The sequence below is a fragment of the Bacillus sp. FSL H8-0534 genome (assembly GCF_038005885.1).
Lineage (GTDB): Bacteria > Bacillota > Bacilli > Bacillales > Bacillaceae_G > Bacillus_A > Bacillus_A pseudomycoides.
Map to the genome: position 1 here is coordinate 3731028 of NZ_JBBOUC010000001.1, position 114512 is coordinate 3845539.

At 37.5% G+C, this 114512-nt stretch carries 116 protein-coding genes, 22 tRNA genes, 3 rRNA genes and 4 pseudogenes (2 of these 145 cut by a window edge); 99 read left to right on the forward strand and 46 right to left on the reverse strand.

What is annotated here, in order from left to right; genetic code table 11:
* The 3 genes from MHH71_RS18770 to MHH71_RS18780 form a co-directional block, all read left to right on the forward strand.
* Positions 1-80, forward strand: the 3' end of a protein-coding gene (locus tag MHH71_RS18770; protein ID WP_033799202.1) for an FtsX-like permease family protein. The gene continues 2494 nt to the left of window position 1, outside the view; only the last 80 of its 2574 coding nucleotides appear in the window; its start codon lies beyond the left edge, outside the window; its stop codon occupies positions 78-80.
* A gap of 162 nt (positions 81-242) precedes the next feature.
* Entirely contained in the window at positions 243-782 is a 540-nt protein-coding gene (locus tag MHH71_RS18775; RefSeq protein WP_006096409.1) for a hypothetical protein, read from the forward strand.
* Between the two features lie 24 nt (positions 783-806).
* On the forward strand, positions 807-1070 hold the full coding sequence (locus tag MHH71_RS18780) for a response regulator transcription factor (RefSeq protein WP_006096408.1): 264 nt from the start codon (positions 807-809) through the stop codon (positions 1068-1070).
* A 49-nt stretch (positions 1071-1119) separates the two neighbouring features.
* Here the strand turns inward: MHH71_RS18780 and MHH71_RS18785 are convergent, their stop codons facing one another.
* From MHH71_RS18785 to MHH71_RS18815, 7 genes are read right to left on the reverse strand one after another with little or no spacing between them, the layout of a single operon-like run.
* Positions 1120-2415: a helix-turn-helix transcriptional regulator gene (locus MHH71_RS18785; RefSeq protein WP_033799201.1), complete on the reverse strand. Its 1296-nt coding sequence runs from the start codon at positions 2413-2415 to the stop codon at positions 1120-1122.
* The gene (locus MHH71_RS18790; protein ID WP_006096406.1) at positions 2412-3080 is read right to left on the reverse strand and encodes a vWA domain-containing protein; all 669 of its coding nucleotides are present in this window, start codon (positions 3078-3080) and stop codon (positions 2412-2414) included. Before MHH71_RS18790 ends, MHH71_RS18785 begins: the two co-directional genes overlap by 4 nt.
* Positions 3081-3140: 60 nt before the next feature.
* Positions 3141-3953, reverse strand: coding sequence for an HAD family hydrolase (locus MHH71_RS18795; protein ID WP_018782862.1), 813 nt, complete (start codon positions 3951-3953; stop codon positions 3141-3143).
* Positions 3950-5068: a cysteine protease StiP family protein gene (locus tag MHH71_RS18800; protein WP_033799200.1), complete on the reverse strand. Its 1119-nt coding sequence runs from the start codon at positions 5066-5068 to the stop codon at positions 3950-3952. Before MHH71_RS18800 ends, MHH71_RS18795 begins: the two co-directional genes overlap by 4 nt.
* Positions 5065-6453, reverse strand: coding sequence for a phosphoribosyltransferase family protein (locus tag MHH71_RS18805; RefSeq protein WP_033799199.1), 1389 nt, complete (start codon positions 6451-6453; stop codon positions 5065-5067). Before MHH71_RS18805 ends, MHH71_RS18800 begins: the two co-directional genes overlap by 4 nt.
* Positions 6380-7594: an HpcH/HpaI aldolase/citrate lyase family protein gene (locus MHH71_RS18810; RefSeq protein WP_003201524.1), complete on the reverse strand. Its 1215-nt coding sequence runs from the start codon at positions 7592-7594 to the stop codon at positions 6380-6382. The genes MHH71_RS18805 and MHH71_RS18810 overlap by 74 nt, the downstream gene beginning before the upstream one ends.
* Positions 7595-7606: 12 nt before the next feature.
* Positions 7607-8863, reverse strand: coding sequence for a TerD family protein (locus MHH71_RS18815; protein WP_006096403.1), 1257 nt, complete (start codon positions 8861-8863; stop codon positions 7607-7609).
* A 165-nt stretch (positions 8864-9028) separates the two neighbouring features.
* Here MHH71_RS18815 and MHH71_RS18820 point away from each other — a divergent pair, with 165 nt between their 5' ends.
* Positions 9029-9514 (forward strand): GNAT family N-acetyltransferase, encoded by a 486-nt coding sequence (locus MHH71_RS18820; RefSeq protein ID WP_018782859.1) that lies wholly within the window; start codon positions 9029-9031, stop codon positions 9512-9514.
* A 157-nt stretch (positions 9515-9671) separates the two neighbouring features.
* Here the strand turns inward: MHH71_RS18820 and MHH71_RS18825 are convergent, their stop codons facing one another.
* Entirely contained in the window at positions 9672-9947 is a 276-nt protein-coding gene (locus MHH71_RS18825; RefSeq protein ID WP_003201532.1) for a stage V sporulation protein S, read from the reverse strand.
* Between the two features lie 296 nt (positions 9948-10243).
* Positions 10244-10735, reverse strand: a complete 492-nt coding sequence (locus MHH71_RS18830; RefSeq protein ID WP_018767382.1) for a phosphatidylglycerophosphatase A family protein — start codon at positions 10733-10735, stop codon at positions 10244-10246.
* A 119-nt stretch (positions 10736-10854) separates the two neighbouring features.
* On the opposite strand from MHH71_RS18830, the gene yutH reads away from it, so the two are divergent.
* Entirely contained in the window at positions 10855-11856 is a 1002-nt protein-coding gene (gene yutH / locus MHH71_RS18835; RefSeq protein WP_033799198.1) for a spore coat putative kinase YutH, read from the forward strand.
* A gap of 212 nt (positions 11857-12068) precedes the next feature.
* On the opposite strand, the gene MHH71_RS18840 is transcribed toward yutH, so the two are convergent.
* Positions 12069-12305 (reverse strand): NifU family protein, encoded by a 237-nt coding sequence (locus MHH71_RS18840; RefSeq protein WP_000431179.1) that lies wholly within the window; start codon positions 12303-12305, stop codon positions 12069-12071.
* Between the two features lie 208 nt (positions 12306-12513).
* Between MHH71_RS18840 and MHH71_RS18845 the strand changes: the two genes are divergently transcribed.
* Positions 12514-12822 (forward strand): YuzD family protein, encoded by a 309-nt coding sequence (locus MHH71_RS18845; RefSeq protein WP_006096400.1) that lies wholly within the window; start codon positions 12514-12516, stop codon positions 12820-12822.
* Positions 12823-12909: 87 nt separating this feature from the next.
* Complete coding sequence (locus MHH71_RS18850) at positions 12910-13716, forward strand: nucleotidyltransferase domain-containing protein (RefSeq protein WP_006096399.1); 807 nt, start codon at positions 12910-12912, stop codon at positions 13714-13716.
* Positions 13717-13809: 93 nt separating this feature from the next.
* Here MHH71_RS18850 and MHH71_RS18855 read toward each other — a convergent pair whose 3' ends face one another.
* The 4 genes from MHH71_RS18855 to MHH71_RS18870 all read right to left on the reverse strand — a co-directional run bounded on the left by MHH71_RS18855 (position 13810) and on the right by MHH71_RS18870 (position 16964).
* Positions 13810-13968, reverse strand: coding sequence for a YqbF domain-containing protein (locus MHH71_RS18855; RefSeq protein WP_016112359.1), 159 nt, complete (start codon positions 13966-13968; stop codon positions 13810-13812).
* Positions 13969-14186: 218 nt separating this feature from the next.
* The gene (locus MHH71_RS18860; RefSeq protein ID WP_018782857.1) at positions 14187-14975 is read right to left on the reverse strand and encodes an ABC transporter permease; all 789 of its coding nucleotides are present in this window, start codon (positions 14973-14975) and stop codon (positions 14187-14189) included.
* A complete protein-coding gene (locus MHH71_RS18865; RefSeq protein ID WP_006096396.1) occupies positions 14959-15618 on the reverse strand; it encodes an ABC transporter ATP-binding protein in 660 nt (219 codons plus the stop codon). The genes MHH71_RS18860 and MHH71_RS18865 overlap by 17 nt, the downstream gene beginning before the upstream one ends.
* Before the next feature lie 275 nt (positions 15619-15893).
* Complete coding sequence (locus tag MHH71_RS18870) at positions 15894-16964, reverse strand: NAD(P)/FAD-dependent oxidoreductase (protein ID WP_006096394.1); 1071 nt, start codon at positions 16962-16964, stop codon at positions 15894-15896.
* Between the two features lie 505 nt (positions 16965-17469).
* Here MHH71_RS18870 and MHH71_RS18875 point away from each other — a divergent pair.
* The 6 genes and pseudogenes from MHH71_RS18875 (at position 17470) to MHH71_RS18900 (ending at position 20993) form a co-directional block, all read left to right on the forward strand.
* On the forward strand, positions 17470-17709 hold the full coding sequence (locus tag MHH71_RS18875) for a YuzB family protein (protein WP_000595023.1): 240 nt from the start codon (positions 17470-17472) through the stop codon (positions 17707-17709).
* 25 nt (positions 17710-17734) lie between these two features.
* Positions 17735-18163, forward strand: a pseudogene (locus MHH71_RS18880) (nucleoside transporter C-terminal domain-containing protein); the annotation flags it as partial.
* 178 nt (positions 18164-18341) lie between these two features.
* Entirely contained in the window at positions 18342-19208 is an 867-nt protein-coding gene (gene dapF / locus MHH71_RS18885) for a diaminopimelate epimerase (protein ID WP_006096391.1), read from the forward strand.
* Positions 19209-19249: 41 nt separating this feature from the next.
* Complete coding sequence (locus MHH71_RS18890; RefSeq protein WP_003201551.1) at positions 19250-19603, forward strand: HesB/IscA family protein; 354 nt, start codon at positions 19250-19252, stop codon at positions 19601-19603.
* Positions 19604-20292: 689 nt separating this feature from the next.
* Positions 20293-20448, forward strand: a complete 156-nt coding sequence (locus MHH71_RS18895; protein ID WP_006096389.1) for an FbpB family small basic protein — start codon at positions 20293-20295, stop codon at positions 20446-20448.
* A 191-nt stretch (positions 20449-20639) separates the two neighbouring features.
* Positions 20640-20993, forward strand: a complete 354-nt coding sequence (locus MHH71_RS18900) for a YxeA family protein (protein ID WP_018782854.1) — start codon at positions 20640-20642, stop codon at positions 20991-20993.
* A 32-nt stretch (positions 20994-21025) separates the two neighbouring features.
* Here MHH71_RS18900 and MHH71_RS18905 read toward each other — a convergent pair whose 3' ends face one another.
* A complete protein-coding gene (locus MHH71_RS18905) occupies positions 21026-21478 on the reverse strand; it encodes a DUF523 domain-containing protein (RefSeq protein WP_018782853.1) in 453 nt (150 codons plus the stop codon).
* Positions 21479-21595: 117 nt separating this feature from the next.
* Between MHH71_RS18905 and MHH71_RS18910 the strand changes: the two genes are divergently transcribed.
* The 4 genes and pseudogenes from MHH71_RS18910 (at position 21596) to MHH71_RS18925 (ending at position 25107) form a co-directional block, all read left to right on the forward strand.
* Positions 21596-21781 carry a hypothetical protein gene (locus MHH71_RS18910; protein WP_003201556.1) on the forward strand — a complete coding sequence of 62 codons (186 nt, stop codon included), beginning with the start codon at positions 21596-21598 and terminating at the stop codon, positions 21779-21781.
* Positions 21782-22092: 311 nt separating this feature from the next.
* The gene (locus MHH71_RS18915) at positions 22093-23019 is read left to right on the forward strand and encodes an N-acetylmuramoyl-L-alanine amidase family protein (protein ID WP_006096386.1); all 927 of its coding nucleotides are present in this window, start codon (positions 22093-22095) and stop codon (positions 23017-23019) included.
* 342 nt (positions 23020-23361) lie between these two features.
* Complete coding sequence (locus MHH71_RS18920; protein WP_006096385.1) at positions 23362-24084, forward strand: N-acetylmuramoyl-L-alanine amidase family protein; 723 nt, start codon at positions 23362-23364, stop codon at positions 24082-24084.
* Positions 24085-24229: 145 nt separating this feature from the next.
* Positions 24230-25107, forward strand: a pseudogene (locus MHH71_RS18925) (helix-turn-helix domain-containing protein).
* Between the two features lie 17 nt (positions 25108-25124).
* On the opposite strand, the gene MHH71_RS18930 reads toward MHH71_RS18925, so the two are convergent.
* Complete coding sequence (locus MHH71_RS18930; RefSeq protein WP_006096383.1) at positions 25125-26372, reverse strand: MFS transporter; 1248 nt, start codon at positions 26370-26372, stop codon at positions 25125-25127.
* 182 nt (positions 26373-26554) lie between these two features.
* The gene (locus MHH71_RS18935; RefSeq protein ID WP_003201568.1) at positions 26555-27034 is read right to left on the reverse strand and encodes a GyrI-like domain-containing protein; all 480 of its coding nucleotides are present in this window, start codon (positions 27032-27034) and stop codon (positions 26555-26557) included.
* Between the two features lie 193 nt (positions 27035-27227).
* Here MHH71_RS18935 and MHH71_RS18940 point away from each other — a divergent pair.
* Positions 27228-27494: pseudogene (locus tag MHH71_RS18940) on the forward strand (SDR family NAD(P)-dependent oxidoreductase); the annotation flags it as partial.
* Between the two features lie 113 nt (positions 27495-27607).
* Here MHH71_RS18940 and MHH71_RS18945 read toward each other — a convergent pair.
* Positions 27608-28597 (reverse strand): NAD(P)/FAD-dependent oxidoreductase, encoded by a 990-nt coding sequence (locus MHH71_RS18945; protein ID WP_006096381.1) that lies wholly within the window; start codon positions 28595-28597, stop codon positions 27608-27610.
* A gap of 468 nt (positions 28598-29065) precedes the next feature.
* Here MHH71_RS18945 and MHH71_RS18950 point away from each other — a divergent pair, with 468 nt between their 5' ends.
* A complete protein-coding gene (locus MHH71_RS18950) occupies positions 29066-30274 on the forward strand; it encodes an NAD(P)/FAD-dependent oxidoreductase (protein WP_016132155.1) in 1209 nt (402 codons plus the stop codon).
* A gap of 91 nt (positions 30275-30365) precedes the next feature.
* Here the strand turns inward: MHH71_RS18950 and MHH71_RS18955 are convergent, their stop codons facing one another.
* Positions 30366-30800: a DUF5391 family protein gene (locus tag MHH71_RS18955; protein WP_018767485.1), complete on the reverse strand. Its 435-nt coding sequence runs from the start codon at positions 30798-30800 to the stop codon at positions 30366-30368.
* 243 nt (positions 30801-31043) lie between these two features.
* Between MHH71_RS18955 and MHH71_RS18960 the strand changes: the two genes are divergently transcribed.
* The 5 genes from MHH71_RS18960 (at position 31044) to MHH71_RS18980 (ending at position 34587) form a co-directional block, all read left to right on the forward strand.
* The gene (locus MHH71_RS18960) at positions 31044-31538 is read left to right on the forward strand and encodes an NUDIX domain-containing protein (protein ID WP_003201575.1); all 495 of its coding nucleotides are present in this window, start codon (positions 31044-31046) and stop codon (positions 31536-31538) included.
* A gap of 15 nt (positions 31539-31553) precedes the next feature.
* Positions 31554-31871 carry a YuiB family protein gene (locus tag MHH71_RS18965; RefSeq protein ID WP_006096380.1) on the forward strand — a complete coding sequence of 106 codons (318 nt, stop codon included), beginning with the start codon at positions 31554-31556 and terminating at the stop codon, positions 31869-31871.
* Between the two features lie 85 nt (positions 31872-31956).
* Positions 31957-32583, forward strand: a complete 627-nt coding sequence (locus MHH71_RS18970; RefSeq protein WP_033799719.1) for a 3D domain-containing protein — start codon at positions 31957-31959, stop codon at positions 32581-32583.
* Positions 32584-32652: 69 nt separating this feature from the next.
* Positions 32653-33027, forward strand: a complete 375-nt coding sequence (locus MHH71_RS18975; protein WP_006096378.1) for a DUF309 domain-containing protein — start codon at positions 32653-32655, stop codon at positions 33025-33027.
* 75 nt (positions 33028-33102) lie between these two features.
* Positions 33103-34587 carry a leucyl aminopeptidase gene (locus MHH71_RS18980; protein ID WP_006096377.1) on the forward strand — a complete coding sequence of 495 codons (1485 nt, stop codon included), beginning with the start codon at positions 33103-33105 and terminating at the stop codon, positions 34585-34587.
* Positions 34588-34625: 38 nt separating this feature from the next.
* Here MHH71_RS18980 and cdaS read toward each other — a convergent pair whose 3' ends face one another.
* Entirely contained in the window at positions 34626-35231 is a 606-nt protein-coding gene (gene cdaS / locus MHH71_RS18985) for a sporulation-specific diadenylate cyclase CdaS (RefSeq protein WP_018782846.1), read from the reverse strand.
* Between the two features lie 143 nt (positions 35232-35374).
* Between cdaS and MHH71_RS18990 the strand changes: the two genes are divergently transcribed.
* Both MHH71_RS18990 and galU read left to right on the forward strand, forming a co-directional pair.
* Positions 35375-37099 (forward strand): phospho-sugar mutase, encoded by a 1725-nt coding sequence (locus MHH71_RS18990; RefSeq protein ID WP_006096376.1) that lies wholly within the window; start codon positions 35375-35377, stop codon positions 37097-37099.
* Positions 37100-37291: 192 nt separating this feature from the next.
* The gene (galU, locus tag MHH71_RS18995; protein WP_003201589.1) at positions 37292-38179 is read left to right on the forward strand and encodes a UTP--glucose-1-phosphate uridylyltransferase GalU; all 888 of its coding nucleotides are present in this window, start codon (positions 37292-37294) and stop codon (positions 38177-38179) included.
* A gap of 39 nt (positions 38180-38218) precedes the next feature.
* On the opposite strand, the gene MHH71_RS19000 is transcribed toward galU, so the two are convergent.
* The gene (locus MHH71_RS19000; protein WP_006096375.1) at positions 38219-38809 is read right to left on the reverse strand and encodes a biotin transporter BioY; all 591 of its coding nucleotides are present in this window, start codon (positions 38807-38809) and stop codon (positions 38219-38221) included.
* A gap of 50 nt (positions 38810-38859) precedes the next feature.
* Positions 38860-39603, reverse strand: coding sequence for a DUF3298 and DUF4163 domain-containing protein (locus MHH71_RS19005; protein WP_033799196.1), 744 nt, complete (start codon positions 39601-39603; stop codon positions 38860-38862).
* Between the two features lie 93 nt (positions 39604-39696).
* Here MHH71_RS19005 and MHH71_RS19010 point away from each other — a divergent pair, with 93 nt between their 5' ends.
* The gene (locus tag MHH71_RS19010; RefSeq protein WP_006096373.1) at positions 39697-40080 is read left to right on the forward strand and encodes a hotdog fold thioesterase; all 384 of its coding nucleotides are present in this window, start codon (positions 39697-39699) and stop codon (positions 40078-40080) included.
* Between the two features lie 31 nt (positions 40081-40111).
* Here MHH71_RS19010 and MHH71_RS19015 read toward each other — a convergent pair whose 3' ends face one another.
* Positions 40112-41488, reverse strand: coding sequence for a glycine--tRNA ligase (locus MHH71_RS19015; protein WP_006096372.1), 1377 nt, complete (start codon positions 41486-41488; stop codon positions 40112-40114).
* Between the two features lie 640 nt (positions 41489-42128).
* Positions 42129-42821 carry a DNA alkylation repair protein gene (locus MHH71_RS19020; RefSeq protein WP_006096370.1) on the reverse strand — a complete coding sequence of 231 codons (693 nt, stop codon included), beginning with the start codon at positions 42819-42821 and terminating at the stop codon, positions 42129-42131.
* A gap of 98 nt (positions 42822-42919) precedes the next feature.
* On the opposite strand from MHH71_RS19020, the gene MHH71_RS19025 reads away from it, so the two are divergent.
* The gene (locus MHH71_RS19025) at positions 42920-43381 is read left to right on the forward strand and encodes a hypothetical protein (RefSeq protein ID WP_003208937.1); all 462 of its coding nucleotides are present in this window, start codon (positions 42920-42922) and stop codon (positions 43379-43381) included.
* Positions 43382-43512: 131 nt separating this feature from the next.
* On the opposite strand, the gene MHH71_RS19030 is transcribed toward MHH71_RS19025, so the two are convergent.
* Positions 43513-43647, reverse strand: a complete 135-nt coding sequence (locus MHH71_RS19030) for a hypothetical protein (protein WP_006096369.1) — start codon at positions 43645-43647, stop codon at positions 43513-43515.
* A 15-nt stretch (positions 43648-43662) separates the two neighbouring features.
* Positions 43663-44988, reverse strand: coding sequence for an ArsB/NhaD family transporter (locus tag MHH71_RS19035; RefSeq protein ID WP_018767497.1), 1326 nt, complete (start codon positions 44986-44988; stop codon positions 43663-43665).
* A gap of 277 nt (positions 44989-45265) precedes the next feature.
* Between MHH71_RS19035 and kapD the strand changes: the two genes are divergently transcribed.
* On the forward strand, positions 45266-45889 hold the full coding sequence (gene kapD / locus MHH71_RS19040) for a 3'-5' exonuclease KapD (protein WP_003201608.1): 624 nt from the start codon (positions 45266-45268) through the stop codon (positions 45887-45889).
* Positions 45890-45930: 41 nt separating this feature from the next.
* Here the strand turns inward: kapD and MHH71_RS19045 are convergent, their stop codons facing one another.
* Positions 45931-46314: a kinase-associated lipoprotein B gene (locus MHH71_RS19045; RefSeq protein WP_018782839.1), complete on the reverse strand. Its 384-nt coding sequence runs from the start codon at positions 46312-46314 to the stop codon at positions 45931-45933.
* 153 nt (positions 46315-46467) lie between these two features.
* Here MHH71_RS19045 and MHH71_RS19050 point away from each other — a divergent pair.
* The 3 genes and pseudogenes from MHH71_RS19050 to MHH71_RS19060 form a co-directional block, all read left to right on the forward strand.
* Positions 46468-46605, forward strand: a pseudogene (locus MHH71_RS19050) (ThiJ/PfpI family protein); the annotation flags it as partial.
* A complete protein-coding gene (locus MHH71_RS19055; RefSeq protein WP_003201612.1) occupies positions 46604-46780 on the forward strand; it encodes a hypothetical protein in 177 nt (58 codons plus the stop codon). The pseudogene MHH71_RS19050 and the gene MHH71_RS19055, both read left to right, overlap by 2 nt.
* A 69-nt stretch (positions 46781-46849) precedes the next feature.
* Complete coding sequence (locus tag MHH71_RS19060) at positions 46850-47389, forward strand: superoxide dismutase family protein (RefSeq protein WP_033799195.1); 540 nt, start codon at positions 46850-46852, stop codon at positions 47387-47389.
* A gap of 35 nt (positions 47390-47424) precedes the next feature.
* Here the strand turns inward: MHH71_RS19060 and MHH71_RS19065 are convergent, their stop codons facing one another.
* Positions 47425-48576: a MalY/PatB family protein gene (locus tag MHH71_RS19065; RefSeq protein ID WP_003201616.1), complete on the reverse strand. Its 1152-nt coding sequence runs from the start codon at positions 48574-48576 to the stop codon at positions 47425-47427.
* Between the two features lie 117 nt (positions 48577-48693).
* On the opposite strand from MHH71_RS19065, the gene MHH71_RS19070 reads away from it, so the two are divergent.
* Positions 48694-48945 (forward strand): DUF1871 family protein, encoded by a 252-nt coding sequence (locus MHH71_RS19070; RefSeq protein ID WP_006096365.1) that lies wholly within the window; start codon positions 48694-48696, stop codon positions 48943-48945.
* Between the two features lie 220 nt (positions 48946-49165).
* Here MHH71_RS19070 and MHH71_RS19075 read toward each other — a convergent pair whose 3' ends face one another.
* The gene (locus tag MHH71_RS19075; protein WP_006096364.1) at positions 49166-50005 is read right to left on the reverse strand and encodes an alpha/beta fold hydrolase; all 840 of its coding nucleotides are present in this window, start codon (positions 50003-50005) and stop codon (positions 49166-49168) included.
* 109 nt (positions 50006-50114) lie between these two features.
* Positions 50115-51107, reverse strand: a complete 993-nt coding sequence (locus tag MHH71_RS19080; RefSeq protein WP_033799194.1) for a 2-hydroxyacid dehydrogenase — start codon at positions 51105-51107, stop codon at positions 50115-50117.
* 83 nt (positions 51108-51190) lie between these two features.
* On the opposite strand from MHH71_RS19080, the gene MHH71_RS19085 reads away from it, so the two are divergent.
* The 3 genes from MHH71_RS19085 (at position 51191) to yugI (ending at position 53525) form a co-directional block, all read left to right on the forward strand.
* On the forward strand, positions 51191-51688 hold the full coding sequence (locus MHH71_RS19085) for an Lrp/AsnC family transcriptional regulator (RefSeq protein ID WP_003201624.1): 498 nt from the start codon (positions 51191-51193) through the stop codon (positions 51686-51688).
* A complete protein-coding gene (locus tag MHH71_RS19090) occupies positions 51685-52875 on the forward strand; it encodes an aminotransferase (RefSeq protein WP_033799193.1) in 1191 nt (396 codons plus the stop codon). The genes MHH71_RS19085 and MHH71_RS19090 overlap by 4 nt, the downstream gene beginning before the upstream one ends.
* Before the next feature lie 305 nt (positions 52876-53180).
* Positions 53181-53525, forward strand: a complete 345-nt coding sequence (gene yugI / locus MHH71_RS19095) for a S1 domain-containing post-transcriptional regulator GSP13 (RefSeq protein WP_018767503.1) — start codon at positions 53181-53183, stop codon at positions 53523-53525.
* A gap of 119 nt (positions 53526-53644) precedes the next feature.
* Here the strand turns inward: yugI and MHH71_RS19100 are convergent, their stop codons facing one another.
* Positions 53645-53878 carry a DUF378 domain-containing protein gene (locus MHH71_RS19100; protein WP_003201633.1) on the reverse strand — a complete coding sequence of 78 codons (234 nt, stop codon included), beginning with the start codon at positions 53876-53878 and terminating at the stop codon, positions 53645-53647.
* 355 nt (positions 53879-54233) lie between these two features.
* On the opposite strand from MHH71_RS19100, the gene MHH71_RS19105 reads away from it, so the two are divergent.
* The gene (locus MHH71_RS19105; protein WP_006096361.1) at positions 54234-55586 is read left to right on the forward strand and encodes a glucose-6-phosphate isomerase; all 1353 of its coding nucleotides are present in this window, start codon (positions 54234-54236) and stop codon (positions 55584-55586) included.
* 298 nt (positions 55587-55884) lie between these two features.
* A complete protein-coding gene (locus MHH71_RS19110; RefSeq protein ID WP_018782835.1) occupies positions 55885-56295 on the forward strand; it encodes a YugN-like family protein in 411 nt (136 codons plus the stop codon).
* Here MHH71_RS19110 and MHH71_RS19115 read toward each other — a convergent pair.
* Together MHH71_RS19115 and MHH71_RS19120 are read right to left on the reverse strand one after the other, a co-directional pair.
* The gene (locus MHH71_RS19115) at positions 56285-57280 is read right to left on the reverse strand and encodes a potassium channel family protein (RefSeq protein ID WP_033799192.1); all 996 of its coding nucleotides are present in this window, start codon (positions 57278-57280) and stop codon (positions 56285-56287) included. The genes MHH71_RS19110 and MHH71_RS19115 overlap by 11 nt on opposite strands.
* Positions 57281-57384: 104 nt before the next feature.
* Positions 57385-58065: an MgtC/SapB family protein gene (locus MHH71_RS19120; RefSeq protein WP_006096359.1), complete on the reverse strand. Its 681-nt coding sequence runs from the start codon at positions 58063-58065 to the stop codon at positions 57385-57387.
* Positions 58066-58733: 668 nt separating this feature from the next.
* Between MHH71_RS19120 and MHH71_RS19125 the strand changes: the two genes are divergently transcribed.
* The 31 genes from MHH71_RS19125 to MHH71_RS30650 all read left to right on the forward strand — a co-directional run bounded on the left by MHH71_RS19125 (position 58734) and on the right by MHH71_RS30650 (position 69575).
* Positions 58734-60285 (forward strand): 16S ribosomal RNA (locus MHH71_RS19125).
* 145 nt (positions 60286-60430) lie between these two features.
* A 23S ribosomal RNA gene (locus MHH71_RS19130) occupies positions 60431-63352 on the forward strand.
* A gap of 102 nt (positions 63353-63454) precedes the next feature.
* Positions 63455-63570: ribosomal RNA gene (rrf, locus tag MHH71_RS19135) — 5S ribosomal RNA — on the forward strand.
* The 16S, 23S and 5S rRNA genes sit together here with 22 tRNA genes alongside, the layout of an rRNA operon.
* Before the next feature lie 4 nt (positions 63571-63574).
* A tRNA-Val gene (locus tag MHH71_RS19140) sits at positions 63575-63650 on the forward strand.
* A gap of 6 nt (positions 63651-63656) precedes the next feature.
* Positions 63657-63732 (forward strand) — tRNA-Thr (locus MHH71_RS19145).
* A gap of 9 nt (positions 63733-63741) precedes the next feature.
* Positions 63742-63817: transfer RNA gene (locus MHH71_RS19150), tRNA-His, on the forward strand.
* A 24-nt stretch (positions 63818-63841) separates the two neighbouring features.
* A tRNA-Leu gene (locus MHH71_RS19155) sits at positions 63842-63922 on the forward strand.
* A 29-nt stretch (positions 63923-63951) separates the two neighbouring features.
* A tRNA-Gly gene (locus tag MHH71_RS19160) sits at positions 63952-64026 on the forward strand.
* 16 nt (positions 64027-64042) lie between these two features.
* Positions 64043-64131 (forward strand) — tRNA-Leu (locus MHH71_RS19165).
* Between the two features lie 3 nt (positions 64132-64134).
* Positions 64135-64208, forward strand: a tRNA-Arg gene (locus tag MHH71_RS19170).
* A 10-nt stretch (positions 64209-64218) separates the two neighbouring features.
* Positions 64219-64292 (forward strand) — tRNA-Pro (locus MHH71_RS19175).
* Between the two features lie 14 nt (positions 64293-64306).
* Positions 64307-64379, forward strand: a tRNA-Ala gene (locus tag MHH71_RS19180).
* A gap of 16 nt (positions 64380-64395) precedes the next feature.
* Positions 64396-64472 (forward strand) — tRNA-Met (locus MHH71_RS19185).
* Between the two features lie 4 nt (positions 64473-64476).
* A tRNA-Ile gene (locus tag MHH71_RS19190) sits at positions 64477-64553 on the forward strand.
* A gap of 17 nt (positions 64554-64570) precedes the next feature.
* Positions 64571-64663: transfer RNA gene (locus tag MHH71_RS19195), tRNA-Ser, on the forward strand.
* A 25-nt stretch (positions 64664-64688) separates the two neighbouring features.
* A tRNA-Met gene (locus tag MHH71_RS19200) sits at positions 64689-64765 on the forward strand.
* 2 nt (positions 64766-64767) lie between these two features.
* Positions 64768-64843: transfer RNA gene (locus MHH71_RS19205), tRNA-Asp, on the forward strand.
* A gap of 11 nt (positions 64844-64854) precedes the next feature.
* A tRNA-Phe gene (locus tag MHH71_RS19210) sits at positions 64855-64930 on the forward strand.
* Between the two features lie 14 nt (positions 64931-64944).
* Positions 64945-65020, forward strand: a tRNA-Thr gene (locus MHH71_RS19215).
* A gap of 10 nt (positions 65021-65030) precedes the next feature.
* Positions 65031-65106, forward strand: a tRNA-Lys gene (locus tag MHH71_RS19220).
* Between the two features lie 12 nt (positions 65107-65118).
* Positions 65119-65189: transfer RNA gene (locus MHH71_RS19225), tRNA-Gly, on the forward strand.
* Positions 65190-65200: 11 nt separating this feature from the next.
* A tRNA-Ile gene (locus MHH71_RS19230) sits at positions 65201-65277 on the forward strand.
* 4 nt (positions 65278-65281) lie between these two features.
* Positions 65282-65356 (forward strand) — tRNA-Asn (locus MHH71_RS19235).
* 8 nt (positions 65357-65364) lie between these two features.
* Positions 65365-65455 (forward strand) — tRNA-Ser (locus MHH71_RS19240).
* 6 nt (positions 65456-65461) lie between these two features.
* Positions 65462-65533: transfer RNA gene (locus tag MHH71_RS19245), tRNA-Glu, on the forward strand.
* Positions 65534-65693: 160 nt separating this feature from the next.
* Entirely contained in the window at positions 65694-65849 is a 156-nt protein-coding gene (locus MHH71_RS19250) for a hypothetical protein (protein WP_006096298.1), read from the forward strand.
* A gap of 128 nt (positions 65850-65977) precedes the next feature.
* Positions 65978-66850: an RNA polymerase sigma-70 factor gene (locus MHH71_RS19255; RefSeq protein WP_006096299.1), complete on the forward strand. Its 873-nt coding sequence runs from the start codon at positions 65978-65980 to the stop codon at positions 66848-66850.
* Between the two features lie 238 nt (positions 66851-67088).
* On the forward strand, positions 67089-67532 hold the full coding sequence (locus tag MHH71_RS19260; RefSeq protein WP_006096300.1) for a carboxymuconolactone decarboxylase family protein: 444 nt from the start codon (positions 67089-67091) through the stop codon (positions 67530-67532).
* 466 nt (positions 67533-67998) lie between these two features.
* Positions 67999-68943 carry an L-lactate dehydrogenase gene (locus MHH71_RS19265; protein ID WP_006096301.1) on the forward strand — a complete coding sequence of 315 codons (945 nt, stop codon included), beginning with the start codon at positions 67999-68001 and terminating at the stop codon, positions 68941-68943.
* 220 nt (positions 68944-69163) lie between these two features.
* Positions 69164-69406, forward strand: a complete 243-nt coding sequence (locus MHH71_RS30645) for a hypothetical protein (protein WP_006096302.1) — start codon at positions 69164-69166, stop codon at positions 69404-69406.
* Complete coding sequence (locus tag MHH71_RS30650) at positions 69393-69575, forward strand: GNAT family N-acetyltransferase (RefSeq protein WP_078211777.1); 183 nt, start codon at positions 69393-69395, stop codon at positions 69573-69575. The genes MHH71_RS30645 and MHH71_RS30650 overlap by 14 nt, the downstream gene beginning before the upstream one ends.
* On the opposite strand, the gene MHH71_RS30655 is transcribed toward MHH71_RS30650, so the two are convergent.
* Entirely contained in the window at positions 69559-69759 is a 201-nt protein-coding gene (locus tag MHH71_RS30655) for a TasA family protein (protein WP_139358590.1), read from the reverse strand. The two genes, MHH71_RS30650 and MHH71_RS30655, sit on opposite strands and share 17 nt — an antisense overlap.
* Positions 69760-70298: 539 nt before the next feature.
* Here MHH71_RS30655 and glgB point away from each other — a divergent pair.
* The 5 genes from glgB (at position 70299) to MHH71_RS19295 (ending at position 78575) form a co-directional block, all read left to right on the forward strand.
* Positions 70299-72236 carry a 1,4-alpha-glucan branching protein GlgB gene (gene glgB, locus MHH71_RS19275; RefSeq protein ID WP_033799171.1) on the forward strand — a complete coding sequence of 646 codons (1938 nt, stop codon included), beginning with the start codon at positions 70299-70301 and terminating at the stop codon, positions 72234-72236.
* Positions 72184-73314 (forward strand): glucose-1-phosphate adenylyltransferase, encoded by a 1131-nt coding sequence (locus tag MHH71_RS19280; RefSeq protein WP_018782028.1) that lies wholly within the window; start codon positions 72184-72186, stop codon positions 73312-73314. The genes glgB and MHH71_RS19280 overlap by 53 nt, the downstream gene beginning before the upstream one ends.
* An 18-nt stretch (positions 73315-73332) precedes the next feature.
* Positions 73333-74367, forward strand: coding sequence for a sugar phosphate nucleotidyltransferase (locus MHH71_RS19285; RefSeq protein ID WP_006096307.1), 1035 nt, complete (start codon positions 73333-73335; stop codon positions 74365-74367).
* A gap of 351 nt (positions 74368-74718) precedes the next feature.
* Positions 74719-76155 carry a glycogen synthase GlgA gene (gene glgA / locus MHH71_RS19290; RefSeq protein ID WP_033799718.1) on the forward strand — a complete coding sequence of 479 codons (1437 nt, stop codon included), beginning with the start codon at positions 74719-74721 and terminating at the stop codon, positions 76153-76155.
* 11 nt (positions 76156-76166) lie between these two features.
* Positions 76167-78575, forward strand: a complete 2409-nt coding sequence (locus MHH71_RS19295) for a glycogen/starch/alpha-glucan phosphorylase (protein ID WP_006096309.1) — start codon at positions 76167-76169, stop codon at positions 78573-78575.
* 480 nt (positions 78576-79055) lie between these two features.
* Here MHH71_RS19295 and MHH71_RS19300 read toward each other — a convergent pair whose 3' ends face one another.
* A complete protein-coding gene (locus MHH71_RS19300; RefSeq protein ID WP_003201474.1) occupies positions 79056-79778 on the reverse strand; it encodes a lipase family protein in 723 nt (240 codons plus the stop codon).
* Positions 79779-79973: 195 nt separating this feature from the next.
* On the opposite strand from MHH71_RS19300, the gene MHH71_RS19305 reads away from it, so the two are divergent.
* Positions 79974-80756 carry a MerR family transcriptional regulator gene (locus tag MHH71_RS19305; RefSeq protein WP_033799173.1) on the forward strand — a complete coding sequence of 261 codons (783 nt, stop codon included), beginning with the start codon at positions 79974-79976 and terminating at the stop codon, positions 80754-80756.
* Positions 80757-80806: 50 nt separating this feature from the next.
* Here the strand turns inward: MHH71_RS19305 and MHH71_RS19310 are convergent, their stop codons facing one another.
* A complete protein-coding gene (locus tag MHH71_RS19310) occupies positions 80807-81589 on the reverse strand; it encodes a TIGR00266 family protein (RefSeq protein ID WP_003208823.1) in 783 nt (260 codons plus the stop codon).
* A 516-nt stretch (positions 81590-82105) separates the two neighbouring features.
* Between MHH71_RS19310 and cspD the strand changes: the two genes are divergently transcribed.
* Entirely contained in the window at positions 82106-82306 is a 201-nt protein-coding gene (cspD, locus tag MHH71_RS19315; RefSeq protein WP_001193049.1) for a cold-shock protein CspD, read from the forward strand.
* 43 nt (positions 82307-82349) lie between these two features.
* On the opposite strand, the gene MHH71_RS19320 is transcribed toward cspD, so the two are convergent.
* Both MHH71_RS19320 and MHH71_RS19325 read right to left on the reverse strand, forming a co-directional pair.
* Positions 82350-83081 (reverse strand): yteA family sporulation protein, encoded by a 732-nt coding sequence (locus MHH71_RS19320; RefSeq protein WP_003201460.1) that lies wholly within the window; start codon positions 83079-83081, stop codon positions 82350-82352.
* A gap of 223 nt (positions 83082-83304) precedes the next feature.
* Positions 83305-84258: a 1,4-dihydroxy-2-naphthoate polyprenyltransferase gene (locus MHH71_RS19325; RefSeq protein ID WP_006096311.1), complete on the reverse strand. Its 954-nt coding sequence runs from the start codon at positions 84256-84258 to the stop codon at positions 83305-83307.
* Positions 84259-84449: 191 nt separating this feature from the next.
* Here MHH71_RS19325 and MHH71_RS19330 point away from each other — a divergent pair, with 191 nt between their 5' ends.
* The 8 genes from MHH71_RS19330 to MHH71_RS19365 all read left to right on the forward strand — a co-directional run bounded on the left by MHH71_RS19330 (position 84450) and on the right by MHH71_RS19365 (position 93078).
* Positions 84450-85844, forward strand: coding sequence for an isochorismate synthase (locus tag MHH71_RS19330; protein WP_006096312.1), 1395 nt, complete (start codon positions 84450-84452; stop codon positions 85842-85844).
* Positions 85841-87595 (forward strand): 2-succinyl-5-enolpyruvyl-6-hydroxy-3-cyclohexene-1-carboxylic-acid synthase, encoded by a 1755-nt coding sequence (gene menD, locus MHH71_RS19335; protein ID WP_018782034.1) that lies wholly within the window; start codon positions 85841-85843, stop codon positions 87593-87595. Before MHH71_RS19330 ends, menD begins: the two co-directional genes overlap by 4 nt.
* On the forward strand, positions 87592-88404 hold the full coding sequence (gene menH / locus MHH71_RS19340; RefSeq protein WP_078211775.1) for a 2-succinyl-6-hydroxy-2,4-cyclohexadiene-1-carboxylate synthase: 813 nt from the start codon (positions 87592-87594) through the stop codon (positions 88402-88404). Before menD ends, menH begins: the two co-directional genes overlap by 4 nt.
* A 79-nt stretch (positions 88405-88483) precedes the next feature.
* Positions 88484-89302 (forward strand): 1,4-dihydroxy-2-naphthoyl-CoA synthase, encoded by an 819-nt coding sequence (gene menB, locus MHH71_RS19345; RefSeq protein WP_006096314.1) that lies wholly within the window; start codon positions 88484-88486, stop codon positions 89300-89302.
* Positions 89303-89619: 317 nt separating this feature from the next.
* The gene (locus MHH71_RS19350; protein ID WP_033799174.1) at positions 89620-91065 is read left to right on the forward strand and encodes an o-succinylbenzoate--CoA ligase; all 1446 of its coding nucleotides are present in this window, start codon (positions 89620-89622) and stop codon (positions 91063-91065) included.
* Positions 91066-92172, forward strand: coding sequence for an o-succinylbenzoate synthase (menC, locus tag MHH71_RS19355; RefSeq protein WP_006096316.1), 1107 nt, complete (start codon positions 91066-91068; stop codon positions 92170-92172).
* 4 nt (positions 92173-92176) lie between these two features.
* On the forward strand, positions 92177-92479 hold the full coding sequence (locus MHH71_RS19360) for a hypothetical protein (RefSeq protein WP_006096317.1): 303 nt from the start codon (positions 92177-92179) through the stop codon (positions 92477-92479).
* Positions 92480-92865: 386 nt separating this feature from the next.
* Positions 92866-93078: a YjcZ family sporulation protein gene (locus tag MHH71_RS19365; RefSeq protein WP_018764638.1), complete on the forward strand. Its 213-nt coding sequence runs from the start codon at positions 92866-92868 to the stop codon at positions 93076-93078.
* Positions 93079-93126: 48 nt separating this feature from the next.
* Here the strand turns inward: MHH71_RS19365 and MHH71_RS19370 are convergent, their stop codons facing one another.
* The 5 genes from MHH71_RS19370 to MHH71_RS19390 all read right to left on the reverse strand — a co-directional run bounded on the left by MHH71_RS19370 (position 93127) and on the right by MHH71_RS19390 (position 99653).
* Positions 93127-95097, reverse strand: coding sequence for an FtsX-like permease family protein (locus tag MHH71_RS19370; RefSeq protein ID WP_033799175.1), 1971 nt, complete (start codon positions 95095-95097; stop codon positions 93127-93129).
* Positions 95094-95846 (reverse strand): ABC transporter ATP-binding protein, encoded by a 753-nt coding sequence (locus tag MHH71_RS19375; protein ID WP_006096319.1) that lies wholly within the window; start codon positions 95844-95846, stop codon positions 95094-95096. The genes MHH71_RS19370 and MHH71_RS19375 overlap by 4 nt, the downstream gene beginning before the upstream one ends.
* 21 nt (positions 95847-95867) lie before the next feature.
* On the reverse strand, positions 95868-97838 hold the full coding sequence (locus tag MHH71_RS19380) for an FtsX-like permease family protein (RefSeq protein WP_006096320.1): 1971 nt from the start codon (positions 97836-97838) through the stop codon (positions 95868-95870).
* Between the two features lie 94 nt (positions 97839-97932).
* Positions 97933-98955: a sensor histidine kinase gene (locus MHH71_RS19385; protein ID WP_006096321.1), complete on the reverse strand. Its 1023-nt coding sequence runs from the start codon at positions 98953-98955 to the stop codon at positions 97933-97935.
* A 2-nt stretch (positions 98956-98957) separates the two neighbouring features.
* Positions 98958-99653, reverse strand: coding sequence for a response regulator transcription factor (locus MHH71_RS19390; RefSeq protein WP_006096322.1), 696 nt, complete (start codon positions 99651-99653; stop codon positions 98958-98960).
* Between the two features lie 208 nt (positions 99654-99861).
* Between MHH71_RS19390 and MHH71_RS19395 the strand changes: the two genes are divergently transcribed.
* The 4 genes from MHH71_RS19395 to MHH71_RS19410 all read left to right on the forward strand — a co-directional run bounded on the left by MHH71_RS19395 (position 99862) and on the right by MHH71_RS19410 (position 103185).
* A complete protein-coding gene (locus MHH71_RS19395; RefSeq protein WP_033799176.1) occupies positions 99862-100134 on the forward strand; it encodes an autorepressor SdpR family transcription factor in 273 nt (90 codons plus the stop codon).
* Positions 100131-100763: an SdpI family protein gene (locus MHH71_RS19400; protein WP_018764633.1), complete on the forward strand. Its 633-nt coding sequence runs from the start codon at positions 100131-100133 to the stop codon at positions 100761-100763. The genes MHH71_RS19395 and MHH71_RS19400 overlap by 4 nt, the downstream gene beginning before the upstream one ends.
* A gap of 141 nt (positions 100764-100904) precedes the next feature.
* Positions 100905-101621, forward strand: coding sequence for an ABC transporter ATP-binding protein (locus MHH71_RS19405; protein WP_003204770.1), 717 nt, complete (start codon positions 100905-100907; stop codon positions 101619-101621).
* Positions 101611-103185, forward strand: coding sequence for a putative ABC transporter permease subunit (locus tag MHH71_RS19410; RefSeq protein ID WP_033799177.1), 1575 nt, complete (start codon positions 101611-101613; stop codon positions 103183-103185). The genes MHH71_RS19405 and MHH71_RS19410 overlap by 11 nt, the downstream gene beginning before the upstream one ends.
* A gap of 90 nt (positions 103186-103275) precedes the next feature.
* On the opposite strand, the gene MHH71_RS19415 is transcribed toward MHH71_RS19410, so the two are convergent.
* Entirely contained in the window at positions 103276-104148 is an 873-nt protein-coding gene (locus MHH71_RS19415) for an AraC family transcriptional regulator (protein WP_033799178.1), read from the reverse strand.
* Positions 104149-104444: 296 nt separating this feature from the next.
* Between MHH71_RS19415 and MHH71_RS19420 the strand changes: the two genes are divergently transcribed.
* From MHH71_RS19420 to MHH71_RS19435, 4 genes are all read left to right on the forward strand, one after another.
* Positions 104445-105215, forward strand: coding sequence for an ABC transporter ATP-binding protein (locus tag MHH71_RS19420; protein WP_003201420.1), 771 nt, complete (start codon positions 104445-104447; stop codon positions 105213-105215).
* Positions 105202-107151 carry an ABC transporter permease gene (locus MHH71_RS19425; protein WP_033799179.1) on the forward strand — a complete coding sequence of 650 codons (1950 nt, stop codon included), beginning with the start codon at positions 105202-105204 and terminating at the stop codon, positions 107149-107151. Before MHH71_RS19420 ends, MHH71_RS19425 begins: the two co-directional genes overlap by 14 nt.
* A gap of 145 nt (positions 107152-107296) precedes the next feature.
* The gene (locus MHH71_RS19430; RefSeq protein WP_006096328.1) at positions 107297-107887 is read left to right on the forward strand and encodes a class I SAM-dependent methyltransferase; all 591 of its coding nucleotides are present in this window, start codon (positions 107297-107299) and stop codon (positions 107885-107887) included.
* Positions 107874-108470, forward strand: a complete 597-nt coding sequence (locus MHH71_RS19435) for a DedA family protein (protein ID WP_018782046.1) — start codon at positions 107874-107876, stop codon at positions 108468-108470. Before MHH71_RS19430 ends, MHH71_RS19435 begins: the two co-directional genes overlap by 14 nt.
* A 188-nt stretch (positions 108471-108658) precedes the next feature.
* Here MHH71_RS19435 and MHH71_RS19440 read toward each other — a convergent pair whose 3' ends face one another.
* Together MHH71_RS19440 and hpt are read right to left on the reverse strand one after the other, a co-directional pair.
* On the reverse strand, positions 108659-108838 hold the full coding sequence (locus MHH71_RS19440) for a cold-inducible protein YdjO-related protein (RefSeq protein WP_006096330.1): 180 nt from the start codon (positions 108836-108838) through the stop codon (positions 108659-108661).
* 340 nt (positions 108839-109178) lie between these two features.
* Positions 109179-109709 carry a hypoxanthine phosphoribosyltransferase gene (gene hpt, locus MHH71_RS19445; protein WP_003201413.1) on the reverse strand — a complete coding sequence of 177 codons (531 nt, stop codon included), beginning with the start codon at positions 109707-109709 and terminating at the stop codon, positions 109179-109181.
* Between the two features lie 187 nt (positions 109710-109896).
* On the opposite strand from hpt, the gene MHH71_RS19450 reads away from it, so the two are divergent.
* From MHH71_RS19450 to MHH71_RS19480, 7 genes are all read left to right on the forward strand, one after another.
* Positions 109897-110802 (forward strand): ABC transporter permease subunit, encoded by a 906-nt coding sequence (locus tag MHH71_RS19450; protein WP_006096331.1) that lies wholly within the window; start codon positions 109897-109899, stop codon positions 110800-110802.
* Positions 110795-111700: an ABC transporter permease subunit gene (locus tag MHH71_RS19455; RefSeq protein WP_018782047.1), complete on the forward strand. Its 906-nt coding sequence runs from the start codon at positions 110795-110797 to the stop codon at positions 111698-111700. Before MHH71_RS19450 ends, MHH71_RS19455 begins: the two co-directional genes overlap by 8 nt.
* A 194-nt stretch (positions 111701-111894) precedes the next feature.
* Positions 111895-112110 (forward strand): hypothetical protein, encoded by a 216-nt coding sequence (locus MHH71_RS19460; protein WP_029427337.1) that lies wholly within the window; start codon positions 111895-111897, stop codon positions 112108-112110.
* Between the two features lie 187 nt (positions 112111-112297).
* Positions 112298-112630, forward strand: a complete 333-nt coding sequence (locus MHH71_RS19465) for a hypothetical protein (RefSeq protein ID WP_018764625.1) — start codon at positions 112298-112300, stop codon at positions 112628-112630.
* 289 nt (positions 112631-112919) lie between these two features.
* Positions 112920-113525 carry an N-acetylmuramoyl-L-alanine amidase family protein gene (locus MHH71_RS19470; RefSeq protein WP_006096334.1) on the forward strand — a complete coding sequence of 202 codons (606 nt, stop codon included), beginning with the start codon at positions 112920-112922 and terminating at the stop codon, positions 113523-113525.
* A gap of 224 nt (positions 113526-113749) precedes the next feature.
* Positions 113750-114241, forward strand: coding sequence for an LPXTG cell wall anchor domain-containing protein (locus MHH71_RS19475; RefSeq protein WP_006096335.1), 492 nt, complete (start codon positions 113750-113752; stop codon positions 114239-114241).
* A gap of 93 nt (positions 114242-114334) precedes the next feature.
* A protein-coding gene (locus MHH71_RS19480; protein ID WP_033799180.1) for a class D sortase crosses the window boundary here: on the forward strand, positions 114335-114512 show its 5' end (the start). It continues 443 nt past the right edge of the window; 178 of the gene's 621 nt are visible here — the first part of the coding sequence; it begins with the start codon at positions 114335-114337; the stop codon falls past the right edge of the window.

Below are 114512 nucleotides of genomic sequence, written 5' to 3' on the forward strand. Positions count from 1 at the left end.
GAACAAGTGCAGCAATGATTGCTTCATCCCAGTTAAGAAAGTTTAAACTAAGTGATACGCTCAAGGAATTATCAGCGTAAGAAAGACCGCTTTTATAGCGGTTTTTTTTGTGAGTTTGGTTAAATCGTTCTATGAAATAATAAAAATTACTTCTGTTTTTTCAGTATTTTTAACTACTATAAATTAACTAACTCCACGTTATAAAGTAATAGTAAGGACTTGAAAGTGGAGGTGATCCATTCATGATTCATAACGAATTATTCATTAGAAACGAACAGGCGGTTAGATTGTATCAGCGTATTATTTCGGACAAACTTTTTTCATTGCATGATAAAGGTGATGGAAAGGTATTGAATGTCCATATTAATATTTTGGCTCAGTTGTTGTATGAAGCATTTAAAGAAATCGATTTAACCAATTCTCCTGTTGTTCCCGTTCTTATTATTTCTAACCCTGTAGCAGTTCAAAGTATTTATGTTCCAGGGATATATACAATGAATTTTGTTTATGATGAGTTCATGTATATTTGTGATGTTGATCGTCTTCAAAATGAGATTGCAACATTAGCAATCGGCTATACAATCCAGCATAGTAGACTTGAGCGATTATTAGATAAAGAGGTAGAAAAAATGCTTCTGTATATGATTAAGAGAATAAAGAAATTTTTGGATATCCACGGTGAGTTAACATGTTCTTTTGAAATTGCTGTTAAGGAAGATGTTTTATTATATGAGAACAATCTATCTCCCGTTTTTTTATGTCAATGGATTGTAAATCGATAGGAGTAGAGGAAGGAGAATGAAAAAATGAGTGTCAGATTAAGTGCAAAAGAAAAAGAAGTAGCCATTCTCGTCTCAAACGGAATGAAGGATAAAGAAATTGCTCAAACGTTGTATATTAGCCGGAGAAGGATAGGGGAGATAATAGCTTCTATTAAAGAAAAATGGAACATTCATCATCGTGTAGAAATTGGAATTCGGGCCTACTATTATGGGCTAATTACGATAGAAATCGCTCCTAGAGAAGAGAATTGTTCACAGAGGATAAAACAGAAGAGTTTTGTTTTTTAATTACAATTTTCGCCCTCTTTGATTGTGTGCAAAGAGGGGAAATGTCATTTTAGAAATTAGTTTGAAAATCTTCTATATCAAGGTCGCATTGTAAGGCGATTTTAAAATATTTTGCTCCTAATTTATAAGCACGTAATTCATAAAAATGATCTCCTAATTCAGTAGCTAGCTTTTTAACCTGTATATATTGTCTGTTACCCATTCCAAAATCAATAATTCTCTGCATTTCTTTCTCGTAGCCCTGATGGTCACCTTGAAGCTTATAGAGATGCGCTTTATATGTATAAATTTCGATATAAACAGAAGGCATATCGTAAGTTTCTAAGATTTTGATGGCTTCCGGCATGACTTTATTGATTTGCTCCCATTCTTTTAAATGTAAGTAAATTTCAATAAGGCTTCGCAATGCGTAAATATTTGACTCTTGCTGATTGATTGCTATATTTATTTTCAAGGAATGCTTGAAGTGTTGAATTGCTGTATCGAATTCTTCTAACCCTTGATATACTCTTCCGTAATTGTAATAAATCATTGCAAAATACATAGCAGGATCGTGAAGTTCTTTTACATATTGTTCAGCTTCTTTTAAGTATTGTAAGGATTCTTCGTATCTTTCTTCGAGATGATATTGTACAGCAATTGTAATAAGCGTATCTGATATGAAAACTTTGTTATTTAACTTGCTATATATTTCATATGCTTTTTTTGAATATTTCCGGCTCACACTTTGGTTTTTAATGAGACGTTGTTTAACTAGGCTCATATTATAGTATAAATTAGCTCTTTGTAAGTTTTCTTCCGTAGTTAATAATTGATTTGCCTGCTCGTAGTATTCATTTGTTTTAATAAAATCTTGTTTCATATAAAAATAATTACCACATGCTATGTAATAATAGGAAAAGTCTTCAGCAAACATTCGATTAGGCTGATTAGGTATTAAATTTATTGCTTGTTGATAAATGGAATCACCTTTTTGGGGTGAACTAGTACGAGCGTAATAATGGAGTAGTACACCAAAAATATGTAAAAGAATTGGGAGTGGATGCATTTCCCGAGTATGTAACTCTAAAAAAGAAATTTCACTTTCAGTCAATTTGTTATTCTCTTTATAGTTTATCGTAATCGCTATTATATCTGCCTCAAAGTCAGTTTTACTTTGCTCTGTGAGATAATCCACACTAATATCCAGTTTGGCTGAAACCTTCTCTAAAAAAGAATGAGAAGGTTTTGCTGTTCCATTTTCAACTCGACTTAAATATGGAATAGAACAAATTCCATTTACTAATTCCCCTTGTGTCATTTCGCGATGTATCCGGATTTGGCGTATCTTTTCTCCTATTTTCAAAGTATCACCTTTTTCTCCTTCGCTCCTTTTATCCACATCGGAAGTTCATTCAACAAATTGTTATACAACGTTTCATCTGTTGTTTTTTCGATATCGCGAATGTAGAAGAAGTTTGCGTTATCAATGAAACGCCCTTCCATTTCGTCAAGCTTTCTAAGAACGTCGAATTTGCCGTTTCCAATTCCAACAAACTGCCAAAAAATAGGTTGGTTAGAAGAGAATACAACCGGTTTTTGAATTCCTTTTTTACAGCCTCCATCGTTAATAAAAATAACAAAGGCAGGCTCTGTGCTTTTTTCTTCAATCGTATATTTTTTTATGATATCTTCCATTACTTGTGGCTCATCATTTCGGCCAAATTTATGAATGGAAGTGTTATTTAAAATATGTTTTTCAACATAACCAGCAAAATCTTTTTCGGTAACGGCTGGTAATCTTGAAAACTCATTATCGTACACCCAAATATCTAATGAACCATCATCATCGAATTGACTTGCTACAGCAAGAACACGTTCAACAACTTCTTGGACAGTACCGTTTTTATAAAGTGTTCGCATAGACCCAGAAATGTCTAATACGAGCGCAACTTTTGCGACAACGCCTGTTAATTTCTTTTTCTCTAATACAACGCGTACTGCTTCTTTTCTTAAAGTAATTGTACTCAAGTATAATCGCTCCTTTTTTTATCATGTAACAAAGATGCCGGTTCTTGAAGTATGTATAGATTACGCAGTAGGAAGAGAACTATGGACCATTTGAAGTGCTTTACTTACAATTTCCTCCGCTGCATATATACCAATTTCATTTGTTCTTACAATATGGGGTAATAAACTCCCCTGTTTTGTTTCAAGTTCACCATGAAGAGGTGCGATTGCATGATTCGCCCTTTCTAACATGCATAGATCAAGTAAGGAATCTCCAGCAGTAATTACGGTTTTTTCCTGAAGTTTTTCTTGTACATACTGAACAGCATCCCATTTGTTCACAGGCTTTGGCACAAAATATAATTTTCTGCCTTGCAATGAATGAGTCCATCCTTGTTTATCGAGCCAAGTGGTGAATGATTGTAATTCGTCGTATGGAATATTGTCACGCTTAATGATGCAGTAGTGAAATAAATCATCAGCTGTTTTTTGTGAAATGACCCATTCTTCATGAGAAATATTTTGAAATTCTGTTAGAACATCTTCTTTTTCCATGCATGCTACTAATCGCTCCGTTTGTATGTTTTCCCAAGTGTCATCTAGCTTACCGTTATGAAGGATATTACCGCCATTGCTTGTAATCGCATATTCCGGAATGACTTCTGTTTGAAATAGTGTAATACGTTGAAACTGTTCAATCGTTCGAGTTGTAACTGGGATGAATTGTGCTTGTAATTGTAGTTGTTTTAATAAAGAAATCGTTTTGTGTGTGATAAAAGAAATCTCTTTCCCATCTAAAGTCTCGATGAGCTTAATATGTTCGTCTTCTATGTTAGCTCGAAATGATTTCCGAGAATAAATGAGCGTTTGATCAAGATCGCTTGCAAAAATCATGAAGACGTCCTCCTTAGAGGTTTAATTATGCCGCAGCACGAATACGTCATATCTTTATAGATTTCTACTGGCACATTTTTTTCTTTTGCTAAAAGTAAAATGTGCTTTAAATCTGGATTGTTTTCGCCCTGGATTAAAATTTTCCATGGTACTCGTCTTAGTAAAACACGCGTTGTTTCTCCAACTCCTGGTTTAATTAAGTTTATATTTTCTATTCCAAAATGCTTTTGAATAGAGGCGATGTCTTGCATACCTTGCCAAGATGGTTCTGTATAGGTAGCAATAATGTGTTCTAGTTGCGTTGTTACGTCAGCGCTAATGGAAGGGAATAACGCTGTGATTTTTTCAATAAAGAAGTTAGATAAATCTTCTGTTTCTCGTTCTCGATAATATTTGGCGCCGTGGAAATCATTTGGACCAATATAAGTTTCATTTAAAACAGTGCGGCTGATTAACCCTGATACGGTCGCGTTTAAACAAGCGCTTGGAATGAGAAAATCTTCTCGTGTTCCATATATAGAAGTACAATGGCCCGGATCAGCAAGCACTGCCATGCAGTCTGAAATATATTCATGATTCTTTTCGTTAAATGTATACACAGATTGGCGTAGTTCTTTTTTTATCGCACCTTTTCCAGTCCAGCCATCAATGAACTGAATGGTTTGATTTGGATGGTGCTTCAAAATATAATGAAGGGCATTTTCATCGATGCCGCGGCCACGAATAATGGAAATACAATAATGCGGCAAGTCGATATTATATTGATAGCGAATGTATCGTTTTATTAAAACACCTATTGGTGTACCGGCCCTCGCTAGTGAAACAAGAACAAGCTTCTTTCCTTTCGTTTTTATAATTTGCTCGGCTATTATACCGGCTGCAATGGCTAGTTTACGTTTGTATTGCTCGAGTGAAGCAAAAAATAAATCCATATAAGGTTTAGATGGTTTATATTCAATTGGAAGCATTTCAGAGTAATGTGTGCCCGATTGAATTGCTCGTTCTCTTTCTTCTGTTACGCTTTCTTCTATGACATCACTAATATCTTTTAATAGAAAAATAGCATCCTCTTTCGCATAACTACCGATAAGCTGTAATGTTTTGGGCTCGGTCATATTTCTTCACCCTCACTTTCTACTAAACTTTTAAATGAAACGATATGAATGAGTGGAATAACTGTTTGTAATTGTGTAAGAAGGGAATGGAAAGCATCTTCCTGTAAATCACGCTCTATAAAAAGAAAGACTTCATCGTAGTCCCCAGGCTGGATATTATAAAAATAACTTGTAACTACTTTATCTTCAGGGCTTTCATAGGAAAAACGACTATGAATAGCGTATTGTACATCACCCGCGTAAGGATGAATAGGACTTCGTGTTGTTGATTGATAGGAAATGTTTTCTCCCATTTCAGCTGCGATTCGCATTGGAAGATACATAAACTCGCCAGTTCCTAAGCAGAGTGTCTGTTGACCTTTTCGATTTTCCCTTAAATCATGACCAATCTTTTTAGCAAAAGAGTGGATACACTTTTGATCATCGGATGAAATGCCAAAACGTCCTGTGTAGTTTATGTAACTGACATCATGGTTTATAGATGTATAAGGTAAAATAGGACATGAAATCATATGTTTTTCTATCTTAGACTCTATTGATTTATAAACTGTCTCATCATGTGAAGAAGAAGTAGTAACAGGACTACCAATTACGTCGATTGAACCGCTTAATAGAGAAATCACATGAATCGTAATATCAAGTTCTTGCTCGAGTTCTGTAAATTGTTTTCGATGCGCATCTGAGCGCCAATCTAATAAAGAAGCAATAATATATTCTTTTCTTGGAAACTTTTCTTGAATAGATCGAATGATATTAAGTGCGGTTTTTCCTGTTGTCATTTCATCATCCACAAGGACGATGGGCTGTTCATTTTGAAAATAGCTTTTGTCCACATAGCAACGATGTGATGTCGCGTGAGAATGTTCCTCTTCGAATGTAATGATAGGATCGATTTGTGAGATCATCTCCCTTGTTGTATGAACATATTTTGCATTTTGAAAACATTGAAACATCGAGTGGCCTAATGCGGTAGCTGTTTCTGCAAATCCGATAAATAATACTTCTTTTTCTAGAGGGAATTGATACTGGAGAATTGCCTCTAGCTCATTATTGGTACTGTCTTTAGAAGAAATCAGGTTAAGAATTTCTTTTTGATATGGATGATTTGTACGATGTAGCACTTCCATATATCTTGCAGCAAGAGCACAGCCTCCAGCTAAAGAGATTGCAGGTAGAACAGGAAGATGTTTTCCTAAAATGGTACTCACAAATAAAAAGCCGCGCCTCTTATTCATTCTTGCGGCCATTTGAAATAGTTGATCTGGTAATAACAAATATGGATTATGTAGCACATCTATATGAACTGTTATTTTATTTAAAATGTGGTACGTGTACGTTTTGTTTTGACTTTTCGGTAAGGAGATCGAAGAAAGTTTGTTGTTCATGTAGCACCCCATAAATATTAGATTTCAGAAGTGTTTTACGCGCCCAATTATAATGTGGCTTCACTTCATTCATTTTGTTAGAAAAGCTGCTTTTCATAACGCCGTTATACGTCTGAGCAGCTTCAAAAACAGCTTTTGCATCTAAATAATCTTCTAGTGTTACAACGTGCAAGGCTTGTACGAGTTTAATGTGAGAAGGGTGAATGACCGTTTTTCCAATTAATCCATTTGCTTGATCGAGCAATACTTCATGAATGAGCCCGTCCTCATAACGATGAAGCATTTCCTCACGCATTGTTACTCCAGCGCTTCCGAATGATTTACGGAACGGTGTTTGCCGAAGCTGTGGTTTTAGTACGCGCTGCCTGTTTCCGAAGTACTCCCACACAGGACCAGATATAACGTATTCATCTGCCTTTCTAGAAAAAATATTAATAATATCAGAAATACAATCACGAATAACAGCAATATCATAGATTGTCGTATCTTTATTTCGGCGAATGCCAAATATGCCAGAAAAGTCGGTGGCACCAATTCGTACGTTCAAAATGAAAGCGCGATAAGAATCTAGGATTGCTTTAATTGCTAGTAACGTATCAATACGAGTTTCTTTATAAATAATTTCAGGAGACTCTAAAATAGGCATCCCGTAAAGTGAAAGTGAATATGTTTCGTTTATATCCTGTAGTTCATGAATGTAAGACATTCCGTTCGCAGGTGTGAATTTAGGAAAGACAAAACCGCTCATACAATGAACGGCGCTACCTAGTTCATGAATGAGTGAACGCATCTGTTTCGGTTCACGAATCCGGATAAAGAGAAGTGGCACGTCTGATGGAAGAAGCCTGTTTGCATCAATCATATGAGCCAGTAGTTGCATTTGTATGACGACATTTTGCTCGGCAAGTTTCACATCTCCATCACTAATGGAATCTTCTAAACAAAGTACGATTGATGTAGCACCTTCGTGCTTTTTCGCGGCAATATCCACTGCGATTGTATCCTTTGTACCAGGTGTGTATAGAGTAGCACCTAATGCGTAAGCCAATTGTTCTTTTGTGATATCTTTGGAAAAGGTTATTGGCTCTTGATAGAAAAGTTTTTTCTTTTCTTCAGAAGACAGATAGGAAAAATGCTTCAAGTTGTCACCACCTTATTTTGAACCTGCGACCCAGTTCATGTTCCATTTGTAATGCCGATCCATTTCTAGGTGCCCTCTAAAATAGTTCACAAGCCTTTGTACTTTGAATGTCTCATCATTTACATTTTCGAGCATTGCAATTGCACATGTGTTGAAACCGTTACGGTGCTCATCCATTTTTACAATAATATCTGGGCCATTTTCCTGTTTTAATGTGACAATACCATCAACCTGTGACCAGTTAGCTACACCTTCATAAATATAAGAGAAAATTAATATTCTTTTTATTTCATGAATCATGTCTCCGTTAATACGTAAATTTTCTCCTTTATTTGAAGCACCTGTGCGATCGTCTTGATCTAAATGAATGTAAGGCTCGTTATAAAATGAACCAAATATATTTCCAAGTGGTTGTACAACACCTTTCCAACCATCTTTAAATTCAAACAAACAGCCTAAATCTAAATCTATTTGAGGGGAGCTATTTGCAGTTAAGGATGAAAAAAATCCTTTTTGTTTTGGTGTACTTTGTTTACCCCAGTTTAAGTTCACTGCAATTTCGCCAAGAGGCTTGTCCGTTTTTTGTAAGTTGATCGTATCTCCAGATTTCTTTAACTCAATTTTAGAAAGGTTAATACTTTTTGAAATAGGAGAAGGTGCAGCGGTTGTCTTTGCAAAAAAATCAGGTGGTGTATGGGATAAACCCAATTGTTTAGAAAGTTCGATAAGTCCGCCTTGCACACCGCGACCGATGGCACCAAATTTCCATTCTCCTTTGTAACGATAGACTTCACAGGCGATTAGTGCAGTTTCGGATGAGAATTGTTCTTTTAGATTATAGCGGAACATTTCGTCATTGTTTGCGGAGTTTAGAATGCGGACGTAAGAGTGAGCTATTTGTCCAAATGTTTGCAGACGAGTTTGTGCTTCGTGAATCGTAATAGTGAAAATAATACGTTCAATATGAGATGGGAGTTTGGAAAGGGAGATGGAAATTTCCTCGTCATCGCCAGATCCTGCTCCTGTACGATTGTCTGATGAAAGTGTAATCGCATCTTGTAAAGCAGATTGCTGTTTATAAAATATAATATGGTCTGTTGTTGTTAAGCTTCCATTTGCATCTAATAAGAAAGCAGCAGCATCTAAATCGAATGCATGTGAATTTGAATTTGTAGGAAGATCCCAGCCGAGACCTATTTTTATATGAGTTAATGTAGGATTTGTTTTTGTTAAATCTACCTTTTGTCCTTTACATAACTGTAGGGGCATTTTGATTTCACCTCTTTTAGAATAGTTAATCCAATCGTAACATGCTAAGAAAAGTTTTCCAATTTAGTATTTTGAAATTTTACAAACTTTTCAAAAACAAAGTGAGATAATAAGATAAATGTAGAAATTTGTTAGGGAATTGTTTTTTTGAAAGGAAGAAGAAAAATGAATATACACAAACTAACAGAGGCAGAAGCAAAAGAAATCAATACATGGCAGTATGAGGAACTATATTCGTTATACAGCTTTTCAGGCAGTGAAGAGACAATAGAAGAACTATTAGATGGTACATATTATGGCTGTTGTAATGAACATGGAGAATTAATAGGTTATTTTTGTTTTGGTGAAAACGCACAAGTGCCAGGGGGAAGAAATGCGAAGTTATACGTGGGAGAAGATACTGTAGATATTGGGCTTGGAATGAAGCCAGAGCTAACGGGGCGGGGGCTGGGGAAAGCCTTTTTGCAAGCTGGAATAAATTTGGCGGAAGAGCAAATCCAACCGGATAGACTTCGTTTAAGTGTTGCAGGTTTTAATAAACGGGCAATAAGGCTATATCAACAGGTAGGTTTTGTAGCAGAAAAAACTTTTGATGATAGAGGAAGAGAGTTTATTTTGATGACATATTCCTGTAGGAAGAAGAGAAACTGAAGAATTGATACAATAGGGAAAAGACTGATTGTTATCAGTCTTTTCATATATCATTTAACAATTGGTATTTATGAATCTAATAAAAGAATGCAGTTGAGCGGAGATGTTCTTTCATAATTTTTGTATGGATGGTTTGAATGATAAGCTATCATTTTTTCTACGATCTAATTTTTCTAGGGCCGACAATTAATTTGATTGCTGTACTTTTCTCGTTATTGATTGTGATATCTGTAAATGCTGGAATGAGAACAAGGTCAATGCCGCTAGGAGCTACGAATCCTCTTGCAATAGCAACGGCTTTAACTGCTTGATTTAAAGCACCAGCTCCAACTACTTGAATTTCTGTACTACCTTTTTCTCTTAATACACCGGCAATGGCACCTGCAACTGAATTGGGATTGGATTTTGATGATACTTTTAAAATATTATCCATATAAATTGCTCCTCCTGTTATTGAATCATTTTTTTTATTACTGAAAGGAATGTAATTCGCATATCTTTAACTAATATTCAGATCCCAATCAAACAGAACCATTAAGCTTATTCATTCGCTACTTTTTAGGCTATTCCTGTTTATTCGTGTAAATAAAAAAATGATAGGTGTATGAAAAAATCTTGAAAAGAAAGAAAAACATAACGGACCATGATTTTTTCACATGGTCCGTTATGTTTTCTATAACATTTTCAACTGAAAGTATTACGTAAAATTATGCTGACTATTGTTTTACTTTATTCCCCATGCTCCGCGCGATGTGCCAAACGACTAGAAGCGGCAGCGGCAATACCGCCAACGATGTCATCAAGGAATGTATGGACTTTCCCAGTTGATTTATCATTTAAGTATTCTAAAATACCTGGTTTTAATTTATCGATATATCCAAAGTTTGTGAAGCCGATAGAGCCATACACGTTTACGATAGAAAGTGCGATGACTTCATCAATTCCGTACAATCCTTCATCCCGTTTTACGATATCTTGTAATGGTTCGCTTAACATTCCTTTTTCGGCAAGGACATCTAATTCAATTCCTGTAATGAGTGCATTTTGTACTTCGCGTTTGGATAATACACGTTCTACGTTGTAACGACATTCTGACATCTCTAAATTTGGATGGTATTTCTTTTGAAGAAAATGAACAAGCTCCGCAATATCATCGATTGTTACACCACGTTCTTGTAGAAGTTGTAATGCTCTTTCTTGTAGTTGATTTGATTCTTTCATGTTATCACCTTTTTTTCTTTTTATTATTTGTATACGTTTTACTGCTTTATCATGTGCATAGGAATGAAAGGCGAGCACAAGCTCATATATATAAAGAAAAACCATAGGTGGCGACTATGATGATTCAGCATATTTATGAGCATTATCAAATGCATGTCAAAGAATTAATCCCCCTTGGCCCCTATAAAAGCTTTTGGATTCGCAATAAAATTTATGTACTTCTTCCGATTGGAAATATGGAGGAAGATGTACTTGTTGAAATGAAAAAATTAAGCGATTATATGAACCAGCAAGGGGATATTACTGTTGCGACTTTCGTTCCGACGGTGCACGGTTACTATGTAAGTGAGATAGAAGAAAAAAATTACTGTTTATTAAAAGGTATGCGTTTGCTTGAACGACATGCTACTTCGTTAGGTAGTGAGCTTTCCTTATTCCATAAACGAGGCGCTTTTTTTCCAGAAGAAATAGAACAATTAAGTCGCATTGGTGAATGGAAGTCATTGTGGGAAAAAAGGCTCGATCAATTAGAGCGATTTTGGCAATCACAACTTATGAATCAGCCATCAGATGTATTTGATCAACTATTTATTGAGTCTTTCCCATACTATTTAGGCATTGCTGAAAATGCCATTCAATATGTTGTTGATACAGAAATAGATGATACACCTCAGCTTGCCGATGCAGCAACAATCTGTCAAGAACGCTTTACCCCTTTATTATGGCAGCAAACTAATAAATTAAAAATCCCCATCGATTGGGTATATGATCATCCAAGTAGAGATTTGGCGGAATGGATTCGATATGTATCGATGGAAAAGAAGAAAGATTGGGAACAAACAATTTTTCAGTTTGTAACGGATTATGAGAAAAATTATGCACTTTCTTCTTTTGGCTGGCGTCTACTATTTGCGCGTCTTCTCTTTCCACTTCGCTACTTTGAAACGATAGAACAGTACTATCTGACGGGAAATGAAGAACAAAAAAGTATGTATCGAGATCGCTTAGAAGACATTTTACACGATGTGAACCGTTCAGAGCAATTTATGAAGCATTTTTATGAATTTCTTCGCTTGCCTGTTGATAAGCTCGGAATTCGAAAGTTGGATTGGTTATCTTAATACGAATTTACAAAAAAGAGACCATAGTGGTCTCTTTTTTGTAAATTATCCAGTGGAAGCAATTCTAAGCGAGCCGCTGCCGCCTTAAAAGATATCTAGCTCCAGCGGCTAGAATGTTCGGTGGCTTCGCTTCTTTCGCCGAGGCAAAAAACGCCTCTATGTCAGAAGCTCCATCCTCCTCACATTCTAAGTGAGCCGCTGCCGCTTTAAATTTAAAATACTTGTTCTACTTCGATAACGCCTGGTACTTCTTCAAGTAGTGCGCGTTCGATACCAGCTTTTAATGTGATTGTAGAACTTGGGCAGCTACCGCATGCACCCATAAGGCGTAGTTTTACAATACCTTCTTCAATATCTACTAATTCAACGTCACCGCCATCACGAAGTAAGAACGGACGTAATTTATCTAATACTTCTAGTACTTGTTCTTGCATATTTGGGTTTTCCATTTTTATCGACTCCTTTCATCCATTTTATTATAATCAAGATACAGGGGAAAATCTATTTTTTCTGTTCTTGTTTTATTGTCGAAATATTGTATCATGTTTACAATGTGTTTTTTCAGTATAGAGGACAAGAATTAAACTTGTAAAGAGATGTGCTTATAAGGTAAGTCATCTAGGCATACTGTTAGAACAGAGAAGTGGGGGAGAAGTAATGGTAAATGTTCAAGTATATGGTGCAAAAGTAATTTGTGCAAGCTGCGTTGGAATGCCGTCTTCGGCTGAAACATTTGAATGGCTACAAGCGGCAATTGGTCGCAAATATGAAGGACAAGATGATAAATTCAAGTTTGAATACATTGATATTCAGGAAGAGCAAGAAGATGCTGAGAAACAAGCTTTTGTAGAGCACGTAATTGAAGAGGATTTATTTTATCCAGTTGTTCTTGTAAACGGAGAAATCGTTGGAGAAGGAAATCCTCGTTTAAAAGACGTATACGAAGAAATTGAGAAATATTTATAATACAAAAAAGTCTTTGCGGTAGCAAAGGCTTTTCTTACATGTTTATATGAAAAAAATAACCGTTATAGGTAATGTTATCAAGGAGGTATGCGTGTGAAAGGGGTAGTGAAACATAGACTTCCAGAAGAAGTAAAGGTCTTAATGGAGCAATATGTGATTGGATTACAAGATATTTTTTTTAACGAACAATTAATTGGAGTATATGTATATGGTTCAATTGCATTAGGAGCATTTCATTTAGAAACGAGTGACGTTGATTTTGTTACAGTAACGAGAGAGTCGGTCAGTGAAACCCAGAACATACAAATAATTGAGTTACACAAAAAAATGAGTAAAAGCATGTTAGGAAGACGAATGGACGGTATGTATATTCCACTTGCTGATTTAGGGAAATACAATGAGGAAATGCCGCAGTATGTCTATTGTGCAGATGGAAAAGCTCACACAGGACATTGGGATGTGAATGCTGTAACGTGGTGGACGTTAAAAAATCAAGGGATTACTGTAATTGGGGAGGAAGCAAGTAAGCTTCCGTTTCAAACGCCATGGAGTGATGTGGTAGAAACAATGAAATATAATGTAGAACAGTACTGGAGTGAAAAAGCATCACGGCCATATTTATTTTTAATTGAAGAATGGGTAGAATCAGCTGTTGTAACGATGGGACGCATTTTGTATACATTAGAGCATAAAACAATTGTTTCAAAAGATGAGGGATTACAATATATGATGAGGGCGTCTAGTGAAAAATGGATACCTTTGTTACAAGAGGTAGAGCGGATGCGTCATAATAAGAGAGCGAAACGAATGATTTCCATTTGGAAGCGGGCACATATGACGAAGAAGTATGTGCTTAGTGGGATAGAGGAGTGCCGGAGGAAATGGGAAGAATAAAAAAGCAGCCATACTACAAATAGTATGGCTGCTCAGTTTGTAGATAAAGGGATTTGTTAGTGCTTAACGTACACACTACTAAGCTACTCATTATTATGCTGTGGAAGTATTCTCGTCTTTACGTACTTCGAAAAACTCATTTTTGCACAGGTATTTAAAAATTCTTTGTGTAACTTGTTCTTCTTGATCTAGCAAGAAGCGATGATCAAAAGCATAGAAGGATTGTCCCTGAATTAATTTAACATAATACATACCCCATACCTCCATTATAGAACGATACAAATCTAAAGATTTATTACTATAATATCCATAAATTGGATTGATATACCAGGTGTGTTAATCAGAGATTTTAAATGGAAGTTAAAGTAAATCAAGGATGTTGGAAGTATGGGGGAAATGAAATTCGCCTCTATGTTTTATGTATAGTCTCAATGGTTATAGTATGTTTCCTTAAGGGACACAATTAGCATTTAAGATTCTATCTCTTTCAATTGACACCGTTTATTAAAGAATGTTTTATAACCAAGTTGTAAAAAGATGATGACAGAAAAAGCTGTACTTCCGGAAATACCGAGTATAATAGCAATTTGATATTGAATGGCGGTAAATGGTGAAACTCCTGATAAAATTTGGCCTGTCATCATACCTGGAAGGCTAATGATTCCCATTCCTATCATGGAATTAATTGTTGGCAAAATAGCTGAATCGAAAGCATCCCTCACAAGGGGAGCTGCTGCTTGTTTCGGAGTTGCCCCAAGCATAAGCGCACCTTCAATGTGTTCGCGCTGTGATTTCATATTGTTTAAGAATGTATTTGCGCCGAGAGATATACCAGTCATCGCATTTCCGATAAGCATTCCAGCGATTGGAACGATATATTGCGGCGCATACCAAGGGTCGTGTCCAATAATTACAAAAATAAATAATAAAAGCGGTCCGATTGATCCCGCAATCATCGAAATTGCAGCCACACGTTTTAACTCTTTTGACATAGGTATATTTACTCGTTTATAGATATTAAAAATAGCAAATGTCGTAATAGAAGTAATGATAGCAATTGTATAAAATGGATTACTATTTTCAAATATGTATGTAAGTACGTATGCAACAAGGACAAGCTGAATGGTCATACGTAATGTAGCGATCGTAATTTGCTTTTCACGAGGTATTCCTTTTAATTTTACAAGTCCGATTAAAATGATAATGAAAATATATGCAGCGGCAAGTTGCCAAATTTGTAGTTCAATAACGCCCTTCAAGTGCGTGCACTTCCCTTCTAATAGCACCTTTGGTTTTACTGATTTCAATCATATCGTCTGCGATTTCTTCTGGGAGCTGCTGTGAATGGGTAATGAAGATAACCGTTTTCTTTTTTTGTCTCGCAATTGCAGTAAACTGTTTCATGACGCGCCTTTCTGTATCAGCATCTAATGCAGAAGTTGGCTCATCTAATAAATAAACGGGCGGGTCCATAAGTAAAACGCGAGCTAAGGAGAGCCTTTGTTTTTCGCCACCAGATAATGAGGAGGCGATATGTGTTAAATCTTTTTCTAAACTTACAATTGCTAGGGCTTCTTGTAATGATTCGTTAGTTGGAAAAGGTTTCTCTGAAAAGCGAAGTCCCATTAGCAGATTATCTTTTACGGTTCCGTCAAAGATGGGAGGTGTTTGTCCTAGCATAACGACTTCGCGGCGTAATTGAATAGGCGGATAAGACGAAATAGGTGCACCATTATATTCAATTTTGCCAGCTGTTGGTGACTGTAGATCATTGAGCATGCGAAGTAGTGTGCTTTTTCCGCTCCCACTCTCACCGATAATGCAGGTGATTTTTTCTTTGTGAATCTCTAAGTAAGGGATGTGCAGGATATCTTTATATGTTACGTCGTTTAATAGAAACATAATTTTCTCCTTTCTGATTCTATATAAACCCATCTTGATTTTCCAACATATAAAACGCGGCTATGGAAACAAAAAAAGATCTCTACTCGTTTACTTCCTTTGTTTTAACATGGCATGGGGCAGGAAAAGGCCCGAACCGTTTCTATGCATGGCTAGATGCTCTCTTCCATCTAAAGATTAGGTTTTATTCCGGTTTTCAATTTGTGCTTACATATTCATATCGTATCAAAAAAGGAGAAAAGTAGAAAAAAACAAGAGCGATAAGCTCTTGTTTTTTAACCATTATGATATTTATACATCCAAAGGATACCCGACTTGAGAAGTCTAGGAACTCGTCCCATTAATGGTTGATTTGCTAATAATCCGAATCCGTGTTTCTTACCGAGAGAACCGAGAACACCTTTTAATTTAATAACAGGTAGTTCATCAGGAAGGGGTTCATTGTTCCAACGTTTTAATAATATTTGGACAATTTGTTCACCTTGGCCTTCAGCAAGCTGTGCGGAAGGTGCGTGCGGAAGGGCAGCACAATCCCCTACAACATAAACGTGTTCGTTATTCGGAATATTATGATATTTTGTTAATGCAACCCGACCACTACTATCTTGTTCGACTGGAAGGTTTCGAACAACTTCGTTTGCTTGAATACCAGCTGTCCATACGATTGCATCACATTGAAGTGGTTCGTCATGGTTGTACACAACGTTTGGTTCTACTTTCGTAATGTTAGAGTTTCGTATAATTGTAACATTATGCTTTACGAACCACTCTTCTACGTATCTACTTAATTTTTCTGGGAACGGGAATAAAATGCGATCTTTTCGATCAAATAAGTAGATCTTTAAATCAGAACGGCTTTCACGAAGTTCACTTGCAACTTCAACACCGCTTAAACCAGCACCGACAACAGCGACCGTTGCGTTTGGTTCTAAACTATTTAATTGTTCATACGTTTTACGAGTTTGTTCAATTGATTGAAGGCTATGTGTATATTCCTTCGCCCCCGGAACGTTATGATATTTGTCTTCGCAGCCAAGGCCGATAATTAAGTCATCATATTCGACAACTTCACCGCCATCGAGATGAACGGCTTTGTTTTCAAGGTCAACATTCGTTACAGTGCCATATTGAATGTTGAGACGCGGGTGTTCTGGAAACGGAATGCGAATATGTGTTTCGGAAATTGTACCCGCTACTAATGCGTAATATTCTGTTTTAAAACAGTGGTATGGTACTTTGTCGATTAATGTCACTTGGACATCATCTGGGAGTTGATTGTTTGGAAGAAGCCGTTGTAGAATTCTCATTCCACCGTAGCCGCCACCCAGTAATACGAGGTGTTTCATGATGGATTACCCCTTTTCTGTTGAAATATCCCCTAATCATACAATTATATATTGAAAAAATATTTTGACTTTACTCACTCAAATTATATCGAATTTGTGAACAAATAACAATGCATGAATGTGTACTCTGTTGTACAATAAGAAGAAAAGTGGGCAAACTGTTTTAATTTGTATGTTTGAAAATCAATATGTAGATAAAAAAACGATAGAAACCCGTTCTTTTAGGTTAGAGAGAGCGTCCGCCGATGGATAGAAGCGGTCAGTGCCCTTGTTGGCCCCATGCTGTGTGAAACCAGAAGGATGAAATGAGTGGAGATCTTTTTTTGTTTTCATAGCAGTGAAGTGTATGTTGGGAAATCAACATGGATTTATATAGAGAAGATCTTTTGATTCGAAATGAAACAGTAAAGTAGCTAAATATTTTATTAGGTGTAATTAAAACAACAAGAAACAGCTTAGTTTTCTTATTATAGATTTATTTTTTGAAGATACAGGGGGGATTGTTTTGATTAAGCCATTAATCGAATTTTGTGTAGGTAATCTTGCGAGTGGCTCACAAGCAGCGCTAGAAAAATTTGAAAAAGATCCAAATTTAGATGTTATGGAGTACGGTTGTCTAGGATATTGTGGCATTTGTTTTGAAGGGCCTTTTGCACTTGTAAACGGGGAAGTCGTACAAGGTGCAACGGTAGAAGAACTTGTGAAAAATGTATATGATTACTTAGATGAAAATCCAATGTTTTAAGGCGTTGCAAAAGAGCGACGTCTTTTTTATTGCCATCATCGCTCTTTTGAATGGAATTGTTGGTGGGATTGGTGGTCTTTTCGGTTATCCAGATCTATCCCTACAACTTATATTAGGATATATTTTTTCATCGCTTGCGTTTGTCATTGGTGTACCGTGGACAGAAGCAATTACAGCGGGAAGTTTTATTGGGGAGAAGTTAATTTTAAATGAGTTTGTAGCGTTTACTGATTTTGCTCCTCATAGGGGGAAACTTTCAGAGAAAACAATGGCAATGATTACCTTTTCACTTTGCGGATTTGCGAATCTATCTTCTGTTGCCATTTTACTTGGGGGACTTGGGGGAATGGAGCCAACCCGTCGTAGTGATATTGCGAAATTTGGAATAAAGTCAATTGTAGCTGGAACACTTGCTAACTTATTGAGTGCTGCAATTGCAGGAATGTTTGTGTGAAATAAAAAAAGGCCCTTTCCGAGAAGGGCTTTTTTCTTACACAATTTGTGTAAGAACGGCTCTTATATAAAAGCCATCAAAACGTTGTCAAATATGAGAAACGGGGGACGTTCTTATTGTGTTCCAAAAGCATGCATTTTATACTTAAAACAACAAATTTTTTTTGGAGTGAATGAGGATGAATAAATTTTCTTTTACAAAAATGCATGGTCTTGGGAATAGCTATATATATGTAAATATGTTTGAAGAGCAAATTCCAGAAGAGGAACTATCTCTTGTAGCGGAAAAAGTGTCGAATATCAACACTGGAATTGGCGCAGATGGAATGATTTTAATTTGTCCGTCTGAAGTAGCACCAGTGAAAATGCGCATGTTTAATAATGATGGGTCAGAAGGAAAAAGCTGTGGAAATGGACTGCGTTGCGTAGCGAAATATGCGTATGAGCATAAACTAGTAGAAGAGACTGTTTTTACAATAGAAACATTGGCTGGAATTGTAACGGCTGAAGTGACAGTAGAAGACGGTATCGTTACATTAGCTAAAATTGACATGGGAGCACCTCGTTTAACTCGTGCAGAGTTACCGATGCTTGGCGAGGGAGAAACACCGTTTATTCGTGAAGACTTCCTATACAATAATCATCGCTATGCGTTTACTGCTGTTTCAATGGGAAATCCGCATGCGGTCATTTTTGTTGATGATGTGGAAGAAGCTCCGCTTACAACATTAGGTCCGGTACTTGAGACTCATGAAATGTTCCCGGAACGAGTGAATGTTGAATTCATTGAAATTGTAAATGACAATGAAATGAACTTCCGCGTTTGGGAACGTGGGTCAGGTGTGACGCAGGCATGTGGAACAGGAGCATGCGCAGCAGTTGTTGCAGCAGTGTTGAATGAAAAAATGAAACGCGGTGAAGAAATTACGGTTCATTTAGCGGGCGGAGATTTAATGATTGCCTGGACAGAAGAAGGGAACGTTTTGATGAAAGGTCCAGCGGAAGTAATTTGCCGCGGAGTGTATGAGTACAAGATAGAGGCGTAAAGATGTATAATAGAACGAGAGAAGAAAGGAAGGTGGATTTCATGATTGATGTAACAGAACAAGCAGCATATCAAATTAAAGATATGTTAAAAGATGCTGAAGATGGAGAGAAGTACGTTCGCCTTGCTGTGCATGGCGGTGGATGTAGCGGTCTTTCTTACGGTCTAGGATTTGAAAGAGAACCAAATGAAGACGACACAGTGCTTGAGTTTTTCGGTGTTGAATTTGTTATTGATAAAGAAAGTGCTCCGATTGTAAAAGGAGTAAAAGTTGATTACAAGCAATCTATGCTTGGCGGCGGGTTCACAATCGATAACCCGAATGCAATCGCATCATGCGGATGTGGATCATCTTTCCGTACGGCGTCGAATGCTGGTAAGCCGGAAGAGTGCTAATGTAATGCTTTTCGTATCGAGATATGATTGAGTTTTGCAGACTTAATCAAGCGCTTATTTAATTCGCTATAAAGGAAAAGAGTGTCCGAAGACGGACGCTCTTTTTTTATTCATATAATTAGTGTTATTGATTGTTAAGAGAATAACCTATTTTATGATGTTGGAGAGGGGAATCTAGCTGCTTCAAAGTGCATGAGGTGTACTGTATTTTCAAGCGGTTCGGGAACAGTATTACCATCTGTAGTAGCTTGGGCAATAACTCGTATTGTATCTCCCACCTAACTTCTTTGCTTTCCCCGAATTTTGAGGTGGGAGTATTACTGCCCGTTAATGCGGGATAAATTCATTTTGTTTATTGAACATGGACGTTGCGGTTATGTGAAACAAAAGATGATATGCACTCGTTTGTTCTATTTACTTTACCGCCGCATGTGGCAGAAAAAGGATCTGGCCTCTTCGAAATCCTCTCGATTCTCCTTAAAAAAGGATTTTTATGTTCGTTTTACAATTTGTATTTGTATATAATTTTTTTTATTAAATTCACATAATGTTCAAACAAATAGGTCTAAAAACTCGGAAGTTATAGTATTCTTGAATTAAGAATAATTTTTCGACAAATAAAGACAAAAAATTTATGGTGATTGGAAAATTTTATTTTATATCTGTGATTACACAGACAATAAGGAGAAATGATTATGGCGAACAAACGTTGTAAATTACTTCATAAATCGTTTAAAGAATTGGTACAAGAAAATAAACAAAAGATATTGAATGATAAACAAGAGATGGAAAAAATTGAACAACGTATTGAACAACGGTATACACTTAATAAATCGGCTTCCTAATTAAGATACGAAAACTTTGTTGATATACAAAAAAGAAGATAATCGACTAGGTGCAGTAGTTGGTTATCTTTTTTGTTTTTTCAGTGTTTAATCTTACAAAAGTGTAATGTTCATGTCACGTTTTTGAATTTCTCCTCTGAAGAAAAGAGATTATGATAACAACATAATAAAAAACACATGAGGTGAATAACGTGAAAAGATATATTGCACTTTTTAGTATTTTAATTGTATTTGCTAGCTTGTTAGTTGGCTGTGATTTAAACCGTATGGGAAAAGATGAGTACTATGTTCAAATTACAGTTGATGGAACGGAAAAAAATGAAAAAGCTGATAATGGTCAGTCTCACAAATCATTTGAGTATAAGTTACCTGCATTTGATAAAGATGGTAAAGAAAAAGAAATGGAATTTACAGCTGTGAAGAATCTTCGTAAGGAAGCATTTCTACGTGTATTCTACTCCGATAAAAAAGGTGTAGCAGCTTGGGAAGAAGTGAAGAAGGACGAGCTTCCTGCAAAAGTGAAAGAAAAATTAGGCGTGAAATAATGAAGAAAGAGTTGGCCAAATGGTCAACTCTTTTATTTGCTTGCAAAGTCTTCTTCTGAAATTACTGTAAATCCATGTCTGCGAAATAAAGCAGTTGTTACACCATATCCATCTCGTTTTTTTTCGTTGAATTCTCCTGTATAAATGGTAGAACTTCCGCAAGAAGGACTTCGTTCTTTTAAAATGATGTATTCTGGATTTAAATCTTGTATTTCTTTCAAAGCTTTATAAGCTCCGTGTACGAAAGCTGTTGTTACATCATTACCTTCGTTGTCCATTACCTTTGCTTTACCATCTAGTACATCATCACCATTGCCTCCGATAATTTCTGCTGATGGACGAGGTGTAGGTAAGCCTCCTAATACCTCTGGACAAACAAGAACAGCTTCTTCTTTTTGTAATAGCTCTTCAATTTTTGCAATGAGATTGTCATTTCCATCGTAACGACAAGCAATACCAGCTAAGCAAGCACTAATTACAATCATGTTTTTCACCTCAGTTCATTAAAGATTATGAAATAATTTCTAATTTTACTGTTGTTCTCTTGTTGATATGCGGGATGATAAGAATAGAAACTTTATATCATTTAATGAAAACATATAGTGAATTTCAAAGTAAAGAAGAATGTAATATATTTCTTAAATAATAACGGGGTAAAACAAACAGGTTGGCTATCCAATGGTGGTAAATGGTATTACCTTGACTCTTATGGAGAAATGGTAACAGGTCAAAAATTTATTGATAACAACTGGTACTATTTTAATGATAACGGTGTTTGGATTGGTTAATTATAAGTAATAGTCTTTATCGATAAGTAAAGCAGGTCGTGGGATTAAATACGACTTGCTTTATTTTTTATGCTTTCAAGTCATCAAAAAGGAGAAATTTCTATTATTTCATGACAACATATAGCGAATTTTAGAGCGTTATCAAACTTGCATAATTTAAAAAAATTCTCTAGTAATTTGTTTATAACAATCTATAGCTCATAACCATCTAGTAATTTGTTTGTACAAATATTACAAAAAAAACATTTAATTCGTTTGATAAAATTGGTAAAATAGTATAAACTATCTATTTTTTGAAAAGGGGAAAGAGAATGAAAAAGGGAAATAAAATGAAAAAGATGATTGCTACTTCTGTACTTTCTACTGCACTATTAATTCCAGCTATTGCTCATGCAGAAGAAAACAAGACGATTCAAAATTCTACTGCTACTCCTAAAGTTGCAAGTGTAAGTAAGGCTACTCAAGCAAAAGGATGGGTAAAACAACAGGGGAAATGGTACTACTATAAAAATGGGAAAAAGGTAACAGGTTGGTCATCTATTGGTGGTAAATGGTACTACTTTAGCTCTTATGGAATTATGCAAACAGGCTGGGTTTCCATTCAAGATAAAAAAACAGGGAAATATACATATTACTATCTCAATGAAAGTACGGGAGCAATGCACACAGGTTGGACGAAAGTAAATGGATCTTGGTATTTCTTCAATAATAATGGAGTAAAACAAACAGGCTGGCTATCCACTGGAGGAAAATGGTATTATCTTGGCGGTTACGGAATTATGGAGACAGGCTGGACTTCATTCAAAGATAAAAAAACAGGAAAATATACGTATTACTATCTTGATACAAACACTGGTGCTATGAAAACAGGTTGGGCGCAAATTAATGGATCTTGGTATTTCTTCAATAATAATGGAGTAAAACAAACAGGTTGGCTATCTACTGGTGGAAAATGGTATTACCTTGACTCATCCTTCGGAGAAATGAAAACTGGAAGAGTTTCTATAAACAACGTATATTACCACTTCGATAACACTGGTGCTATGCAAACCGGTTGGCAAAAATGGGGCAATTACTGGTACTACTTTAACCAAAATGGATCAGAATACAGAGGTTGGTTAAAACTTGGTGGAAGCTGGTACTACCTCGATGCTTCTTTTGGTGATATGAGAACAGGCTGGGTATTTATTAATAACAAATGGTACCATTTCAATAATAACGGTGTTTGGGTTGGTTAATTGTAAGAAATAGTCCTTATTGATAAGCAAGACAGGTCGCATGATGTAATGCGACCTGTTTTATTTTGCTAAAAAAAGATTCTGTCAATGAAAATGTCACCTTAAGGATGACATTTATATGATATGGAAGTTTCATCTTATAACAATCTATGTCATGCAATCATTGTAAATATAAACTTGTATGCTTTTATATTTTCTATCATGCTATCATGGCGTCGCTGCTACTAATTCTATAGTTATCGTACAATTTATTTGTATATATATTGTAAAAAAACATTTAATTTGTTTGATAAAATTGATAAAATAGTATAAATTATCTATTTTTTGAAAAGGGGAAAGAGAATGAAAAAGGGAAATAAAATGAAAAAGATGATTGCTACTTCTGTACTTTCTACTGCACTATTAATTCCAGCTATTGCTCATGCAGAAGAAAACAAGACGATTCAAAATTCTACTGCTACTCCTAAAGTTGCAAGTGTAAGTAAGGCTAGCCAAGCTAAAGGATGGGTAAAACAAAATGGAAACTGGTATTACTATGATAAAAATGGTAGGAAGGTAACAGGTTGGTTATCAACTGGAGGAAAATGGTACTACTTTAGCCCTTTTGGAATTATGCAAACCGGGTGGATGCCAATACAAGATAAAAAAACCAAGAAATATACATATTACTATCTTAATGAAAGCACGGGAGCAATGCACACAGGTTGGGTGCAAATTAAAGGATCTTGGTATTTCTTTAATAATAATGGAGCAAGACAAACAGATTGGTTATTAACTGGAGAGAAATGGTATTACCTTGGACCATACGGAATAATGGAAACAGGAAAACGTTTTATAAACAATACGTATTACTACTTTGATAACGGTGGGGCAATGCAAACAGGATGGCAAAAAATCAGTAATTACTGGCACTACTTTAACAGCAATGGATCTGAACACAAAGGCTGGTTAAAGCTTGATGGAAGCTGGTACTACCTTGATTCTTTTGGTACGATGGTAACGGGAACAAGATGGATTGATGGTAAATATTACAAATTTAATAATAATGGTGTTTGGATTGGTTAATGATAGATAGTAAGCGGGATTGATAAGGAAGACAGGTCGCATGATGTAATGCGACCTGTTTTTATGTTTTACGCTTTTAAATCATTAAATTAAAAAAATCGCCCATTCTGCTTTATCGCACCTATTTATATATGGGGTGATAAAAATGGGAACTTTCTATCATTTAATGAAAACATATAGCGAATTTCAAAGTAAAGAAGAGTTTAATACATACCAGCAGCAAATTTTAATCTGTTATCAAGCAAACATAAATAAAACGGACTTTTTAGTAATTCGTTTTTTAGGGAGATATGCGATTAATGAAAAGCAAAAAACAGTTGGAGTTGCTTGTCCGTTAATGGCAACAATTGCGACCAAAATAGGAAAAAGTATTCGTACGGTGCGTCGCTCTGTTGCCAAACTGGAGGAACTCGGGATTATTGAGCGGATTCCTACGAAAGAAAGATATAAGCGCGGGGGATATAGTGCGAACTTATATGTATTTCGTAAAGCAGCTGTTGACCGTATGGATGACCGTATGAAAATGACCGCATGTGAAAAGAGCCTACATGTAGAGGGGCGTAAGAAGGAAGAGGTGTCAGAGAAGGAGGAAACTATTCTTTTTAAAAACTTTTCTCAAGTACAAAAGAAAAGAGAAACGTATGAACTTGATGAAACATATTGTCGTCATGATATTCCAATTGCATTTGTAGATGCAATTGTTCCAATGTCGAGAAATCCACAAACGATTAATGTGCTTTGGAGTAAGGTGGAACTTGCTTATAAAAAGAGTGGTTTATTAGAACAAGGGGTGTTTTTTGAGCAATTGATTACGGATGAGGAGACTTGTACGCAACTTATCTGTCGTACGAAAAGTGTGGTAAGAGCGTATAAATGTGGGGAGATTCGTAAAGATGTTAGAGCACTTTTGTATAGTACGATGCGAGCTCTATTTTTAGATGTTGGATTAGAATGGGGGCGGCTATAAGAAGGAGCAGGAAGGTGACCTTATTTGATCCATTCAAAAAAGAGTCATGCGTATGATACATGACTCCCCTTGATTAATCGAATTTTCTTACAACAGGAACGCGAATCGCAACAAATAATACAAAGACAATCACTGCGATTGCGCCGCTTTTCATAATCGTCACAATCGGAATACCAGCTGCAAGTGCGAGTGATGTGAATGCATAGGAAAGCGGGATGAAGCCCATAGATGATAGCATCAGCAAGCTCATGACGCGCCCCATCATTTCTTCTTTGACAGTAGATTGAATCATCGCCATTAACGGAACGATAGCCATGGCAATTGTAATGCCGTAAAATGCGCCTGCTAATAATGCTTGCCAAAGTGCTATGCTGAAGTTAATGGATAAGAAGAAAACGCCAGATAACAGCATCATAATGATGCAAAACAAGCCGCGTCTACGATTAATGTTTTTAAGGCCAACAATGACAGCACCAATTGCCATTCCGCCTCCAACAGCTGCTTCTAAATAACTAAATTGAAGCGAGTCACCATGCAGTACATTTTTGATAAATAACGGGAAGCCAACTTGCATTGGTCCGATTAAAAATAGATTTAGAAAGGCGCTACAGATAAGAAATGTTGAAAGAAAAGGCGATTCCTTTACGTACAAAATGCCTTCTTTAATAGAGGTAAACATTCCTTTGTCTGTATCCGTTTTTTCTTGCAATGTAAATTGGATTTTTTGGACGAGTATAGCAGCAATAATGAGAAGCAGAATAGTAATAGTAAAAATGGTCTCATAGTTACTAAACTTGATGAGAATGCCACCGAGTACAGGTCCTAAAATTACGGATGCTTGGTTCGTCATTTGGGTAAGTGAATTCGCCTGTGTTAAACGATGTTTTTCTACAAGTTCAGGGAGAATGGAACCGTCTGCTGACCAAAAGAAGGCGTCCGCTAATCCGAAAAACAAAGCAAACAAAGCAAACGTATATAACGTTACATGACCAACGATAAACCAGATTAGAATTGTTGCGACAAGAAGTGCACGAATGATATTTGAGTAAAACATAATATTTTTTTTCGGAAATTTATCTGCGACAGCTCCGCCGACAATCATAAAGATAAGTCTTGGGACGCTAAGTGCAACAAAGACAACACCTAGTGAAGCTTCGAGATTTAATGTTTTCGCTATGTACCATGTTTGGGAAAAGGTAAAAAAAGCTAAAGCAAAGCTTGAAAATAGAGTAGCTGCCCAAAGAAATAGGAAGTTTGTATTTTGTAGTAAAGGTGTCCCGCCTTCTGTTGGAGCAGATTTGTTTTGTTGTAGTTCCTCCATATTGCTTCCTTTCTATGTAACAATTTTGAGTGGATATAAAATCCTGTTAACACTCGTTTTATACAGTTTCTAATATTTCTATACTGCACTTTTTCATTGTAGACAATAATAGCACATTTGCCCAGTGGATTTTTTAAGGCAAAAAAATAAAAAGATGCGAAAGCACCTTCTTATTATATGGTTTAGGCTAATGCAATATAGATATCAACTTGCACATTATTTGGATCCATCGCTCGTTCATCATACAATTCAAAGTCTGTTGTGAAAGCACGTTTGTTTTCTTTCGACCACTTCCAAATGTCTTGCCATGTTTCTACGATGACCTCTGATACTGGGCCTTTGCGAGTCGTAAATACCGCATATGTCTGGGCAGGTATTGTGAGAGATGTCATATTTTCAGGGATTGTGTCTAATGAAGAGACTGGCATACCGATTGTATATGTATAGGCTCCAGTTTCATCGGACTCATAGTTTGAATACAATGCTAGTGTTTCGCTTTGCTTCCTTTTGTTAGGAATTTGATCTGTTATTTGACCTTGGCAGTAGTCGGTCCATAGCTTGGGGATCTTTCCTTCAGTGGACATTTCAATTTCATTTTTTGTTGTAGCGGAGATGCCAATCGCTTGGAAAGCTTCTTTTTTAATAATCTTTGGTTGACTCATGTTTTATACTCCCCCTTTTCAAATAAGAACAAATGTTCTTATTTGATTGTACCATAATTATACAGATGAAGGGAAGAGGGAGATTTGTTTATCGAGGGGAACTTTTTTTGCTAGGGCAGAAAAAGGAGAATCCCCCACTTCAAAGCTCGTGTAGAGGGAGGTGTGGGTAGTTCAATAATTTGGAAGAAATGTTGCAGCAACAAAGTCCGCCATTCATACGATGACAAAATCGCTCGCTATTGCATTGGTACCTGACATTAGAGTAAACAGTATTGCTCCTGGTGCAGTTCATACGAGATGGTGGTCAGGTAATGAAGATAAGATGTACCAACTTGCGGGAACCTTGCCGCTTAACAGAATTTCAACACCAGAAGATAGTGCAGAAGCAGTCTTGTTTCAATTGACTCAAGAATCTATTACAGGACAAATATATACAATTGATAATAGACAGACGCTTTAAAATTATAAAGTATCTTAGCGTAATAAAATTCACCTAATGAGGTTTTTATCTATAGAATAAAGAAGCCGCAATTTCTGCTTTAGAAATTGCGGCTTTGCTATCATACTTATGGATTAAAACATACTAGAGCTATGCATTGGTTGTAGTTTTGCATTTGGATCGAAGTAAGCTTTTGCATTGTTTACTGCTGTTGGTGCTTCACCGAAGCCACATGCAATCAGCTTTACTTTTCCTTCATATGTACAAATGTCACCAGCTGCGTAAATACCAGGGATGTTCGTTTCCATTTTAGAGTTTACAACGATGCTGTTCTTTTGAATGTCTAGGCCCCAGTTTTTAATTGGACCAAGAGAAGAGACGAAGCCGTAGTTTACGATGACATCATCAACGTCAATAACAACTTTTTCTTCTGTTTTTACATGTTGCAGAACAACTTGTTCAATCTTGTCTTCACCAATTAATTCAACTGGAACATAAGGTGTTTTTACGTCTGCACGAGAGTTCGTTAAGTTTTCTACGCTGTGCTCATGAGCACGGAATTTATCACGGCGATGAACGATTGTTACTTGTTCAGCGATTGGCTCTAGCATCATTGTCCAGTCCACTGCAGAGTCACCGCCGCCAAATACAACGACGCGTTTTCCAGCGAATTTATTCATATCATCAACGAAGTAGTGTAAGTTTTTCTTTTCAAATTTCTCTACACTATCTAGTTCTAATCGGCGTGGTTGGAAGGCACCATTACCAGCTGTAATAATGACAGATTTAGAATAGTGTGTTCCTTTATTTGTTACAAGCTTAAATACGCCATCAGCTAGCTTTTCAAGTGTATCAACTGCTTCTTCTAAGCAAACAGTCGGTTCAAACTTTTTCATTTGTTCTTTTAAATTATCAACAAGTTCTTGCGCGCGTACTTTCGGGAATCCCGCTACGTCATAAATATATTTTTCAGGGTATAGTGCGGATAATTGTCCTCCAAGCTGCGGTAAGCTTTCAATAATTTTTACACTTGCCTGTCTCATTCCGCCATAAAACGCTGTGAATAATCCTGTTGGACCTCCACCGATAATCGTTATGTCGTAAACTTTTTGAATTTCTGTCACTATTTATTCCCCCTATAGATGGAATTTCGATATTGATTCCATATATTGTTCATATGTATACGGAAATCCTGCAAATAAGATTGCACTTTACAATAAAAATGATACCATATTTCAGTTTAGAATACTGCAAGAAATGACTGAATTATATGTAAGCTTGTGCATAGATAGGATGGAAATGTATAAAATATACCAAGTAGGAAAATACATGAAAAAAAGGCTGAAAAACCCTTGAAAACGCTATGTTATTTTAAAATATTGATAATTCTCTAGGTGCTTGAATTCTGAAATAAAACCGACTAATATAGGAAAGTATTATGTTAATTTTTTATGACAAATTTCGTAAGATTTTTTGAACACGTTTTGTTATGGTTAAGAATGTGAGGAATTCCACATTCTTGACAAAATAAGTGTTTAATACTTTGGTCTTATACTTATTTACTATTATATAAAGAAAAGGGTTGTGATTTAGTGAAAACTCCAAAAATCGTAGTTTTGGGTGCAGGTTATGGTGGGATGATTACGACTGTTCGTCTACAAAAAACATTATCTGTAAGTGAAGCTGAAATTACGTTAGTAAACAACAACAGCTATCACTACCAAGCAACTTGGTTACATGAAAGTGCAGCTGGCACATTACATCATGATAAAATCCGTCTCGACATTCAAGACGTTATTGATACAAATAAAGTAAACTTTGTACAAGATACAGTTGTAGAAATTAAAGCAGCTGAAAAACGCGTTATCTTAAAAAATGCTGAGTTAGAGTATGATTATTTAGTAATTGGTCTTGGGTTCGAGTCTGAAACATTTGGCATTAAAGGACTGAAAGAGCATGCATTCTCTATTACTAACATTAATGCCACTCGCCAAATTCGTGATCATATGGAATACAAGTTCTCTCAATATGCGACTGAAAAGCGCGATGAGTTAGTGACAATCGTTGTTGGTGGTGCAGGATTTACAGGTATCGAGTATGTAGGTGAGCTTGCAAACCGTATTCCTGAACTTTGCAAAGAGTATGATGTTCCACGTGAAAAAGCACGTATTATCTGTGTGGAAGCTGCTCCGTCGGCACTTCCTGGCTTCGATCCAGAATTAGTTGAGTACGCTGTAAAACAGTTAGAGAAAAAAGGTGTAGAATTCCGTATCGGCACGGCAATTAAAGAAGCAACTGAAGAAGGTATTCTAGTTGCGAACGGTGACGACGTAGAATTACTTAAATCTGAAACGGTTGTTTGGGCTGCGGGTGTTCGTGGTAATGGTATTGTGGAAGAGTCTGGTTTTGAAGCAATGCGCGGACGTATTAAAGTTGATGAGTATATGCACGCTCCAGGCCATGAAGATGTATTCATGGTTGGTGACGCAGCGTTAATTATTAATGAAGAGATTAACCGTCCATATCCTCCAACAGCACAAATTGCAATTCAACAAGGTTACAACATCGCACATAACTTATCCGTGTTAATTCGCGGTAAAGGCGAAATGAAAAAATTCGTGTTCGATAACAAAGGATCTGTATGTTCATTAGGACATGACGATGCAATGGGCGTTGTTATGGGTAAAAAGTTAACGGGATGGAAAGCTTCCTTCATGAAGAAAGTAATCGACAACCGTTACTTATTCTTACTTGGTGGACCTTTATTAGTTCTTAAAAAAGGTAAATTGAAGTTCTTTTAATATATAAATACAAATAGTAGAAAAAAGCAGAAACGGCTATGAGTCGTTTCTGCTTTTTTCATGTAATACAAGTTTTTCTTAAAGTTCTGTTTCAACGAACATTCAGTGTATAAGTGGACATTTTGTTTGATCGAAAAGCAACAAAAAACCAAATTATATTTGTGAGTGATACCGCCGAGCAAAAAATGATGACTCCTAAGACGGAAGAAAGGCTATAGTCATTTACGCGCATTATAATAAATACGGATGCAAGTATCACAAGATTTATGAATAGTCCCATACCGCAAAGAACTGCCATGATGAATCTCATTACCTTTATTCCTGCTATATAAAGAAGTAGAGGTACGACATAAAATACTAAAATCTCGCCGATTGATGTCCACATCCCTAAAGAGTTAAATTTATTTGCATTAGATCCTAAATCTGAGAGTGGAGAAAGGGAAGCTGAGACTAATACAGAGCAGAAGAGTAATGCAGAAACTAAGGTTACGAATACAATACCGGATTTCTTTGATTGATTTCTCATAATTTTTCACACTCCTTTCTCAATGATTATTTGCGGAGCAGCATCCAAAGAAGAACTTTGAAGAAATTCAAGGTGTTTTTTACAAAGAATTCCTACCCTATATTCTCATTATATCAAATATATGGAAAATGAGTTAACTCCATAAGGAATAAGGAAGATTATATTATTCTTACTGAAAAATATAGTATAATACATAGAAAAGAATGAATATTCTGTTGTTTCAGCTGAAAGGAGTTTTACATCATGGGGAAGCGTGGGAATGTTTGGCTAGCTGTAAGTGGACTTGTAGCCACAAAAGATGGTCGCTGGCTCTTCGTTAAGAAAAAATACGGAGGCTTAAAAGGGAAATGGTCATTGCCCGCTGGTTTCGTAAATGAGGGCGAAACAATTGACCAAGCTGTTAAGCGTGAAATTTTAGAAGAGACAGGTATTGTTGCACATGTAAAAGGAGTGATTGGCATTCGTTCTGGTGTCATACGTGATGAGATTAGTGATAATATGATTATTTTTCTACTGGAACCAGAAGGAGAAAAAGTTATTGTTCAAGAAGATGAGCTGTTTGAAGTAGCGTTTTTAAATCCTAATGATATTGCAGACGATCAAAATACTTCTATATTAGTTCGATATTTATTAGAAGGGAATACGGCACAGCTTCTTGAGATGGATGCAACATTAAATCCAGGAGATCAATTTGGATATACATCTTATCATGTATTTACGGCAGGGGATAAGAAATAGAAGGAGTGGGGAAACATGAGTATTCCAGTATTACTAATTTCAATGATGCTGTTTTTTATTTTATTTTTTGGAATTGGATTTTTACTCAATATGATTTTACGTGCTACTTGGGTGATGGTTATCATTTATCCGATTGTTTGTATACTGATCATTAATAAAGCAGGTGTCTGGGATTACTTTTCAAAACCGAAAGAAACATTTTCTTCATTTGGAACAAGTGTCTCGCATCTTGGACAAGCCGATCTTTTTATTTTATCAACTGGATTAATCGGGGCAATTTTGTCTGGTGTTGTGATAAAGAAACTACGTCAAAGCGGGTATCAAATGTTTTAATCTCCAGTTTTCTGGGGATTATTTTTTTGCATATTTCTACATCATATGGGGAATGACTAACGATGAAGGAGTGTGGAATATTAAAATGTTAAAACGATATGGTATTCGCATTATGATGACTTGTTTACTTGTAGCAGCATTATGTGTGACATGGCAAGCGTTCACAGGAGTCTCTCTACTAGAGGTTGTAAAAACATATCAAGAAGGCAATGTAAAAGAAGTACATGCAGCAGAAAGAGGGCAACAAGTTGTTCCGAGTAAAGAAGTGATAAATGCTTTAGAACAGGGAAAAGACTGGTCTAAATATCGTGTAATGGAAATGACAGCAACTGGTTATACGTCAGGGATAGAATCAACCGGTAAAAGACCTGGGCATCCGGAGTATGGCATTACATATTCAGGTGTGAAGGCAAAAAGGGATATATATTCTACAATCGCAGCTGACTTACGTGTGTTTCCGATTGGGACCATTCTTTTTGTACCAGGCTATGGATATGGTGTGGTAGCAGATAAAGGCGGAGCCATAAAAGGAAATAGACTCGATTTATATTATGAAACTGTTCAGGATGTATATAGTGAGTGGGGCAAGAAAAAAGTAAATGTATATGTAGTGAAAATGGGGAGCGGTAAGTTAACAGAAGAACAGTTAACGATGCTCAATCAAGATGAAACGCTGCAAGTATTCCGCGGTCAATATTTGAAACAGAAATAGTCTAGTGAGATTGACACTAGACTTTTTTATTTGTCTTCATTCACAATATAAGAAAAACGAGGTGCGGAAGTGGAAGACTATCCTTTGGCGTATTATGAGTTTTTCGTGAAATATAATGAAGAAGATTATTATACGTGCCATGATTTACTCGAAGAAATGTGGCTAGAAGAGCGGAGCAATTTATTTTTAAAAGGCTTATTACAGATGGTAGTTGCTCAGTATCATTACAGCTATGGAAATGTAAAAGGAGCGCGGCTTATGTTGGAAGTGGCGGAGCAATATTTGAGGCCGTACTGCCCTTTGTATTGGAATTTAGATGTGAACGGAGTCGTGGTATTTATTCAAAGTTGCCGGAAAATCATACCTGAAAAGGTAGAGAAAGTCCCATATGAACAAATACATAATTTACCGTCATTACCGGAGCACATTCTATATATGAAGTGAAAGAGAAGTTAGAATTATCGCATTTTAGGGAAAATGCAGTTATAATGACAATAGAGAAATCTAGGGGGGCTGAACATGTTTCAAGTACAAAAAGAATTAGCAAGCCATGAAGCAGTAATCGTTGCTTTATTTGAAGAAGAGAAAACGAGCGGCTTTGTACAAGAATTGGACAAAGCATTTGAAGGACAATTACAAGTTTTATTAGAAGAGAAAGAGCTTAGTGCAAAGAAAAAATCCATTTCCAAACTACATAGCTTAGGAAAAACAAATGTAAAACGCTACTATTTTGTCGGTCTTGGCAAAAAAGAAGCATACTCAACAGAAACATTACGTACTTCACTTAGTAAAGCATTTAAAACATTAAAAGCTGACAAAGTAAAAGATGCAGCAATTTTACTTGATTCTTTCGTAACTGATAAGTTAGACGCAATTGATGTTGCGCATATTGCCAATGAAGTATCTTGCCTTGGTACATATGATTTACAAACATATAAAACGGACAAAAAAGAAAGTGTAGAGTTAGAAAACTTTACGGTTATTACAGCAGAAGATGCAAAAGAAATCGAAGCTGCATTAACAGTAGGGTATGTGCATGGACGTGCGACAAATTCAGCTCGTACACTTGTAAATATGCCGCCAAACGTATTAACAGCAACAAAACTTGCAGAGTATGCAGTTGAATTAGCTGAGAAATATGATATGGATTATAAAGTACTTGAGAAAGAAGAGATGGAAGAGCTTGGTATGGGTGCATTACTTGCAGTAAACCAAGGTTCTACAGAGCCACCAAAAATGATTGCTCTTATTTATAAAGGAAAAGAAGAGTGGACGGATGTTATCGGATTTGTGGGAAAAGGGATTACATATGATACAGGGGGCTACTCTTTAAAACCACGTGAAGGTATGGTTGGCATGAAAGGTGATATGGGCGGCGCTGCAGCTGTTCTTGGGGCAATGGAAATTATCGGAGAACTTCGCCCAGAACAAAACGTAGTTGCTGTTATCCCATCAACAGATAATGTTGTGAGCGGTACAGCATTTAAGCCAGATGATGTGATTACATCTATGAGCGGTAAAACAATTGAAGTATTAAATACAGATGCAGAAGGCCGTCTAGCATTAGCTGATGGTATTACGTATGCGAAGAAACTTGGTGCGAACTATCTTGTTGATATTGCAACGTTAACAGGCGGTGTCATTGTAGCGCTTGGAAACCATACAACGGGTGCAATGACAAACAATGAAACATTGTTTGAACAAGTGCTAGAAGCATCGATGGAAACAGATGAGCCGATTTGGCAATTACCGATTTTCGAGCGCGATAAAGAGCGTGTTCGTAACAGTAAATTCGCAGATTTAAATAACTCACCAGGCCGTGAAGGTCATGCGGTAATGGCGGGAACATTCCTTGGTGAGTTTGCAGAAGAAACGCCATGGGTACATTTAGATATCGCTGGAACTTCTGATACAACGAGTGCACATGATTTGGGGCCAGCAGGAGCAACAGGTGCAATGGTTCGTACACTTGCAACACTGGTTGACCGTTTTGGAGAAGAATAAGAGGTTTTTGAAAAGGCAGCGGATTACGCTGCCTTTTCTTATAAAGAAATGGTATATAACGTTCCGTTTAACGCAAAAGATGTGCGGCCTGTTTCTTCAGAGACAACTAATATGAGTGCATCGCTTTTTTCAGATAAACCTATTGCAGCTCGGTGGCGTGTTCCAAGTTTTGAATCAATCTCTATATTTTTTGTTAAAGGGAGAATGTTCGCTGCTGAAACAATATGATTACTTCTAATGAGAATAGCTCCGTCATGAAGAGGATTTCCTGGATAAAAGATAGATTCCAGTAGTGGAACGGTTAAATAAGCTTCAAGTCTTGTTCCAGTTTGAATAAGGGAATCAAGTGAATCATTTCTTTCTACAACAATTAAGGCACCATGTTTCCTATCACCTAAATGATGAATTGCTGTTGTAAGGGGAGCGTAACCTGATGTAAATGGTGATAAATATGCCTTTAAATAATAAGAAGCTGCTAGGGTTTGAACATTGCTTAGTAGATGATGAATTTCTTCCATTTTACATAAAATGCACTCACCGTCTTGTTCAACCGTTTGTTTCATGCTCCGTAATTCCGCTTCTACAACCTCAATCATTTGTTTCGTTTTTATTTTTAACTCGTCTGATAATCCCCATTCTTCCATTTTTCTCACCTTTTTGTTTGAATTATATAGCATTAGTGTGTGCAAATCACAATAGTAAAATCCTGCTATACTTTAAAATATATTGAGATACTTGTCGTTTTTTTCATATAATGTAGTTATGACATGCGAGAGGAGATAAGAAAATGGATTGGAAACAAGAATATAGTCGCTGGCTTTCCTATGTAAACTTAGATGCAGAACTAAAAGAACAGCTAGAAAATATGAAGCAGGATGAAAAGAAAATAGAAGATAGCTTCTATAAAAACTTAGAATTCGGTACAGGTGGTATGCGCGGAGAACTTGGTGCTGGTACGAACCGTTTAAACGTATATACAGTTCGAAAAGCAACAAAAGGATTGGCGCACTTTATTGAAAAATTAGGTGAAGAAGCGAAGAAACGTGGCGTTGTTGTCGCGTATGATTCTCGTCATAAATCACCTGAATTTGCAATGGAAGTAGCAGCTACCCTTGGTGCGCATGGCATTACAACATATGTATTTGAAAGTTTACGCCCAACGCCAGTACTTTCTTTCGCAGTGCGTTATTTACATACAGTAAGTGGAATCGTTCTTACGGCAAGTCATAATCCACCTGAATATAACGGTTATAAAGTATATGGAGAAGATGGTGGACAATTGCCTCCGAAAGAAGCAGACGAATTAATTAGCTACGTAAATGAAGTAGAAGATGAATTAACAGTAGAAGTTGCTGATGTGGAACAATTGAAAGCGGATGGCTTATTACATATCATTGGACAAGAAGTAGATGATGCATATTTAGAACAGTTAAAAACAGTCATCATCAATAAAGAAATGGTACAAGAAATTGGAAAAGATTTAAAAATCGTCTTTACACCACTACATGGAACATCCAATATTCCAGCGCGTCGTGGTTTAGAAGCAGTTGGATTTACAGACGTAACAGTCGTAAAAGAACAGGAGTTACCAGATCCAAACTTTTCAACAGTAAAATCACCAAACCCAGAAGAGCACGCAGCGTTTGAACTTGCGATTCGTGATGGAGAAAAAGTGGGAGCGGATGTGCTAATCGCAACAGATCCAGATGCAGATCGTCTTGGCGTAGCTGTTCGTAATCACGCTGGTGAGTATCAAGTGTTAACAGGAAACCAAACGGGTGCGTTAATGCTTGATTACTTATTATCACAAAAGAAACAAAACGGTACACTTCCAGAAAACGGTGTTGTGTTAAAAACAATCGTAACTTCTGAAATTGGTCGTACAATTGCGAAAGCGTATGGCTTAGATACAGTAGATACATTAACTGGATTTAAATTTATCGGTGAGAAGATTAAGCAGTATGAAGAAAGTGGACAATATGAATTTCAATTTGGCTATGAAGAAAGTTATGGCTATTTAATTCGTCCATTCTGCCGTGATAAAGATGCAGTACAATCTGTTTTATTTGCATGTGAAGTTGCAGCATATTATAAATCACAAGGCAAAACGTTATACAATGGTTTATTAGAAGTGTTTGCGAAATACGGTTTCTTCCGTGAAGACCTTGTATCGTTAACGCTAAAAGGAAAAGATGGTGCAGAGAAAATTCAAGAGATGATGGCATCATTCCGTGAAAATCCACCAAAAGAAGTGGCTGGCTTAACAGTGAATTCTGTAGAAGATTATAAAGCAAGCATCATTACATCACTAATAGATGGAAATAAGGAAGAAATTCACTTACCGAAATCAAATGTGTTAAAATATCAATTAGCGGATGGTTCTTGGTTCTGCCTACGTCCATCTGGAACAGAGCCAAAAATCAAGTTTTATTTTGGTGTGAAAGATGATTCCTTACAAAATAGTGAACAAAAGTTACTTGCTATTAAAGAAGATATCATGAATCGTTTATAATGAGATAGAGTGTTACTTCCATTAATGGAGGAAGAAAGAGGAGAACGTAGAACGGCCTCCTCTTTTCTTGCATATGGAAAAAAATTCGCTTGCTGAAGGTGGATGAAAGGTTCACTTTATAGAAAATAGAGAATTACACCATACAATAAGAAAAGGTACTGGACGATTAGAACAGAAAAGAGGGTATTTGTTATGAAAAAAGTGAGAAAAGCGATTATTCCCGCTGCGGGATTAGGAACGCGTTTTTTACCGGCAACAAAAGCGATGCCGAAAGAAATGCTTCCAATTGTAGATAAGCCAACGATTCAATACATTGTAGAAGAAGCTGTGGCATCTGGAATTGAAGATATTATTATCGTTACTGGTAAAGGAAAGCGCTCTATTGAAGATCATTTCGATAATGCGTTCGAATTAGAACAAAACTTATTAGAGAAGAAAAAATATGAGTTACTTGAAAAAGTACAAGCTTCTTCTAAAATGGTTGATATTCATTATATCCGTCAAAAAGAGCCAAAAGGATTAGGGCATGCGGTTTGGTGTGCACGTAAGTTTATTGGTGATGAACCATTCGCTGTTTTATTAGGTGATGATATTGTTCAAGCTGAAAAACCATGTTTACGTCAATTAATTGACGAATATGATAAAACACTTTCTTCTGTTATTGGTGTGCAAACAGTTCCAGAAGCAGAAACACATCGTTATGGAATTATTGATCCACTAGAACAAGAAGGTCGTCGTTATCAAGTTCGAAAGTTTGTTGAGAAGCCAGCGCAAGGTACAGCTCCTTCAAACTTAGCGATTATGGGACGCTACATCTTAACACCTGAAATCTTTATGTTCTTAGAAAACCAGAATGTTGGTGCAGGTGGTGAAATTCAATTAACAGATGCAATCCAAAGTTTAAATGAAATTCAACGTGTATTTGCTTATGACTTTGAAGGAAAGCGTTACGATGTTGGGGAAAAATTAGGCTTTGTTCAAACGACAATTGAAATGGCACTTCAGCATGAAGAATTAAGAGATGATATGCTTGTTATGATGAAGGAAATTTTAGAAGAACAAATGAAACAAGAGTCTTAATACAAAAAGGAGCTACTTCAAGTAGCTCCTTTTTCGTTATTATAGTCTCGAATGAGAATGCTGATAAGCAGAACGACGTACAGCATAATATATGCGAGGTGAGATGATAGCACCGATAATTGTAAAGATCATATCTTTAACCGCGAACCACATCATAATTGTCCAAGCCGCTTTGTAACTCATATTTCCGCCCATCCAGAAGTTTACAGCTGCATACATATAAGTAGTACCAATGATATAGGTTAAAATAATTCCTGTAAAAGACGCGATTGCAAAGGTACTGAATTGTGGTTTTTCTCTTTGTTCTACTAGTTTTCCTGATACGTAAGCAACGATAATGAATGCGATAATAAAACCACCAGTAGGATCTAAAAGTGCGCCAAATCCAGCTTTGAACTGCGCGAAAATTGGTGCTCCTGCAATACCGACAAGCATATAAACAGTCATAGATAAGGCCCCAAGTCTGCTTCCAAGAAGAAGACCTGCTAAAATTGCGAAAAATGGTTGCATGGAAAGTGGAATACCAGCCACTTGTAAAAACGGTGCCCAGGATACGATATTCGCACCAATCGCCATGAGCGCAACAAACATGGCAGCTAGTGCTAAATCTAAAGCACGTAATTGTCTCATATTGTTAACCTCCAGTTGTTATTTGGTTAACAATATAGTAGCGAATCCATTTATCCGTTGTCAATTAAAATGTTTTGGTAGTTAGGCTTTAGTGCTTCTCTAAGTAAAGTGTATGGAATGCGAAATTGTGGAATACCGCTTGAGTAAGGAGCTATTTCATATAATGAGAAATAGATGACAAGATGATCGGGTTCCAAATAATAGTTAAATTTCTTTGTACTCATGACTTTTTCAGTTGCATCTGGAAAATAGATACTTTCATTTTGCTTAATTTGTCTAACGATTTCTGTGCGGATGATATCTTGATACGTACTGTCTTTTTGAAATAAGTCGTCCAAATTAAGTAATCTTTTTTCATTTAAATCAAATGTATTCGCCTTCCATGTATATAGTCCGTGTGCTCCGCCTGTATACTGATAATAATTTACATAGAGACTGAGTAAGGGAGATTTTTGCAATGTTACTTTATAGTCAACATTTGCAACATATGGATGAAAAGGAGCATTTGATTCCTGAGCCTCTGTATAATATTTTTTTGCTTCTTTCGCTAATGTTGTTTTAAAACGATCAGTAGTTGTTTTATAGTATGTATTCAACTTTTTTTGAAATTTTGTATCGTAAAAATTACTAAAATAAGGTCTGCTAATTTGATATTCAAGATAAGGTTTCTTACCTTTTTGTGTGACAGGCTTAATATCGATTGTCAGGTTAGAAGGGTGGGCTGCATTCGTATAATTTGGTACAATAATGAGCAAGGAGACTAAGAGTAATAGAATATAGAATTTGTTTTTCATGTAGATAGAACCTCCTTATATAAGTGCTATAGGTAGTTTGAAAATAAATAGGGAAAATTATACATTTTTAAACAAGAAAAAGGAGGAAGTAGTATGTCGAAAACATTAATGGATGCACTTGGGATTGAGCTGTTAGAAATGACAGAAGAAAAAGTAGTAGCAACTATGCCAGTAGATGGACGCACACATCAACCATTTGGTTTTTTACATGGTGGCGCATCAGTTGCATTAGCAGAAACTGTAGCGAGCGTAGGCTCCTATAATTTAATTGATCAAGAAAAGTGTATTTGTTTTGGTCTTGAAATAAATGCGAATCATATTCGCGCGAAACGCGATGGAATCGTAACAGCAATCGGTACGCCGATTCATAAAGGACAAACAACAATGGTTTGGGATGTGCGCATCATTGATGAAAATGATGATTTACTTTGCATTTCAAGATGTACAGTTGCAATTAAAGAGAAGCGTGAGCAATAAAAGAGGCTGCCCAGAGGCAGCCTTTCTATCATTAGAACTGGATTTTCTTCTCTAAGAAGCCTTTTAGTTCGCTAATTGGCATACGAACTTGCTCCATTGTGTCACGGTCACGTACTGTAACAGCTTTGTCTTCAACTGAGTCGAAGTCATAAGTGATACAGAATGGTGTACCGATTTCGTCTTGACGACGGTAACGTTTACCGATAGAACCAGTTTCGTCAAAGTCTACCACGAAGTCTTTTGCTAGTTCTGCGAACACTTCCCCAGCGCCTTCAGATAGCTTTTTAGATAGTGGTAAGATTGCTGCTTTGTATGGTGCTAAAGCAGGGTGGAAACGAAGAACTGTACGAGAGTCGTTTTCTAATTGTTCCTCTTCGTATGCATCACATAAGAATGCTAATGTTACGCGGTCTGCGCCAAGAGATGGTTCGATGCAGTATGGTACGTAACGTTCGTTCGTTTGTGGATCGATATAGTTAAAGTCCTCGTTAGAATGTTCCATGTGACGTTTTAAGTCGAAGTCTGTACGAGATGCAACGCCCCAAAGTTCGCCCCAGCCGAATGGGAATTTAAATTCGATATCTGTTGTTGCGTTACTGTAGTGAGATAACTCTTCCTCACCGTGGTCACGAAGACGCATGCTTTCTTCGTGCATACCAAGTGATAGTAACCAGTTTTTACAAGTGTTACGCCAGAATGTGAACCACTCTAAATCTTCACCAGGTTTACAGAAGAATTCAAGCTCCATTTGTTCGAATTCACGTGTACGGAATGTGAAGTTACCAGGTGTAATTTCGTTACGGAAACTTTTACCGATTTGGCCAATACCAAATGGAAGTTTTTTACGCATAGAGCGTTGTACGTTTTTGAAGTTTACGAAAATACCTTGTGCTGTTTCAGGGCGAAGGAAGATTTCGTTTGTGCTAGATTCTGTAACACCTTGGAATGTTTTAAACATTAAGTTGAACTGACGGATTTCAGTGAAGTCTTCGCTACCGCAATCTGGGCATTTTACTTCATGTTCTTTCATTAATCCAGCCATTTGATCGAAAGTAAGACCATCAACGATCATTTCGATGCCTTTTGCATCTAAAGCATCTTCAATTAATTTATCAGCACGGTGACGCGCTTTACATTTTTTACAGTCAATCATTGGATCGTTAAAGTTACCAACATGACCAGAAGCTACCCAAGTTTTTGGGTTCATTAAAATCGCTGCGTCTAAACCAACGTTGTATGGAGATTCTTGAATAAATTTTTTCCACCAAGCTTTTTTAACGTTATTTTTTAATTCGATACCAAGTGGACCGTAATCCCAAGTGTTTGCAAGACCACCATAAATTTCAGAACCAGGGAAAACAAAACCGCGATGCTTCGCTAAGTTTACAACTTGTTCCATTGAATACATAATAAAATCCTCCTTTTAAAAGTTAACGTATTGGCGATGACTGGATGTACTTGTTGAATGGCAATTTCTCGAGCAAGCCGCTTGCGCCTTGAAATACAAAAAAGCTCGTCTCTAGGCATTTTTGCCTAGGGACGAGCTTGTATACCCGCGGTTCCACCCTAGTTGATGTGTGCGTAAACACACATCCACTTTATCACGTATTGCTCGAGACTGCCGTTTCCTTGCTTTTTCAGGCTTTCACTATCCCTGAATCGCTTTTTGTGCAAGTACTTATAAGTCTGTCATCGCTACTATATTTTATAATAATGACCATATTCTATCATGTTCCTTTTTAAATCACAATAGAGGAACGATTGTATCTGTATAAATACAAATTGAAAAAAGGATAGAAAACCTTTCTTTTTTAGATGGGAGAGAGCGTCCGCCCATGGCTAGAAGCGGACAGTGACTTTTTTAGCCCCATACCAAGTGAAAACAAAAGGAGAAAATAAGTGGATATCTTCTTTTGTTTTCATGGCAGGGACTGCTATGTTGGAAAATCAAGATGGATATATATGATAGAGTTTCGCCTATTTTACTATTCTTTATCATTTTAACCGAGAAGCCCCCCTCCTCTAAATGAAGTGAAGGTGGGGGTAGTTCAATCTGAAGAGGTGCTCATAGTAGAGCGAATATGTTTAATTGCTTCACGTTTGCTTAGAGGAGCAAGTTGATGATTTTGAACATATTCCCATACAACATCTGGGCTTGTTTTTGCGTATTCACGAAGTACCCAGCCGATTGCTTTTTGGATGAAAAATTCTTTTGAAGATTTGAGTTGTCCAATGATTGAGAAGAGAAGTTTTTCATCCATTTGTTCTTTATATTTTAGTTGAAATAAGATTGCGGAGCGCTGTAACCATATATTTTCTGAAGCAATCCATTTCGGGATGTATGTTTGAATGGCTTCTGGATGTTTCAAAAAAATGCTTCCTAGGGAAGTAGGAACAATGCCATCAACGGAATCCCACCATGATTTCGTTATAATGAGTTCTTCTAAGAACGGGATGTGAGTTTTATCGAGATGCTTTTTATATTTCTGTAATAGATCGAGAGCGGCGGCTTGGAATTCGCGTTCTGGTAAATCCCAAAGTCCAAGGATGACGGTTTGAAAGTCCTCTTTGTCTGGAAGTCTATGTACTTGTATGACTTCACGTAATAGCTTTCTTCTTTCCGGTGTTTGAATACCGAGAAATGGGAAATGATTTTTCATATAACGAGCCATTGGTTCTGCTTTTTCAGTATTTTGATGTGCGATAAACTGTTGCTGTAAGGCTTTTACAAATGGGTGCATAAAATTGTTCTCCTTTCATGGTCTTTGTTCATATTATATAAAGAAGTGATATGAAATGGATATAAGAAATCCGATGAGAGTAGAAAGGAGAGGGAGCGATGGAAGATCAAAGTATATTAGCGGGTTTTTTTGCTCTTAGTTTTGTTGCTATTGTTATTATTTTAATCTGGGCATTTATTGCGTATTTGCTAACTGCATTTGCACTCTATACAATGGCAAAAAATGATGGTGCTGAAGATGGCATTCTTGCTTTTATTCCATTTTTAAATAGTAAAGTATGGGGGGATTTGGCAAGGGAGAAGTTACCTGACTTTTTGAAAGAAGGGGCTGGATGGAAAGTATTTGGTATATACGTTGCTTGTTTTATTTTGAACTTCATTCCAATCATAAGCCTTTTAGCAAGTGTTGTAGTACTTGTTCTGTCGATTTACTTAGTATACGCCATTTTGGAGCGTTATGGTACGAACGCAATATTATTTACAGTCATCCATGTGATAACATGTTCTATTTTTCTTCCGATTCACCTGTTTTTGATTCGAAATGAGCCAACGAAATATTAGGATCTATTATGAATAATCATGTTGCATATTGTCGAACGGTCGATATGTTGTTTCGAACCGCCGATATATGATGGAAAATAGAAAGGGAAAAGGCTATCGCATCTAGCGATAGCCTTTTTTGGATAGTGATTCTAAGCGAGCCACTTCCGCTTTTTATGAAATCCAGCTCCAGTGGCTAGAATGTTCGGTGGCTTCGCTTCTTCCGCCGAGGCAAAGAGCGCCTCTATGTCAGAAGTTCCATCCCCTTCACATTCTAAGCGAGCCACTTCCGCTTTTTATACCTACATTAAGTAACGCAGATAAATATAAATGTGAGAAACAATTAATGAAACAATCATAATTGGGAAACCAACTTTTAAGAAGTCCACGTAGCTAAATCGGTGTCCTTCACGGCTTGCGATTCCAGCAACGATTACGTTAGCAGAAGCACCGATTAATGTTCCGTTTCCACCTAGACAGGCCCCTAATGCTAATGACCACCATAATACATCGATTTGTGCATCAGAAGGTGATAGACCAAGACCGACTGCCATATCGTTAATAAGTGGAATCATTGTTGCAACGAACGGAATGTTATCGATTGTTGCTGAAGCAATGCCGGATACCCATAAAATAAGAATGGATGCGTAAGAAACATCTCCGCCTGTTAAACCGATTACTTTTTGAGCTAACATTTTGATAAGTCCGATATCAATAAGTCCACCAACGAGTACGAATAGACCGGCAAAGAAGAAAATTGTAATCCACTCTACGTGAGCGAATACTTCTTCAATTTCATGCTCTTTTACACCGATTAACATAAGTACAGTAGCACCTGTTAATGCGATTACTGCGGCGTCAATGTGGAAAATAGAATGAGTCATAAAACCGAGGATTGTAAGTCCAAGTACAGTTAAAGATTTTTTCATTAATACAGCATCTTTAATGTATTGTTTTTCGTCTAAGCTCATTAGTTTTTTAATTTGTATAGGGTCAGCAATTAACTGCTTGCGGTACATAAAGTAAATCATTGTTGCGGTAACAGCGATAATAATTAGTACGATTGGGGCTAAGTTGAATAAGAAAGCATTAAAATCTAAATGCTTGTTTGCAGAACCAATCATAATGTTTGGTGGGTCACCAATTAATGTTGCAGTTCCCCCAATATTTGAAAAAATAATTTCGGAAAGTAAATATGGAACAGGATTTACTTGTAAAATGCGCGTAATAGATAAAGTAACGGGAACAACAAGAAGTACAGTTGTTACGTTATCTAGAAATGCGGAACCGAGCGCGGTAAGCAAAGAAAGAGAAATTAAGATTTTAATTGGATTTCCTTGTGCTTGTTTAGCGGCTTTAATTGCAACATATTGGAATACGCCTGATTTACTTGTGATGTTTACTAATATCATCATACCGATCAGTAGCGTGATGGTTCCCCATTCAATATGTTTTGTAAAAGCGTTGTGCAAGTCGACGACACCAAAGATGACCATAAGTGCTGCACCGAGAAGTGCGATAACAGCACGGTTAATTTTTTCTGAAATGATAATGGCATATGTAATTAGAAAGACTGCGATTGCAAAGTAATATTGCCAGTTAGCGATTTCTTGCGTTGTTTCGTGCAAAAATTCCATCTCCTTTCGGGTAACTTTTCTTAGTGTGTCATAAATTTCTGGAAGAAACACACTTAAAGCCATTATAAAGTAGAAAAATGTCGGATGTAAATGAAAGGGTTTGTTTTGTCATATTTTCTGTACAAATGAATTTTTCTTCTTTTTAAAAATATTTGTGGTTATTTGACATATACATAAGATACATCAATCTGAATGTATCTTATGTAATAGCATTCGAGCCTGTTCGTGTAGGAGTACAAAGTAGACAGAATGATAAGGAAGGGATCGTATGGATGGACAACAATTTTTATTTTTGGATTTTGAGTTCACGATGCCTCAAAATAGGAAGAAACCAAAGGGTTTTTTTCCAGAAATTATTGAGGTAGGACTCGTATCAGTTGTTGATTGTGTAGTGGAAGATACGTATTCATCGTATGTACGACCGGAAACTTTTTCATGCTTAACAGAGCGGTGTAAAAAATTTTTAGGAATTAATCAGGAAGCGGTAGACGGAGGAATTTCTTTTTTGGAACTTGTCGAGAAACTTGTACAATATGAAAAACGTTGTCAAACAACAATTGTAACGTGGGGTAATATGGATATGAAAGTATTGAAGCATAATTGTGAGGCCATAGGTGCCGAGTTTCCTTTTTCGGGGCAATGCCGAGATTTATCACTCGAGTATAAACGTTTCTTTGGCGAACGGAATCAAACTGGATTATGGAAAGCGATTGAAGCGTACGGGAAAGTAGGAACAGGAAAGCATCATTGCGCGCTTGATGATGCGATAACGACCTATAATATTTTTAAACTGGTTGAAAAGGATAAAGAATATTTAGTAAAACCATCTCCCCCGACTTTAGGTGAACTCATCGATTTTTCAAAGGTGTTAAAGAAAGTGAGTACACAATAGCGACCAAATTACAAACTGTGTAATTTGGTCGTTTTGTTTTTTTACAGCTTGTAATCTTGTTTTAACTGCTGGAGTGTCTGCAAACTACGCCTCGCAAACGGACCATCATCTGCTGAGAATGCATTCATTTGTGCTTCTAGTGCGGATTGTAAGGATTCTTTATAATCCGGAATATCGCCATCGTATTTTTTCACCATTTGCTGCGGGATATTTGTTTGCTCCCTGAATGCTAAAGCGCGTCTTTCATGGAAAAATGGAACATCCGCTTGTTTTACATTATGTAAATCACCTTGCGTTGGATGTTTTAAAACAGCTAACACTTTCACAACGTAACTTCCAGGACGGCTGTTTGTAATTTCACCGATATACTTTCCTGTTTTATAGATACCAGTAACGATATCACCAATTTGGAATGTTTCGTTCATATTTTTCACCTCAATTTTATAGTAAGGAAAGTGGGGAATAGAGTCAAAGAAATCATTTGCTGGAGAATGATTTTGAGAAGTTAGGTGTGCTTGTGATCAGAGAAATGTTATAATTCGAAATGATATAACAGAAAATTCTGTGGAATCAAAAGGATGAAGGTATGTATCGTTTGCTTCGATGAATTCACAGGTATAGATGTATTTTTGCCGTGGGATTTACTGAATAGAGTAAACTCGATTGAAAGAATAAAAAATTGGGACGTTAAACTTGTAGGGAGGAGTGATCTTCATGATGCCTTTATATTTTCCAGAAGATAAAACAGAATATATTATTCCAGGGATTGTTTGTGTTTTATTTATAATCGGTGCGATTGCAACATGGCGCATGTTTATTCGCGTATCAAAGAGAGAGGCGGAACGTTTGGAGAAAGTGGAGCGAAAGCTGTTAGCGGAAAAGAAACACTAATTCGTTTTTGTATGTTTCCCTCTATGCTCGGACAATCTAAGGGCAGAATGTATTCTGGAGGGAATTGTGATGAAAAAGCAGCTTTTATTCGGGTGTTGTTTGCTGTTTCTTATGGCAGGTTGTGATAAAGGAAATCCGAAAGAAATCGATGTGAAATTATATAATGCTTCTGGTGATAAAGTTGGAACAGCAAAAGTGAAGCAGCAAACAAGTGGTGTGAAAATATCCATTAAGGCAGAAGGATTTTTGCCAGGTGTACATGGATTACATATTCATGAAATTGGAGAGTGTAAAGCACCACGTTTTATATCAGCTGGTAATCATTTTAATTTAGAGAAGAAAAAGAAACATGGACTTATGAATCCAAAAGGTGCAGAGAATGGTGATTTGCCGAATGTTATTGCGGATGATACAGGAAAGATTAAGGCGGAGATTGAAGCGCCTAATGTATCACTTCAAGAAGGGAAAACAACACTGCATCGAAAAGATGGTGCGTCTATCATTATTACGGAAAAGCCTGATGATGGTATGACGCAACCTGCTGGAAATTCAGGGAATCGAATTGCTTGTGGCGTCATTGTAGAAAAGGCAGCCGCTAAGAAAAAGTAGAAGCTACCTTTGAAAGGGTAGCTTTTTTCAGTTAATTATGAAAATGCACACTTAAGTCTATGTAGTATTTCTTCAAGTTGTCTTCTTGAACAGCCGATGTTAATCCGAATATGTTGTTCTCCACCTGCTCCGTATTTTTCACCTGGTTCAACGATAATTTTCCCGTTTTCTTCAAGCTGTTTTGTTCGTTCTTTTTGAGATAGGTCAAGGCGAGAACAGTCGACCCATAGTAAAAAAGTACCTTCTGATTGAATAACGGAAAGGGTAGGGATATGCTGCTTGATAAATTCACAAGCAAATCGGGCATTTTCTTCTATATATAAACGCATTTCTGCTAGCCAATCGTTACACTCTGTATAGGCGCTTTGCATTGCTACATAAGCAAATGTATTTAACCCATGAAAGCCTTGCCGGTGTTGAACAGCTGTAAAGGCATTTCGAAGTTTTTTGTCAGGAATAATAATAATAGATGCCTGTAAGCCTGCGATATTAAATGTTTTACTTGGCGCCATGCAAGTGATTGTACGCGCTGCTAATTGTTTTGACAATGAAGCAAATGGCGTGTGTGTATGACCTGAGAAAATAAGGTCTGCATGAATTTCATCTGAGATAACGGTTACATTATATTGTTCACATAGCGTGCCGAGTTTTGTAAGCTCGTCTTTTGTCCAAACGCGACCAACCGGGTTGTGTGGACTACAAAGAAACATAAGTTTTACACCTTGCTGAAACTGTGTTTCCAAATGTTCAAAATCCATTGTGTATGTGCCGCCCTGTAAAAGTAATGGACTTTCCCATACATGACGGTTATTTTTTGTGACCATGTCAAAGAATGGGGGATAAATAGGTGGTTGTACAAGTACGGCATCATTTTCAGTTGTGAAAGCCTGTACACTAGTGCTAAGAGCAGGAACGATACCTGAACTAAATACAATCCATTCTTCTTTTATATCCCAATTGTATGCACTTTTTGTCCAACGACAAATAATATCTGTTATTTCTTCAGGTGGCATTGTATATCCGAAAATAGGATGCCCAAGGCGTTTTTGCAGTGCAGATTGAATTGGCTCTGGAATAGGGAAATCCATATCTGCAATCCATGCGTGTAACAATTCTTCATTCTTATATGTATCCCACTTTACACTATGTGTTCCCCGGCGGTTTACAGTTTTATGAAATTGCTGCATCTTTTTTGCTCCCTTCTACTTGAATCTATAATTTTGTGAAAGTTCCTCCCTTCTTCTAGAATAGCTGATGTGATACGATAAAGAAAAGAGTGAAAAATAGGAAAAGGCGGGAAGTAGATGGGCGCATATGAAAAGATGGTGGAAATGGTGAAGAATTGGGATCCTTTTCAAATGGGACCGGAATTTTATGAAACAGAAGCAAGCGATGTTGTGTACGTGGTAAGTGCGTTTGACGATCCGAAATATATTGCAAAAAAAATACAGCATATTTATTTTATGTCGTTTGAAGAAGTACCAGCTATTGAAAAATGCGAGAAATTAGCACAGGAATTACTCGTATTAAAAGAAGGCGGAAGTTGTGCATTGTAGGCTGTCGGAAGTTCCGACAGCTTTTTTAGTAGGAAGTTTATCCCGCATTAACTGGCAGTAGCACTCCCACCTCAAAATTCAGCGAAAGCAAAGAAATTAGATCGGGGATGAAGATCTCCCACTGAATAAAGTTTCACTTTATATCGTACCTTGTAGAATGGTTGATATGTTGTGTCGAAGCGCCGATATATTTTAAAAAGCGCTGATGTGTATATGAATACTATTGTGCTGAAAATGCTATGATTTCTTCATATACATGCTCTGGCTTTTCCTCTGGTAGCAAGTGTCCTGTATTTTCGTATGAAATAAATGTAGAGTTTGGCAAGTCTTTGTGTAGCCGGTGCCCGACATGAACGGGAACAACGCGGTCTTTTTCACCCCAAATGAGTAAGGTTGGGGTCTCGATCTTTCGTAATTCAGCTGATGATAAATCTCCTTCTCGGTCCCGGATCATTCGCGTTAAAGCAGGGAAAATGCGGTTATCATAAAAGGGAGCAGCGTACCCTTCCATCATTTCATCATCAATTAAAGAGTGGTCATGAACGACATTCATTAAATTATGAACGATGCCTCTTCTTATAATCCAATTTTTTACGTATAAATGAAAGAACGGTAAATAGGAAGAGTAGATGAGCGGAAACTTTGCTCGTGTTAAGTAGCTTGAGCTACATAGTAAGATTGTTTTTGTAATTAAATCAGGACGTATGCGATTGACATAGAGTGAGATTTGTCCGCCCATTGAATGACCGACTAGCACAATGTTTTGGAGTGCTAAGTGTTCCATTAAATCGATAATTATAGTTGCTAAATTATGATAGGAATATATAAATTGGTTGGACTTATCACTTTTTCCGAACGGTGGTAAATCAAGCGCGACAACCGTTCCTTCTTTTGCAAGCAGTGGGATAAGTCGTCGGTAACTAAATGAGGATGAGAGAAAACCGTGAACGAGTACAAAAGTTGGTTTTTCCTCATTACTCTGGTGTTCATACAATTCGTAATGAACAGTAGTACCGCGAGTGGAAAAAGTGAAGTAGGGATGCTCTAGCTCATGTTTCATTTTCTTTCACTCCATTGATTTTTTTCATATCATCTCCTAGTAGAAAAAGATTTATGTTAACAAAAAAAGGCAAGATGGGGGTCCATCCTACCTTTTTCAGTGTTAAGTGTTATCCTCGTACAATATTAGGCGGTGTTTTTCCTTGTAACCCTGCAACTAAATTTTCTGCAGCGGTCATTGCCATTTGGTGTCTTGTCTTTAATGTCGCAGATCCGATGTGCGGCAGCGTAACGACGTTTGTTAAAGATAATAACGGATTATCTTTTTCGACCGGTTCCTGTGTAAATGTATCGATACCTGCTGCAAAGATTTTCTTTTGTTTCAGTGCGTCGATTAATGCAGGTTCATCAACTGTTTTCCCGCGGGAAGCATTAATGAAAATAGCTGTTTCTTTCATTAATGAAAATTCCTTTTCTCCAATGAGCTGATATGTTTCTTCTGTTAATGGCGTTAAAAGAACAATGAAATCAGATTGCTTTAGTAGTGTGTGTAAATCACAGTACGCGGCATCAAATTTTTGTTCGGCCTCTTCCTTACGACGCCGATTATAATAAAGGACATTCATATCAAATCCAAATTTTGCGCGCTTGGCAACAGCTTCTCCAATTCGCCCCATTCCAATAATCCCAATTGTACTATGATGTACATCCAGTCCGAAGTGCTTTTTTGTAATTTCGGCATTCCAATTACCGTCTTTTACATAAGAATCAAGCTCACATACGCGTCGTCCGGCTGATAGCATAAGAGCGAAAACAAGATCGGCCACTGTATCATCTAATACATATGGAGTATTTGTTCCAATCACGTTTCTGCCCTGCATCGCTTCTAAATCAAAGTTATCATAGCCAACAGAAATGTTGCTCACAACTTTTAAGTGAGGAGCTGCTCGCAATAACTCTTCGTCGATTTTTGTCCCAAAGTTAAGCAAGCCATGTTTATCTTTTATTTTTTCTAATAGAACTTCACGAGGAATCTTTTCACTACTATCCCATTTTTCATATTCACAATGCTCGGAGAGATATGTTTCTACAAATTTTGGAACGCGTTCAGCGATATATACTTTTGGTTTCACGGTTTCCGCCCCTTTCTTTTTCATTTTCACATAATTCTCTAAAAAAATCTTCTTTTCAAACATAAAAAGGTGTCTGTATAATTTAAAAACAAACAAAAGGAAGGATGAAGAATATGGTGACTGAAAAAGAATTAGAATTATTAGCTTGTCTTGAAAAAAGTAGTCGTTTATCCGTAGAAACTTTAGCAAAAATGTTAAATATAAAAGTAGAAGCAGTAAAAGAAATGGTTGAGAAATTAGAAAGAGAAAAAATCATTGTTGATTATGTTACACATATAGATTGGACAAAAGTAAAAGAACATAGCGGTTTAACAGCTATGATTGATGTGAAAGTTACACCGAAGCACGGTGTTGGCTTTGATTCTGTTGCAGAACAAATTTACCGTTATTCAGAAGTGAAATCGGTTTATTTAATGTCAGGGACATACGACCTTTCTATTACGTTGGAAGGAAAAAGTATGAGTGAAGTGGCAAGTTTTGTTTCTGAAAAGTTAGCAACAATTGAATCAGTTGTGTCAACAACAACACATTTTATTTTGAAAAAATATAAACATGAGGGACTTATTTATGACAAAACTGATGATGATAAACGGATTGTGGTGGCACCATGAAGCAGTTTGAACTATCAAGAGCAGCAGAATCTTTACAACCATCCGGTATCCGTAAGTTTTTTGACTTAGCGGCAGGTATGAAAGGTGTTATTTCACTAGGGGTGGGAGAGCCGGATTTTGTTACACCATGGCATGTGAGACAGGCATGTATTCGTTCGTTAGAAGAAGGATACACAGCATATACTGCAAATGCAGGATTATTGGAGTTACGTCAAGAAATAGCAAAGTATCTTCAAAAGCAATTTCATGTTTCCTATAATGCAGATGAAGAAATTATTGTTACAGTTGGAGCGAGCCAAGCGTTAGATGTTGCGATGCGCGCTATTGTAAACCCTGGCGACGAAGTGATCATCATTGAACCGAGCTTTGTATCATATGGCCCACTTGTTACATTAGCTGGAGGAGTGCCGGTTCCGGTAGCAACGTCATTAGAGGATGCATTTAAAGTACAGTCGGAGCAAATTGAAGCAGCGATTACAACAAAAACAAAAGCAATTTTACTTTGTTCTCCAAATAATCCAACAGGAGCACTTTTAAACAAGTTTGAATTAGAAAAGTTAGCAGTAATCGTTGAAAAGTATAATCTCATTGTATTATCTGATGAAATTTATGCGGAGCTTGTATATGACGAGGCTTATACGAGTTTTGCGAGCATTAAAAATATGCGTGATCATACGATTTTAATTTCAGGATTTTCAAAAGGATTTGCGATGACTGGATGGCGCCTTGGAATGATTGCGGCTCCTGTCCACTTTTCAGAGTTGATGCTGAAAATTCATCAATATTCAATGATGTGCGCACCGACGATGTCACAATTTGCAGCATTAGAAGCGCTTCGTTTTGGAAATGATGAAGTCATTCGAATGAGAGAAAGTTATAAAAAGCGCCGTAATTTTATGACGACATCGTTTAATGAAATGGGCTTAACGTGTCATGTGCCAGGCGGAGCATTCTATGTGTTTCCTTCGATTTCTTCAACAGGATTATCCTCAGCAGAATTTGCGGAGCAATTATTGCTAGAAGAAAAAGTTGCAGTTGTACCTGGAAGTGTGTTTGGTGAGAGCGGTGAAGGGTTTATTCGATGTTCATATGCAACTTCGCTTGAACAATTAATGGAAGCCATGAAGCGAATGAAACGATTTGTAGAAAATAAAAAAAGGACAAAACAGAATACGTTTTGTCCATAAAAGGGGGGGAATACTAGAAAGCCATGTGTTAGTATTCTATCCCAATATTTGAAAATTATACTTACTAAAGGAAACTTTTTCATGAATTTTGAATGAAATGGGAGCTGGTGGTATAATTTACTAATATAGAGTGAAGTTTTTCTCAAGTGGGATATTTCTTTCCGCTTGGGAATGAGTCTTCACCAATTGGATATTTATGAGCAGTTACTCACTTTGCGTATACATGCGTTTAAATGTTGAGGTGGGTACTTTTACTGCAACCTGCAAATAGCAGGGAAACTGGTAAACGTATGGGAGTGTTTCATATGTCAGAACAATACACAACAGGAGTGGTTGTAAAAGGGAAAGTAACTGGAATTCAAGATTACGGTGCATTTGTAGCATTGGATCAAGAAACACAAGGACTTGTGCATATATCTGAAATTACAAATGGGTATGTAAAAGATATTCACGATTTTTTAAAGGTTGGAGATATAGTAGAAGTAAAGGTACTTTCAATTGATGAAGAACACAGAAAAATGAGTTTATCGTTAAAAGCAGCAAAGCGTAAGCAAGGAAGAATTATCGTACCAAATCCATCTGATAAAGGATTCAATACGCTTCGCGAGAAGTTAACAGAGTGGATTGAAGAATCACAGTTAACAAAATAAAAGAGAGTCGCTAAATTAGCGATTCTCTTTTATTTTATTATGATATATATTAGCAAATATGATTGCATGCAATCATATTCGTATGTCGGATGGGAAATGCGAAGTCCGTGCTTCGCTTATTATCGAACTTCGCGTGTTTCTGGGTGTGTTCCGAGATTTTCGGATGGTTTAAATAATAAACCAAGGTTAATCAGCCCAGAAATACCAACGATACCGTAAATGATTCGTGCAAGTGCTGAACTTTGCCCACCGAAGATAGCTGCTACTAAATCAAATTGAAAGAATCCAATTAGTCCCCAGTTGACGGCACCAATTACAGTGAATACTAAAGCAATACGTTGTAAAGTACTCATCTTGAGTAATCCTCCTTAAATTTGAAGCATAAGCAAGCCTTTAGTTTTCGTGAGTAGTAAGAATCCACCTATATGAGGTTGGTGGGTATAAAGCGAAATCCGAAAATGGAAGTGCGCCTTCTACAACTTAACTCTTTTATAGAATGACTCTCCTTTGTTGTTTTTATACACAAAAAATATTCATTACAGGATGTATATACATCTATACTTAAAAATGCGAATTTTTATGCGAAAAATGAACTTTTTTTAAAAAATACATATTGGTTACGTTTACAATTCTCCAATTGCTTGATTTACAATCCCAGTTTCGCTAAAGTGAATACAGAAATACATATACATAATTGGAGGGAAAAAAATGAGCACACATGTGACGTTCGATTATTCTAAAGCGTTATCGTTCATCAGTGAACAAGAACTAACTTATTTACGTGATGCAGTAAAAGTATCACACCATGCAATCCATGAAAAAACTGGAGCTGGGAACGATTTCCTTGGGTGGGTAGAGCTTCCGCTTCAATATGATAAAGAAGAATTTGCTCGCATTCAAAAAAGTGCAGAGAAAATTAAAAATGACTCTGACATTTTACTTGTTATAGGTATTGGTGGTTCTTACTTAGGAGCACGTGCAGCAATTGAAATGTTAAACCATTCTTTCTACAATACGCTTTCTAAAGAACAACGCAAAACTCCACAAGTGCTATTTGTTGGACAAAACATTAGCTCCACTTATATGAAAGATTTAATGGATGTATTAGAAGGTAAAGATTTCTCCATTAACGTTATTTCCAAATCAGGTACAACAACAGAACCTGCAATTGCATTCCGTGTTTTCCGTAAATTGTTAGAAGAGAAATATGGAAAAGAAGAAGCGCGTAGACGTATTTATGCAACAACTGATAAAGCGCGTGGTGCTTTAAAAACATTAGCTGACGAAGAAGGATACGAAACATTCGTGATTCCAGATGATGTTGGCGGTCGTTTCTCTGTATTAACACCAGTTGGTTTATTACCAATTGCAGTGAGTGGTTTAAATATTGAAGAGATGATGCAAGGTGCAGCTGCCGGACATGATGACTTTGCAAAATCTGAGCTGGAAGAAAACCCTGCTTACCAATATGCAGTTGTACGTAATGCTCTATATAATAAAGGAAAAACGATTGAAATGCTTGTTAACTATGAGCCAGCACTTCAATATTTTGCTGAGTGGTGGAAACAACTATTTGGCGAAAGTGAAGGGAAAGATCAAAAAGGAATTTTCCCATCTTCAGCAAACTTCTCTACTGATTTACATTCATTAGGTCAATACATTCAAGAAGGACGTCGTGACTTATTTGAAACAGTTCTTAAAGTAGGAAAATCTACACATGAACTAAAAATTGAATTAGATGAGAACGATTTAGATGGTCTGAACTACCTTGCTGGTGAAACAGTAGACTTCGTAAACACAAAAGCATACGAAGGTACATTACTAGCTCATAGTGATGGCGGGGTACCAAACTTAATCGTAAACATTCCAGAATTAAATGAATACACATTCGGTTACCTTGTATACTTCTTTGAAAAGGCATGTGCGATGAGCGGTTACCTATTAGGTGTAAATCCATTTGACCAACCAGGTGTAGAAGCATACAAGAAAAACATGTTTGCTCTTCTTGGAAAACCAGGATTCGAAGAATTAAAAGCAGAATTAGAAGAACGTTTGAAGTAAGAAAAGCGGAAGCGGCTTGCTAAGAACCGCAAGGCATTGGAGTTCTCGACGAAGAAGTGTTTTTTACTTCGACCGAGAGAGCGAAATGACCGAAGGTTCTAGCCGCTGTAGCTGGACAAAGAAAAGAGGAAAAAGCTATCGGGATAGTCCCGATAGCTTTTTTTATTGGAAAGATTGGGATGAGACTTGTCGAATGTTACTGAATAGTCGATAAGTTGTGTCGAATCGCCGATATATCGATATTAGAACAAATACGAATCGGGCATGCTAAGGAAAAAGTCTAGGAAGGATGAATAGCTTGATTCCAATTCAATCAAATTTAGAAGGCCATACATATGCCCTTTTTAAATTAGAAGAAGTATTAAAACCGCTTGGTTATAGTATCGGCGGCAATTGGGATTACGACAAAGGATGCTTCGATTATAAAGTAGATGAGGAAGATGGGTATCAATTTTTAAGAGTACCATTTACAGCAGTTGAAGGAGAGCTGGATGTACCAGGAGTAGTTGTTCGCCTTGATACACCGTATCTTCTTTCACATGTATACCAAGACGAACTGGATGATCAGGTAAATACATTAGCAGCTGGAGCAAGTGGGTTAGATCAATTTGCAGAGCCACAAGATGCAGATGGGAATATAAAAAGAAAATATATTGATATTGGAAAGGCATTAGTAAAAGAGTTGGAAAAGCATCTCATTAATGTTTAATTACGATAAATACGTCGCTTTCAATAGTAACGAAGGAATGAATGGGATTGATGTGATATTGTTCATTCCGCTGTACACCTAGCAGTAGGGTGCCTTGTTTTAAAAGGAGGCTACTGCAAGCTTCGAAAGTTTTTCCGCTATAAGATGCAGGAACAGTCATCAGCTGCAATTTACTTTCCGAGATTTCATTATAAAGTGTAAATAATACACCTGAAATAGAAGGGAATAAAAGAGATGCAGTAAAGACGTAGCTTGTTAATTTATTTCCTTCTATAATTTCTGTCGCTCCCGCTCTAGTTGCATTTTGAACTTGTTCAGAAGTGAGTAGTTCAGCGATACAGTGAATATTTGGATTCAGTCCTTTAGCAGTTAAAATGTTTAAAATTGATTGTGTGTCAGCTAAGCTTTCATTTTTTTCTTTATCTGCCGTTATTAAAATCGTATGGGCTGTTTTAATATTTGCTTTTAATAAAGTTTGATCATGGTGTGGACATCCTTTAATAAACTCTAAGTGATGGAAAGGTTTTGGAAGCAAGGAAAGGGTTTCGTCGATGAGTACGATATCAAGGTCTGGTTGTAACACATGCATTTGGCTCACGACTTGTTTTGCGCGCTCATTCCAGCCGACAATAATCATATGACCATGACAAGAAGCAGCTTCTTCGCCTTTAATTTTCATATATTGCTTACTAATCATTTCGGTAGCGAATAATACCATATAATAGGAGCAGAAACCTGTGCCTAATAAAATGAGAATCATGCCTGTAAGTTTTCCTGCAGGTGTATGTGGAACGTAATCACCGTAACCGACAGTAAAGGTTGTAACAAGCGCCCACCAGATTCCATCAAACCATGTAGAAAAGTAAGTGGGTTCTAATTTATATATTAGAAAACCAAAAACAGTAATAAGTACAACAATGAAGCTAATTAAGCGGAAAATAATGGAGTCGCGAAATACATCTACTAGGTTAGCTCGTGATTTCAAACTTATATTCCTCCTCATTTTGTATAGCTACATTGTTACCATTATGAAAAAAAGAAAAACTCTCTGTTTTGTAAGAGAGTTTTTTCAGTAGTTCATAAGGAGTACTACATACTTTCAACTTCAGTTTGCTGTACACTTTCTAAATGTTGCAGCGCATAATAGACGTCAGCTGTATGTCTTTTTTGATCGACAGACAATTTTAGTTGTAAAAAGTGTGAACCATTTTCTAATGTTTTGAGTTTCATGTTTTTTACTTTTATGTCCATTGCTTTTATTTCTTCAATAACAATAGGGATATTTTTCATATTGCTTACAACAAGTTTGACAGCGATATCTCGTTGCCGGAGTGACCTAGGACCTAAAACTTTCATTGTTAATGGAATGAGTTCGACGCTAATCATAAGAAAACACATGCCGAAAATTGCTTCAAGATAAAAACCAGCCCCCACAGCGATTCCAATACCGGAAGCTCCCCAAATCATAGCGGCGGTAGTTAAGCCTGCGATACTGTCATTTCCTCTTCTTAAAATAACACCGGCGCCTAAAAAACCAATTCCAGATACAATTTGAGCTGCAAGGCGAAGGGGATCCATGTTGATATGATCTGTATGAGGTAAGTTATAAGCTGATTTAATAGAAACAATCGTGAGGAGACAGCTAATAATTGAAATGACTAAGCACGTTTTTAAACCAAGTGGTTTTCTTTTCAATTCACGTTCTAAACCGATAGCAAATCCTAAAATAGCAGAGAGACCTAACTTGATTAGTAAATCGGTATAGTCCATATGTATATTCCTCCTTGTAAGTTTGTTCGATGTAGTGGTGATGACAATCTATCAATAGAAAGTTCATCTTATAAAGTTGTGAATTGTATCTTTGTAAAGAATATGGATAAGAAGTTATAAACGCGTTGAGACGAATTGAAATGTAGAGAAAAACTGTGTTGATGGAAGATAGGCTGTATGTAAAGAAGAATATTCTATATAAATACAAATTGAAAAACCGACACAAACCTTTTTTAGGTGGGAGAGAGAATCCATCCATGCATAGAAGCGGTCAGCCCCTCTTCCAACCCCATGCCAAGTAAAAGTAAAGAGAGGAACCGAATGCAGGTCACTTCTTGTTCTGTAATAGCAATGATTTATATGTTGGAAAATCAAAATGGATATATATTATATTAATTATATGACGTAAATAGAGAAACTTGGCTATTTTTTATAAAAAGTTTTAAAAGGGTGTTGCATTTCATTTTTCTACATGCTATATTAATAACCGTCGCTGATGCGAAACAGCAGAAAGCGAAAAAAGAAATTAAAAAACTTAGTTGACATCGAAAAACGAAGATGTTAACATAAGGGAGTCGCAAATGAGCGGCAAACGAGTTCTTTGAAAACTGAACGAAACAAACAACGTGAAACGTCAATTTTTATTTTAGATGCTAGACAAACTAACTTTATTGGAGAGTTTGATCCTGGCTCAGGATGAACGCTGGCGGCGTGCCTAATACATGCAAGTCGAGCGAATGGATTAAGAGCTTGCTCTTATGAAGTTAGCGGCGGACGGGTGAGTAACACGTGGGTAACCTGCCCATAAGACTGGGATAACTCCGGGAAACCGGGGCTAATACCGGATAACATTTTGCACCGCATGGTGCGAAATTCAAAGGCGGCTTCGGCTGTCACTTATGGATGGACCCGCGTCGCATTAGCTAGTTGGTGAGGTAACGGCTCACCAAGGCAACGATGCGTAGCCGACCTGAGAGGGTGATCGGCCACACTGGGACTGAGACACGGCCCAGACTCCTACGGGAGGCAGCAGTAGGGAATCTTCCGCAATGGACGAAAGTCTGACGGAGCAACGCCGCGTGAGTGATGAAGGCTTTCGGGTCGTAAAACTCTGTTGTTAGGGAAGAACAAGTGCTAGTTGAATAAGCTGGCACCTTGACGGTACCTAACCAGAAAGCCACGGCTAACTACGTGCCAGCAGCCGCGGTAATACGTAGGTGGCAAGCGTTATCCGGAATTATTGGGCGTAAAGCGCGCGCAGGTGGTTTCTTAAGTCTGATGTGAAAGCCCACGGCTCAACCGTGGAGGGTCATTGGAAACTGGGAGACTTGAGTGCAGAAGAGGAAAGTGGAATTCCATGTGTAGCGGTGAAATGCGTAGAGATATGGAGGAACACCAGTGGCGAAGGCGACTTTCTGGTCTGTAACTGACACTGAGGCGCGAAAGCGTGGGGAGCAAACAGGATTAGATACCCTGGTAGTCCACGCCGTAAACGATGAGTGCTAAGTGTTAGAGGGTTTCCGCCCTTTAGTGCTGAAGTTAACGCATTAAGCACTCCGCCTGGGGAGTACGGCCGCAAGGCTGAAACTCAAAGGAATTGACGGGGGCCCGCACAAGCGGTGGAGCATGTGGTTTAATTCGAAGCAACGCGAAGAACCTTACCAGGTCTTGACATCCTCTGACAACCCTAGAGATAGGGCTTCCCCTTCGGGGGCAGAGTGACAGGTGGTGCATGGTTGTCGTCAGCTCGTGTCGTGAGATGTTGGGTTAAGTCCCGCAACGAGCGCAACCCTTGATCTTAGTTGCCATCATTAAGTTGGGCACTCTAAGGTGACTGCCGGTGACAAACCGGAGGAAGGTGGGGATGACGTCAAATCATCATGCCCCTTATGACCTGGGCTACACACGTGCTACAATGGACGGTACAAAGAGCTGCAAGACCGCGAGGTGGAGCTAATCTCATAAAACCGTTCTCAGTTCGGATTGTAGGCTGCAACTCGCCTACATGAAGCTGGAATCGCTAGTAATCGCGGATCAGCATGCCGCGGTGAATACGTTCCCGGGCCTTGTACACACCGCCCGTCACACCACGAGAGTTTGTAACACCCGAAGTCGGTGGGGTAACCTTTTTGGAGCCAGCCGCCTAAGGTGGGACAGATGATTGGGGTGAAGTCGTAACAAGGTAGCCGTATCGGAAGGTGCGGCTGGATCACCTCCTTTCTATGGAGAATTGATGAACGCTGTTCATCAATATAAGTTTCCGTGTTTCGTTTTGTTCAGTTTTGAGAGAACTATCTCTCAGAAATAAATGTATGTTCTTTGAAAACTAGATAACAGTGTAGCTCATATTTTTTAATTTTAGTTTGGTTAAGTTAGAAAGGGCGCACGGTGGATGCCTTGACACTAGGAGTCGATGAAGGACGGGACTAACGCCGATATGCTTCGGGGAGCTGTAAGTAAGCTTTGATCCGAAGATTTCCGAATGGGGAAACCCACCATACGTAATGGTATGGTATCCTTACCTGAATACATAGGGTAAGGAAGACAGACCCAGGGAACTGAAACATCTAAGTACCTGGAGGAAGAGAAAGCAAATGCGATTTCCTGAGTAGCGGCGAGCGAAACGGAATCTAGCCCAAACCAAGAGGCTTGCCTCTTGGGGTTGTAGGACATTCTATACGGAGTTACAAAGGAACGAGGTAGACGAAGCAGCCTGGAAAGGCTCGTCATAGAGGGTAACAACCCCGTAGTCGAAACTTCGTTCTCTCTTGAATGTATCCTGAGTACGGCGGAACACGTGAAATTCCGTCGGAATCTGGGAGGACCATCTCCCAAGGCTAAATACTACCTAGTGATCGATAGTGAACCAGTACCGTGAGGGAAAGGTGAAAAGCACCCCGGAAGGGGAGTGAAAGAGATCCTGAAACCGTGTGCCTACAAATAGTCAGAGCCCGTTAATGGGTGATGGCGTGCCTTTTGTAGAATGAACCGGCGAGTTACGATCCCGTGCGAGGTTAAGCTGAAGAGGCGGAGCCGTAGCGAAAGCGAGTCTGAATAGGGCGTTTAGTACGTGGTCGTAGACCCGAAACCAGGTGATCTACCCATGTCCAGGGTGAAGTTCAGGTAACACTGAATGGAGGCCCGAACCCACGCACGTTGAAAAGTGCGGGGATGAGGTGTGGGTAGCGGAGAAATTCCAATCGAACCTGGAGATAGCTGGTTCTCCCCGAAATAGCTTTAGGGCTAGCCTTAAGTGTAAGAGTCTTGGAGGTAGAGCACTGATTGAACTAGGGGTCCTCATCGGATTACCGAATTCAGTCAAACTCCGAATGCCAATGACTTATCCTTAGGAGTCAGACTGCGAGTGATAAGATCCGTAGTCAAGAGGGAAACAGCCCAGATCGCCAGCTAAGGTCCCAAAGTGTGTATTAAGTGGAAAAGGATGTGGAGTTGCTTAGACAACTAGGATGTTGGCTTAGAAGCAGCCACCATTTAAAGAGTGCGTAATAGCTCACTAGTCGAGTGACTCTGCGCCGAAAATGTACCGGGGCTAAATACACCACCGAAGCTGCGAATTGATACCTATGGTATCAGTGGTAGGGGAGCGTTCTAAGGGCAGTGAAGTCAGACCGTAAGGACTGGTGGAGCGCTTAGAAGTGAGAATGCCGGTATGAGTAGCGAAAGACGGGTGAGAATCCCGTCCACCGAATGCCTAAGGTTTCCTGAGGAAGGCTCGTCCGCTCAGGGTTAGTCAGGACCTAAGCCGAGGCCGACAGGCGTAGGCGATGGACAACAGGTTGATATTCCTGTACCACCTCTTTATCGTTTGAGCAATGGAGGGACGCAGAAGGATAGAAGAAGCGTGCGATTGGTTGTGCACGTCCAAGCAGTTAGGCTGATAAGTAGGCAAATCCGCTTATCGTGAAGGCTGAGCTGTGATGGGGAAGCTCCTTATGGAGCGAAGTCTTTGATTCCCCGCTGCCAAGAAAAGCTTCTAGCGAGATAAAAGGTGCCTGTACCGCAAACCGACACAGGTAGGCGAGGAGAGAATCCTAAGGTGTGCGAGAGAACTCTGGTTAAGGAACTCGGCAAAATGACCCCGTAACTTCGGGAGAAGGGGTGCTTTCTTAACGGAAAGCCGCAGTGAATAGGCCCAAGCGACTGTTTAGCAAAAACACAGGTCTCTGCGAAGCCGTAAGGCGAAGTATAGGGGCTGACACCTGCCCGGTGCTGGAAGGTTAAGGAGAGGGGTTAGCGTAAGCGAAGCTCTGAACTGAAGCCCCAGTAAACGGCGGCCGTAACTATAACGGTCCTAAGGTAGCGAAATTCCTTGTCGGGTAAGTTCCGACCCGCACGAAAGGTGTAACGATTTGGGCACTGTCTCAACCAGAGACTCGGTGAAATTATAGTACCTGTGAAGATGCAGGTTACCCGCGACAGGACGGAAAGACCCCGTGGAGCTTTACTGTAGCCTGATATTGAATTTTGGTACAGTTTGTACAGGATAGGCGGGAGCCTTTGAAGCCGGAGCGCTAGCTTCGGTGGAGGCGCTGGTGGGATACCGCCCTGACTGTATTGAAATTCTAACCTACGGGTCTTATCGACCCGGGAGACAGTGTCAGGTGGGCAGTTTGACTGGGGCGGTCGCCTCCTAAAGTGTAACGGAGGCGCCCAAAGGTTCCCTCAGAATGGTTGGAAATCATTCGTAGAGTGCAAAGGCATAAGGGAGCTTGACTGCGAGACCTACAAGTCGAGCAGGGACGAAAGTCGGGCTTAGTGATCCGGTGGTTCCGCATGGAAGGGCCATCGCTCAACGGATAAAAGCTACCCCGGGGATAACAGGCTTATCTCCCCCAAGAGTCCACATCGACGGGGAGGTTTGGCACCTCGATGTCGGCTCATCGCATCCTGGGGCTGTAGTCGGTCCCAAGGGTTGGGCTGTTCGCCCATTAAAGCGGTACGCGAGCTGGGTTCAGAACGTCGTGAGACAGTTCGGTCCCTATCCGTCGTGGGCGTAGGAAATTTGAGAGGAGCTGTCCTTAGTACGAGAGGACCGGGATGGACGCACCGCTGGTGTACCAGTTGTTCTGCCAAGGGCATAGCTGGGTAGCTATGTGCGGAAGGGATAAGTGCTGAAAGCATCTAAGCATGAAGCCCCCCTCAAGATGAGATTTCCCATAGCGTAAGCTAGTAAGATCCCTGAAAGATGATCAGGTTGATAGGTTCGAGGTGGAAGCATGGTGACATGTGGAGCTGACGAATACTAATAGATCGAGGACTTAACCATATAATATGAAGCAAATGTTATCTAGTTTTGAGAGAACATAAAAAAACTTGTTGACATTTTAAATGAATCAAGTATAATAATGATTGTCTCAAATGAAATAAGTCTGGTAATGATGGCAGAGAGGTCACACCCGTTCCCATACCGAACACGGAAGTTAAGCTCTCTAGCGCCGATGGTAGTTGGGGCCTTGTCCCTGTGAGAGTAGGACGTTGCCAGGCAAATGGAGGATTAGCTCAGCTGGGAGAGCACCTGCCTTACAAGCAGGGGGTCGGCGGTTCGATCCCGTCATCCTCCACCATATATTGCCGGCTTAGCTCAATTGGTAGAGCAACTGACTTGTAATCAGTAGGTTGGGGGTTCAAGTCCTCTAGCCGGCACCAGCAACTATGGCGGTTGTGGCGAAGTGGTTAACGCACCGGATTGTGGCTCCGGCATTCGTGGGTTCGATTCCCATCAGTCGCCCCATTTTTTCTTAAAAAATTATATTATGCGGGTGTGGCGGAATTGGCAGACGCACCAGACTTAGGATCTGGCGCCTTTGGCGTGGGGGTTCGACTCCCTTCACCCGCACTTTTAATAAAATATCTCATACATGTCTTGCGGAAGTAGTTCAGTGGTAGAATACAACCTTGCCAAGGTTGGGGTCGCGGGTTCGAATCCCGTCTTCCGCTCCAATTTTCAATATGACATGCCGGGGTGGCGGAACAGGCAGACGCACAGGACTTAAAATCCTGCGGTGGGTGACCACCGTGCGGGTTCGACCCCCGCCCTCGGCACCATATGCGCCCGTAGCTCAATTGGATAGAGCGTTTGACTACGGATCAAAAGGTTAGGGGTTCGAGTCCTCTCGGGCGCGCTTTTATTAACGGGAAGTGGCTCAGCTTGGTAGAGCACCTGGTTTGGGACCAGGGGGTCGCAGGTTCAAATCCTGTCTTCCCGATATTTTTAAAACATGGGGCCTTAGCTCAGCTGGGAGAGCGCCTGCCTTGCACGCAGGAGGTCAGCGGTTCGATCCCGCTAGGCTCCACTTATAACTTTATTATGGCGGTGTAGCTCAGCTGGCTAGAGCGTACGGTTCATACCCGTGAGGTCGGGGGTTCGATCCCCTCCGCCGCTACCATAAGGGACCTTTAGCTCAGCTGGTTAGAGCAGACGGCTCATAACCGTCCGGTCGTAGGTTCGAGTCCTACAAGGTCCACCATTTAAAGTAAATTCCCTGGAGGTATACCCAAGTCTGGCTGAAGGGATCGGTCTTGAAAACCGACAGGCGGCGAGAGTCGCGCGGGGGTTCGAATCCCTCTACCTCCTCCATTTTTTTAAAAGAATATTGTATCGTCGCGGGGTGGAGCAGTCTGGTAGCTCGTCGGGCTCATAACCCGAAGGTCGCAGGTTCAAATCCTGTCCCCGCAACCAATGGTCCCGTGGTGTAGTGGTTAACATGCCTGCCTGTCACGCAGGAGATCGCCGGTTCGACCCCGGTCGGGACCGCCATTTTACATAAAGGCTCGGTAGCTCAGTCGGTAGAGCAGAGGACTGAAAATCCTCGTGTCGGCGGTTCGATTCCGTCCCGAGCCACCATTTTGAAATAGCAAGCCGGCTTAGCTCAATTGGTAGAGCAACTGACTTGTAATCAGTAGGTTGGGGGTTCAAGTCCTCTAGCCGGCACCACTTTCAAAATGAGCCATTAGCTCAGTTGGTAGAGCATCTGACTTTTAATCAGAGGGTCGAAGGTTCGAGTCCTTCATGGCTCACCATTTTAGTTTCATGCGGGTGTAGTTTAGTGGTAAAACAAGAGCCTTCCAAGCTCTGGTCGAGAGTTCGATTCTCTTCACCCGCTTTTTCCATTGGGGGCCTATAGCTCAGCTGGTTAGAGCGCACGCCTGATAAGCGTGAGGTCGATGGTTCGAGTCCATTTAGGCCCACCATTATTCCGCAGTAGCTCAGTGGTAGAGCTATCGGCTGTTAACCGATCGGTCGTAGGTTCGAGTCCTACCTGCGGAGCCATATTATATAGAGAAGTACCCAAGTGGCTCAAGGGGCTCCCCTGCTAAGGGAGTAGATCGCTAACGCGGTGCGAGGGTTCGAATCCCTTCTTCTCTGCCAGAAACTGGCCCGTTGGTCAAGTGGTTAAGACACCGCCCTTTCACGGCGGTAACACGGGTTCGAATCCCGTACGGGTCATACTTAAAGAGATAGCATAATGTGCTATCTCTTTTTGTTTATAATGATATTTTCTTCAAGAAAAAGCAGACTTATCAAAGTCTGCTTTTTTTATTAAAATTGATAATTTTTGTATACTTTTTTCTTTTTGAGGCGTCTAACTAATAGAAAGGAGAGAGCAATGGCATATGAAAAAGTTGAAGAAATAATTATACAAACGTCTAAGAATATTTATAGATATCTTCTTAAAATCGGTGTAAATGCAGTGGAAGCGGAAAATATTGTTCAAGATACAATCTATAAAGCATTGTTATCTATACCAATGAATAAAAATTAACCAATATTATCATGTCAGCAATATATAAGAGTTTGTATAAAATGAAGAATCGTTCCTTTTGTAACAGAAAGAATTATAACAAATCATATATTTTTATATTGGAACACGCTATAGAATGGAGTGATAGTATGGATTTTGAAACTTTGTATCGAACGTATCAATCCTTAGTTTACTCTGTTGCATACCGCCTGCTTGGCTCTGTTAGTGATGCAGAGGATGTTGCACAGGATATACTCATTAAAAGTCAGCATATGGAGCAAGAACAAATTAGAAATATGAAAGCATATTTAATTAAGGTGACAACAAACCATTGTTTGAATGTACTACAGTCTGCGCGGAAACAGAGAGAAATGTATACAGGAGAATGGCTTCCTGAGCCAGAGATAGATACGGAGAAATTAAATCCAATGGAAACACTACTGCAAACCGAAAGAGTATCCTATGCATTTCTTGTACTGTTAGAGAAGTTAACACCTGTTGAAAGAGCTATATTTGTTTTAAGAGAAGTGTTTAAGTACGAGTATCGTGAAATAGCGGAGCTTTTAAACAAATCAGAGGCAAATTGCCGAAAGATTTTTAGTCGTTGTAAAGAGAAGATAAGGCATGAAGTACCCGTACATCCGCAACAATTGGATCATACAGAAAAGATGATACATACCTTTATCAAAGGCTCAGAAACAGGAAATTTTGAGGGATTTATTAATTTACTGACAGTAGATGCAACACTTGTCACTGACGGAGGCGGTAAAGTACGTGCTGCTATATTTCCGATTATGGGCAAACAGCGTATCCAGATATTTTTGGAGTCTATTGTTTCACGAGGATTCTTCCAATTGGAGCTTCTCCCAACTATCATAAATGGTCAATTTGGTATTTTAGCAAGGAATAAGGGCCGTGCAGAGAAGGCCATATGCTTTGAGTGGGATGAAAGCGGAGAATCCATTAGAAGAATTTACATTGTAGTCAATCCTGATAAACTAAAGCATATTCCAGTTCTATAGCATGTAATTGAAAAAGAGATCTTTTTTTTAGATCTCTTTTTTATTTTGTCACAAATTGAAAAGCTAATTTGTCTTATAAGTGACAGGATATAAAAGGGATGCTTGTATGTTTTCTATTAGAGCTTCTGTCATGAATGAAAATATTTTACGGCAGATAGTAATTTGAAATAATTCATGAAAGACCTTATTAAATATCCTGGTACCAAAGTACAAACTAATTTTATGGAGGGAATATAAGATGGAAACAAGATTTTTAATGGGAAAGGTAAACCCGGAAGGTTATAAGGCAATGGTAGGTTTAGAAAAATACTTGATGACTACAAGTATCGATGAAATATTGAAAGAGCTAATTAAAATCCGTGCTTCTCAAATCAATGGATGTGCGTATTGCATTGATATTCATACGAAAGATGCACGAAAACTAGGGGAAACAGAGCAACGTATTTATGCTCTTAATGCTTGGCGTGAGACACCATTTTTTACGCAGGAAGAACGTGCTGTGCTTGCTTTGACAGAGGCAATTACACTAGTAGCGGAAACGCACGTTCCTGATGAGGTATATGAAGAGGTAAGAAATTTCTTTGAAGAAGAACAAATTGCTGAAATCGTTATGCAGATTGTTACTATTAATGCATGGAATCGAATTGGGGTATCTACCCGTTTAATGCCGGAAAAAAGATAAGGTGGAGATGTTACTAATAGTTTGTAGAGGCACCCTCATACTGTCAACAAACTAAGAAAAAGGATGGTTCCAAAAACGAAAAAATAAGTTATTCTTTCTGGAAATACTGCTGAAAGGATAGCTTTTTCGTTTTTGAGTATAAAGAAATTGTAATGGGAAGGATATAGAGCTTTTGCAAATTATGTATGATCTAATCTTTAATAGGTAAACGATAAAATATAAGGAAATAAGCTTTTCACAATCTAAAGAAAAGGCTTCCATTAAAATCGATTCCACACCTAATATCATAACTTTCTACTGTCTGTGAGAAAGTTCACAAATAGGTCATAATTTGTGAATATATTCACAATGAATCGTGCTACAATATGAATGTAAAGAAGTTAAACAACATTAAATTAGTATTTTAATTAATTACTTAAACAATAATAAAAAAAATAAATGTGAACAATAGAGAGGGGAATTTACCATGAAAAAAGGTATCAATCGTGTAGTATTAGTAGGAACAGGTGCAGTAGGTTGTAGTTATGCTTACTCAATGATTAACCAAGGTGTAGCTGAAGAATTTGTACTTGTGGATGTAAATGAGGCTAAAGCGGAAGGGGAAGCAATGGACTTAAGCCATGCGGTACCATTCTCTCCATCACCAACAAAAGTTTGGAGCGGTAGTTATGCAGATTGCAAAGATGCAGATTTAGTTGTTATCACTGCTGGATTACCACAAAAGCCAGGTGAAACTCGTTTAGATTTAGTTGAGAAAAATACAAAAATCTTTAAGCAAATCGTTCGCGGCATTATGGATAACGGATTTGATGGTATTTTCCTAATCGCAACTAACCCAGTTGATATTTTAACTTATGTAACTTGGAAAGAATCTGGATTACCAAAAGAACGCGTAATCGGTTCTGGTACAACTTTAGACTCTGCTCGTTTCCGCTACATGTTAGGTGACTATTTAGATGTAGATCCACGTAACGTTCATGCATATATCATTGGTGAGCACGGTGACACTGAACTTCCAGTATGGAGCCACGCTACTGTAGGTGTACAAAAGCTAGAAACAATCTTAGCGAACAACGAACAGTATAACCAAGATGATTTAGATAAAATCTTTGCAAATGTACGCGATGCTGCTTACCACATCATCGAGCGTAAAGGTGCAACTTACTACGGAATTGGTATGTCACTACTTCGTGTAACTAAAGCGATCTTAAACAACGAGAACAGTGTACTAACTGTATCTGCATACCTTGAAGGTCAATACAGCGAGAAAGATGCTTATGTAGGTGTTCCAGCTGTCATTAACCGCGAAGGTGTACGTGAAATCGTGGAGCTTGAGTTAAATGAAGAAGAAAAAGCGAAATTTACTCACTCTGTAAAAGTATTAAAAGAAACAATGGCACCAGTACTATAAGGATAATTGATAAATAATTCAGAAGCGGGAAATTGCTTCCGGCTTCTGAATTTTTATATAACTTTATATAAATTCCTTTTCCAGTTTCCCTGTATATCCCCAAATATACACCCCCTTTTGCTGGAAAAGGATCATTTATAGGAAAAGCACCCTATTTTGTATAGAGTGCTTTTATTTTTTTATATGGAAATTAAATCCATGAAATGAGGGGAATAAAGTTATGATAGAAAGAGCTAATGCTGAAGAAACAACATACATACTATCTAATGTAGCATTATCTGCTAATGAAGGTATTCAAAATCATGGAACAATTTCCGGAGAAAAAGCGATACAGATGATGACAGGTCTTATTGAAAAAGGGGCGTATTATTTTGTATACAAAGAGAATGATTCAATAGCTGGATGGATATTAGTAGGGACAAATACGGATTATTTTACAGAAAGGGAATTTGGTTTTATCTGAATTTCGAGGTAAAGGGATTTCTAAAAAGTTAGTTCAGGCTGGGATTGAAGAGTTGAAAAGAAATGGATATGAGGAAGTACGTCTTAATGTATTTTCCACAAACTTTGCTCAAGAGATTGATGAAAAGATAGGTTTTACTCCGTTACAAACAGTTATGGTTTACAAGTAAATAAGAAATGAAAAAACAAGAAAAGTACCGAGAGTCGGTACTTTTCTTTGTTTTCAGTTTTGAAGTTCTTCTTGAACGAATTACCTGGCTTTAAATCTTTCATATTGACGGTAACAGTAGGATTAGATAAATATACTATACCAGCTTGTAATGCGTTATTTTGATGTTTCAGGGTTGTTAAAATAGGAGAAGCGCTATGCTATAATAAGCCCCCATGTTTAGAGTGAAATATATAGCGCCTTACTAACAATTAGATAAAATATAGTATTTAAGTGAGGGGATAGTTAGAAAGCATGATTTCCAGTAAATGTTTTACTCCGTTATTCGTGGACAGTAATAATCTCACCTCAAAATTCAATGGAAACAAAAAAGTTAGGTGGGAGATAAACTGCCCGTAAAATCCCAATTGGTGAGAGCTGATTAAAGTTTCACTTTATGAGAAAACATTTGTTTCAAGATAATAAAGATAGGGAAGAAACTAGAAAAATAGAGACCTTCTTACTATTGTATATTTTTGTGAAAAATAAAAAAGGACGAACAAAAAATAAAACGCTTTCAATGAATATTCGTCAAAATTCGATAAATTTGACGAAAAATTAAAGTGTTACCTTTAATTTCCGCGAAAAAACGTATATTTATTTAAAAATACACAAGGATATTTCAGTTTCCTATAGAATATTTAAAAAGTAATAAAAATTCTGTCATCTTAGTGAGGTGAACATATTGAGTGTAACAAATTGTATAGAAGAGAGTGTGTATGAATTTCATACAAAGCAGTGTTATGAGAGCTATAACATATTTGGCGCGCATCTTGTAACGGAAGATGAAATACAAGGCGTACGATTTACAGTATGGGCTCCTCATGCGAAAGCTCTGAGTGTAGTTGGCGATTTTAATGAGTGGGATATTGAAGGGCATAAGATGCGAAAAATGGCAGAAGAGGGTATTTGGTCATTGTTTATACCACATTTGGGGGAAAATGAAATATATAAGTATGCGATTGAAACTCCAGATGGTGAAACAATTTTAAAAGCAGATCCCTATGCAACATATGCAGAAGTAAGACCAAATACGGCATCTGTTATTTTTGATATAAAGGGATATAAATGGAATGATAAAAATTGGTTTCGAAAGAAGAAACGAAAATTAATTTATAAGGAAGCAATGGCAATTTATGAGTTGCATTTTGGTTCATGGAAAAAGAAAGAAGATGGCTCTCTGTACTCATATCGAGAGATGGCAGAGGAGCTCATTCCTTATGTGGTGGAACATCAATTTACCCACATTGAAATTATGCCGCTTGTGGAACATCCATATGACCGTTCCTGGGGATATCAGGGAACCGGATATTATGCGGTGACAAGCCGATTTGGTACACCGCATGATTTCATGTATTTTGTCGATGAATGTCATAAATATGGAATCGGTGTCATTTTAGATTGGGTGCCGGGTCATTTTTGTAAAGATGCTCATGGGTTGTATTTATTTGATGGAGCGCCGACCTATGAATATAAAGATTTGGATGTACAGGAAAATCACGTTTGGGGCACAGTAAATTTTGATTTAGGAAAACAGGAAGTGCGTAATTTTTTAATTTCAAATGCACTGTTTTGGATGAAGTATTACCATATTGACGGCTTTCGTGTCGATGCGGTTGCGAATATGTTGTACTGGGAAAAAGAAGGGAAGCAGCAAAGTAATGAATACGCCGTTTCCTTCTTGCGTGAGTTAAATGAGGCAGTATTTGCAGAGGACGAAGAATTTTTGATGACCGCAGAAGATTCGACAGCTTGGCCACTTGTGACTGCGCCAGTGTATGAAGGCGGACTAGGGTTTAATTATAAGTGGAATATGGGCTGGATGAATGATGTTCTAAAATACATGGAGTGTGCACCGGAATATCGGAAATATATTCATGAGAAAATGACATTTTCTTTGCTATATGCTTACTCCGAAAACTTTATATTACCGCTCTCTCACGATGAAGTCGTTCACGGAAAAAAATCATTGTTAAATAAAATGCCAGGAGACTACTGGGAAAAGTTTGCACAACTGCGTTTATTATACGGGTATTTCTTTACGCATCCTGGAAAGAAATTACTCTTTATGGGTGGGGAATTTGGTCAGTTTGACGAATGGAAAGATCTCGAGGGTCTAGATTGGAATTTGCATGATTTTGAAATGCATCGTTATATGCATGATTACTTTAAAGAGCTCATAGCATTGTATAAGCGCTCTAAACCACTTTGGCAGTTGGATCATTCGCAGGAAGGATTTCAGTGGATTGATGCCGATAACAAAGAACAAAGTATTTTCTCGTTTATTCGTAAAGGGGATAAGGAAGACGATATCTTTGTTGTGATATGTAATTTTACTAATATTGTGTATGAAAATTATAAAGTAGGTGTACCAGAGTTCAAGTATTATAACGAGATTTTAAATAGTGACGCAGCAATATATGGCGGCTCAGGGCAGGTAAATAAAAAGCGCCTAAAGACAATTCTAGAGCCGTATCATAATCAGTCTGCCCATGTAGAAATAACAATTCCACCATTTGGCGTATCCATTTTAAGACCAGTGAAAACGAGAAAGGGGAGCAAAAAACAAGATGGTTCAAAAGCAGACGTGCGTAGCGATGTTACTAGCAGGAGGAAAGGGTAGTCGTTTAAGTGCTTTAACAAAAAATTTAGCAAAGCCAGCTGTTCCGTTTGGCGGTAAGTACCGAATTATTGATTTCACATTAAGTAATTGTGCAAACTCTGGTATTGAAACAGTTGGAATTTTAACGCAGTATCAGCCGCTTGAGCTTCATAGTTATATTGGAATCGGTAATGCTTGGGATTTAGATCGTGTGAATGGCGGCGTGACCGTATTGCCTCCGTACTCGGAATCTTCAGGAGTGAAATGGTATACAGGAACAGCGAGTGCTATTTATCAAAACTTAAACTATTTGCATCAGTACGATCCGGAATATGTTCTGATTTTGTCAGGAGATCATATTTATAAAATGGATTACAGTAAAATGTTAGATTACCATATTGAAAAAGAAGCAGATGTTTCGATTTCAGTTATTGAAGTACCTTGGGATGAAGCAAGTCGATTCGGCATTATGCATACGAATGAGGATATGGAAATTGTTGAATTTGAGGAAAAACCACAATTTCCAAAAAGCAATCTTGCTTCGATGGGAATTTATATCTTTAATTGGGCTGTTTTAAAAGAATATTTAGAGATGGATGCAAGAAATCCAGAATCTAGTAATGATTTTGGAAAAGATGTCATCCCGCTTTTATTAGACGAGGAGAAAAAGCTCATTGCTTACCCATTTGAAGGGTATTGGAAAGATGTTGGAACTGTAAAAAGTTTATGGGAAGCAAATATGGACTTGCTTCGAGAAGAATCGACCTTACAGTTAAATGATCATAGCTGGCGCATTTATTCGGTGAATCCAAATGAGCCGCCGCAGTATATTGCTGAAGGCGCAAAGGTAGAAGAATCATTAATTAATGAAGGATGCGTTGTTGAAGGAGATGTAAAACACTCTGTTTTATTCCAAGGAGTGACGGTTGGAGAAGGGAGTATGGTAATCGATTCGGTAATTATGCCAGATGCATGCATCGGTAAAAATGTTGTCATTGAAAGAGCGATTGTCGGATCGGGTATGGTCATTGAAGATGGGACAATTATTCGTCCAGAAAAAAATATCGAGGATGTCGTACTAATAGCTGAGGGGAAATAGTGAAGGAGGATAAGATGAATGGGAGAATCAATGTTAGGAATTATTAATGCAACAGGGAGTTTTTCTTCCTTAAAGAAAGTAACAGGGCACCGTTCACTGGCAGCACTACCATTTGGAGGACGTTATCGTCTCATTGATTTTATGCTTTCAAATATGGTTAATTCCCATATTCATAGTGTAGCAATTTTTACGAGTCATAAAAATCGTTCCTTGATGGATCATCTCGGATCAGGAAAACAATGGGATTTAGATAGAAAACGCGACGGCTTATTTTTATTTCCTCCGAATTGCCAATGTAATCAAGATGAGTTTGGTTCCTTCGCTCATTTTAGAAGACATATTGACTATTTTCTGCGCAGCAGACAAGAGTATGTTGTTATTACAAATAGTCATCTTGTTACAGCATTAAATTTTCAAAAGATATTGGAAAGACATATACATACGGGCGCGGATGTTACAGAAGTATGCCATGAAGGCGTATCACTGCAAACTTATGTGCTGAAGAAACAGTTATTATTAGATTTATTTGAAACATATAAAGACATGGAACACTATAGTTTGTTTGATGTAGTCAAAGAGAAACGAGGAGAGTCTCTATACATTACTACATATGAGCATACAGGGTATGTAGCAGTAATCGATTCGATTGAAAATTATTATAAACATAGTTTAGAAATTTTGCAGCCTTCTATTTGGAAGCAGTTGTTTACGAAAGAAGCTCCGATTTTTACAAAAGTAAAGGATGAACCACCAACACGTTATATAAAAGGAGCGCAGGTGCAAAACACAATGATTGCAAACGGTAGTGTTATTGCAGGAAAAGTTGAGAATAGTGTTGTATTTCGTTCTGTTAAGGTTGGGAAAGGTTCGGTTATTCGAAATAGCATCATTATGCAAAAGAGCCAAATTGGAGATAACTGTATATTAGACGGCGTTATTATTGATAAGGATGTTAAAATTGAGGATGGTGTGGTTTTAACAGGAACGCCTGATAATCCATACGTTTTGGAAAAGGGCAGTGTTCAAAGTCAAAATATTACTAGTTATTCTTAAAAGATCTATGTAAGTTAAGTACAAATTGGAAAACTGATAAAAAACATTCTTTTTAAGGTGGAAGAGAGCATCCGCCCATGCATAGAGGCGGTCAGATCCTTTTCCTGCCCCATGCCAAGTGAAAACAAAGAGTTAAAACAAAGAGAGAAAACAAAACAAGTAGTAATCATCTTTTGTTCTTCGTAGCAGTGACTTATATGTCGAAAAATCAAAATGGATATATATAGCCAGTGAAATTCTATCCAATAGGGATTCACTGGCTCATCATGATATGAATTTAAAATCCGAAGGGAGGAAGCTGTAAGAAGGGCGGATCATGGTGTACACGCTTTTCAGACAGTGGAACAACACGTGAATATTTTATTTGCAGTATCAGAATGCGTACCGTTTATTAAATCAGGTGGCTTAGCAGATGTGGCGGGTGCACTTCCAAAAGAATTGAAAAAATTAGGAGTAAACGTCCGTATTATCCTACCAAACTACAGCCTTATTCCCAAGCACTTGCGAGAAGCATGTACGCTTCATAAGGTAATCAATGTGCAGCTCGGTTGGCGAAATCAATATTGCGGGATTTTAAAAGGGGAGCAAGGCGGGATTACGTATTATTTAATCGACAATGAATATTATTTTAAAAGGGATTCTCTTTATGGACATTATGATGATGGAGAACGTTTTTCTTTCTTTTCTAAGGCAGTGTTAGAGTGTATGCCGCACCTAGATTTTGAAGTGGACATCCTTCACAGTCATGATTGGCATACAGCGATGGCGAATTTTTTACTGCGTGAAAAGTATGGGGATCATCCATTGTATGAGCATATTAAAACTGTTTATACGATTCATAATTTGCAGTTCCAGGGTGTGTTTCCTCGTGAAGTTATGCATGATTTACTGGAACTTGGTGATGAATATTTTGATAGTGAACAGCTTGAGTTTTATGGGAACGTTAACTTTATGAAAGGCGGTATCATCGCTTCAGATCGCATTACAGCGGTTAGCCCGACGTATAAAGAAGAGATCCAATATGGATTTTTTGGTGAAAAATTAGATGGTTTGTTACGGAAATATAATGATAAGCTGAGCGGGATTGTAAATGGTATTGATACGAGCGTATATAATCCGAAAACGGATCCTTATATTACTGCGCAGTATGATGCAAAATCATTGTATGAAAAACAAGAAAATAAACGCGCATTACAGCGCTACTTTGGTTTGCCAGAAAAAGAAGATACGCCAATTATTTCGATGGTAACGCGATTAACAAAGCAAAAAGGCCTTGATTTAGTACGTACTGTCTTTCATGAAATGATGGAAGACGATGTACAATGTATCATTTTAGGATCAGGGGATTCTGAATATGAGCAGTTTTTCGAATGGATGGCATATGAGTATCCAGAAAAAGTGAAAGTGTATATCGGGTTTAATGAGGAGCTAGCGCATCAAGTATATGCAGGGAGCGATTTATTTTTAATGCCATCATTATTTGAACCATGTGGACTCGGACAGCTCATTGCACTGGCATATGGTGTGATCCCAATTGTAAGAGAGACGGGAGGATTGAACGATACAGTTCAGTCTTATAATGAGAAAACAGAGAATGGAAATGGCTTCAGCTTTAGAAATTTTAACGCTCATGACATGTTACATACGGTTCGTCGTGCACTGAAGTATTATCATAATCAACCGGTATGGAATCAGCTTGTAAAACAAGCGATGACAGAGGATTATAGCTGGAAAAAGTCAGCTCTTGAATATAAGGAACTATATAAAAGTTTGCTGAAACACTCTTAGGTGGTGAAAAAATGTTTACTCATGTTGAAAGCTTTAAAGTAGCCTTTTTAGAAAAACTAGAAACGATGTATGGAAAAAGTTTCAAAGATTCTACCAGTCGTGACCAGTATAATACACTTGGTCGTATGGTACGTGAGTATATGAATCAGCATTGGATTGCAACAAATGAAAGGTACCGGACAGGGAATCAAAAGCAAATGTATTACTTGTCTATTGAGTTTTTACTTGGTCGTTTGCTCGGTAGTAACTTACTAAATCTAGGTATCCGTGATGTATGTGAACAAGGCCTTTCAGAGCTTGGAATTTCATTAAAGGAATTGGAAGAAAGTGAAGCGGATGCAGGGCTTGGCAATGGAGGACTTGGCCGCCTTGCAGCCTGTTTTCTCGATTCACTTGCATCTTTAAATCTTCCAGGGCACGGATGTGGTATTCGTTATAAGCATGGCTTGTTTGATCAGAAAATTGTGGATGGATATCAAGTAGAATTACCAGAACAGTGGCTCCTTCATGAAAATGTTTGGGAAGTAAGACGACACGATCAAGCGGTAGAAGTGAGCTACTTTGGAAATGTAGAGCCGATAGAAATGAATGGTCGCCTCGAATTTCGTCATACGAATGCGGAAGTGATTATGGCAGTTCCATATGACGTTCCGGTTGTTGGATATGAAACAGATACTGTGAATACACTTCGCCTTTGGAATGCAGAGCCGGTTCCTTTTCCACAAAATTGTAAAGATATTTTGAAATATAAACGTGAAACAGAAGTGGTATCAGAATTTTTATACCCGGATGATACGCATGATGAAGGGAAAATACTACGTTTAAAGCAGCAGTATTTCCTTGTATCAGCAAGCTTACAAAACATTGTTCGCATGCATAGAGAGCAAAATGGAACGCTTCGTAATTTACATGAGAAAATCGCGATTCACATTAACGATACGCATCCCGTTTTAGCAATTCCAGAACTTATGCGTATTTTACTAGATGAAGAAAAGCTTGCTTGGGAAGAAGCATGGGATATTACGACTCAGACAATTTCTTATACGAATCATACGACATTATCAGAAGCACTTGAGAAGTGGCCAATCCATATTTTTAAACCGTTATTACCACGAATTTATATGATTATTGAAGAAATCAATGAACGCTTTTGTCATGAACTATGGGAGCGATATCCGTATGATTGGAAGCGGATTGAAGATATGGCAATTATCGCGCATGATCTTGTCAAAATGGCACATTTAGCAATTGTCGGAAGTTATAGTGTAAATGGCGTGGCAAAAATTCATACAGAAATTTTAAAGCAACGTGAAATGCAATTGTTTTATGATTTTTATCCGGAGAAATTTAACAATAAGACAAATGGAATCGCGCATCGGCGCTGGCTTATGAAGGCGAATCCGCAGCTTGCAAATCTCATTTCAGAAGCAATTGGAACGGAATGGAAGAAGCAACCGATTCAGTTGCAATCACTGCAAAGCTTTCAACATGACACTGCTTTTCAAGACAAGTTGCATGATGTAAAGCAAGAGCGTAAATATATTTTAGCAGAGCAAATTCAAAGCAAGATGGGGATTATCGTTGACCCGAGTTCCATTTTTGATGTACAAGTAAAACGATTGCACGCTTATAAAAGGCAACTATTAAATGTGTTACATATTTTGTATTTGTACAATCGTTTAAAAGAAGACTCAAGCTTTTCGTTTTATCCGCGTACATTTATTTTTGGAGCGAAGGCATCGCCAGGCTATTATTATGCGAAAAAAATTATTAAATTAATAAATGAACTTGCTAGAAAGGTAAATCAAGATCCATATGTGAGTCAATATATGAAAGTTATCTTTCTAGAAAACTATCGGGTTTCTTTAGCTGAATATATTTTCCCAGCAGCAGATGTAAGTGAGCAAATCTCTACAGCAAGTAAAGAGGCATCAGGAACAGGGAATATGAAGTTTATGATGAATGGTGCAATTACGCTCGGAACGCTGGATGGGGCCAATATTGAAATAAGAGAAAAAGTAGGAGATGAAGCCTGTTTTATCTTTGGTTTAACAGCGGAAGAGGTGCTTCATTATTATCAAAATGGTGGATATCGTGCAAATGATTACTATCATCATAATATGCACATAAAAAAAGTAGTCGATCAGTTAATAAATGGCTTTTTCACAAATGTTGGAGCCGAATTTGAAGCAATTTATGATTCTCTTGTTATTCAAAATGACGAGTACTTTGTCCTTCGTGATTTTAGTCCATATGCAGAGCGTCAAGAAGATGTAGGAAGAGCATATGAAAACCGAAGAAAGTGGCTAGAAATGTCTATCATCAATATTGCACAATCAGGACACTTTGCTAGTGATCGAACGATTCTGCAGTATAGTAATGAGATTTGGGGTATTGGTGATAGGGTTAAGCTTTCGTGAATGGAATATATATATAAATACAAATTAAAAAACCGACATAACCCACCATTCTTTTTAGGTGGGATAAAGCATCCGGCCATGCATAGAGGCGACTTATATGTTGGAAAATCAAAATGGATATATAGGAATAAGATAGAGTCCCTTGTGAAGATTTTGAGGGGCTTTTATTTATTGGAAAATATTGATGAAAAAATATGAAAGAAGAATGAGTGGAATTCGTAAAGTAAAAATAGCTTGGAAATTTTCCAAGCTGTTTTTACTTAGTTTGCTACTGAGATACAAGGATTTACTGAATACAAAACACCAGTCCCACCATATTCCTCTGTAGCAAAGTATGAGAATGTACAGAAACCTGTGACCGTAAAAAGTATAACGAGAAAAATTGCAAAGAAATATTTTAGCATGTAAGGTCCTCTCATCCAAAAATAATTACATAGATTATTATAATGTAATAGTATATTTTTTCCAAATGTTTCCGTATCAAAAATGAGAAGTCAGACATGTTTTGTATGTTGTCATGGCGTGGTTGTTGACGATAGATTTTGTATTTTTCGTAAATGTCAAGTTGTGATGAACATGTGTATACTCCCAGTCTTGGTCATTAAAATGTACTTTGCGCGGTGGAAGAAGCGGGACCACATCGAATAAATTAACGAAGCGAAAGCTACTTGCTACTTGCATTTTATAGTAGTTGCGAAAAGTGATATCACCGACTTTTGGAGAGGCAAAGTTATAGAGACCGTATTGTGCAAACGCAGTATTAACGCGTGCATCTAATATGTGTAGTGTGGCAAGTGCTCCGCCTAGGCTATGCCCTGTGGCGAGTAGTTTTTTATGTGATGGTAAAGATACGAGCATATCCATAATCGTATCACGGCACGATTCATAAACAGAGAGAAAGCCGTTATGGACGTTTCCGCTATTTAAGGCGTATGGATAAGGTTTTTGGTTCACAAGTGAATCAATGACCCACTCTGGATCGGATTGGGTCCCTCGAAACGCTACGATGACTGTATCCTCAGATTCTAATATGAATCCAAACCACTCTGTTGTTTGCATAACCTTAGCCTGAAAACCTTGTACATATTGAAATCCTTCAGGTATTTGAAAAATCCCATTTTGTTTATATTGATCATATGTTAACTCGCAGCAAGAAGCTAGCAATATGGCAGTATCTTTATCAAAGGATAAAGGAGCACGCATCAGAGAAGCCCTCCTAAAGAAGAAGTAATAGTTCAATATATGAGTGGGGATGGGGAATCATTCTTTGAGTGGCTTGAAAACAAAGTGCAATGAAAAATGAATGTTTTTTACAAATTAACACTTGAACCTTCAGTTACGTGAGGTAGTATGATTTGAGTAACCACATCGGTAAAAAGAATGTAGGGGGGATTTAAGATGAGTAAAAGTGAAAACTATTCAATTGGAGAGTTTTCGAAAAGAACAGGCATATCAATACGGACGCTACATTATTACGATGAAATTGGATTACTTAAACCCGAAAAACATCCTAGTTCCGGACGTCGAATATATAAAAAGCAAGACATCTTAACGTTGCAAAAAATAGTAAGTCTAAAATTTTTAGGATATAGTCTAGACGAAATATCTGTAATGATAAATATGTCTAGCTTTAATGTAAGTTTAAAAGAAACATTACAAAGTCAGAAACAAGCTTTTGAAGAGAAAAAGGAGCATATCGAAATTTCTTTGAAAGCAATTAATCGAACAATTACTTTATTAGAAGATGAAGGGCAAGTAGATAGTGACATTTTAATGAGTTTAATTTGTAATATACAAAAAGAAAGTGAACAACGCCTATGGCTTGAGGAATATATGGATAAGGAAGTCGTTGATCGATTATACGATAAATCTGAAGAAGAGATGGTGGCATTGGATAAAGAATTTATTCAGTTGTCGAAGGAGGTAAAGAGATTATTTGGAAAACCAGTCCATGATCCAGAAGTGCAAAAGCTTGTCGATCAACATATGAAGGCAACTCTTACATATGTGGGAGAAGAAACGATATGCTCTTTGAATGGATTAGAAAATATGGAAGATGAGTATGAAAATATGATTCCATCACCATATACAAAGGAAGAAGAGGAATGGTTAAATGCGGCAATGGAGTATTATATGATTCAACATGGTATGTACAGTCCTACAGGAGAAAATGATAAGTGAAAAAGATAAGTGAAAAAATCGCTACGTCTTATGACATAGCGATTTGGACCTTATTCTTTTCCATCAAGAAGGCGACCAAGTCCACCTAAAACGCTACCTTCCCCGCTACTTTGAGCTGCAGGGCTTGTAAGACGCGCTGCTAAACGGCTTAATGTTAAGGATTGAATCCAAACTGTTCCTGGTCCTTCTAATGTAGCGAAGAATAAACCTTCTCCGCCAAATAACGCAGTTTTTACGTTTCCTACGAATTGAATGTCGTAGTTAACATCTCTTGTCATTGCAACGAGACACCCTGTATCAATGCGGAGTCTTTCACCGGGCTTAAGCTCACGTTTGTATACTGTGCCACCTGCGTGCATGAAAGCAAGGCCATCACCTTCAAGCTTCTGCATAATGAAGCCTTCACCGCCGAAGAAGCCGCTACCAATTTTTTTCGTGAATTCAATTCCGATAGAAACACCTTTTGCGGCGCAAAGGAATGCATCTTTTTGACAAACTACTTTGCCTTGATATTCTGTTAAATCAACTGGAACGATTTTTCCAGGGTAAGGTGCAGCAAATGATACGTGACGTTTGCCATGACCTGTATTTGTAAATACGGTCATAAACATACTCTCACCTGTAACGAGTCGTTTTCCGGCACCCATTAATTTACCGAATAGGCCGCTAGACTTTCCAGCACCGTCACCGAAGATTGTTTCCATTTCAATATGGTCTTCCATCATCATCATTGCTCCAGCTTCTGCAATTACGCTTTCTTCTGGATCTAATTCAATTTCAACAAACTGCATATCATCGCCATATAATTTATACTCAATTTCATGTGCTTTCATTATTTTCACCTCATATGTAGTGGATACTAATATTGTACAGAAATTAATGAGATTAGAAAACTATCGTTTTGTTAATTTTTAAACAAAAATCTGTTTTGATTGTTCAACATATAAGTCACTGCTACGAAAAACAACAGGTGACCTGCTCGCGTTTGCTCTCTTTGTTTTCACTTGGCATGGGGCTGAAAAAGGATTTGACCGTAAAAGCCCGATTCGTTCAACTACTAATCAGTGGGGATGAAGAAAACCCCCACTGATTAAAGTTTCACTTTACATATAGTTTACATATTTTGTGAACCTTTTTAAAAAATATGAGAAAAATGCTGAAATGAAAGTGTTCTCATTTGACGTTTTTGATAGAGCGTGATATAGTGAAATCACTATTGAGCTACATAATGTGGTACGGAAATAAAGCGTGTTTAATTCAAGGCATCAGGTCTGAGATACATTCATGTCCTTTATATCCACCTTTTCATGTGGATTCATAGTTTCATTTTTATTTAGGAGGTACATGACATGCAAACAGGTAAAGTTAAATGGTTTAATGGCGAAAAAGGTTTCGGTTTCATCGAAGTTGAAGGTGGAGACGATGTATTCGTACATTTCTCAGCTATCCAAGGCGACGGCTTCAAAACTTTAGAAGAAGGTCAAGAAGTTTCTTTCGAAATCGTTGAAGGTAACCGTGGACCACAAGCTGCTAACGTTACAAAAAACTAATTAGCTAGCGAGAAAAAAGCATTCCGAATTTCGGAATGCTTTTTTATTCTTTTGAACTAGACTCATTCGGAGATAACTCACCTTTATAAGTTCGTTCTTCAAAATCATCCAGCATCTGTTCATATTCTTCATGCTCTTCTGTTGCATACACCTGTGGATTCTTTCCATACATATCTGTTCCGATGAAGTTTTCAAAGTCTTCTACGTAACCGCGTGGTTCTTCAGCATCTACATACATCTCATCAAAGTTTTTCGAGTCGCGGCGTTCTAAATCAGATGGTGTTTCTGATGTTCCGTATAAAGCAACATCTTGCCAAGCATCCTCTGCATCGTATCCTACGGCACTGTCCATATCGTATTTGCCAAACGGTGGCTCTACTAATTCTTCTTCAACGGGACGTGCGCTTAAGTTTAATTTATTCGTTGTATGTTCTATACAGGTCGTAGCAGTTGGCATCGCTTCTAATCTTTCTAGTGGAATTTCTTCACCAGAAACTTCGCAAACCCCATATGTGCCAGCTTCGATTTTTTGTAAGGCATGCTTTGTATCTTGCAGTTGCTTATGCCAAAATTCAATAAGCCCGAAGTCTTTTTCGCGTTCATATAATTCGGTAGCCATATCGCCGGGATGATTGTCATAAGCGGATAATTCTCCAACAGATTCCCGTTCAGAGGCGCGGTCTTCGCCTTCATGACTTTGCAGCGTTTGTTCAATTTCGTGCAGTTGCTTTTCTAAAATGGATTTAAAATGATTGATTTGTTGTGGAGTTAACATAGTATCCACCTTCCTACAATTCGGTTTCTTTATGTAGTATGAGCTTGATTGCGGGAAATATCCCGGTATTTGAGTGAGTCGATCGTGTTGTAAAATGTCGAGCGATCGATATGTTGTGTCGAAGTGCCGATATATGAGGAGAAACGGTCGATATATTTAAAAAATCGCCGATATATTTTGAAAATGGAAAAAGGAAAAAGGAGCTGCTCTAGCAGCTCCTCTTTTATAGGAAATAACCAAGTAATAGTCCGATTCCCATTAAGAAACCAAAGATTGTATTTGTTTTTGCCGTCGCGATCATCGCAGGTGCCATTTCCATTGGAATACTTTTGCCGATAAATCCTTTTGTCGCTTTAAATGCTTTCGGGGCACTTAGGAAAACAATCAGCATCCATGGGGACACGATTCCGACAATGATTAGGGCAATTGTCCAAATGTAGGAAACAATAAACATGGAAGCAAGAACACCAATTGCGTTCTCACGTCCAACAATAATCGCTAATGTATTACGGCCATTCTCTTTATCTCCATCTAAATCACGAATGTTGTTGGAAAGTAAAATCGCTCCAATTAAAATCGCATTTGGAATAGATACTAAAATAATTTCTGATGTTACAGTTCCTGTCTGAATGAAAAATGAAATACCAATAATAATAACACCCATAAATAATCCTGCTGTTAATTCTCCAAAAGGCGTATAGGCAATCGGAAGTGGGCCGCCTGTATAAAGGTAAGCAATAGCCATACAAACAAGACCGATTGCAGCAAGCCACCAGCTAGAGTTCATACAAATATAAACGCCTAAAAGCATTGCGATACCGAAAAATCCAAATGCTAAATTAAGGACTGTTTTTGGTTGAATTCCGTCACGGACAATGGCACCACCGATACCAACTGAACCTTCGTGATCTAATCCTCTTTTATAATCAAAGTATTCATTAAACATGTTTGTTGCTGCTTGAATGAGAAGACAAGCAAGAAGCATGATAAAGAAAAGAGGGAGATGTATTTGATTGATACCCCCTACTTGCATTGCATAAGCTGTTCCAATAAAAACAGGAACAAAAGCTGCTGTTAATGTATGAGGACGTAATAAACTCCACCAAATGCGCCAGCCTGTTTGTTTACTTGGCTTTGGCGACATAGGAGAGGAATTCGTTTCGACTTTCATTTCCATGTTGAATCCTCCTTGTCACATAATATACACAATTAAGTGTAGGAAAAGCATCATTTAGTGTCAACGTTTATTTTCTAGGAAGAGAAGGGGAATTTCTCAGAAATGCTAAACGTTGACAGGGCTTTCGTTTGAGGTGTATCTTAAAATCAAGCGTATTTATGACTATTTTTCGCCCATAGGGGGGAGACTTTGTGATTCAGACGAAACAAAAAGATTTACAAGAAGTGATTTTGGCAGCTATTAAACATGCGACGAATGAAAAAACATTGGTCAGTTTTGTAAAACAAATAGATTGGATGGATCCGCTTCTTTTTTATGCAGCAGGAAAAAGGATTGCATCCGAAAATAGATGTTATTTTGCAGACCCATCTCAGCATGTCATATTTGCTGGAATTGGCTCTGTTTTCACTATAGCAAATTCTTCTGACAAACGCTTTCAAAATGCCCACGAAAAGTGGAGTAAAGTGCAAGAGAAAGCAATTGTTCACAGAGAAGAGTATGAATTTGGAACGGGTCCACTTTTATTTGGTAGTTTTTCATTTGATCCAGAAAAAGAACAAACGGATCTTTGGGAAGAGTTTAAAGATACAACATTATCGTTACCGGCTTTTCTTTTAACGGTAAAAAATGAAAAAGCATGGTTAACAATGAATACATTTATTTCAGCTGAAGACTCTGCACAGGGAGTGTATGAAGAAATTGTTTCTTTGGAAAAAAGAATTTTAGAAGAATGCAACTGTCCGCTTACAGAAGCAAAATTAACAGTAACTTCTAAAGTAGAAGTTGATCCAAAGAGCTGGATGAATGCAATTGTAAAAGTGCAGGATGAAATGAAAAAAGGAATTGTACAAAAGGTTGTATTGGCAAGAGAATTAAAACTAACGATGGATCAGAATATTGATTCTGCTCGTGTTTTAGAGGCGCTCCGTATTGGGCAACCGGATTGTTACGTGTTTTCCTTCGATTATAAAGGAGCATGCTTTTTAGGAGCAACGCCTGAAAGATTAATTCGAAAAGAAGGCGGAAAATTTACATCGATGTGCCTTGCTGGTTCGATTGGTCATGGTAATTCTATAGAAGAAAGTAAGCAAAATGGTGATGCGCTTCTTCATGATGAAAAGAATTTAGCAGAGCATGGTTATGTAGTCAATATGATTCGTAGCGTATTAACAGAGCATTGTGAATCCGTTACTATTCCGCAGCGTCCAGGTTTATTAACAACAAAAAATTTACTACATTTATATACACCGGTTGAAGCGAAAGGTGAAGCATCACTTCTTTCAATGGTGGAAGAACTGCATCCAACGCCAGCACTTGGTGGTACGCCACGCCACGCGGCGATGAAGCTCATCCGTAATGTAGAGTTATTAGACCGTGGATTGTACGGAGCACCAATCGGCTGGATAGATGACAAAGGGAACGGCGAATTTGCGGTAGCCCTGCGCTGCGGGCTATTAAATGGTGACAAGGCATCCTTATTTGCCGGCTGCGGTATTGTGATTGATTCAGTACCACAGCTTGAATATGAAGAAACAAGTTTGAAGTTTAGACCGATGCTTGGTGCTTTGGAGGAATTAATGAAATGAATAATCATATAGAAGCATTATCATATTATTTAGGCGCGTTTGTGGACGAACTGGCGCGTCTAAATGTATATGATGTTGTCATTAGTCCAGGTTCGCGGTCAACGCCGCTAGCCTTGCTAATGGAGCAACATGAACAGATAAAAACATATTTGCATGTAGATGAACGATCAGCTGCTTTTTTCGCGCTCGGTATTGCGAAAGCGAAGAAGCGTCCTGTAGCGATTTTATGTACATCAGGAACAGCGGCAGCGAACTATTATCCAGCAATTTGTGAAGCCTTTCATTCGCGTGTGCCATTGCTTGTCTTAACAGCAGATAGACCACATGAACTAAGAGATGTTGGTGCCCCGCAGGCAATGAATCAGCTGAACTTATATGGCTCCTTTGTGAAACAGTTTATGGAGATGGCACTGCCAGAAGCTAGAGAGCCGATGTATCATTATGCCCGTATGACAGCCGGGCGTGCTGTTGCAAGTGCATCTCTTGCGCCAAGGGGACCTGTCCATATTAATTTTCCACTTCGAGAGCCGTTGATCCCTGACTTTTCTTTAGAGGAATTATGGGAAAAAGGACGAGGTGAATATACAGGGGCAGTTCATCAAGGGAATATGGCGATGACGAGTGAATATGTAAGTTCTCTTACAGAGCGCCTTTTGAGTATGGAAAAGGGGCTTATTATTTGTGGAGACGATAGTCATCCAGAGATTGCTGAAGTTATCACGCAGCTTGCTGAGAAAACTGGATATCCAATTTTGGCAGATCCGCTTTCAGGTCTTCGGAGCGGTAATCACGATAAATCATTGGTAATCGATTGCTATGATACATTTTTACGAAATGAATGCTTGAAGGATACATGGAAGCCAGATGTCATTATTCGTTTCGGTGGTATGCCAGTATCTAAGGCATTAACGCAATATATAAAGAAACAAACGGCTGCTGTCCATATTGTTGTAGATGAATCAGGAAAATGGAGAGATCCAGCTCTTGTAGCAACGGAAGTGGTATGTGCAAGCGACGTCTCGTTTTGTAAAGCAATGACAGATAATATGCAAAAGCGAGAACAGAATGATTGGTGCGAGATGTGGAAACATATAAACGATGCAACGAAGAAAAAGCTTCGTGAAATCGAAACATATGAAACAGCGTTTGAAGGAAAAGTGATTACAGACATTGTGCATGTGTTACAAGAAGAAGCGACGTTATTTGTCAGCAATAGCATGCCAATTCGTGACACAGATACATTTTTCTTTAACATAGATAAAAAAATTCATGTCATGGCAAATCGTGGTGTGAATGGGATTGATGGGATTATTTCAACAGCCTTAGGAACGAGCACTGTTTGTGAACCACTCGTATTAGTCATTGGTGATTTATCATTTTATCATGACCTAAATGGACTCTTAGCAGCAAAATTACATGATTTAAACGTAACAATTGTCGTTGTTAATAACGATGGTGGTGGCATCTTCTCATTCCTACCACAATACAAGTCAAAAGAACATTTTGAATCATTATTCGGAACGCCGCTTGGGCTTGATTATGAACATGTTGTCAAAATGTACGGTGGTTCATTCTCGCGTGTAAATGACTGGGAAGCATTTCGTCATGAAGTAAAAAAAGGAACAACGGAAAAAGGGTTACACGTTGTGGAAATTTGTACAAACCGAGAAGAGAATTTACAATTGCACCGTGATTTATGGGCAAGTACATCGAAGGTTGCTACGGAAATTTTGCAAGGTGAATCGGAATGAAAGTAGCGCTGCAAGGTATAACGTATGAATATGAAGTGGTCGGTAGTGGAGAGCCACTTCTACTTCTTCATGGTTTTACGGGGAGCATGGAAACGTGGCATTCGTTTATTCCTGCATGGAGTAAACAGTTCCAAGTCATCACAGTTGATCTTGTGGGACATGGAAAAACGGAAAGTCCCGAGGAACTTATGCATTATGATATTCAAAATGTAGCACTTCAAATGACGACACTACTCGATCATTTGAATATTGAAAAAGCACATATACTCGGCTATTCAATGGGCGGAAGACTGGCGATTACGATGGCATGCTTATATCCAAACCGCGTGAAATCTCTTTTATTAGAGAACTGCACAGCTGGACTTGAGATGGAATCGGACCGGAAAGAGCGCCGTGCGCGCGATGAACAGCTTGCAGATCGAATTGAATTAGAAAGAATAGAAGCTTTCGTAAATAGATGGGAAAATATCCCGCTGTTTGCAACGCAAAAAAAGTTATCACAAGGTGTGCAAGAACAAGTAAGGAAAGAGCGATTTGCTAATAACCCGAAAGGACTCGCAAATAGCCTTCGGGGCATGGGAACAGGAGCCCAGCCTTCTTGGTGGAGTCAGCTTGAAGAGCTCAAAATGCCTGTCTTGTTAATGAATGGAGAGAGCGATCAGAAGTTCTTTCACATCTTACAAAATATACAAAAACGCATCCCTCACGCGAAATTTGTCAAAATTGATGGGGCTGGCCATGCAATTCATGTGGAACAACCGCAAAAGTTTGGTACAATAGTAGAGGGATTTCTCAAAACCATACAGTGACACTTTTTTCTTTTGAGGAAAGTAGAACTTATAGAGACTAGTGGACAACCATTAGCACAATAAAAAGGAGGTAAGAATAATGGCTATTGAATGGGTAAAAGAAGGCAATTATGAAGATATTATTTATTCTACATACAATGGTATCGCAAAGATTTCGATTAACCGTCCTGAAGTACATAATGCATTCCGTCCTAAAACGGTAATGGAGTTAATCAATGCATTTGCACAAGCACGTGATGATGCAAATGTTGGCGTTATCATTTTAACAGGTGAAGGTGGACGTGCATTCTGTTCTGGCGGCGACCAAAAAGTTCGCGGTCATGGTGGATATGTAGGTGAAGACCAAATCCCACGCTTAAACGTATTAGACTTACAACGTTTAATTCGCGCAATCCCTAAACCAGTTATCGCAATGGTAGCAGGTTATGCAATTGGCGGTGGACACGTACTTCATATCGTATGTGATTTAACAATCGCAGCAGACAACGCTGTATTCGGACAAACTGGTCCTAAAGTAGGTAGCTTTGATGGCGGATACGGAGCTGGTTATTTAGCTCGCATGGTAGGTCATAAGAAAGCTCGTGAAATTTGGTACCTATGTCGTCAATACAGTGCACAAGAAGCACTTGATATGGGCTTAGTAAACACAGTTGTACCATTAGAAGAGCTAGAAGCAGAAACAGTCCAATGGGCAGAAGAAATCTTAGCAAACAGCCCAATGGCACTTCGTTTCTTAAAAGCTGCATTCAATGCAGATACAGACGGTTTAGCTGGTATCCAGCAACTAGCGGGAGACGCAACGTTATTGTACTACACAACTGACGAAGCAAAAGAAGGCCGCGACGCGTTCAAAGAAAAACGCCGTCCAGACTTCGGACAATTCCCTCGTTTTCCGTGATTAAAAGCGGAAGCGGCTCGTTCAGAATGTGAGGGGGATGGAGCTTCTGACGAAGAGGCGCAGTTTGCCTCGTAGGAAGCAGCGAAGCCACCGACTATTCTAGCTGCTGTAGCTGGATGAAATTAAAGGCGGAAGCAGCTCGTTCAGAATAGGAGAGGGATGGAGCTTCAGACGAAGAGGCGTAGTTTGCCTCGCAGGAAGAAGCAAAGCCATCGACTATTCTAGCTGCTGTAGCTGGATAAGATTAAAAGCGGAAACAAAAACAAGAGACTTGATTGTACATCAAGTCTCTTTCTTTAATGGAAGGAGAATGTGTAATGGAGACAATGCCCAATTGGTTAATGCAACGTTCTTTTTTAACACCAGAGCGCACTGCGATTGAGACAAAAGAGGAGAAGATTACATTTTTAGAACTGCATGAAAAAGTAGGATCTGTTTGTGAACACCTTTCATACTTACAGATAGAAAAAGGTCAAAAAGTGGCTGTTCTGATGAAAAATGGTACCCAGATGATTACAGTAATTCACGCCTTATCTTATATTGGGGCAGTAGCTGTACTTCTAAATACACGTCTTTCAAGAGAAGAGCTACTTTGGCAAATGGATGATGCTGAAGTTGTTTGCTTAGTAACGGACCAAGAATTTGAAACAGAACAGGTACTAGTATATGCATTTGAAGAGGTAGTGAATGGACCGAAGAAAACTGCAGTCGTTCAAGAGGAGTTTTCTTTAGAAGAATCGATGACAATTATTTATACGTCAGGAACAACAGGCAAACCGAAAGGGGTTATCTTAACATACGGTAATCACTGGGCGAGTGCTGTTGGATCATCACTTAACTTAGGGCTTCGCGATGATGATTGTTGGTTAGCGTGCATGCCAATGTTTCATGTAGGCGGATTATCTCTGTTAATGAAAAATATTATGTACGGTATGCGGATTTTACTCGTTCCGAAATATGATCCTGATTTCATTCATGAGGCAATAAAAACTCGGGGAATAACAATCATATCTGTCGTTTCTAAGATGTTAATGGACTTATTAGAAAGACTTGGGGAGGAAACATATCCGAGCTCTTTACGTTGCATGTTATTAGGCGGAGGACCAGCACCAAAGCCACTTTTAGAAACATGTGTAACAAAAGGAATCCCTGTGTACCAAACATATGGTATGACAGAAACATCCTCGCAAATTTGCACACTTTCAGCTGATTACATGTTAACGAAAGTTGGTTCAGCAGGAAAAACGCTTTTCTTATGCCAGCTTCGAATTGAGAAGGATGGAGAAGTAGTGCCACCGAATGTTGAAGGAGAGATTGTTGTAAAAGGACCGAATGTGACACATGGATATTTTAAACGTGAAGACGCAACGCGTGAAACAATAATAGACGGTTGGCTTCATACTGGAGATCTTGGGTATTTAGATGAAGAAGGATTTTTATATGTATTAGATCGTCGTAGTGATCTCATTATTTCAGGCGGAGAAAATATTTATCCAGCGCAAATTGAAGAAGTACTGCTTGCAAATCCTAAAGTGGCGGAAGCTGGAGTTGTTGGGAAAGCAGACGAACAGTGGGGACAAGTGCCTGCTGCGTTTATTGTTAAGGCTGACGATATAACAGAAGAAGAACTGATTCAATTTTGTGAAGAAAAATTAGCGCGATATAAAGTACCGAGAGAAGTGCATTTCTTACTTGAATTACCACGTAATGCTTCGGAAAAATTGTTAAGACGGGAACTAAGGCACCTGCTGGAGGAGATGTAAATGAGAATTAAAAAGGCGACGCTTTATGTAACAGAAATGCCTCTTGTGATTCCTTTTGCAGCAAGTTACGGAACGTATGAAACGCGGGAAAGTATTGTCATTGAACTTGAGGATACGGACGGATATATCGGGTTTGGGGAAGTTGTTGCGTTCTCAGAACCATGGTATACAGAAGAAACTGCAACAACGGCACTTCATATGCTTCAAGATTTTTTAATACCAGATGTATTGAAAGCTGAAATTACACATCCAAATGAAATTCCGAGTCTCTTTCAGCATATAAAGCGTAACCGTATGGCGAAAGCGGGAATAGAAGGCGCTGTATGGGATTTGTATGCGAAACACGAAAACAGGTCATTAGCGACTTTACTGGGAGGAACACAGCCAGAAATTGAAGTCGGTGTTGTGATTGGGTTAGATACGATTTCTAATATGTTAAAACGAATTGAAATGTATGCAGAAGAAGGATATCAACGTTTTAAGGTGAAAATCAAACCGGAATTTGATTATGAGCTAATAAAGGAAATACGAAGAGTCTTTCCAAAGGTTCCATTAATGGTCGATGCAAATTCAGCGTATACGTTAGGGGATATTGAACGATTAAAACGATTGGATGAATTTCAGTTAATGATGATTGAACAGCCTTTAGCGGATAACGATTTTCTCGATCACGCTAAGCTCCAAAAACAAATAGAGACACCTATTTGTTTGGACGAGAGTATTCATAGCTTAGAAGATGCAAGAGTAGCGATTACACTTGGAAGCTGCCGCATTATAAATATTAAACCGGGACGAGTTGGCGGTTTAACAGAATCAATCCAAATTCATGATTATTGCAAGGAACATGGTATTCCTGTTTGGTGCGGCGGTATGGTTGAAATGGGGATTTCACGTGCGCAAAATATTGCGTTAGCATCACTCCCAAACTTTACGATTCCGGGTGATATTTCAGCTTCAAGTAGACACTGGGAGCGAGATATTATTTCACCAGGAGTAACATTGCAAGGCGGGAAAGTAATTGTTCCAAAAGAGCTTGGGTTTGGATATGGCGTAAACCGGGAAAGATTAGAAGAGATTACGAGAAAACGGATTGTATGTGAGAGGTGAATGTATGAGGCAGCAGGAAGATATATTGCGGGTTATACAAGCATATTTGTTAAAGGTGTCATTTGTAAAAGTTGCATATATTTTTGGGCCTCACGTAAGGAAAGAAGTAACAGATCAATGTAGTCATCACATTGCGATTGAAACGAAGAATGCTTCGCACAAACAATTTCAATGGTTATGTTTTGAGTTGACAGAAGAGCTGGAGGGAAGAGTGAAATTTGATGTGGTACATTTAAATATGCTCTCTAATCAACAACTACAAAAGCGTATATTGCAAGAAGGAAAGCTGTTTGTACAGCGTATATAAAGTGAAACTTTAATCAGTGGTGACTTCATCCCTCACTGATTATTAGCCCTCACCAATCGGGCTTTTACGGGCAATTCATCACCTGCTTAACTTTTTTGCTTTCACTGAATGAGGTGGGAGTGTTACTGCCCACAAATAGCGGGATAAAGAGCCTACGATGATTCAATTATCGTAGGCTCTTTTGTGATTCGCAGGCATTGCATTCTTTATTGATGGTTTATCAGTAAATCCAAGGTTTCGTTGTATCTTTTCGTAAAACAAGCCTGTTTTTGGGAAAAACAAGCTCCCGATTTCCCATGTAAACATAATATAAATTGAATCCGCTCATTTAGAACATGATAGGATCCCCTTGTTGTTACGAATGATACTAAAGGAGGAATAGAGTAATGAGTGATAAGTGCGATGACAGATGCGATGACAGACATGAACATCACCATAGACACATAAGACACGGCTGTGGAGGCGGTTTTGCGCTTCTAATCGTATTGTTTATTTTATTGATTATCATCGGTGCTAGCTGCTTCGGTGGTGGCTACGGTGGCGGTTGTGGATATGGCGGCGGCTATGGTGGCTTTGGTGGTGGTTACGGATACTGCTAACAAAAACTATTGAGAATAGCCTTGTGCGCATGCACAAGGCTATTTTATTCACAATTTAAGGCGTTGTGATAATTTATTCATGTAAAGGGAACGGATTAAAAAGAAGAAAATAATCTCGATCATCCCAAATAAAGTAAGTACAAATGATAATTCTTTGAGTAGAGAAATTGCGAGTATGTTTTGTAAAAAAACGATAGCAAATATTGTATGGAAGGCAGCGACTATATAAGGTACGAAAAATAAAATTGCCAATTGAATCGTTGCAGAACGAAACATCTCGGACTCTGTTAGTCCAATTTTTGTAATGGCAATATACTTTTGCTCTTCTCTTGTTAAATCATTATACATACGGAAGTACAAGACACTTGCTGCTCCAATAAAGAAGATGATACCGAGAAAAGTGCCAATAAAGAAACTAGAGACATTACTCTTTTTACTGTATGCTAGTTCGTCACTAGATGTAAAAAGACTGAATGGGATAGCGTTATGTTGTTTTTCTTTCTCTGTTTTCTCCAATAAATCGTTTCGATCTTTATCTATACTATTCACCACATTTTTGGTAGGGATAAGAGTGTCTTCCCAATTTTCAACAATATAGTTATAAATGGTAATGGTTTCAATGTGCGGAATCATATTATCAATGACATGATCTTGCATCACAATTGTGTCAGGAAGAGCGTATTGTGGCTCTACTCCTTGATTTAAAAATCCTTTAATGAGAAATTTTTTTTTGTTAGATTCCAAAGTTATTGTTTCTTGCTTTGCAAATGGATTGGTTATTAAATTTAATAGAGTTGGTGAAAACCTAGAAATTATATATGTTTCGTCTGGTCCTAACTGAATTTCTGGTTTTTTTAACAGCGTAGCTAGTGTATTATAATCACTCATTTTCATAATAGCAACGTCTTGTTCTAGAGCTTTATCTTTTAAAACTGCAAATTTATATTTTTGATACTGAAATTGATAATTGGTAAGCTCTTGCTCTATCGTAGCAATATGTTTTTGTTCGAATGAATTTCCTGGATCAGATGTATAGGTGAACGGAACAGGATAACGTTCTAAAATAGTTGCTTTTGTGTAATTATTCATAGCAAAGAGCGGTGTAATAATTGTAAAAGCAAGCGCAGATAACATGGTAACAATAAAGAGCATATTAATATTACCACGCGTACGTGCAACTAAATCTGAAATCCATAACATATTTATTTGTTTCATATAAAATCTTCTTCTCTTTTTTAAAATAGATATAAAGAGAAGAATCGTTTGAGAAAATAATAAATACGTTCCAATTGTTACAAGTGGCAAAATGGATAAAATAATAAAGAATACGGAGCCATCTTGTATGTTTTTTTCGGTGACATATCCTTTTGGGTACCCCGCGATATAATAACATAGTCCTAAACAAGCTAAAGCAAATAAAGAAATGAGAATAGAAGGCCGTTTTTCTTTTCTTAACTTTTGCTCGTTTTTAATGAGACGAATCGTTTTACGTGTACGAACAAACATAGGTGTAAACGTAGAAACGATAAAAAATAGAACGATGAAAGTTACAGTTGTGACGATAATTGCCCTTGTAGGCCAATATAAGTAGAGCCCTGTTGCACCTGTTAATTTGGACGTAACCAATAGAAAAAAGTTAGAAAAAACAAGACCACCTTGAATACCAACAAAAATGGCTAATATTCCAATCATCATATTTTCCATAAATACAAGGCGTTTTAATTGTTTCTTAGAGATACCGAGAACTGTTAAAATACCAAATTGTTTTTTACGTACGTTTAAAAATGCTCCAATCGAATACAGCAAGAAAAAGAACGAGAACATGATGATAACAAATTGCGCCATTCCGATTAAATTCATCAGAGGTCCTTGTTCATGTAAGTTCTGTAAACGCGGATGGTACGAGTATACAGTAAGTGAGAAGAAAACCATTATCGAAAAAGCACTACTTAAAAAATATGCAAAATATGCTTTAGAATTACGCATGACATTTTTTAATGCAAATTGCCAAAATGTCATCCACGTCTTCCTCCTAATAATGCTAATACATCAAGTATTTCTTGATAGAACTTTTCTCGATATAGTCCGCGGTGTAATTCATTATAAAGTTCACCATCTTTAATAAAAATCACGCGGTTGCAATAGCTCGCTGCGAACGGGTCATGTGTTACCATTAAGATCGTTGCTTGTTCTTCTTTATTTAATTTTGTAAAAAGTTCCATTACGTCGATTGCTGCTTTAGAGTCTAAATTTCCTGTAGGCTCATCAGCAAGCAAGAGAGATGGATTATGAATAACAGCGCGAGCTACCGCAGTGCGCTGTGCTTGTCCACCAGAAACTTCGAAAATCCGCTTGTCTAAAATGTGGTCAATCCCAAGTTTCTTTGAAACAATATCTAATCTCTTATCCATTTCTTTTAGCGGAACATTGTCTAACGTTAATGGTAATACGATATTTTCACCAATTGTTAACGTATCTAATAAGTTAAAGTTTTGAAAAACAAACCCTAGTTCTTGGCGGCGGAAAACAGCTAGTTTTTCCCTGCGGAATGTGTGCGGCTGTTTCCCGTTAATAAAAACTTCGCCTGCAGTAGGAGAATCGATTGTTGAAATTACATTTAAGAAAGTAGATTTACCGCTTCCTGAAGGCCCCATAATTGCGACAAATTCTCCTTTATCTACATGTAAATTAATATTTTTTAAAGCGGTATGAGGGACTTTGCCCTCATAAACTTTAGAGACATTTTTAATGTGTAAGACTTCTTCCATAAAGAATCACCTTTCTATTTTTTAAAGACTAATATGTCGAGATAGTTTTTGCATATATAAGGAACGAATTAACAAGAAAAAGATAATTTCAACCGTTCCAAATATCGTAAGAACAACTGTAATTTCAGCAAATAATGATAGATTTATGACTTCTTGTAGCATTTTTGTAGCAAACATTGTATGAATGGAAGCCATGATGTACGGAACGAAGAATAAGATCGCTAGCTGAATGGTAGCGGAACGCTTCATTTCAGATTCTGTTAACCCGATTTTTGTAATCGTAATATATTTTTCTTGTTCACTTGTTAAGTCCGTATACATACGGAAGTAAAGGACACTCCCGGCACCAATGAAGAAAATGACACCAAGGAAAGTACCAATAAAGAAGAATGAAGCGGCGCCTAGTTTAATTTGGTATAGCGTATCACTCGCTTCCCACATGATATATAAAGGTTCTTTAGATGCGATACTTTTTCGATCTTTTTCCAATTTATTAATATATTCTTCAGCGATTACATATGTCTTTTCCCAGTCTTGTACTTGAAAGTTATACAGTGTCATATGTCTCATGTTATTCGATAAAGCATGTACTGTATCATCAGATAAAATTAGTAATTGTGGTGTCAGACCAGCTGGTGTTACGCTAAAATTCTCATAATCTTTTACATGTAATGTAAGTGAATTTTGCGAAAGTGTAACGTTTTTTTGTTTGAAATCTTCTTGCAGTGGACTCAATATGTTTTGATATCCATATCCAGGTAGGATGTATGTTTCATTCTCTTTTACAAAAAGGTGCTTGAGATGTAAAGCAGTCGCAAGTTTATTATAGTCACTTTCTTTTAATACATATGCTTCTCTTTCATAAGGAGTGGTTTTGTCCTTTTGTAATGAAACGGCATATAAGTCTGTTTTGAACTTTTTATAGGTAAATTGTTCTTCGCTAAGTCGTTTTTCTAACCAGTCCATATGCTGTGAAGCAAGTGGATTGGCATCGTATGAAATATAGGTGAACGGGAATGGATTATTTTTGGCAACATCCAACTTTATGAATTTCCCAAACCCATATATGAATGTAATCATTGTAAATGCGAGAGTAGATAGCATAGCTACAATAAAAAGCATATTAATATTTGTTCGAATACGGCTTGCCAAATCTGAAATCCACAGCATATTAATTCGCTTCATGTAAAATTTTCGTCTTGTTTTCAAAATCCGAATGAGCAGGAAGCAAATTTGTGAAAAGAAAAAGTATGTTCCAATTGCCACAAGTGACGGAATGACGAAAATGCTAGAAAACATGTAAATCGATCCTATCTTTGGATCTAAAGATAGAAAGAACATTGGATTTCCAGCTAGTATATATCCCAATAGCAAACATAGAGCACCAAATAAAGAAATAAGTATAGATGGTTTTTGCTCTTTTTGCTTTACTCTTCCTTCTTTTAAAAGGCGTACGGCTTTTCTTGTTCGGATGAGCATAGGAGTAAAAGCAGAAACAACGATAAAGAGTCCAAGGAAGATTGTTGCAGTTAAAAGGATGGCCCCTGAAGGCCAATATAAATACAATCCTGGGACGTGTGTGATTTTTCCTGTTACTAACAAGAAAAATTGTGAGAATACGAGTCCAAGTTGAATGCCAACAAAGATGGACAATATCCCAATCAACATATTTTCCATAAAAACAAGACGTTTTAATTGCCTTCTCGATATTCCTAAAACGGTTAAAACTCCAAATTGTTTTTTACGAACTTTTAAGAAAGTACCGATGGAATAAAGCAGAAAGAAAAAGGAAAAGCACACAATGACCACTTCTGAAAATATCATTAACCCTGTAATTCCATCAACTGTACTAAAATTTTGTAGCCGAGGATGAAATAAATACACCGCAAATGAGAAGAAAATCGCAATGGAAAACGCACTGCTTAAAAAATAGGCAAAATAAGCACGGGAATTTCGCGTTACGTTTTTAAATGCAAACTGCCAAAAAGTCATGCTGTATACCTCCAAATCGAAGATATAGATGTAGTCATGTTGCAAAAAATGTATGAGAGTGAGTTCTCATACATTTCGCTGAAATTGTGTATGTTCATTCTTCAATCACCTTCCCCGAGCCGTCTGCTTGATGATTTAAAGCATTATGGAAGATGATCTTAATGCTAGTCCCTTTACCTACTTCAGAGTCTAACTTCACGGAATGACCTAAATAAGAGCAAATTTTACTGACAATATAAAGCCCCATACCAGTTGATTCTCCGAAAGTACGTCCATTTTTCCCTGTATAAAATGGTTCAAATACTCTTCGGATATCTTCCTGCGGGATACCAACTCCTTCATCACGAATTTCCAAAATAATATCTTTCCCATTTCGATAGCCAGATAAGAAGACTTTCTTGCCTCGCTCGCCAGAATAGCGAACCGCATTCGTCATTAACTGATAAATAATGAATTTCAGCCACTTTGCATCAGAAGCAACCATAAGATCAGAATGAACTTCTAGAACAGGGAATACACCGTTACGAATAAAGAGTTCTTTTAAGCCGTTAATATTTTTTGTTACGGCATCCTTTAGTGAAATCGTTTCTACATGGAAGTCTTCGTGGAAGTTATTGAGTCTCGCCATATATAACGCCATATCAAGTCCTTGATTTAATCTTTCTAGTTCTTTCTTAAACTTCGGAATGAGATGTTCATCTTCCATTTCTAGTACCATCAGCTGCATAATAGAAACTGGCGTTTTCATTTGATGTACCCAGTGGTTAATAAACAATTGGTGTTCTTGTTGTTTGACTTCATATGATTGCAGTTCTTTTTGGAACAAACGATATTGAGTCCGAACAAGCTCATTTACGCCGTGTGGCATAGGTGCGGTCGCTCTTTCAATAAACGCATCTTCCATTTTTTCCGGTGGCTCACTTAATCTGTGATACATTCTGCGGTTGCGAACATAACGATAAACAAGGAAGCAAATAAATAAATATAAACTTAATACGATGAAATAAAATTTATTGTTTTGAAATCCATCAACTGCATCATAGAGAATAAAAATGATACCGAAATTTAATGCGTATAATAGAAAAAATGCAAAATGATCACGCAAAAATAACTTCATGCTTATTCACTCCAAGTTGCGTTAAAACGATACCCTAATCCGCGTACTGTTTCAATTGCGTTTTCAATACCAAGCTCATTAAATTTCTTACGAAGACGTGTAATGTTTACGTTTAACGTGTTTTCTTCAACGAAGCTTTCATCATCCCAAAGCGCAGCTAATAGATCTTCGCGGTTTGCTGTACGAGGGTGTTTCGATAATAACATTTCAGCTAAGATAGCTTCTTTCTTTGTAAGAAGAACTTGCTTCGTTCCAAAATGGATTTCTGGTCGTTCCGGGAATAATTTTAGCCCTTCAACTTCAACAATTCGTTCTGAAATATTTGGAGCATAATCACCGTAAATACGGCGTAATTGACCTTTAATTTTCGCCATTACAACATCGTAGTGGAATGGTTTTGTAATATAATCATCCGCACCGCTCTCAATCGCCATAATTTGTTCCATCTCACCAGCACGAGCAGAAATGAAAATAATCGGGCAAGTAGATTCATGACGAATTTGACGGCACCAGTAGAAGCCATCGAACTTCGGTAAGTTTACATCTAGAAGCACTAGGTGTGGTTTCACTCTATTAAAAGAATCCATAATATCATCAAAGTTATCCGCAACAACAGCTTCATAACCATATTTTTGAATGTGAGACTGAAGTAAAGATGAGATATTTGGATCGTCTTCAACGATTAAAATTTTATACATATGTATATTCCTCCTAAAAAAACAATTGTAGCTATAGTGTACCATGTGTTTCTTGTCTTTTCATTACCTTGAAACGAGTGCTAGTAAACAGTATAGGACAAAAGTGGAAAAAGTAAAAAGGGTTATGGATATAATTGACAATATACGTTTTTTATTTTAACATTTAGATAAATATCTAAATGTCTAATTATTGAAAGGAAGAAAGACATTGAACCAAGCATTTAAAGCATTAGCAGATCCAACAAGGCGAAAAATATTAGATTTATTAAAAGAAGGTGATTTAACAGCTGGTGAAATTGCCGAACAGTTCAATATGACAAAGCCAAGTATTTCACATCATTTAAGTGCACTTAAAAACGCGGAACTTATACAAGATGAAAAAAGAGGGCAATTTGTTGTGTATTCCTTGAACACAACTGTTTTTCAAGATTTATTAACTTGGGTGTTTACGTTTACGAATAAAGGGGGAGAGGGGAAATGAAAAAGCATCTTTTTGCAATTATATTAATTCTTACAACTTGCTTAATATGGGCAATTTCTTGGCCATACTTGCCAGATACAATCGCAACCCATTGGAGCGGCGGGACTGCTGATGGATTTTCATCGAAATTAACTGGAATGATGTCTATGGTTGGTATCATGATTGGTTGTTATGTATTTCTAAATGTTTTACAAAAAATTGATCCAAAGAAAGAAAACTATGAAAAGTTTTCTAAAGCTTTGATGATGATAAATAATAGCCTGCTAGTTGTCTTATTTATCGGAAACATAGATATCATTACAAATGGCTTAGGTTATAAATTATTTATTAATCGGGTCCCCGAATTACTTGTTGGAATTTTATTTTTAATTATTGGTAATTATTTACCGCAGTGTAAACCGAATTTCTTTGTGGGTATGCGTAACCCATGGACGTTAAGCAATGAAGAAGTATGGCGCAAAACACATCGCTTTAGCGGAAAAGTATTTGTAGCTTTAGGACTTATGATGATGGTAAGTATTGTTGTGCCAGCTGAATGGAGATCTTATATGATGCTTACAATGATATTAATTGCTGTGGTGTTGACGAATGGATATTCTTATATTTTATATAAAAAGGAACAATTATAAATAGTAGATACGATTCTGTAAGGACGTTTGCAAGTAATGATATGTGGTAAGGATGAAGTCTTATTGCGTATCATTTTAGTTATTTAGGTCTGAATATTCAGTCTTGGTATACGCGAGTTTAAATCGTTTGGGGGAGAGGGCATGTTAGAAATCATAAATTTTAGCAAAACCTACAAAGGTGGCAAAAAAGCAGTAGATGATTTGAGTTTAACTGTTCAAGCGGGAGATATTTTTGGGTTTATCGGACATAACGGCGCTGGGAAAAGTACGACGATTAAGTCACTAGTAGGTGTTATAGACTTTGAGGAGGGCGAAATTTTTGTTGATGGACATTCAGTAAAAAAGGACCCGATTACGTGTAAGAAGGTCATGGCATACATTCCTGATAATCCAGATTTATATGAACAACTAACAGGGATTCAATATTTGAACTTTGTGGCGGATGTTTTTGGGGTGTCTGTAAAGGACAGGGAAGAACGGATACAAACATATGGAGATGCTTTTGAGATTACACCATATTTGGGGGATTTAATATCCTCCTACTCACACGGTATGAAACAAAAAGTAGCGATTATATCAGCAGTTGTGCATCATCCCAAATTATTAGTTTTAGATGAGCCTTTTGTTGGTCTCGATCCAAAGGCGGCTCTTGTACTTAAGGGGATGATGAAGGAACTTTGTGAATCAGGCAGTGCGATTTTCTTTTCTACTCATGTATTAGATGTAGCAGAGAAGTTATGCAATAAGATAGCGATGATTCATAAAGGGAAACTAGCAATCTCGGGGGAAGTAAAGTCTTTAATCAAGGGAAATTCATTAGAAGAGCTCTTTATGAAGGTGCTTGCTGATGAAGAATAATACGCTAGCGCTTTTAAAAATCCGTCTGATAACGCAGCTTGGTCTAAATACTTTCAAGTATGAAAAAGATAAGAAAAAGAAGCAGAGTAAAATTTTAATTTCAGTATCAATCGCCTTGGTTGCTGCCCTTTTGATGCTATATTGTGGAGGCGCGGCATATGGATTAATCAAACTGGGGATAGGGGAAGTCATTCCAGTTTATGCATTCGTTATTAGCAGTATATTAGTTTTGTTTTTCACTATGTTTAAGGCGAATGGTGAAATTTTTGCCTTTAAGGATTATGATTTTGTCATGTCTTTACCGATTCGTGTAGATACGATTATTGCTAGTAGATTTTTGTATTTGTACGTATTAAATACTGTCTTTTCAATGATCATCATGCTGCCGATGGGGATTATTTATTGTATATATGAGAATCCATCAATATCTTTCTATGTAATGTGGATCATAACTCTGTTTACAGTATCTTTAATTCCAACAACAATTGCGGCTGTTTTTGGTGCATGCATTACGGCGATAGCATCTAAGTTTAGACATGCGAATCGAGTCACTACTGTTTTAAGTTTTATGGCAATTATTATATTTGGCTACTTTATGTTCAAGCAGGGAAATGCGAAATATAGTTTTACTGACTTAGAAGGGATTGGAGCAATCGTTTCAGAGCAATTGACTAAAGTGTATCCGCTAGCTAACATTTTTCAAAAAGCAATTGTCGATGCGAATATAGGAGCTTTTATTCTTTTTGTCAGCATATCAGTTATTTGGTATTATCTTTTTGTAAAAATACTCTCTTTCAAATATAAGCAAATCAATACAGGAGTTTCTACGTACCATACGCGTTCCGATTACAAGATTGATCATATGAAGAAAGAAAAAGTGTTGATTGCATTATATAAAAAAGAACGGAAGCGTTTCTTTTCTTCTACAGTATATGTGATTAATATCGGTATGGGAGTTGTCATGGCAGTCATATTCTCACTTGCAGTCGTTATAGTAGGGCCAAGTCAATTTATTGGATATCCTGGAATCGAAACGCTTTTACAAAAGGTTGCTCCATTTGTTATTTCAGCAATGATTGCAATGACGTGTACAACGTGTGTGTCATTGTCGCTCGAGGGGAAAAACGTATGGATTATCAAGTCATTGCCTCTTACACCGAAAATGATCTATGACAGTAAGATTCTCATGAATCTTTCACTCAGCATACCTACATCAATTATTAGCGCTATCCTTATGATTATAGGTTTAAAGCCAGGTATTTGGACTTCAATTTTAATCGTAATTACCCCAATCACATATTCCTTTTTTTCAGCAGTATGGGGTGTTTTTATTAATAACCGATTTGCTTATTATGATTGGGTATCAGAAACCCAAGTAGTGAAACAGAGTATGGGAGCTGTTCTTGGTATGCTTGGAGGCATGATTCTGGCAGTCATTCCTGCCTTTCTTATAGGTACTGCTGTGATATCAAACTATAGAATGTTTACTTTTGTATTTGTTGTAATGATTTCGATTATGACTGCAGTGTTGTATAGCAATGAGTCTAAAAGAAGGATAAAGTGAAGCATTAGTCTAAAAAAGCTGTCTCCAAAAGGGTGTTAAAAATGACCTTTTGGGACAGCTTCTTTACTTTAATAATCAACTAGGAATATATTACCTTTTTACAACTGGTATCCATATTTCACTTTTAAAAGTAGATGAAGTCACATCTTTATTTTCATTCCATAGGATTTCCGGTCCTTCCATTTGTTCATAATTCGAAGATGGAAACCACTCGGAATAAATACGTCCCCATACATTTTGCAATGCATTAGGAAATGGCCCAATTGCTTCAAATATAGCCCATGTTGAGGCAGGAACTTCAAGTTGCTTGAACTGCTCTGGACAAGTTTTCGTTGTTGCGACGCCAATATAGTGATCAAGTTCTCCTTTTTCCTCCATTCTCCCTTCAGAAAAATTGGTAGAAGCACTGATGAGTCCTGTAGGATCCACATTCGAAAGGGTCTTTAATGTGTGAATTGATTGACTGTCTAAGCTTTTCCACATAGAAGCAATTTCTTGATTTACACCACTAAAAATAATCGGTACTCGTTTCTTTATACCAACGATGCGAAACGTCTCTTTTTTTTCGATTCGATAGTTCATTTCATTTCCTCCTTTAATGGATAACTGGAAGGTCATTCGTGAGTAAGCCTTAAGGGTATGGCTGCTATTTCTAGCCTCTGACGGTGTTATCCCATGCAGATTTTGAAATGCACGTGAAAAGGAATCTGGCGAGTTGTATCCATATTTTATAGCGATATCAATGACTTTTACATTGCTAGCATTTAGCTCAAATGCTGCAAGAGTAAGGCGTCTACAACGAATATATTCTGAAAGCGACGTGCCTGAAAGGAAGGAAAACATTCTTTTAAAATGGTATTCCGAGCAGAAAGCTAGCCTAGCCACTTCTTTAAAGTCAATGTCATTCGTAAGATTGTCTTCAATATACTGTATTGCTGCATTCATATTTTTAAGCGAATCCATCATATGACCTCCTTTGTTAATAGAATAGCAGGAATGAAATAACCTCATCCGACATTTCGTGCACAATTATATAGGGTACCTTACAGAAATGTAATGTTTCTGTAAGGAGAATGAATGGATGGCTATTTATCCCAATGCTATAGTAGCAAAGTAGTTATTTCATGAAGTTAAATGTCCATGTCTTCTGCTAAGTAGCCTTACATAATTGTCATGTTTGTGTAAGAAACATCGATAGTGGCAAGAGTAGGAGTTAGATATAGTGAAAATAGAGAATAGAAGAAGTGAGGGATATAGAGATGAAAACAGTGTTAGAAGCGAAAAATATTAAAAAAGTATATGATACAGGTGGAAATAAATTTGAAGCGTTAAAAGGTATTAACTTACAAGTGCAAGAAGGTGAATTCGTTGGAATTATGGGACCTTCTGGATCTGGTAAAACGACTCTTTTAAATGTTCTTTCTACAATTGATAATGCAACGAGCGGTGAGATTTTAATTGATGGGAAAGACATTGTGAAAATGAATGATGATAAATTAGCATTGTTCCGCCGTGATCATTTAGGATTCATTTTCCAAGATTATAACTTATTAGATACGCTAACGGTGAAAGAGAACATTGCATTGCCACTTGCGTTATCAAAAGTGAAAGCGAATGAAATTGATCGCCGCGTTCTTGAGATTGCGAAGAAGTTCGGCATCGATCATATTTTAAGTCAATTTCCATACCAAGTATCTGGTGGACAGAAGCAGCGCTGCGCAGCATCACGTGCAATCGTTACAAATCCAAGTATGATTTTTGGGGATGAGCCAACAGGAGCACTTGATTCCAAATCAGCAACAGACTTATTAGAAAGTATGAAGTCATTAAATGAATATGATAATTCAACAATTTTAATGGTAACGCATGATGCGTTTGCGGCAAGTTATTGTAAACGTGTTATCTTCATTAAAGACGGTGAGTTATATAAAGAATTGCACCGCGGGGAATTAACTCGTAAACAATTCTTCCAACAAGTAGTAGACGTAATGTCCGCAATTTCCGGAGGTGCCATGGATGACGTTATCTAGCATTGCCCTCCGCAATATACAGCGGAACTTTAAGGATTATTTTTTATATTTTGCATCTATGATCTTTAGCATCGTCATTTATTTTACATTTAAAGCGCTGCAATATAATTCACAAATGGAAAAAGCAGCGGAAGGATCTAAGAAAATTAGCGGAGCATTCCAAGTTTCCAGTGTGATGCTGATTATTTTCGTAGCGGTATTTATTATATACTCTAACGGGTTCTTTACACGGAAACGTAAAAAAGAAGTTGGATTATATTCACTGCTTGGTATTCGAAAAAGACAAATCGGTAAAATGTTATTTTATGAAAATATGTTGATGGGCTTAATGTCATTAGTAATCGGGATTGCGATTGGTAGTGTACTGTCGAAGTTGTTCCTTGAATTGTTAGTAAGTATGATGGGACTGAATTTAAATGTTCATTTTGAAGTACCAATGTCTGCAATTATTGATACGGCAATTATCTTTTTTGTGATTATCCTTTATACATCACTTCAAGGATATCGTTTAATCTATCGCTTTAAATTAATTGAACTTTTCCGTGCAGAACATGAAGGAGAAACGATGCCAAAAGGATCAATGATTATGGCATTGATTTCAGTGTTCTTAATCGGTTCTGGCTATTTCTTATCACTGATGTATATTAAAGCAATTAAATATATAGACTTTATGACAGTTGCGCTTTATATTTTACTTGCAACAGTACTTGGTACGTACTTACTATTTATGTTCTTTACAGTATTTGTATTAAAACGAGCAAGACATAAGAAATCATCTTTCTATAACGGTATGAACATGGTAACGACGTCACAGTTACTGTACCGCATTAAAGGAAATGCAAAATCTCTAGCAACTATTGCAATATTAAGTGCGGTAACATTAACGGCAGTTGGTACGTCTGTTACGATGTATTACAACACGTTTAAACAAACGAAAGATTATGCGCCGCACAGTTATTCTTACGAGAAAAAGGATGCGGCACTTGATAATAAAGTAAATGCGATTTTGGGTGAAGAGAAACAGAAGCATCCTGTAACGAACCAATTCGAAATAGAAATGGTTCCTGTTAAAGGGAAGTTTGAAGGCGAAAAAGCAGATATGGGTATGAATACAAATTATTTAGTTACCGAGAAATATCAGCTTGTATCGCAATCAGCATTTAATAACATAGCAAAGAATATGGATATAGAGGCTGTAAGTTTGGCGGCTAACGAGGCATTCGTATTTGATGGTATGTATATTGAAGGGCATGAGTTCAGCACTGTATATAAAGGGAATAAAGCGGTATTCCCGATTGGTAATGAAGCGAAAACATTAACGATTAAAGGTGCTGAAGGACGTAATATAACGAACTTAGGGGAACTATTCGTTGTTGTACCAGATGAAGTATATAAGAGTGCGAAGGCAGTAGCTGACACACGTATCGTTAAAAATATCGATGTAAAAGATGAGAAGAATAGTAAAGTGCTAACAGAGAAATTAAAGAAAGTGATGCCAGCTGGAGAACCAGAAGTTGCGCGACCTTTCAATGATTTCTACACGGGTTTCCATGGTATGCTGGAAGCAACAGGATTAATGATGTTTATCGGTCTATTCTTAGGACTTGTCTTCTTATTAGCAACAGGCTCTATCATTTACTTCAAACAGCTAACAGAAGCAAGTGCAGACCGCGATCGTTACGTTGTACTACGTAAAGTCGGGGTTACAAAACAAGAAATGAAAAAGGCAATTGCGAAACAAGTAAGCTTTATCTTTGCAATTCCATTAGTAGTAGGGATTTGCCACAGCTTATTTGCATTAAAAGGATTATCAACGTTAATGCCATATGAAATTTTGATTCCATTATTAATGAGTATTGGTGTGTATAGCGTCATTTATATTGGATATTACTTCTTAACAGTTCGTTCTTATTACAAGATCGTGAGCTCGAAGTAATGAAAGGAGCAGCTATCGCTAGAAGCGATAGCTGCTTTTTTACATCTTCATAAAATCTTAAGAAATTCCCATGCTATTTTTTAAAAAATGATAGTTATACTTGGAGCTATATTAGACGATATTGAATGAACGGGAGAGGTTAGAGATGCAACTTATTACATTCTTAACCGAATTTGTGAAACATCCAAAGAATACTGGAGCAATTGCACCTAGTTCTAACATATTAGCCAAAAAGATGGTAGGCGCGATTAATTTCGAAGAAGCAAAGTATATTCTAGAATTGGGACCTGGAACAGGATCATTCACGAGAGAGATTATAAAGAGAAAAAAAGAACATACAATATTTATCTTGATTGAAATTAATGAAGTTTTTTTCAAAAAGTTACAGAAGCAGTTTAAGGACGATCCAAACGTTTTGGTTATACATGGATCAGCTGAGAACATAAAGAAATATATAAAGGAGTTACAAATAGAGAAGGTTGATTATGTATTATCAGGGTTACCTTTTACATCCTTACCAACGGAAGTATCATCTCGTATTTTATCCAGTGTAATGGAGTCATTAAGTGAGGATGGCGAGTTTATTACGTTTCAATATTCGCTTGCAAGGAAAGCATTTATCCAAACCTTTTTTCAGGAAATTTCACTAAAAAAGGTTTGGTTGAATCTTCCTCCAGCACATGTTCTTAGTTGTAGAAAAAGGCTAGGAGGTCATACGCCTAATGGAATTACATGAATTGTTATCCTATATTGAGCAGTATGGCTATGCGGCTTTATTCTTTTGTTTATGGCTTGGGATTGTAGGTATGCCAATTCCAGATGAAATGATTGTGATGAGTGGTGGGTTTGTATCGTCAGTAGGCATACTAAGTGTAATTCCGGCATTTTTATTAACCTATTTAGGTGTCGTATCCGGCCTCTCTTTAGGGTATATACTTGGAAAGGTTTTTGGTGATAAAGTACTTGATAAATTGATGAAAAAGAAAAAGGCGAAGTATCTTTTACAATCACAAGAAATGATTGGTAAATATGGACATTATGCATTAGTAACAAGTTATTTTATACCTGTCGTTAGACATATTGTTCCTTATTTGGTTGGTATGAATCGTATGTCATTTAAAACATATGCTTTGTATTCATACACGACGGGATTTATGTGGACGTTGCTTTATTTTATGCTTGGTTCTATGTTTGGTAAACACATCGAGGCGATTGTAGAACTTGCGACGAAGTATGGCCTCTATTTTGGTGGCACAATTGTCGTCATAGCAAGTGTTTTATATTTATATATACAAAAGAAAAATCAGGTAATAGGATAGATTACTTGTCTAAATATTCGTAGACAGTAAGGAAAAAAGCAGCTATTTTAAGTAATAGCTGCTTTTTTCAATCATTTATTTCAAATTCATAATTAGGAAGTAAACTTGCACTGTAGATAAGGAGAAAGAGGATCTTCTCTTTATTGGATTTCATAATTGAGGAATGTAGGGGAAATGGAACCTAATCTTTACAATTTTTGTAGTAGTCGTGTCCCGCTATTCATATCACCTTTACATAAAGGACATTTGGGTTCTTCTTCTAAAGAAAAGTTTTTACGCATCCATCCTAAACAATCTTCTGTTTGGCATTCCCATACAGCGATTTCTTCTGGATCTTCTACAGGCTTATTATTTCTTTTCCAATACATACAATCACTCCTCTAAAGTGAAAAATTTTTCTAAAAAAAAATAAAAAGGTTGTTAACGTTTTTTGTTAACAACCTTTTATATTTTTAATTATAATGTTTATTTTATAAAAATGCGAACTTTATAAATTACCAAAGTATAACAAGGACTCTATTATACTAATTCTGGGTTATAAATCATCGTAAAATGTCCTGGCAATAATTTAATTTGGCACGGTGTATGAAGAGAGCTCTCTCCTACCTAAAAAGAAAGGTTTTATGTTGGTTTTTTAATTTGTATTTATATAGTAGTGGATGATATGAATAAACTTCCATCAAAAATTGATGGAAGTTGTATGTGGTTTTATTTTTCTGTTACTACTGAAGCGATAAATGGTAAGTTACGATATTTTTCTGCACAGTCAATGCCATAGCCGACGATAAATTCATCTGGAATTTGGAAGCCTACATACTCGGCTGTCAAATCAACTTTACGACGCTCTGGTTTATCAAGTAATGTACAGAACTTTAATGCTTTTGGTTTATGCATAAAGAAGTGGTCTTTTAAGAAGTGAAGTGTTAAGCCAGAATCGATAATGTCTTCTACAACAATTACATTTTTGCCTGTAATGTTGACATCGATATCTTTTAACAATTTAACTTTTCCTGTTGTTTCCGTTTGGTTGCCGTAACTAGATGCAGAGATAAAGTCGATTGTTACTTCATTTTTAATGTGACGAATTAAATCAGCAGCAAAGACGAAAGAACCTTTTAGTACTGCGATCACAACGATTTCTTCTCCTTCAAAATCGCGTTCAATTTGCAGTGCTAGTTCTTTTACCTTTGTTTGTAATGCTTCTTCAGAGATTAAAGTATCTTTTATTTCAATTTTCATTAGGATCCTCCTGCGTTGTAAAACTTGTGAACATTTTGACTGTAAAGGATTGAAGGGGAAAAGTCAAAAAAGAGAAATACATATTGGCTAAAGGTTTATATTAGGAAAGCCAGAATAAAATAAAATGAAAGTTCGATTTGAAGTTTTCATGATCCGTTCATGCTAGAGAAATTGGGAGGAGAATGGAATGTTTAAAAAAATAATCTCAATAATTCTTCAACTATTTATTATGATTATGCTATTTGTAGTGATTGTAAGTCTTCCGATGTTATTTATAAATGGGAAGAAAGTTGGAATACATGTAGAGCATTTTTTTACACAATGTATACATGTTATCTCTGCACTTATACATCCAGAAGAGTTAAAGCTGAAAATGGCTACACAAGTAGCGACTGTTTCAAACAATGTACAAATATTTAAGATACAAGAAAGGGAATTTCCCTTATTTCCACTTATATTTAAGCCATATACATATTCACTCGTGCTTATACTTGGAGCGCTTATAGTTTCTATATGTTCGTCTTTTTTATGTAGTATCATTGCGGCGGTTTCACCGAGGCGTGTACAGCGAGTGATAGAAGAAGCTGTATTTTTTCTTAAAACAATTCCAGATGTCTTCCTAATTTTTTTTCTTCAACTTTTCATGGTAAGTATATATAGGTATACCGGATTTTTACCACTACATCCATTTTCTACGATGCAAAATACATCTATTGTATTACCACTTCTCATTTTAGCTATTATACCTACCATCTCTTTATTCCAATTTCAAATGCTACTTATAAATGAGGAGCAGAAGCAAGGTTATGTTATGTTTGCGAGAGCGAAAGGGTTTGGTAACATGTATATTTTGTGCAGGCATATTTTTCGCAATATGGTTGTTTCAGTTGTGAATCATATTGAATCAATATTACTAGCCTTGATAACGAGCTTATTCGTTTTTGAGTATATGTTTAACATAAGAGGTTTATTTTCGATTTTGATTAGCGGTCAAGATCTGGTGGTTATCGTTTATTTGCTGCTGTTATTTATAGTGCCTATGTATGGAGTAATAGTAGGATTGAATTGGTTAAGGAGGAAGTTGTATGCATAGCCAGCGTTATAAGTACTTCTTATTCCCGATTATTTTATTATTAATAATAAGTATTGCACTCCCATATTTTCAAGAGGAGTCTAAGGTAGTGGAATATCGATACAATGAAAAAGGAGAAATTGTTGAAGCGGCTCCTTTTTCAATTTCCCGTGCACATTGGTTTGGAACGGATCGAGAAGGAGAAGATTTATTTTATAAAGTAATAGATGGGGCTAAGTACACAATTTTAATTTCATTTTTTGTGGCAGTTGCTAGAGTAATCATTTCTTTATTGATGAGCCTGTTCATTCATAATGATAAGTGGGGAATTTTTTTCTTACAACGTGTTACTGTTAGTTTGCAATTTTTTCCGCAAACGTTATTTTGTATCTTATTTCTTACACCATTTATCATTTATGAGCTACGAACGAAACCTATTGTCACAAATATAGAAGTACTATGTATACAATTTCTTGTATTCGTTTTTGTAGCAGTGCCAGGAATGACACGATTTTTTCATAAAGAAGTTCAGCAACTTTGGAACAAGGAATATGTAAAGAGTTCTTTCTTATTAGGAGGAAGCAGATGGCATGTGTTTCGAACTCATATTATGAAAGTATTACAACCACAAATTATATTTCAAATTGGAGAGCAAATGGTGCAAGTATTATTAATTATGTTACATCTTGCTCTGTTTAAATTATTTTTAGGGGGAACGAAAATTGTTTCCGGGCAAGCTCATGATCAATTTAGTATATATGTTCCATACCTAAATGACTGGGCAAATTTAATTAGTTATTACTATGGAGAATTAATGCTAGAGCCAAGAATTATTATAATCCCAGTTATGTTTTATATGATTCTTTTATATTGTATGACGAAAGTAGTGAACGGATATAAACATAATAGAATAGAGTAAGCAGAAGATTTATATAGAGTATTATTTTTCGTCCAACGTGGTTAGAGAGTAGAGGTGAGGAAATAAAAAAGAATTTGATTTATCTTAGAGGAATTCCTTTATTTGTATAATAGCATTCTTTTTACAAAAATCCCCACAAAATAATCTGATGATATACTGATCATATTGAGAAAGCGCTTCTATGGAGGGTGATAATCATGAAAAAGAAACAGTACACAAGTGTTACATTTATAAAAGCATTACTTTTAACAATTGTTCTTGGTATGTTGGCTTACTTAATTGATGTTCCTGCTATTCGCATTCCACTCATTGGGATGACTTTAGTTCTTGGAGCAATTTCTCATGGAATGATGTTGCAACTGTATGAAGCTGGATTAGATGATATGAAAAAATATATAGATGAAAAATGATTAAAAACCCTCCATTCGTTTAGATGAAGGTTTTTTTCATTTCTTACAAAAATGTAAGGTGATTTGTAAGAAAAATCGATAGTTGAGTAGTCGTCTTTTGGATAAACTTATAGATGTAAGGTAAAAGGCAAGCACATTTTAGGTAAAATAAGCTTTAGGCACTATATGTGAAAAGGAGTAGGAGGGAATGGAGAAACGTTGGACGACCCTTGCTTTGTTATCAACTAGTAATAAGATGGTACTAGATGAAGAGATGTGCCTTTTGCACTTGTTTGATCGGGAAAACGATCATTCTTCTTCACAGTTTACAATGAAGTGGTGTAAATGGAGCGAAAGTTGTAAGTTTGAAGAAGAGACCCCTAATGAAGAGCAAAGGATCATTCTCACAAACCCGATAGAGGCATGGGCCTTCCAACGTCGTAAGTGTAACGTCAAAAATCACTTAAAGAAAACTGAGCCGAGACAATTAGTTATCACTCCAGCCCCTTTTATTCTAAACTCACGCGAAAGTAACAATTAGACACTGAGACACAGAAAAAGCATTGTAGAGGGAATCTACAATGCTTTTTTATCCCGTATAAATTTCCATTTATACGGGATAAAAAAGGAATTTAGTAAAAGAGAAACATCTATATTAATTGTAAGGATGTAACGGTGAAATGTTACTATTAAAATATAAAAGTAACAAAAATGATAAAAATATTACATTTGTATTACAAAATAGTTGTTTATCCCTATAATTCGTAATATAATTTACTTGTAGGGTATAGAAACTAAAAAATAATTTATTATTTGGGAGACTGGGAAAAATGAAAAAAATTATTTTGCTAGTTTTAATGTCTGTAATGTTTTTAGTACCTGCCGTTTCTCATGCAGAAACAAGTGGAAATGTAAATCAGGCTGTCCCGAAAGAAGAACAAGCTATACAAAAAATGGGATGGGTAAAAGATGGAGATTCATGGTATTACTTTGATAAAGATGGAAAAGCTCATGAAGGATGGTTAAGTTATAACGGAAATTGGTATTACTTTATAGATAGAATCATGGTGCAAAAAGATTATGTTAGGGTAAATGGAAGAGATTATTATTTAGGTAATGATGGTGTTATGCAGACTGGTTGGATAGCAGATGGTGAAGATCGCTGGTTATATGCAAACCAAGATGGATCATTCAAAACAGGTTGGGTGAAGGAAGGAAATAAGTGGTATTATATTCATCGTGGATTAATGGCAACTGGATGGGTAAGAAATGATACAGGTTGGTATTATATGAATCCGAATGGTACGATGAAAACAGGTTGGTTACAAGAATCTGGGAACTGGTATTATTTAAAATCTGACGGTGCAATGGCAACAGGCAAACACTTAATTAATGGTACTTGGTATTCATTTAAAGATAACGGTGTTATGCTCTAGATATTTAAAAAAAGAGGCTGTCGAAAGTAGTTGAATTAGCTACTTTCGACAGCCTTTTTTTATTCCGTAAATAGAGAGGTGTGCATAGGGAATTTTGCTTTCTTGAAGGTAATTGAATCTTTAAGAAAAATCCATTTCATCTGCATCTCATATTTACATAACAGATATATTCTATAAATACATCCGATGCGATGTGAAAAAAGTATACTAAGGAGAGATATAAAATGAAAAAGAAACTTTTACCAATCTGTGCGATGGCACTTTTATCAGTAGGATATTCTTCGGTAGCAAGTGCGTCTACTGGGACAATGACAAAGGAAGAAGTAGCACAAGTACAGCAAGATACAACGAAAAAAGAAGCAGCAATGCAGGAACAACAAAAACAAGATAAGATGAAAAAAGAAGCGGCAGTGCAAGAGCAACAAAAACAAGATCAAATGAAAAAAGAAGCGGTAGTGCAAGAGCAACAAAAACAAGATCAAATGAAAAAAGAAGCAGCAATGCAGGAACAGCAAAAACAAGATAAGATGAAAAAAGAAGGAATTCAAGAGCAACAAAAACAAGATAAGATGAAAAAAGAAGCAGCAGTGCAAGCTACAAAAGGTGAAAAACTACCAAATACAGCATCAAATAGCATAACAATGATGACGTTAAGCGCGTGCCTTGTAGCATTAGGATCATTGTTTGGATTTACGCGCCGTAAAATTAAAGCGTAAAACAAAATATAAATTAGTCTATAAAGAATGGGATAATTTCATATATTAAAAATGGTAGGATATCCCTACCATTTTTTGCATGGAGGGATTAAAGTGAGACTTATAAATCGTATTGGATTTGCTTTCATGATAGTCGGTATTCTTATGGGGACGTATTATTTTTTTGAATGGTATAAAGGAAAAAGTTCCGCACAAGATTTAACGACAGAAGAGATAAAGCATTTTGAAAAAATAGAATTAAAAGGGCATTCCACTGAAACATCTGTGAATT

Bases quoted from the DNA above. Each gene is read 5' to 3' on its own strand.
- MHH71_RS18775 (WP_006096409.1), top strand. From the start codon at position 243: ATGATTCATAACGAATTATTCATTAGAAACGAACAGGCGGTTAGATTG.
- MHH71_RS18780 (WP_006096408.1), top strand. From the start codon at position 807: ATGAGTGTCAGATTAAGTGCAAAAGAAAAAGAAGTAGCCATTCTCGTC.
- MHH71_RS18795 (WP_018782862.1), bottom strand. From the start codon at position 3,953: ATGATTTTTGCAAGCGATCTTGATCAAACGCTCATTTATTCTCGGAAA.
- MHH71_RS18800 (WP_033799200.1), bottom strand. From the start codon at position 5,068: ATGACCGAGCCCAAAACATTACAGCTTATCGGTAGTTATGCGAAAGAG.
- MHH71_RS18805 (WP_033799199.1), bottom strand. From the start codon at position 6,453: ATGAACAACAAACTTTCTTCGATCTCCTTACCGAAAAGTCAAAACAAA.
- MHH71_RS18815 (WP_006096403.1), bottom strand. From the start codon at position 8,863: ATGCCCCTACAGTTATGTAAAGGACAAAAGGTAGATTTAACAAAAACA.
- MHH71_RS18820 (WP_018782859.1), top strand. From the start codon at position 9,029: ATGAATATACACAAACTAACAGAGGCAGAAGCAAAAGAAATCAATACA.
- MHH71_RS18825 (WP_003201532.1), bottom strand. From the start codon at position 9,947: ATGGATAATATTTTAAAAGTATCATCAAAATCCAATCCCAATTCAGTT.
- MHH71_RS18830 (WP_018767382.1), bottom strand. From the start codon at position 10,735: ATGAAAGAATCAAATCAACTACAAGAAAGAGCATTACAACTTCTACAA.
- yutH (WP_033799198.1), top strand. From the start codon at position 10,855: ATGATTCAGCATATTTATGAGCATTATCAAATGCATGTCAAAGAATTA.
- MHH71_RS18840 (WP_000431179.1), bottom strand. From the start codon at position 12,305: ATGGAAAACCCAAATATGCAAGAACAAGTACTAGAAGTATTAGATAAA.
- MHH71_RS18845 (WP_006096400.1), top strand. From the start codon at position 12,514: ATGGTAAATGTTCAAGTATATGGTGCAAAAGTAATTTGTGCAAGCTGC.
- MHH71_RS18850 (WP_006096399.1), top strand. From the start codon at position 12,910: ATGCGTGTGAAAGGGGTAGTGAAACATAGACTTCCAGAAGAAGTAAAG.
- MHH71_RS18855 (WP_016112359.1), bottom strand. From the start codon at position 13,968: ATGTATTATGTTAAATTAATTCAGGGACAATCCTTCTATGCTTTTGAT.
- MHH71_RS18865 (WP_006096396.1), bottom strand. From the start codon at position 15,618: ATGTTTCTATTAAACGACGTAACATATAAAGATATCCTGCACATCCCT.
- MHH71_RS18870 (WP_006096394.1), bottom strand. From the start codon at position 16,964: ATGAAACACCTCGTATTACTGGGTGGCGGCTACGGTGGAATGAGAATT.
- dapF (WP_006096391.1), top strand. From the start codon at position 18,342: ATGAATAAATTTTCTTTTACAAAAATGCATGGTCTTGGGAATAGCTAT.
- MHH71_RS18890 (WP_003201551.1), top strand. From the start codon at position 19,250: ATGATTGATGTAACAGAACAAGCAGCATATCAAATTAAAGATATGTTA.
- MHH71_RS18895 (WP_006096389.1), top strand. From the start codon at position 20,293: ATGATTATGGCGAACAAACGTTGTAAATTACTTCATAAATCGTTTAAA.
- MHH71_RS18905 (WP_018782853.1), bottom strand. From the start codon at position 21,478: ATGATTGTAATTAGTGCTTGCTTAGCTGGTATTGCTTGTCGTTACGAT.
- MHH71_RS18915 (WP_006096386.1), top strand. From the start codon at position 22,093: ATGAAAAAGGGAAATAAAATGAAAAAGATGATTGCTACTTCTGTACTT.
- MHH71_RS18920 (WP_006096385.1), top strand. From the start codon at position 23,362: ATGAAAAAGGGAAATAAAATGAAAAAGATGATTGCTACTTCTGTACTT.
- MHH71_RS18930 (WP_006096383.1), bottom strand. From the start codon at position 26,372: ATGGAGGAACTACAACAAAACAAATCTGCTCCAACAGAAGGCGGGACA.
- MHH71_RS18935 (WP_003201568.1), bottom strand. From the start codon at position 27,034: ATGAGTCAACCAAAGATTATTAAAAAAGAAGCTTTCCAAGCGATTGGC.
- MHH71_RS18955 (WP_018767485.1), bottom strand. From the start codon at position 30,800: ATGAGAAATCAATCAAAGAAATCCGGTATTGTATTCGTAACCTTAGTT.
- MHH71_RS18960 (WP_003201575.1), top strand. From the start codon at position 31,044: ATGGGGAAGCGTGGGAATGTTTGGCTAGCTGTAAGTGGACTTGTAGCC.
- MHH71_RS18965 (WP_006096380.1), top strand. From the start codon at position 31,554: ATGAGTATTCCAGTATTACTAATTTCAATGATGCTGTTTTTTATTTTA.
- MHH71_RS18970 (WP_033799719.1), top strand. From the start codon at position 31,957: ATGTTAAAACGATATGGTATTCGCATTATGATGACTTGTTTACTTGTA.
- MHH71_RS18980 (WP_006096377.1), top strand. From the start codon at position 33,103: ATGTTTCAAGTACAAAAAGAATTAGCAAGCCATGAAGCAGTAATCGTT.
- cdaS (WP_018782846.1), bottom strand. From the start codon at position 35,231: ATGGAAGAATGGGGATTATCAGACGAGTTAAAAATAAAAACGAAACAA.
- MHH71_RS18990 (WP_006096376.1), top strand. From the start codon at position 35,375: ATGGATTGGAAACAAGAATATAGTCGCTGGCTTTCCTATGTAAACTTA.
- galU (WP_003201589.1), top strand. From the start codon at position 37,292: ATGAAAAAAGTGAGAAAAGCGATTATTCCCGCTGCGGGATTAGGAACG.
- MHH71_RS19000 (WP_006096375.1), bottom strand. From the start codon at position 38,809: ATGAGACAATTACGTGCTTTAGATTTAGCACTAGCTGCCATGTTTGTT.
- MHH71_RS19005 (WP_033799196.1), bottom strand. From the start codon at position 39,603: ATGAAAAACAAATTCTATATTCTATTACTCTTAGTCTCCTTGCTCATT.
- MHH71_RS19010 (WP_006096373.1), top strand. From the start codon at position 39,697: ATGTCGAAAACATTAATGGATGCACTTGGGATTGAGCTGTTAGAAATG.
- MHH71_RS19015 (WP_006096372.1), bottom strand. From the start codon at position 41,488: ATGTATTCAATGGAACAAGTTGTAAACTTAGCGAAGCATCGCGGTTTT.
- MHH71_RS19020 (WP_006096370.1), bottom strand. From the start codon at position 42,821: ATGCACCCATTTGTAAAAGCCTTACAGCAACAGTTTATCGCACATCAA.
- MHH71_RS19025 (WP_003208937.1), top strand. From the start codon at position 42,920: ATGGAAGATCAAAGTATATTAGCGGGTTTTTTTGCTCTTAGTTTTGTT.
- kapD (WP_003201608.1), top strand. From the start codon at position 45,266: ATGGATGGACAACAATTTTTATTTTTGGATTTTGAGTTCACGATGCCT.
- MHH71_RS19045 (WP_018782839.1), bottom strand. From the start codon at position 46,314: ATGAACGAAACATTCCAAATTGGTGATATCGTTACTGGTATCTATAAA.
- MHH71_RS19055 (WP_003201612.1), top strand. From the start codon at position 46,604: ATGATGCCTTTATATTTTCCAGAAGATAAAACAGAATATATTATTCCA.
- MHH71_RS19060 (WP_033799195.1), top strand. From the start codon at position 46,850: ATGAAAAAGCAGCTTTTATTCGGGTGTTGTTTGCTGTTTCTTATGGCA.
- MHH71_RS19065 (WP_003201616.1), bottom strand. From the start codon at position 48,576: ATGCAGCAATTTCATAAAACTGTAAACCGCCGGGGAACACATAGTGTA.
- MHH71_RS19070 (WP_006096365.1), top strand. From the start codon at position 48,694: ATGGGCGCATATGAAAAGATGGTGGAAATGGTGAAGAATTGGGATCCT.
- MHH71_RS19075 (WP_006096364.1), bottom strand. From the start codon at position 50,005: ATGAAACATGAGCTAGAGCATCCCTACTTCACTTTTTCCACTCGCGGT.
- MHH71_RS19085 (WP_003201624.1), top strand. From the start codon at position 51,191: ATGGTGACTGAAAAAGAATTAGAATTATTAGCTTGTCTTGAAAAAAGT.
- MHH71_RS19090 (WP_033799193.1), top strand. From the start codon at position 51,685: ATGAAGCAGTTTGAACTATCAAGAGCAGCAGAATCTTTACAACCATCC.
- yugI (WP_018767503.1), top strand. From the start codon at position 53,181: ATGTCAGAACAATACACAACAGGAGTGGTTGTAAAAGGGAAAGTAACT.
- MHH71_RS19100 (WP_003201633.1), bottom strand. From the start codon at position 53,878: ATGAGTACTTTACAACGTATTGCTTTAGTATTCACTGTAATTGGTGCC.
- MHH71_RS19105 (WP_006096361.1), top strand. From the start codon at position 54,234: ATGAGCACACATGTGACGTTCGATTATTCTAAAGCGTTATCGTTCATC.
- MHH71_RS19120 (WP_006096359.1), bottom strand. From the start codon at position 58,065: ATGGACTATACCGATTTACTAATCAAGTTAGGTCTCTCTGCTATTTTA.
- MHH71_RS19250 (WP_006096298.1), top strand. From the start codon at position 65,694: ATGGCATATGAAAAAGTTGAAGAAATAATTATACAAACGTCTAAGAAT.
- MHH71_RS19255 (WP_006096299.1), top strand. From the start codon at position 65,978: ATGGATTTTGAAACTTTGTATCGAACGTATCAATCCTTAGTTTACTCT.
- MHH71_RS19260 (WP_006096300.1), top strand. From the start codon at position 67,089: ATGGAAACAAGATTTTTAATGGGAAAGGTAAACCCGGAAGGTTATAAG.
- MHH71_RS19265 (WP_006096301.1), top strand. From the start codon at position 67,999: ATGAAAAAAGGTATCAATCGTGTAGTATTAGTAGGAACAGGTGCAGTA.
- MHH71_RS30645 (WP_006096302.1), top strand. From the start codon at position 69,164: ATGATAGAAAGAGCTAATGCTGAAGAAACAACATACATACTATCTAAT.
- MHH71_RS19280 (WP_018782028.1), top strand. From the start codon at position 72,184: ATGGTTCAAAAGCAGACGTGCGTAGCGATGTTACTAGCAGGAGGAAAG.
- MHH71_RS19285 (WP_006096307.1), top strand. From the start codon at position 73,333: ATGGGAGAATCAATGTTAGGAATTATTAATGCAACAGGGAGTTTTTCT.
- MHH71_RS19295 (WP_006096309.1), top strand. From the start codon at position 76,167: ATGTTTACTCATGTTGAAAGCTTTAAAGTAGCCTTTTTAGAAAAACTA.
- MHH71_RS19300 (WP_003201474.1), bottom strand. From the start codon at position 79,778: ATGCGTGCTCCTTTATCCTTTGATAAAGATACTGCCATATTGCTAGCT.
- MHH71_RS19305 (WP_033799173.1), top strand. From the start codon at position 79,974: ATGAGTAAAAGTGAAAACTATTCAATTGGAGAGTTTTCGAAAAGAACA.
- MHH71_RS19310 (WP_003208823.1), bottom strand. From the start codon at position 81,589: ATGAAAGCACATGAAATTGAGTATAAATTATATGGCGATGATATGCAG.
- cspD (WP_001193049.1), top strand. From the start codon at position 82,106: ATGCAAACAGGTAAAGTTAAATGGTTTAATGGCGAAAAAGGTTTCGGT.
- MHH71_RS19320 (WP_003201460.1), bottom strand. From the start codon at position 83,081: ATGTTAACTCCACAACAAATCAATCATTTTAAATCCATTTTAGAAAAG.
- MHH71_RS19325 (WP_006096311.1), bottom strand. From the start codon at position 84,258: ATGGAAATGAAAGTCGAAACGAATTCCTCTCCTATGTCGCCAAAGCCA.
- menD (WP_018782034.1), top strand. From the start codon at position 85,841: ATGAATAATCATATAGAAGCATTATCATATTATTTAGGCGCGTTTGTG.
- menH (WP_078211775.1), top strand. From the start codon at position 87,592: ATGAAAGTAGCGCTGCAAGGTATAACGTATGAATATGAAGTGGTCGGT.
- menB (WP_006096314.1), top strand. From the start codon at position 88,484: ATGGCTATTGAATGGGTAAAAGAAGGCAATTATGAAGATATTATTTAT.
- MHH71_RS19350 (WP_033799174.1), top strand. From the start codon at position 89,620: ATGGAGACAATGCCCAATTGGTTAATGCAACGTTCTTTTTTAACACCA.
- menC (WP_006096316.1), top strand. From the start codon at position 91,066: ATGAGAATTAAAAAGGCGACGCTTTATGTAACAGAAATGCCTCTTGTG.
- MHH71_RS19360 (WP_006096317.1), top strand. From the start codon at position 92,177: ATGAGGCAGCAGGAAGATATATTGCGGGTTATACAAGCATATTTGTTA.
- MHH71_RS19365 (WP_018764638.1), top strand. From the start codon at position 92,866: ATGAGTGATAAGTGCGATGACAGATGCGATGACAGACATGAACATCAC.
- MHH71_RS19370 (WP_033799175.1), bottom strand. From the start codon at position 95,097: ATGACATTTTGGCAATTTGCATTAAAAAATGTCATGCGTAATTCTAAA.
- MHH71_RS19375 (WP_006096319.1), bottom strand. From the start codon at position 95,846: ATGGAAGAAGTCTTACACATTAAAAATGTCTCTAAAGTTTATGAGGGC.
- MHH71_RS19380 (WP_006096320.1), bottom strand. From the start codon at position 97,838: ATGACTTTTTGGCAGTTTGCATTTAAAAACGTAACGCGAAATTCCCGT.
- MHH71_RS19385 (WP_006096321.1), bottom strand. From the start codon at position 98,955: ATGAAGTTATTTTTGCGTGATCATTTTGCATTTTTTCTATTATACGCA.
- MHH71_RS19390 (WP_006096322.1), bottom strand. From the start codon at position 99,653: ATGTATAAAATTTTAATCGTTGAAGACGATCCAAATATCTCATCTTTA.
- MHH71_RS19400 (WP_018764633.1), top strand. From the start codon at position 100,131: ATGAAAAAGCATCTTTTTGCAATTATATTAATTCTTACAACTTGCTTA.
- MHH71_RS19405 (WP_003204770.1), top strand. From the start codon at position 100,905: ATGTTAGAAATCATAAATTTTAGCAAAACCTACAAAGGTGGCAAAAAA.
- MHH71_RS19410 (WP_033799177.1), top strand. From the start codon at position 101,611: ATGAAGAATAATACGCTAGCGCTTTTAAAAATCCGTCTGATAACGCAG.
- MHH71_RS19415 (WP_033799178.1), bottom strand. From the start codon at position 104,148: ATGGATTCGCTTAAAAATATGAATGCAGCAATACAGTATATTGAAGAC.
- MHH71_RS19420 (WP_003201420.1), top strand. From the start codon at position 104,445: ATGAAAACAGTGTTAGAAGCGAAAAATATTAAAAAAGTATATGATACA.
- MHH71_RS19425 (WP_033799179.1), top strand. From the start codon at position 105,202: ATGACGTTATCTAGCATTGCCCTCCGCAATATACAGCGGAACTTTAAG.
- MHH71_RS19430 (WP_006096328.1), top strand. From the start codon at position 107,297: ATGCAACTTATTACATTCTTAACCGAATTTGTGAAACATCCAAAGAAT.
- MHH71_RS19435 (WP_018782046.1), top strand. From the start codon at position 107,874: ATGGAATTACATGAATTGTTATCCTATATTGAGCAGTATGGCTATGCG.
- MHH71_RS19440 (WP_006096330.1), bottom strand. From the start codon at position 108,838: ATGTATTGGAAAAGAAATAATAAGCCTGTAGAAGATCCAGAAGAAATC.
- hpt (WP_003201413.1), bottom strand. From the start codon at position 109,709: ATGAAAATTGAAATAAAAGATACTTTAATCTCTGAAGAAGCATTACAA.
- MHH71_RS19450 (WP_006096331.1), top strand. From the start codon at position 109,897: ATGTTTAAAAAAATAATCTCAATAATTCTTCAACTATTTATTATGATT.
- MHH71_RS19455 (WP_018782047.1), top strand. From the start codon at position 110,795: ATGCATAGCCAGCGTTATAAGTACTTCTTATTCCCGATTATTTTATTA.
- MHH71_RS19465 (WP_018764625.1), top strand. From the start codon at position 112,298: ATGGAGAAACGTTGGACGACCCTTGCTTTGTTATCAACTAGTAATAAG.
- MHH71_RS19470 (WP_006096334.1), top strand. From the start codon at position 112,920: ATGAAAAAAATTATTTTGCTAGTTTTAATGTCTGTAATGTTTTTAGTA.
- MHH71_RS19475 (WP_006096335.1), top strand. From the start codon at position 113,750: ATGAAAAAGAAACTTTTACCAATCTGTGCGATGGCACTTTTATCAGTA.